Origin of the sequence: Nocardioides sp. Root140, from assembly GCF_001426745.1 — a bacterium.
In the GTDB taxonomy this organism is placed as follows: Bacteria; Actinomycetota; Actinomycetes; order Propionibacteriales; family Nocardioidaceae; genus Nocardioides.
On record NZ_LMFI01000003.1, the window covers coordinates 1 to 95,810 of the forward strand.

Here is a 95,810-nt window from a genome sequence, read left to right on the forward strand (position 1 = left end):
TGACTTCGCCGTCCACACCGAAGATCCCGCCGATGGCCGTCTACGTCTTCACGCCTCGCCGCTGGCCCTCAAACCCCACCACTCCCAGGGACTCTGACGATCAGGCAGGTGACCGACCTCGTTCTGGAAGCAGTGGACCTTCTCCGGCGTGCCGGCGTGAAGTTGGAGCGCGGGCTGAGTGAGCTCGAGTTGACGCACATCGAGGATTCACTGGGGTTCACTTTCTGTCCCGAGCATCGACGATTTCTGGCGACCGCGCTTCCGTCGGGGCATGGGTGGCCGGACTGGCGGCTCGGTTCGACCGAAATGCTTCGAGCAGATTTGGATCGGGTGACCGAGGGTGTCGTCTGCCACGTCGAGGGCGGCTTCTGGCACCCATTGTGGGGGAAACGCCCGTGCAGGCTCGACGTCGCCGAAAGTCGTGCCTGGCAACAGCTCGTCAAGCTCCCCACTCTCGTCCGCCTTTATGGGAACCGGTACATGTCCTCGGGGTCGACCGCCGAGCCAAGCCCAGTCTTCTCCGCTCATGAGACGGATGTCATCTATTACGGAGACAACCTTCTCGACTATGTCGCAATCGAGTTCGACGGTCGACCGTGGCACGTGTCGATGCCCCCGAACCGAGTGCCATTCTGGTCCGACATCGCCGAAGGGATGTTCGATCCGGATCGGCCGTTCCAAGACCCTCTGGGTTGAGCAGCTTTCTGGCTGGATTCGGGTGTCGGTGGGTGCATGTAGAAATCACATCTGCCTCCAACACTTTAGGCTGCTGCGGTCAGTGTCCGCCTGCGTCGACTCTGGCTCGGTGAGATCGCGAAGTCGGTCGAGTTGGCGGCCAACGGCCTGGCCGACGTACACCTGCGTCGGGTCGCCAACACTTTCGTCGTCGTGAGTCCCTACGATTTCGGTCTCGGGGATCCGTTCGCGGGCGACCTCGGCCGTACCATGCGGGCGCGTGTCGCCGAGGTGAGCAAGCAAGCCGTCACGTCGGTCCACTGGATGTTCGATCCCGACCTCAAGCCCATGCGACGTCCGCAGTCCAGCGACCTCGGCATCCTCGTGCCGGGCGATCCGTCGCTTGAGGAGTTGCCTGAACTCTGGCCAGGCCGCGTCAACGGCTACCGGGGACCACAGTGGCAGCGGCTCGCGACGCGATCGGTCTACTGCGCCTGGTGGGGGAGTCGAGGCACAGAGTGTGGTTCGCTGTCCCAACGGTAGAGGCACGGGATGCAGTCGGACGTGGCGAGGTCCGCGACCACTAGTTATTCACAGCGAGGAGTGCCTGTCGGCAACGCTCCAATATGAGGCCGATCCGTCGCTATGGCCACGTTTTCAAGCGTCGTCGACAAAGCCTCGCTCATTTGACCTCGCATCCGTGGTGTGGCCGTGGCGGCGGCCTCGACCAGCCACAACCTCGCGCCCTCTCCCACCTCGAGGAGCTCCGATTCCGCCGGGTTCTTCGCTCGTGGTTGGCGATTCAGCGTTCCCTCGGGATGGGGTGGGAAGTGCTCATCATCGATCTTCGGCTTGCCCGGCGTCGCACGCCCGTGGCGGGCGACCTCGACGGGACCTTGCTGGCCGACGTAACGCTCAACCGGCTGCTGTGATGATCATGCGAAGTCCGTTGGTGGTGAGGAACTCCGGATGCACGAATGTGACGGAGTCAATCTTGTCGACTCGCTTCTGATTCGCCGCAGTCAAGGGCAGTGAACTGACCAGCAGTCCGCGCGCCGCGATGCCTCCATAGGTCCTGAGGATGTTCTCCAACTTCTGAATCGCTTCTTGACGCACAGGGCCGGCTTTGCACTCGACGATCCAGAGGCGCTTGCCGTCCGTGAAGGTGCAGTCAAACTCCTGCGCACCCCACTTGCTAGTAGCGCCATCAGGGTAGTCAGGCTCGTATCCGACGCGAACGTCGCTGACCAAGCCCTCGTGCTGAAGAGGGGCAAGGAGAGAATAGACGTACTCTTCGAGCCATCCACCCTGGATGAACGGGAAGAACCCATTCCTCGGGACCTCGATGGTCGTCTCATTTAAGACGAGCTTTGGTGGGGCACCCTTCGCGAGTGACGCCTCTCCGAACTTCCACTTGAAGTCGAACGGCAAGTCGTCCTTCTCATGCGCAGGCTGGTACTTGCCGTATTTGCTGCCGAACTCGAGGAACTCCTTCTTTGGGTACAGCCCCCTGAGTGCGTCCCGCTCCTGCCAGACCGTCGGCGTCACGGCTTGGCGGCGGTTTCGGATGGCGCCTGGCTCGGTTGGCCATCGTCCGTGTTTCAGGGTCACGAAGTCAGAGGCTGCGATGAAGTCTTCGATGTTGGATATTCCAACAAACGGAACAGATGAACCATCGCGAAGGAAGATGACGTTGTGGTGCCTGATCTCAAAGTAGAAGGGGTCGAGCCCGAGCTCCCAGCAAGCCGACAGCGCACCGGCGAACATGAGCTTCGTACCGCCGGTCATGTTGACCGCGACCCTGGCACCAGGAGCAAGGTTCTCAATCTGCTCGGAGATCGCTTTGCGCGTCGCTGCGGGCTTGAAGGGGTCGGAAATGATCACCGGTCCCGGCTCGATCCCCGCGACCGTGGCGAGTCTCAGCGCTACCGGCTCGTATTCCTTGGTGGTGAGGATGATGTTCCTCTCCGCTTGGAACTGGCGCATCCCGAAGAAGACTGGGATGGTTTGTTCGCCGAGCAAGTGAAGCACGACGTCGTAGTCGCGTGACGCGCGCTCAGGTGCGCTTCGTGCGCCAATGGACGAGTTGAGAAGTGTCTTCGGCAGATCGATCCGCTCAGGGGGCTTGCTAGGGTCCGAACTTGAAATGACCTCGATGCTCAGCTGCGGGTTGGACCGTGCGATTAGCGCCCAGGTGTAGGCCATGACGGGGGTGCCGGGGCTGACGTACGTCGTCACTTGCTTGTCCGCCGGGTCGTTAAGCGCTACTCGCACGGCGGATGCCGCGGCGTCGTAGATGCCGGGAGCATCATTGAGTTGTTTGAGGGTGCGCGGGATGACTTGCATTGTCACCTTGACGCCGAGCGCGGACAGCCTGTCCTGGAGCCACGTCGCGAAGAGCTGATGACCTGCGTCGGTGTTACTGACAGCATCCACGAGATATTGAACCTCTTCCCGGGTGAGCGTCGGCCGGCCGGGTCTGGAGTTGCTCGCGCACGCCTCCCAGTGGTCGCGCAACTTCCCGGTGAACGCGCTCTGGTCCTTCGCTGGATTCGTGTAGGCGAGGATCACCGCGTCGGAGTGGTCGCCTGTCTTCAGCGCACTGAGGACCGGTCCATCGGTCTCTTCGAGCCCAAGAGCCGCGCGTAGGTCAGTCATGCCGTACCAGGTCAAGAGATAGTGCTTCATGGTTCAGTCGTCCTCGCCGTCGTTGACACCGGTGACTCGAATCGCGTAGGCCCCCACGTCACCGGTGAGGAAGAGCCTGAGGGCGTACAGCAGGTCTGGTGTCGAATCGCCTTCGGCCTTCTTGGGCAAGTCTGCGATCTCGACACGCGAACGAATTTCATGTCCCGACCTCTCGATGAGTGCCGTCGAGAGTTCCACCTGCTCGGCGAAGTTCTTTGTTAGTTCCTGATGCGGCTGAAAGATCAGTCGCACGACCGGAAGATCCGAATCACGGCTGCGCAATAGGCCGAGGAGGAGTTCGCAGTACTGGGTGAGTCGCGAGATGTCGCCCTTGCCCGGACGCTTGGCGGAGTTGGCTTGGCGCATCGCGGCGAGCAGGTTCTCTCCGAGCCACTCGAGCGCTTCCTGGTCGAAAACCCGAACGAAGCTCTCCGTCCGCCAGATGGCCTGAGCCAGGATGGACAACATCTGCGCGTCCGCGCGATTCCAGATCTCCAAAAAGACGTTGTATTGCCAGTCGTCTGACAGATCGCCAAGGGCGAACGCATAAGCCCGTTCGTCGAGGAGGCTCGCGGTGGTTCCGGCTGCTAGGTCGCGGCTGACTGATTCGGGCATGTCGCGGTGCATGCAGCAGAGCAAGAACCTGATCTCGCGCTGGACTTCGATGGGCGTGGACCCTGCGCGCATCGCCCGGTCCAGCCGAGGTACAAGAGTGGTGATCAGGGTTCTGAAACTAGAGGGGCAATCCGGGTCCGAGAGGGATCGCGAATCACCCCAGGCCTTGATGTACGGAACGTAGAGCCCGACGCGGATTCTCCCCGCGTCGACGGGTTTGCGCTGCCTTGTGGTGGTGGGGTGAATTGATACGTTGCGCGCAGCTGGGCGACCGTCCGCGGACTCGGTGAGGTCGTAGTAGAGCAAATCCCCTTTGCTTAGGTCGGAACTACGCAAGCCGTCACGGAGAGCGGTCTCGTGCAGGAACACCCCACCAGCGAAGGTGAAGTGTTTGCCGTTTCGATCCTCCATCCAGTCTCGCTCCATTCTTCCTGACAGTCGCCGCGACTCGGTGACTGTAGGGTTTTCGATGTCATCCAGCAGGCGGGTCGTCGCAGACGTCACCCAGTCGAGGTAGTCGTTCCACCGGTCCTTCTGGGCGTAGTAGTGGTGCTGAAGTTCTGCCCACGTCAGTGGGCACGGATAGCCCGGAGCGGGCGCGTCCGTGATGATCTCTTCGGTCTTGGGACGCCACTTCACTTGCACTGGCTTGAAGGAGCCGTCAATTGGTTCGAAGACCACGCGATACGGATCGTCTGCGCCGTACGTGTACGTCACGGTCAGTCGGCAGGTGACGTCGGCGGCCAGCGGGAAGACGGGCGATTCGAGCCGCGCAACGTAGCCCAGGTCGTCTGGCTCCTGTCCTTGGAAGAGCGGGAACTGGTAGTACGCCTTGCCTGCGGGGAGCGTGAACCGCTCTGGGACAGGTATCGGAACGGCGACCCCTCTGACGGGTCGGATTGTGGTGTCGCGGTCGACCAGGAAGAACGGTTCGTATCGCCGGTCCTTGAAGACCTTGATGGAGAGTTCGGGGATGTGATCACGCCAGAGGGGGATGTCGCCAGTTCGCAGCTGAAGCTCGTGGAGGCGAACGCCGCCACGGACTGGGCTCTCTGGGATCGTGATGCAGACGTCGAACTTGCCGACTTGTGGATGCCGACGGAGGGCTTCCTCAGAGACACGTTGGAGCCCGATCATCGAAGTCTGGTCGTTCCAGTTACCGTCCCTGTCGACGCGGGGGATTTCCGCTAGCGCGTCGTAGCCGGTGCTGTCGTGCTGAAGGGTGACGTGAGGTGAGCGTTCCCAGTAGAACCCACGTGTCTGGGGAACGCGTTCTAGGAGGTCCGCGTCGTAACGCGCGATTAGTTTGGTCGCGTATGTCGTTCCCCCAGTCTGGTCTACGACAACGACTTGGAATCCAGCACTCTTGATCTTCGCGTGGTCGATCTGGTCGAACACCGCCGCCACCGAGCGTGGCAGGGGTTCGGCCTTCGCGAATCTCGCGTTGATGTTGCGTCGCGCGACTTGGAGTTGGAAGTCGTTGAGGAAGTCGGGAACCAGCCAGAGCAGGGCGGGAGCGGTGAACGTCTTGCTGAGCTTGCGAGCGAATGCGTGTGCTGCCGAGTCCAGCTGTGACGGGTCTGCATCCTGGGAGAAGAACAGGTCCGCGACGGAAAGCGATGTCGCATCTGGATCTAGCAATGCGATGTCAGCTCTGAAGAGTTCGAGGTCCACGGAATCGTTGCCGCTCCGCCAGCGCTGCCACAGGTACGTCTCGGGCGATGTTGACGGTGCCTGCGAACCGATGGTCGCGAAGCGCGGGCGCAGGTAGGTCAGGTCGACGCAGACTGGACTGTTGACGGCAGCCCTGCTGCGGTCCGGTCGGCTGGTCGATTCGGCTACGCGGAGGACGGGCTCACGCCAAGGCTCGATCGCGAAGGAGTCATAGTCGAACAGGACCGGCATGTCTCCGAACAAGGTCTTGGCTTCGGAGTAGGCCTTCCCGAAAGTGTCCCAAGTGGTAACCGTGACGGCTCGGGCGTCGAGCTGGCTGAAGTCGCGCTCGATCGTGTCGTCCAGCACTTGGAGCCACCGCCACGCGTGCCAAACACGGCGGTAGTCACGGTGGGACAGCAAGGTGTTGTTCGGCGGGAGGTTGTCCCAGCGGCCGATTGCCTGAGCCTCGTCGGTGCGGAGCCAGCGGTGGATGTCGCCGAGGAGGTCATCCTCGTGATCCAGATACCGCATGCGCAACTCAAGGAGGTCTGCAAGTCGAGTCACGAACTCCTTGACCAGTCGGTTCTGGGGCAGGTCAACGGACTGGTACCGGCGTACTGCCTGCATGTAGGGCTTGCCGGCCAGCTTCTCGCGGATGTTGCGACCGGGACGGCGACTCAGCGCGATGAAGCTGGTGGCGTTGAGCTCCTTCACGTCGCGGATCGGGAGGTACGCCTGTTCACGCCGAGGGTTCTCGCTCAGGGCCGCGAAGATGTGTTCAATCGACAAGCGGCAGTGGTCAATGATTCGCCACAACCGGTCACGGATCTCTGTCGATTCAGGTCGGTTGGCTATCCGGTGGACGACGTCATCGAATCCGAGTGGAAGTGCGTCGCCGGTTCTCGGATCGAACTCGGCGATGGAGGCGAACCAGTGCTGCTGGTCGAGTAGGAGCCGGGCTTGCGCTCCGGCTTCGCTGTCCTCACCCCTGGCGCGGTAGACCTCACTCAGGTTCATCAGATACGTCGGCCTTGATGTAGTTCGCGGACTGCCAGATGAACTGGCCGTATCCGAGTTCCAACGCGAGATCGAAGTCCTCACCGAGGTTGAAGCCACTGCCTCCAATTCCAGCGATCAGTTGGCCCCGGATCGGGTCGAGGCACTCGTTCTTGGCCTTGCCGCGGGTGTCGATTCCACGGAGTTTCGGCATCACCTTCTGGACGAGCTGGTCCTCGAAGGCGACGTGCATTGCTCGGGCCTTCTTGACGTTGTCCTCGCCGGCCTCTCTCACGTCGGGGTAGTTGGACATATAGAACTCGACAGACTGAAGAACTCGGTGGCCGATTGCGCGGCCCGCAACGGCCAGCGAAGTGTTCATCTCCTCCAAGAAAGACTTGAAGGGCTGGAACTCTTCGGTCGTGAACGAGGTTCCCTGCGACAACCAGCTTTGCCAGGTCTTGATCGGAAGGTTGTCGCCACGATTCCTAGCGTCGAGTGGCGTGAGTTTCTGGCGGCGCTTCAGGTCGGTTGGTCTCGGGAAGAGAATCACGTTGGCTCGGTCCAGAACCTTGTCTGACAGTGACTTTGTGGTCTCGTCCTGGTTCATCGTTCCCGCCCACAGGACATTGCGACCGAGCTGGAGCTCATAGGGCTCCATGCCAGCACCGATCTTGACCGGCAGGGTGGGGACGTCGGCCTTCTTCTTGCCGCGTCGTTGCTCCAACTTGCTCAGGAACTCCGCGAAGTAGAGCTCGGGGTGCGCAAGGTTCATTTCGTCGAGGAGCACCAAACACACTGCGCCGGCTAGACCGGGGTACCCGTCGTGCTCATCCGTAGCCGCAGCCCAACGCTTTTGGCTCTGGGCAAGGAAGCGAAGGACTGGTTGGGCATCGAACCGGTTGTCTATCGAGTTGAAGAAGCCGAGCATCGACTCCTGGCTATCCCAGTTCGGCTGGACCGAAAGGGGCTCGAAGTACAGGCCACCGAAGTGCGAGTACAGGCGAGGCAACTCGGACTTGCCGGTGCCAGATACACCGGCGAGCACGGTCAACGGGGACATTTCAGCAGTCTTGAGAGCGGTGTGGAATGCCTTGAGAATGCGCGAGTTGAAGTGGAGGCCGTAGTTGTCGCACTCCTGCGCAACACCTCGGAGCCACTCAGACTCGCTGATGTCACCCTGGGTATCCAGGTTGATGTCTTCGACCTTGATCCGCGGGAGCTCGATCTCCCCGTACCGTGCCTCAACGTCGGCGGGTCGCTCGTAGGCCGCGCGTAGGCGGTTGAGTTCCGTCTCGGCCTCGTTCGCTGCCGCTTCAAAGATCTTGGCCTTCTGCTCAAGGGACTTGTTTGCCGCATCGAGGTTGCTGTTCTTGAGTTTGAGATCATTGGCCTGGGCAGCGAGGGCCTGATGCTGTGCGACTTCGGATGCGAGTTGGTCGATTCGATTCTGGAGGGTGCGATTTTCTGACTCCATCGCGCCCAATCGAGCGCGGGCTTCCTCAGTGGGACGGGTCGCCAACTCTTCGGTCAGACGCTTGATCTCGTCCGATTTTTCGTTGAGCTCCAGGATGACTTTGCCTGGTTCACGTCCACCGAGTTGCTGCTGGAGGTGCTCAAACGCTCCGAGTAAAGACGTCTGGGACTGGATGGTGGAACGCAGCCTGGCAGCCTCCTCGGCGGCAGTCTGTTGCGAGGTCTCAAACGACCTTCGCTCCTCGGTCACGAATGCCGCAACGTCCTCGTCGAGGTTGTCGCGACGCTTTTGGATCTGTCGCATGAGGCGCTGTGTTCGGCTCTCGAGGTCGAGCTCTTCGCCGCCGAGCGCAACTCGCCGCCCCTCCAACACGCTTTGGAGGGCGGAGATAGCACCCTTCTGCTTCTCCAACTCGTCCCGCTGCTGCTTGAGGTCCTCCTGCTGCGGAGTCCGGACTTCGTCCCAGTCGGTGCGCTCCTTGGCGATCTCGGCCTTGATGCGTTCACGCTCAGCGGACTCGGAAGCGGTGACCTCGGCCAGCCGCGTTGACCTCGCCTCGGCCAGCTCCTTTTCCACAGCGGCAAGGGCGGATGCCCTACGCTCCGCAAGTTCGCGCTCAACGATCGCGCGCTGCTCTGCGAAGCCTTCGTCGCGTTGATGCTCGGCCTGGGACACGGCAAGTGCTCGCGTCACCAAGGCTGCCTTCTCGCGCTCTAACCGCTGGCGATCCGCCGTAACTGCGTCTGCTGTCCGCGTGAGCTCAGCAAGGAGATCGCCTGTGATTCCGGTGATGCCGTCGGCGTCTTGAAGGAGAGCCCTGACCTGCTCCAGCCCCTCGCGGTGTCCGTTTTGGACGAGACGGAGATGCTCGCTTGCCTGTCGGGCTTCTTCGACGATGGTATCGACGTCAGAGTCCAAAGGAGCGTCACCTGCCGTCTCGTCGACAGGCTCAGTGGTCGCCTCTTCTTGGGGTTCGTCTGTCATTTTCGTCAGTCCTCGTTCGTCAGATCGAGCAGCGTTACGAGCGTAGTGATGGCGGTCCTGCGGAGGTTCGTCGCAGCAGCCTTTGACATGGGTACGGGCTCGTTGCCGTGGCCCCGTCGCTCTTGGACCGCGGCGATATCGGCTAGGAAGGTTCGTTGATAGCGGGCCAGATCCGCCAGACGCCTCTCGCTGCTCGTCAGCAGCAGTGCGATAACTGAAGCGCCCACGGAGACATCCGTGCCCTGCAAGGCATCACGAATCCGTCGTGGGTTCACTGACGCGATCCCTTGAGGAAGGTCGCCGAGTCCGGCCTGCCGGGCGCGGTCGCGCGCGGCATTCTTGTAGTCACCCTCCGTGAATCCGAGCGGTGCGGCTCCACCAAGGAAACCACGCAGGACACCCTGCAGCGCCGCGTAGAAGCTTCCGACAAACTCGCGGGCGTCGTCGCCGTCCGTTGCATTCAGCCAGGACTTCTCGGCATTGAGCAGCGCGTTCTGGGTGTCCGGGCCGAGCTTGGCGAACGACTGATACCCGAAGGCGTCCAGCAAGCTTGTGCGAGCATCCAAGAGGAGGTCGGCCAGGGAGCCAATCGGCGGCAACGGGGCTCCTTCATCGAACCTGACTGCTGGCAGGATGGTGCTGATTGCACCCCGAATGAATGCATCCGAGCCGAGCTCCACGTCAGTCGTGAGTGTGACGCGGGCGCCATGCGCTCGAACTCCCCGGTCACTCGCCAAGGACCGGATACGAACGATGAAGTCAGGGTGTTTTGCGGCGAGCGCGTGCATCGGATGCTCTTCGTCAAATTCTGTTTGGAGTAGTGCGATGGCGAGGACGGTTTCCATCTCCGACTTCCGGTTCTCGTAGTCATCGAACTTGCCCTTGGGGATGGGACGGAATCCGTGCGGAGGTACCGCAAAGCCGATTGAGGCCGTTACCTGCGACAGTCGCTCCGAGTACTCGGGCCCTGTCTCGGCGCTGAGTTGGCGAATGGCAATGGCGGGGTTGTTGGCTTCGCAGATGTAGAAGAGAGCCCATTCGAGTGCGGCGTAGATGTCCGTCACTGACCGGTGACTCGCACCCGGTGCGGGAGTGAGCGCTTGGACCAGATTCGGGTAACGGCGACGGTTCTCCGGAGTGTCGTACGGACCGCTGGCCCTCGACCGCTCACTGTCGTCCGGCCTGGGGTTGACCAAACTTTGGAGCCAGTTGGTCATCCATGACTGGAGGCTCTCGTCGTCGGTCAAGCTGCCGGCGAACACGCCTTCTAGGGCTCGAGAGAAACCTACTCCGAACGGGTCTGCAATCCGGAAGTCTGCATCGCGCGTCTGGACGGCGATCCGGCAATCGAGCAGGTAGTCCTCGGGTTCACGTTCCACTCGAACTTGGTCGATCGTCGGGATCCGCGCATCGTGGCCGTGTTCTTGGACCCGCTTCATCATCTGGGTGACCGCGTCAATGACCTCGCGAGTGGACGGAGCGCCCAGACTGCGTGCGCTGTACTTTGCTTGAAGGGTCCTAGCCTTCTGGTGAGTGTCCTTGGTCTTGATCGGGTTACTGGCATCCAAGACGTGCACGAAGGGGAGCACCTCGCCACCCACAAGCTCGCGGAACGCCAGCGCCGAGGTGTAGACGTCCTCGCGTTGGTCGCTTTCCCACCTGCGACGCTGCCGGTCGATGATCCGGTTGTCGCTGTCGATGAGTCCTCTATCACGCAATCTGAGAACGACGCTTCGGACCAGATCGACCGGGATGCGGGTCTCGTCGGCGAGCGCCAACTCATCGCGGCCGCCGACGGCGTCGATCATGCTGAGGATGACTCGTTCGAAAGGGTTGAGCTGTCCTTGTCCACTCTTGACCGTCGCAGGGATGGTGATGCGGTAGGCGTGGACCGGCCAGGCCAAGTTGCGGGGACGTCCAAACACGCCAGAGAAGGGGGTGTTTGTGCCGTAGTCGAGAGTTCGTGTCGCCACGATGAATCACCCATCTCCTCGGCCGAAGAGTCGCCCGAGGGCACCCTTGGCAGGCCTTATGGGCGCTTCCAGGTTGACCGCCGGTGCCAACTGCTCGGCCTCACCTGCGGACTGGCGGGTCGCAGCCTTGAGTGCTTTCGTGCTGCCAGCGAGGCGATAGAAATCGACCAGACCGGGGATGAAGTCAGCGGCAAGTTCGTGGGTAACGAGGGAGGGGTCGCCGACCACGACTAGCAGCTTCTGCTGCCTGCTCATGGATACGTTCAAGCGGTTGTAGAGGCACAGGTGACCGAAGAGGCTGAGGGCCTGTCGCGCGGGTTCCTGGGCGCGGGGATTCCAGTTCGGCGGCACCGTTCTGACGACAGACAGGAAGACGACGTCGAACTCCATACCCTGGAATGAGTCGACGGTTCCAACGCGGATCTTCCTATCGTCGTCGGCGACCTCACCGAGTTGACGCTTGAGTTCACTTCGGATTCGGTCGGCCTGAGCCTTGTAGAAAGAGATGACTCCGTAACTGAGACCGGCCCCTTCCTCAGACTCGATCCACCCACTGAGCTGTCGGCAGATTTCGTCGATCTCCGGCTGGCGAATCCAGCTTGTCCCGAGTCTCTTAGCCGGTCCTCGGTCGGCAGGCACAGGGAGCCACATCGCAGGCTTGTTGTCCGTGCCGGGGAGGTTGTGCGCGAACGCAGATGCTGGCAAGCCGGATTCGAACCTTTCGGTTCGGTCGAACGCCTCGTAGAAGTTGCGGCTGACGAAACTACCCAACTCGGGGTGCATGCGGAACTGCTTGTCGAGGTTCACCCGGCGCGGGATGCCGTCGGCATCTTCGAGGGCCTTCAGTCGTTCCGAGAAGAGGTACTGGAACATCGACCGCTTCAGCCACTCGTTCTCGTCGGTGTCGTTCTCACCTTCCTCCATGCGCTTGGCGACTTCCTCGTCAATGATGTGAGGGAGTTGGCGGTGGTCGCCCACGAGGATGATCCTCTTGCCCTGCGACATCGGGATCATCAGATCGCGCGGTGATACGCGCGCGGCCTCGTCGACGATGACGTACTCGTACTCCAGGCTGTCGTCACTCATCGGGCCGGCGATGCCCTTGCGGTTCTGCATCTCCTTGTTCACGCTCTGCTGCACCGTCGCGGAGAACGCGAAACTGAACTCGGAGACCGCATCGACCATGCCGAAGGGGTTGTTCTCCAACTCGGCGAGGAACCCGGCCAAGGCAGCAGATTTCTTGTCCTTGGCGGTGAAGCCGTTGCTCTTCACGCGCGAGATCGCTCTGTCGGCGAGGTCGAGAACCTCATCGTTCCACTTCTCGACCTTGAATACCGGTGGCGCAGTGAGTTGAACCAGAAGGGCACGCTTCAGTTGTGCGAGGTCGCCGAGGAACGGAGGGATTCCGCGGTCGGTGTTCCAGCTACCGGCCCTTTCAAGCAGCGACCATTGTTGCTGCTCAAGTACGTCTTCGAGGTCGACCAAGGCGTCCTCCGCGCGTTCCGGACCGTCGTCGGCGAAACTCTCGGGGCGAGTTCTGATGCGTTGTGCTGCCGAGAGGTGGCGGCCCGGGTCCTCCCCAGTTGCTGCTTGCGCAGCGAGACGCTTCTTGAGATTGACTGCCTGGCGTGACAACTTCTCGCCGAGGATGGCGAAATCGATGTCCGCGATGCGGGTGACGAGGGTCGTCGCCAGTTTGTGCGTGGGGGTCTTGAGGTACTGCTTGTAGAGGTCGTTGACTGCGGCCTCTTCCTCCAGTTCAGCGATTTGAGGGTTCATCGCCCTGAGCTCCTGGGCGATCTGGCCGCACCACTCTTCAAGGTTCTTCTCGAAGGCATTCAAGTCATCCACCACAGAGCCAGAGCGCTTGCCGAACTTCGGAACGGGGATGCCGTTGAGGGAGATGCGGTCGATCATGTTCTCGACAGCGTCGTGCTGGAATCCGCTGAGTAGGACTTGGCCTTGGCCCCGGACTCCTGCCCTCGCGGAGATCTCGTTGAGCCGCTCCAAGATGGCCGCGATCACTGTTGTCTTGCCTGTGCCGGGTGGCCCCTGAATCACGGCAATGTCTGGAGTATTGAGCGCGACGCGGATCGCTTGCTCCTGCCGCGATGTCGGCGGGTTGTTGAAGACCTTCTCGCGCACGAACGCTGTCAGGGGCTTGATCTTCTGTGGCGGGCGCAGAGATGTGATCTCGCCCTTTTCCTCGACGAGCAAGCCGAGCTGCGGATTCGCCGAGCGGCCCTGAAGGATCGCCTTCCTGGCTTGGAGGCGCCGCTTGATCTGAGCCACGTCCCCAGCCATCGACATGACAAGAGTGCCCGCCGGCGGTAGGGCCTCCGCCTTGAGTGTGAGCTTCTTCGTCTGGCGGTCGTAGCGACCGACTTCGAGGTGCGTAGCTCGGTCCTGCTTCGTTTGCAGACTCGCTTCGAGTCCGGCTGAGAAGTCCGAGAAGGTGAAGTCGGGGTTGGTGATGTACTCCGGCAGCGACGCTACGACCTCAAGATCCTTCAGCTGTCCATTCGCCAATGCCTCAAAGCCGGCGTCCGTTGCTTCGATGACACGCACGTCGGTGGTGCCGTCGCGGTTTTGCTCAGCATCCGAGAACTCGATCGCGCCGAACTCGCGCGCAGTATCGAGGAGGATCTCTCCTTCCAGATCGCCGAACTCGTCCCACTTCTTAAGGTAGCTCGACTCATCGGCCGTGAGTACGGCGAGTTGGGCCTTTGCCTGCAACTGGATTTGTCCGGTCCTGGTCCAGTCCAGGAAGGTTAGTCTTCCCTTCGCGAGGAGGATCGTCTTGTCAGATGCCTGCTGGTGTGCGGTGAGCTTCTTGGCAACGTAGATGGACGTCCCACCGGGTAGCGACGTCGTGGTGGCCACGAACCGCATGTCGCTGCCAGTGACGCAGAACGAGTTCTTGAGACTCGGTTCGCCGTGTCGTCCAATTCCGACTTCCACGACAGGTGCTTCTTCCGAGTCGACATCGACAGCAGTCTCGTGGGCATCATCGGTGCTGGGCTGGGGGGCCGCGGCATCATCGGGTACCGACAGGGCCTCCTCGATGGCCGCGCCAGCGGTGATGAAGAAGTACGACTCACCAAGGTGCGCGAACGAGCATCGCTCCTCGAGCCAGGAGTGGACGTCGCGGACGTTTCGCTTCGCGATGCGGTTGACGCCCGTTTCGACGTACTCGTCGACGCCGATCTCCAGATTGCCCATGTAGACCACGGAGCCCGTGAAGAAGACGATCTGCAACTCGACGCTGCCGTCGGGGGCCGCCCCCGAGAGTTGGGCGAGCATGGCTCTGCCGAGGCTCAACTCTCGGATGAGGCGAACGGCGTCGGCCTCTGTGGTGGGGGTGACCGACACCCATGAGTCAGCGAGCGCGAGGTCGAAGGAGTTCTCTGCCTCGCTGGCCGCGACGTTGGCTACGGGGACTGGGCGCGTGTGCCGGGCGAATAGGCCATCAAGAGAACTGTCGGTGCTCTTGACGCGCAGCGACAACTGCTCGACGGGTATCTCGTGAAACTTCACTTGACCTCCTCCAAAAACTCGAAGTTGAGGCCAGCAGGCAGTTGCTCAGTTCCGCGCACATGGATTGCCGAACGGCGACTCAAGTCGATTCGTGCTTCGTACTCCGTCTTCCCGTTTAGTTCGAGGGAGAAGGGATGGAACAGGCGGTGGGGCAGTTTGACTTCGTCACCCTTTGACGGCACGACCATCTGCCAGCGGGCCGTCTTGGCAATGGTGAGGGCTGGCCTGTGCGAGCCGCAGTAGGGACAGGCTTCGTGGGACTCGGCGAGATAGCTCATCGAGCAGGCTGGGCAGGAGATCGACTGGTCGTGTGCCCGGGTCAACTCCAGTGCCCAGTAGGCCATCGCAGGGCGCCGCCAAGGCTTAGTCCGGCCGGCGCCGAACGTCTCCTGAAACAGTTTGGCGAGTTGAGCCGTGAGAACGAGACCGCGAGGGAGTCCACTGACGGCGCGGTTCAAGTCGTCGTTCTCGTCGTCGACGAACGGCAGGTATCCGGCGTACGCCTGCTCGTCCAAGTCGACCGGAGCTCCCTCGGCAACTGGCTCCGCATCCCAGCCACCTTCCTCATCGTCAGGATCGAGAACCTTCTGACCGATGAATGGGTGGACAAGTGCCAGAGTCTCGAACGCCATCACCGAGAACGCCCATGCGTCGGTGCGTGGCCGTGCGCGGTCAGTGCCCTGGACGATCTCGGGTGCGCCATAGCGCGGGGTGAAGACCGAGCTACCGCCACGGACCAACTCGAAGCGCAAGTTGTCGGCGTCGATCAGCCATACGTCCGGTGCGTCGCCCCAGCCCATGAAGCAGTTATTGGGAGAGACGTCGCCGTACGTAAGTCCCGCTGCGTGCAGGCGTGCGAGAATCGCCGCCACCCTCGAGAGCGCAAGCAGCCGTCGCTTCGTTGAGCCAGATTTGGCGTAGTGAACCAGCGGCAGCGCGGTGTTCTTGTCCTTGATGCCGGCCAGCCAGCCAGGGAGTTGTTCGGCTGCCAGCTTCTCTCGCATGTCGCCGCTCAGCTCAAAGGCTCCGAAGGGCGTCATCCCGCGGAGGAGCTTCATCACGTACCCGGGCTCATCCCGGAGCACGGCAAGCGGAAGTGAAACGAGGATGCGTGGCGGAAGCGGCAAACAGCGGACGTTCTGGAAATGTTGCTGAAGGTCTGAAGATCGGTCGGGCTCTCCGTCCGGACCGAGGGGCTGCTTGATCGCGAGGTCCGCGTCGCTGGTTCGGTAGACGACACCTTGGCCACCGCGCGCCAACTCATCCTTGAGGTCGTAGCGGTTGCCGTATTGGTCCAGGAGCTTGCCCCTCCGAGCGAAGGTGCTCTCACTCATCGGAGACCACCTCGCGGAGAAGCACAGCGATGGTCTTGTCATCGCTGTGCTTGGGCACCGGCCAGTCTTCGAGCATCGTCAGCGCCTCACGTGCCGCCGTTGCCCGGGCAAGACCGCGATGGGCAGCTACAAATCCCGTCATGAATCCATCGACGTCGTGAAGGTCGTCGGACACCCCATCGGTGCAAAGCACAACGGCCTCGCACTCCGACTCTGGGACCTCAAGTAGCGACCACTGAGCTTCACTCGTGGCAGGCGTTAGCGCGTTGGTCAGGTTTGAGAAGCCGACTGTCTTGTCGTCTGAGAGCGACTTCACAGTCCCGTCCTCCGTGACGACGGCGGCACACCCGTCACCAAGCAGCCCCAGCCGCACGATGCCGTCCCCGACGTGGAAGGCGAATATGCAGGTGGCGTAAGCGTCTTTGGGGTCGAGTGGAGCGATCGACTCAAGCCAACCGTTACGAATGTCCTCCAGCAGATTCGGACGAGTCCCAGCGGCCGTAGCGCTTGCGAACAGACGCGCGGCCGTTTCGACTGCTCTGCAAGCTGCCTTGCTTCCGAAGTCGGACAGCGCCTTCGAGCCCAAGCCATCCGACACGACGATCCCGTCGCCCCAGATGTGGTGGAAGGACGCCCAAGAGTCCTGATTGGGCTTCCCGGTGACGATGTGGCCTGGGCCAATGACGCTGGCTCCGAAACTCTTCCACATTGTTGAGGTAGTCACGTGTCCAACCACCCGTCCATCACGCTGAAGAAGTCTTCAGAATCGAAGACGTCATCGCCCTTGAGTTTCGGGTTCGCGTCAGCGCCGACTTTGATGATCCTGAGGGCGTCGGGTCGGATCGAGTCCTTCCACCGCTTGATCGCGGACCTGGACTCATGCGGCCAGAAGCCGTCGGTAAGGAGCAGGAAGACGTCGTCCGCCCGCGAACCGAGGAGCCCGATCAGCGCTTCGCCATCCGCCGATCCTTTGCACTCAAAGAGTTCGACGGGGACATCGTCGCCCGGGTACCAGGAATGGCTGGTCGCCTCATCGCCCCAGAGGACGAGCTTCAGGGCCTTCTTTGGTCCGTAGCCGAGCCGAAGGAACTGCTCGACTTGGCGCACAAGACCGCGCATGATCAGGCGCTTTCCGCCTTCGGTCATGCTCCCTGAGGTGTCACAGACCAGCCACACGCTACTCATTACCAGTAGCTGTCCTCGTCCTCAGTGGTGGCAGCTGGTGCGGGTGCGGCGTCGGGCTCCGCAGGGGCCGGCGCTTCTGCGGGCGTAGCGGCCGCAGGCGTCGGAGGCTTGAGTTCGGCATCCTTCGGGATGGCGTTGGGGTCCTGCGAGAGACCGCGGGTCACCACCGACATCGTGACGAACTTGAAGAAGTTATGGATCTCGCCAGCGTCCTTGGCCTCGAAGACCTGGTGTTCGGTCCCGGCGATGAATCGCTCCAACGTAGCGCGTCCCTGACCCTCATAGGCCTCGCGGCCGATTCCCAGGGCCATGCGATCGCACTTGGCGGAGCGCCCGTCCTGGATGAACTGGTCCAGCTTGCTCTCCCACGAGTCGGTAGGTACGCCGTCGGAGACGAGGACGACCAGAGGCCGGTAGGCGCGCCCGGGCGTCTGCTCCCGATCCTCGATCAGCGACTTGGCCACGTCGATCGCTGCGCCCAGTGGGGTGCCACCGTCGGCGCCCAAGTTGCCGTACGCGAGTTCGGACGCAGGGGTCGGGCGGTGGGCAAGGGATGCGGTGCCGCCGAAGGTGATGACGGAGACGAGGAACTCGTTGGCCTGCGACTCCTCCTTTGTGAAGGTCCCGAGCATCTTTCGGACAGCGTCGTTCAGCGAGCTGATCTTGGCGCCGTGCATGCTGCCGCTGGTGTCGAGCAGAAGGATGACAGGGAGTGGTTTGGCCTTTGAGGCGGTGAAATCGGACGCGTTGAACTGAGTGGTCATGACTGGTCTCCTCTTGGGAATCGGCCTATTTGGAGCGACGTTCGACTACGTGCCTTGCGGCGCGGATGGGACGAAGTGACCGGGTTCGACCGACTGCTCGAAGCCTAGTGGTGGTCTCCGACAGAAATCTGGAGAACGACCAGGCTGTCCGGCGCAGTCGGCCCCGGCGCTACGCGCTGATCGCTCGGATCGTGCGTGCGACTAGGGCGAGGTCCACGCCGGCGCGCTGCCAGAGGGTGACGCCAGCCGCCAGGCAACCGAGACCGACTCCCGTGAGGGTCGCCGCGCCAGCGATGTTGATGTACTGCATCTCTTTCTCCTTGGAGTTGTTCAGCCCGGGACGGAGTGCTCCGGTGCTTGTGGCACGACCTCGTGTCGAGCCACCATTTGTGTTTGCGATTGCTTGGCGCGGCAACTGCAAAGTTAGTTAGAATGACACACAGAAAAGGGGTTCGTCAACCCGGCGTCCAGAACTTCTTTAATCCGCCCGACGCACGGGGAACGCTGCCGCACGGAGCACATGGGCAGCTAGTCCCGAGAGTCTCCTCGTCTCGCGGCAGGCTTGATGGCTGGTCTGCTCGATGCCGGCGACAGCCAGCATCGTGCCGGGCCGCTTGTTCGACGATCCCTTGGCACTCGATCTCCGCTGACTTTCACAGCCCTCCATCCTGAATAAGCGATGTCGGTGGGTCCCTGTAGGAATCGTGACATGCCCAAGACCCTTGAAGCTGCCGCGGTCAGTGTCCGCCTGCGGCGACTCTGGCTCGGCGAGATCGCGAAGTCAGAAGAGTTGGCCGCCAGCGTCCTGGTCGACGCCGTGCACGACGTGCACCTGAGTCGGGTCGCCGCCTCCAGACACCGGCTCCGGCTCGCCGCCCCGACGGATGCGGCCCGGGACGCACTCGGCCGAGTGCCAGGTGCCCCCGGTGCGCTGGTCACCGCGGTGCAGGCGTTCAAGAAACAAGAGGTGCCGCTCCACCGTGTGGTGGTCGACAGCAGCTACCGCGGCAAGGGGTTGCTGCTGTGAACGCCTCGACGGACGGAACGCAGTTCGAGCTGAACATGGGGCTGGTCGTCTCGGCGCCGCGGCAGGCGCCTCTGACCGACCGGCCACGGTGGTTCCTGGACGCCGCACGCCAGACTCCTGTTGTCCACACCAAGTGGGAGCAGAAGTGGCGCTGCACCATCCAAGAGGGGGAGCACCCCATCGTCCTGCTCCACCGCGGCGGTCCGCTTCGGTTAGCCTTCGACGTGTCGCAGACCGAGGGCGCGCCGACAACTCGCGGCCGTTGCCGACCGAGCTGGCCAACCCCTTCGCGATGGAGCACGTGTCGACGCCGAGGCAGCGCGAGAACTCCTGGTCGGGCAGCCACTGCCCCACCTCGTCGCGTGCGTGCGGGCCACGGCCGCCCCCTGGCCCGCCGCCCGGTACCGGGCGCTGAGTTGCTCGGGAAGTGCTCCCCACGGAGCAAGCAACTCGCCCTCTCGCGGTACCGATCCGGGGCATGATGAGGCCACCGACCAACCTAGGGAGGAACCCATGAACAAGACCGTTCTGCCGCTCGTCGTGCTGGCACTGCTCGGGCTCGGGGCCTGCGGCGACGACAGCCGCGGCGGCGGCGACGACGAGTCGTCGGGCACCCCGGCGTGCTCTGACGTCTGGGAGGTCGGCGAGACGCTGGACTTGAACACCTACGAGGGCTGCGAGGACGGGGACTCCATCGTCGCCGTTGTCACGATGGGCTGCTACGACGCCGACTCCAAGTACGTCGGCCAGTTCACCGCCTACGAAGACCGGCTCTGGGTGGTGCAGTCCGGCACCGACCAGAAGACCGGCGACGGCGGCACGCCCGGCAAGATCACGGACGTCGACCCGGAGTGCTGATGACCGAGCCCGAAGTCAGCCCGCGCGTGGCGGCCGAGATCGTCGAGGATTTGTCGCGGCCGGGCGTCCCGCAACCGCTCCGGCTCACGGAGGGGGAGACCAAGGCGCTCCGCCTGATTGCTGACGGCCTCACCTACAGCGACGTCGCCCGCAGGCTGTACGTCTCCGAGACCACGATCGACAACCACGCCCGCAACACCCAGCAGAAGGCGCAGATGTTCCGCGACTGGCCAGCCTGACCCGCACGTCCTGTCCCCAACGCGTTCTAGCCATCAGGGCCAAGCGGAGTCCTGACGGTCGGTCTTCGAGGAAGAGTTGCGCGTCAGGCGTCCCAGCGCGTACATGCTGAAGTTTGAGTTCATCCCCTTCTCGCCCTGCCACACCACCTGCACTGCGAGCGGGCCAAGGCGTACGGCGTCCGCGTGAGCCCGATGCGTGCCGGCTACTCGAGGGCCGGGTGCATCGAGCGGGTGCCCACGAGGGTCGCTCAACTGGTGGCCGAATCCGAATCGCCCGAATCCGAATCACTCAGGGTTCCGGTGCGGTTCGAGCTGCTGCTCAACGATGCCCACTCGCCAACCGAGCAGCTGGCGACGCTGGCCCACGAGCTGGGCCATCTCTTCTGCAGCCATGTCGGCGCGGACCCGAGCGACCCCTGGTCCGCACGTCGCCCTGCGCGTTCGGTGGGTGAGTTCGAGGCCGAGTCGGTGGCGCTGGTGGTCTACAAACGGGTGGCACCCAGGCCGTGCTACCGCCGTACCTCAACCAGTGGTTCGACCCGACACAGAAGATAGTGCCCGGCGCGGACTGGCCCCGGGTGTGCCGGGCGGCGAATGAGATCGTCGAGATGCGCCAGCGCCCGGTCCTCGGCGTCTGATGACACAGTCGCTGCGAAGCGCACGTGCTGCTTCGACCAATCCACGTCGCGGTGTCAGACCTTTCCGTTACGGCCCGGTCATGCTCAAGATGCTCCCGGTCTCGACTGCTCTCGTGCTCACGTTGACCGCGTGCGGCGACGACTCCTCCGACGACGCTGTCCCCACCGCACAGAGTGCGGCACTGGTCCTGCAGTCGGAGATCCCGGAGATCACCCGGCTCCTGGAGATTGACGAGGACAATGACCCCAACGAGCTGATCGGCAGGCCGAACGGGTACGTCGGAGCAACGGTGGTCTTCGACTCCCGCGTCGAGTGTCCGGACGACGACCCGGGTGTCGACTGTGGTGCCACGATCGAGGAGTGGCCCTCTCGCAAGGAGGCACAGGAGCGCTCCGACTACATCCAGTCGCTGCAGTCGGGCAGCAGCATGCTGGGCAGCGAGTGGAACACGGTTCGCGGCAAGCTGCTCCTGAGGGTGACCGGCAACATGAAGCCGTCTGAAGCAGAGGGCTACGCCGAGATCTTCGAATCCGAGGATCTGGCGGCCGAGGTCGACTCCGCGGAGGCCGATGACTCCACGCCCGCCGCGACCGAGAGTGATGAGCAGCCGAGTGAGCCCGAGGACTTCGTGATCGAGAGTGGCTTCACCACGGGCACCGACTCGATCGGGACCCGCTACACCTCAGCCGGTGCGCGATTGACCAACGCCAACACCGACCTTGCGGCCTACGACGTGCAGGTGCTGTTCAACCTGATCGGCGGCAACGGTGAGGTCATCGACACGACGACGGAGACAGTGCCCTACGTCGGTCCCGGTGAGGCCGTCCCTGTGGCGCCACTTCAGATCGGGTTCGACCTCAAGGCCAAGCCGATCGATCTGCAGGTCCAGGTCGTCGGAGAGTTCAGCGACGATGTCGGCCCGAAGGGTCCGCTCTCCGACAAGGGCGTGATCCTGCAGATGGAAGGTGTCGACGTCATCAAGGGCGACTACGGCAACGAGATCAGCGGACGGGTCACCAACACGACTGACGAGGTCGTCGAATGGCCGTCCTGGTCGTGCATCTTTCTCAATGGCAAGAAGATCGTTGGCGGCTCGTCCTCGACGATCACGGACCCGATTCCTCCCGGCAGCACGGTGCAGTTCGACGACATGCTGAGCATCGACGGCTTGCTGCCCAAGAAGGTCGAGTGTCGAGTTCTGGCAGACCTGCCCTGACGCCGAGACGGAGGCGCCATGTTGGCCACGTGACTCCTCCGGAGATTCGCTCTCATTGCCCCCACCCGTGGTGGCCCGATCCTGCGTTCTTAAGGATGAAGGGGTTCCGAGCGAGGAGAGTGGTCCCATGGACCGGGAGGTCGAGCTCAGACAGTTCGTCTCGACACGGGGTGCCGCGCTCTCCAGAGCGGCATACCTGCTCACGGGCGACCACCAGGCAGCGGAGGACCTGGTGCAGGACACCTACGTGGTCCTGGTCCGGCGCTGGCAGAAGTCGGGCAAGGTCGATCCGGATGCCTACGTCCGTCGGATCCTCTACACGAGGTTCGTCGACGGCTGGCGCCGGCGCCGCCTGATCGAGTTCCCGAGCGCCTCACCACCCGACGACGCCGGCGGCAACGAGGCGGACGCGGTCGACACCCGGCTGACGCTGCGCGATGCGCTCGCCCGGCTCACCCCGCGACAGCGCGCCGTACTGATGCTGCGCTTCTACGAGGACCTCACCGAGGTCCAGGCCGCTTCTGCCCTCGGCATCAGCGCGAACACGGTGAAGTCGCAGACCCGGCTGGCGCTCCAACGGCTCCGGGAGCTCGCCCCCAAAGCAGTCGCCTCGCTCGAAGGAGTGGAATCATGAACGGCCTGCACGCCGCCCTCGACGAGCTCGCCACGGACGTGCCCGTGTACGGCGACCTGGACCGCGCGATCGCCCGGGCCAATCATGACCGTCGCCGTCGGTACGGCGTCCTGGCCGGCATAGCCGCAGCTGCCGCCGTGCTGATCGTGATCGCCGGGATCCTGGTCACGACGCGCGGCAACGACTCGGCGCCATCTCCGGTCGCGCCCACTCCGACGCCGACGCCGTCAGCGCAGTTCCAGTCTCCCGGCCGGGGCGACCATCCCGCAGCCATGTACGACGCGGGTGGAGCGCTGGTGATGGCCACCATGGACCAGGAGGTTCGCGCAGGTAGCGCGACGTTGTGGCGGCGCGAGTCGGGTAGGTGGCAGAAGCTCGGGACGCTGCAGCACGCCGTTCCGATGCACTGGAAGGCCGACTCCGAAATCACTCGGCTGTCGCCGGGCCCCGGTCAACAGGACATCATCGCGGTCATCACCGCCGATACTGCAAACCCGCGGGTCGCGTTCTCGAGTGATGGCGGACTCACTTGGAGCTACCTCTCGACGTGCGGCGAGTGCTGGATCCACGCGCAGGGCGACTACGTCTACATGGTCGGGTTCGAATCGAGCACCCTACGGAGGGCCGCGTTCGGTGCCCGTGACTGGGAGGAGCTGCCGCTTCCCACGGCACCGGACCCGGACTCCGGCTATCGTGGCCCGCTCGTGCTCGACGACGGCACCCTTGTCATCGTGGAGGCGACCAACCCGGACGACTGTGGGTCCTCCGGCCACTATCGGTTCTCGCGCGACCACGGCGACACGTGGAGCAAGCGCCGGGTGACCCCCGGCCAAGCCACCTGCATCGACGGTCCTACCGGCAACACGCTGTACGCCTCCGGCGACCTCGGGCAGTTCCGCAGCACGGACCTTGTCCACTGGGAGCCCGTTGTGGTCGATGGCCGGTTCCCGCCGAGTCCGCGCCGGGACCTGCCGGCGTCCTGCTGGAAGCGCGACCCCGGCTACCGGTGGGTGTCGGAGCCACCACTCCTGGTCGGCGACGAGGTCTACCGGCTCTTCCACGTGCCTGACCGCGACCGCTGGACCGGGGTCACCCACGCGTTGATGGTGTCCCGCGACGACTGCCGGACTTGGCAGAAGGCGACGCACTGATGCGTGCCTAGTGTGTTCGGGCGTTGCGAGAACCTGCAGGCCCCACGCAGCTTTGACGCCAGGCACCAGGGTTCCTCGGCGGCGCCAGTCGCGCAGTGGGAAAGTGCTCATGACCAGAATGCTCGTGGTCGAGGGCGCGGAGGAGCGGGTGATCGCGGCTGCCGAGCTGGCGGTGTACGTGCGGGAGCGTGAGGTCGACCGACCCCGCTGGGCGTGGGACGACACTGCCCGGTGGTACCCACTAAATCGCCCCGGGTTTCGTGGAGGCTCTGGTCTACCCCGATCGGGACGGATGTTTCACGGTAGTGCTCGGGCGTGATCCTGCCAGCGGTTGGTCTCGAACTCGGCGGGCGAGAAAGTCATCGTGCCTGGGACAACACGGAGCAGCTATTTCTGGTGGAATGCCGTGTCTATGACGAGGGCGGTCGCGATGGTCAGAGAACGCAGCGGCTCTGACAAAGGGACCGGGAAGTCCACAACGTAGTTGTCGCCTTTAGTGAACAGTTCCTTGGCCAACCCTGCCCGGGTCTTACTGATGTTGGCGACGACCTTGCTGTTCGCGTCCTGGACGTTGAACTCCCGGTGACGCTGACGGTCCTCTGAGTAGACAGCACCGATCAGTGTGCTGTCGGCTCGCTCAAGTTTGAAGGCACGGTCGGCATGCTTCCAACTCTGTGACGTCACGATTCGCCCGACGCTGGCGCCGTTTGCGCCACTGATGCTGATCTTGGAGCTTAGGACGGAGGCCTCACGTCTCAGATCGAGCAACAACCGTCCGCTCATGTCGACCACCTGTATGCGGCTCGACATCCGCTTCCCTCGTACGGCGGCGACCTGGATGCCCTCCTGATTGTAGATGGCGTACTCGGCGCGTAGTTCGACGAGTTTGCCCTTCTGGTTGATGACGAGGACGGGCTCCTCAAAGACCGCCGCGTCTGGATTCCCGGACGCATCGACAAAAGCAGCCTTCTGGACCTGGTTCCGGATCTTGTCGGTCAGCCGGTTAGTCGCAGCCAGTGGCCCACTTGTTGCTGGTAAGCGCTGACCCGCGACTGAATACGTCGGCGCTGCGACTGGATAGGCAGGGGCCGGGGATGGATACGCCGGGGGCGGCCCCTGGGTGGGATTCATAGCGGCCGGCGGCGCAATTGCGACCGGCGGATCAGTAGATTGGCGACCGCCTGATACGACGTGTTCGGTCCACAGAGCTCCGTCCCAGTAGCGGAGCTCGAACCGCCGGAACGGGTCTGGGTGCCATGCACTCGCTGTCGACGAGTTGGCGGGAGTTGACACTGACGCCCTGACGCCAGGCTGATCTATCGATGGGGTGCCCTGCGTCGCGACCTGCTCGCTCCACTTGGTCCCATCCCAATATCGACGTTCGTGGCGGCCGAATGGATCGGGGTACCAACCGGCAGGCGACGGGGTGGACACTGGATGACCTAGGAGCCCAGCACGCTGTGCGCGATGAGCATGTCTAGTTTCCGGATGTCGATGCCCTTTTGCAGGTTCACCTTGATGTGGCCCGCGCGAGTCCACAATTCGATTTCGGCGTTGTGGTCCAAGAACCCGCCGGCGTTCTCCGAGGACCACATGTTCACCATGGCCCATGGCAGGGAATAGATCTCGACCTTCTTGCCACGCAGCCCCTGGGCGTCGCGAACGATGAGGCGCTTGGTCGTGAAGATCGCGCTGTCGCGAAAGGTCTTGTAGGCAGCAACTGGCTGCTCGCCCATGACAAGCAGGTCTGACACGTCCGAAGGGATCGGGCATTCGGAGACGAGGGTCCAAGCGAGGATTCCGGCGGTTTCCGCCACGTCAGAGTTCCTTTCGGGTGGTCGGACCAGATGGGCATCTCTTGCGTTTCGATCCAAAGGTGACCATAGGTTCGTCCGCCCCGTGACGTCTCAGAAATGCGGAAAACTCCCTCGAACTCGTCGGCGAACCTTCACTCCGGGTCGACGCTCGCGATCGGGTCGCCCGACGGGCTCACCGCGGTGCCCGGCCCAGCTGGTGCCGTGCGCCGGAACGACCGAAGGAGAACGACCAGCATGCCGGCTCCTGCCACGACCGCGACGAGGTGCAGCGTCGCCGCGACCGCGAAAATCTCGGGCGGGGTGACGTCGGCGGGTTGGGCCAGCTCCACTACCAGCGTCAGCGGCAGCTTCCAGGCGCTCCACGCGAAGAGAGACCCCGAGCCGAGCCACGCGATCCCGAGAAGCAACTGGTGGGGCACCCGGGTCGGCCGCCCACGCACGAGCATCCACAAGGCAGCGGCGCCGGCGACTGCCCACAACCCGCTCAGGCCGTTGAGGAGAGCGCCGTTGAGCTCGCGCTCGTCCGGGTGCTCGATGCCCACGGTGCCGCCGAACGCCCAATACAGCCAGGCGACACCGACGCCGAACGCTGCGCCGATCGGCCACCACGCACCGGGAACGACCTGCGCAGGGCCGACGAATGGCTCGGGCCACCTGCGTCGCAGATAGGCCGGCAGGGCGATGGCCAGGCCGAGCCCCATGCCGAGGAAGCTGAACTGCAGCAGAGCGTCGATCCATCCAGGTGAGGCCGCGCCCTCGTCGTCGGAGCCCGACGAGGATCCATCGGCGGCTCCGATCACGGTGCTGAGCACGGCGTACGGAAGGATCGAGACCAGGAAGCCGGCCCCGGTCCAGGCGCAGAAGATCACCGCCCGCCCGGGCACGCGGTTGCCCCAGGGGCGCACCAGGGCCAGCGCCAGAGCGATGCCGACGGCCGCCATGCCGATCGTCACCGTGTTGAGCAGAGCCCAACCGGCCGTGCTGTATCCGTCGCCGCCCGGCGCCAACCCGATCATCGAACCGACGACCCAACAGACCTTGATCACGAGGTACGGCGTCATCGCTGCCGCAGCGCCGTACGCCGCAATCCGTCCGACCTTGTCCCAACGTTCCATGTGACTGCGCCCGCCCTCGAGAACCGGATCTGCACAGCTCCCGACATCGTGCGTGCACTTCCCGCTGTTCGCGCCGAGATCTGTCCCGCGCCCGACCGGTCGAGTGCGGCACTGACAGCATGCCGACAACGCTGTCGCCTCAAACGCGAACCGGCAGGGGCGCTGTCAGTGGGGTCTGATCCCGGCGAATCGACAACGTCTCGAGTCGAGCCGGGTGAGGAAAGTGGAGCGGACGCGAGGATTTGAACCTCGACTCCTTCCCTGGAAGGGAAGCGTGCTGCAACTACACCACGTCCGCGAGGACAGCCTCTGACGAGGCTGACACGGTTCGTAGTATGAACCACCTTCGAGAGTGCGGCCGCCAGGGTGCGGCCGCCAGGGTGCGGCCGCCAGGGTGCGGCCGCCAGGGTGCGGCCGCCAGGGTGCGGCCGCCAGGCTAGCGCCAGCCGGTCAGCTTGGCGGGGTTGACCACCATCCACACGTCGGTGACCAGCCCGCCAGCGACTCGCAGGTTGACCACAGCGTGCACCTCGCCGCCGTCGGTCATGGTGAACCCGAGTCCGTCGGCGGTGACCCGCTCCGAGAGCGCCCAGGTCGACCTCTTCGTCAGCACGCCGAGCAGGAACCGCGCGACTCGTGTGGGTCCGACGATGGGGTTGCGGGCCGCGCGCACCACGCCGCCACCGTCGGAGCGGAGGGTGACCGAGGGGTCCAGCAGACTGGTGAGCGCGCCGAGGTTGCCGCCGCCGGCGGCCGCGAGGAACGCCCGGACCACCGCATCGTGCTCAGCGGGCGGGTCAACGATGCCGCGGTGGTCGGCGATCCGGCGCCGGGCGGCGGTCGCGAGCTGTCGTACGGCGGCAGGGGAGCGGCCGACGATCTCGGCGACCTCGGGGAAGGGCAGTGCGAAGACGTCGTGCAGCACGAAGGCCACCCGCTCTGCGGGCGTCATCGTCTCGAGTAGCACGAGCAGCGCGGTGCTCACGGTGTCGTCGAGGGTCACCCGATCGGCCGGGTCGGCGGGCGCGCCGTCGCCGAGGAGACCCGCCGGCACCGGCTCGGGCAGCCAGTCGCCGACGTACTGCTCCCGCCGGACGCGGGCCGACTTCAGCACGTCGAGGCAGATCCTGCTCGCGACCCGGGTCAGCCAGCCCTGAGGGTTGCCGATCGCCTCGCGCTCCTCCCCGGTGAGGCGGTACCAGCGCAGGTAGGTCTCCTGCACCGCGTCCTCGGCCTCCTCGAGGGTGCCGAGCAGGCGGTAGGCGAGGGCGATCAGTCGGCGACGCTCCGCCATCACCGCGTCAAGCTCGTCCATCGGGGCTCCTTCGCTGCTCACACCATGGTGACGAGACGCACGCCTCGGGTGTGAGGTCACGACCTCACACCCGCGTGCGCTGTGTCGTCATCACAAGGAACGCCCGCGAACCGCAGGCCCGTCACTACAGGAAGTCATCATGCTGCCGAACATCAACCTCACCAAGCTCTTCCCGGCTGCCTACGAGGCCCAACGGGCCGCGGACCAGGCCGCCGAGGAGGCCGCCGTGACCGCAGGACTCCACCCGCTGCTCGTCGAGCTGGTCAAGGTGCGCGCCTCGCAGATCAACGGCTGCGCCTTCTGCCTGCGGATGCACACCCGCGACGCGCTCGAGAAGGGCGAGACCACCGACCGCCTCGCCCTTGTCGCCGCCTGGTGGGAGTCGCAGTACTTCACCCCGCAGGAGCAGGCCGCCCTCGTGCTCGCCGAACGCATCACCCGGATCGGCGACGAGCACACTGCCCCGGCCCCGCAGGTCGACATCGAGGGTGTCCTGGACGAGAAGCAGGGCGCAGCGGTCACCCTGCTCACCATCGTCATCAACACCTGGAACCGGATCACCATCGCGAGCCACTACCCGGTGGCCCCCTGACGCAGGGCCTAGCGAATCAGCCGGATGCTGTTGATCTCGAGGTCTCCCTGCCCACTCAGCGGATCAAGCCGGAGCATGGTCAGCGGGCTGTCCAGTGCGGGGATCGGCACCAGGTACACGTGCTCGCCGCCTGCCTGGACGCCGAACCTGGCGCTGTTGCCCTCGCTCGGACCCGGTGAGGCCTGTGTCCCCCAGAAGAGCTGCCCGTCTCCGTTTATCGACGAGGTCATCGTGATCTCCAGATAGGCACCCTGCGTGACGTCGAAGGAACCAGCGCCGGGACCGAAGGCCAGGTTCGGGTCTCCGCCCGTCGAGGTGGCACGGAGGGCGCCATCCGCCACGGCGAAGCCGGTGAGCTGGCTCGTCGGGGTCCAGCCCTCGGTGTCGCCTGCCGTGTTGAACTCCCACAGCTTCAGCGCGGACGAGATCCGCACCTCGGCACTGTCGCCGGCGGCCGGGCCAGCCTCGTAGAAGGCATCGACAGCGATGACTGCGGCGAGGTTGGTCGCGTCGGCCGGCGAGGTGACGGTCACCTGGACGGACGCATCCGCGCCCGCGGCCAGCTCATACGTCTCGGTCTGCGGCGTCACCGTCCAGCCCAGTGGGGCACTGAACCTCAGTTCGCCGTTCAACGGAGCATCCGGGCGCTGGTTCTCCAGGGTGACCGTCACCGTGGCGGAGTCTCCCGGCTCTTCGAGGAGTGAGGGCTCGGCGCTCGTCGAGACGATGCGCACGGGCGAGACCACGTCCACGAGCACGCGCACGGGCACCGTCGTCGTGGCGGGGCCGCGGCGATAGCTGATGGAACCCTCGACCTCCAGGCCTTGTACGAGTGGCTGGTCCTCGGCCACGTGTACGTCGAGTGGCACGTCGATCGACTCCCCGGGGCCGACCTGTTCGGACACAGTGGCCGGGTCTGCCGACCACCCAGCGGGCAGGTCGAGGGAGAGCTTCACGTCACGGACTGGTTCCGAGCCGTTGTTCGTCAGTCGTCCCACGACACGCAGGCTCGACCCGGGGATGGCAGGACCTTCCCCCTGCACCAGCGACGCCGAGACGTCATGGAGTCGCCGGGCGGCCTGGGACATTGCCGAGTCGACCCGCGCCAACGACGTGGTCAGCGCTTCCGCGTCGCCGGTGCTGAAGCTTCCCTCGGTGGCCCATTCGTCGATGAGCCTGCGAAGCCGGTCTGCCCGGGCTTGCGCGCTGGCCAACGACTCGGTGGCCAGCTCGGTGTCGCCGTCCAGGTACGCCTGGAAGGCGTCGTCCAGGCTCGTCACGAGCTGCCTGGCCTCGACCGGAAGCCGTTTCTGGACCACCTTGGGCACCTCCGGAGAGCCGGCGACCTCATCGGCCAGGTCCTGGAGGTCGAGAGCCCTGGCGGCAGCCAGCCCGATGTAGCCACGCACGTCGTCCGACTCGAAGGCATAGTCCCCGGAGCCCACCTCGAAGACCGCCGCTCCGTCCTGCATGCGCACGAAATGGACGCCGGGTGCTTCGCTGGCGAGACCGCCGCCTTCGAAGACGGCCTGCTCGCTGACCGCCGGGACGTGAACCCGCGCCACGGTGTTGGCGGGGACGGTCACGTCGAGGGTGAGCTGATCGTCAGAGACGGTCCGCCAGGCCGACCGGATCTCGCCGTACGGCGAGTCGTGGCTGACGTCGGCGTGGGTCAGTTCGCCGCCCGGCCTCGGTGCGACCCGGAAGGTCGAGTAGCCGGGCCCGGTCGACCGGATGCCCCCGATCGAGGAGTACATCCACTCGCCGACCGCGCCGTACGCGTAGTGGTTGAAGGAGTTCATCCCCGGGTCCTGGAAGGAGTCGTCGGGGCGGATCGAGTCCCACCGCTCCCAGGTCGTCGTCGCGCCCTGGGTCACCTCGTACAGCCAGGAGGGGTACTGCTTCTCGAGCAACAGCCGGTAGGCCACGTCGTCGCGGCCGACGGCGCTCAGCGCGGGGAGCAGGTGCGGTGTGCCGAGGAAACCCGTGCTCAGGTGCCAGCCCTTGGCCTTGATCGCGGCGACGAACTTGCGGCCGACGGCGTCCAGCTGTTCCTCCGGCACCAGGCCCATGTCGATCGCCATGGCGTAGGCGGACTGGGACCCGGTGCCCACCTGACCGTCCGGTGCGATGAACCGGGCGGCGAACGCGGCCCGGACGTCGTCGTACAGCGCCCGGTAGTCGGCAGCGGCTGCGTCGCGCCCGGTCGCTGCGGCCATCTCGCTCAGCAGCCGGGCGTCGAGCGCGTAGAAGGCGGTTGCCAGCAACGTGTCCGGAGTCGGGTCGTTGAGGTTCAGCCAGTCGCCGATGCCGTGGCCGTTCGGCACGATGCCGTCCTGCGCCACTGAGGTCCAGTGGTCGACCAGGCGGACCATGGCCGACCAGTTCTCGTCGATCACGCTCTTGTCGCCGTGGTTGCGCCACAGTGCGTCCGTGACCGTGATGAACCCGTCGCCCCAGCCCGCGGTGGCGGTGCTCTCGCCCACACCCGGCTCGGTGCCCGGCGCGATCATCGGCATGACGCCGTTCGGGTTCTGGTGCAGCCGCATGTCCCGCAGCCACTTGGTCAGGAAGGCGTAGGTGTCCTGGTTGAACACGGCGGTGTCCGCGATGGCGTTGAGGTCACCGGAGTAGCCGAGCCGCTCGTCGCGGGCCGGGGTGTCGGTGGGTACGGACAGGAAGTTGCCGCGGATGCCCCACGAGATGTTGGACTGCAGCTGGTCGAGCATCGGGTCGGACGTCGAGAAGTGCGCGGCAGCAGGGTTGTCGGTGCCGACGACGATGCCGGTGACCTCCTCTGCGGCCGGCGGTACGTCGAGACCGGTGATCTCGACGTAGCGGAAGCCGTGGGAGGTGAAGTGCGGGCTGAACTCGACGGTGCCGTCCTTGCCCAGGGTCACCGTCTCGGTGGCCTTCGCCGTCCGCAGGTTCGCGGTGTAGAGCGTGCCGTCCGGGTTCAGCACCTCGCCGTGCCGGATCCTGACGACGTCGCCGGCCTCGCCGGTCAGCCGGACCTTGGCCCAGCCCACCATGTTCTGTCCCAGGTCGTAGATGGAGACGTCGGGCTGCGGGTGGGTCAGCTCGACGACGTCCAGCTCCTCAGTGACGCGTGCCGGGGGATCGGTCTGCGCGTGCAGCTCTCCGGGTGTCGGCGTGAGCACGCGCGCCGGCGACCAGTCACCGGTCGTGTCGGGTTCGCTCCACCCCGGCACCTGCCGGCGGTAGTCATAGGTCTCACCCATCAGAAGGTCTGCCTCGAGCACCGGCCCCGGCGTCGTCGTCCAGCTCTGGTCGGTCGTGACGACCTCGGTCGTGCCGTCCTGGTAGGTCACCTCGAGGCGAGCCAGGAAGGCCGGGTCCGATCCATAGCGCTTGTCGCCGATCCAGGCCAGGTGGCCGGCGTACCACCCGTTGCTGAGCTCGGCGCCGATGGTGTTCTCGCCCTGCTGGAGGTGGTCGGTCACGTCGTAGACCTGGTACTGGACCAGCTTGCTGTAGTCGGTCCAGCCCGGGGCGAGCTCGTGGTCGCCCACCCGCTGGCCGTTGATCTCCGCGCGATAGATACCGAGGGCCGTCGAATAGAGCCGGGCGGAGGCGACCTGCTTGTCGAGCGCGAAGTCGCGACGCAACAGGGGGAGCGCCTGCTGCTCAGTGGACATCACGCCGTTCTCCACCACACCGGAAACCTTGAGCACCCCGTCGCGCACCTCTCCGATGGCGAACGGGTTGACGCCGTCGGAGAAGTCGGTGTGGAACAGGACCTCCTCGCCCTTCGAGACGGTCACCTCGCGGACGTCACCGGACTCGCCGGCGGCGGTCCGGAAGCCGATGGTCCCTGACGAGCGCAGCGGAATCGGCCGTGAGTCGATCTGGTGACCGTCGATGCTCGTCGCGGCGACACCGTCGGACAGGTCGATGGTGATCTCGTGCTCGGCGCCGAGACCACCGGGCAGGACGTCGTCCGCGATGGGCACGTCGGCGAGCGCGGACCATGTGCCGTTGACCCTGCTGTGTGGCCGGAGGCTCGGTGTGCCGCGGTTGGACAGCTGCCACATGTAGTTGTTCTGCGAGGCGGCCGAGTCGGAGTAGAAGACGATGCCGAGGGCCTCCTGCACGTTGCTGGTGCGCACCGTGAGGGTGTAGTCGCTCCAGTCGACCCCGCGCGGCGCATCAGACGGTCCGCCGATCCATTGCGCCCCCCAGCCCGAGGCCGATGTCGCGTCGTTCGCGAGTGCCGTCTCGAACCAGTCGGGCTCGCTCCACGCGCTCATGGCGCCGGTGCCGTCCCACACCCGGACCCGCCAGTGGTAGCGGGTCTTCTCCTTCAGGGCAGGTCCGGCGTACCGAACGTTCACCGACTTCGAGTCGGACACCCGACCGCTGTCCCACACGACCGCGTCGTCGAAGCCGTCGGCCGTCGTCGCGACCTGGATCTGACGCGCCGTCTGCACGAGTCCCCGGTCCGGGCCGTGAAGGTGCCACGAGAGGACCGGAGGCTCGACGGGCACACCCAGGGCGTGTTCCAGGTGATTCGTCGAGAGCTGCCCCACGGAGAGCGCCTCGTTCTCGGCGGCCACCGGTGCTGACCTCACGCTGAGGACCGCGGCCAGCATCGCCACGAGCACGAGTGGCAGCACCAGGACTCGCGGGAGATTCCAGCGGGATGAGCCGGGCATGTGGCCTCCAGGGCAACTGAAGCGTTTCAGAGATTCCTGACGCTAACAGCCGAAGCCTTGGACAAACAGGCCTACGGCTGACCGAACCCGGTCATGTTTGCGTGGCCGGCGAGATGCTCCTCGCCCGCCCGCCACGCTTCTCCCGAGCCGCGGATGGCCGATACCGGACACGTCGTTGACGTGACGCCAGTCACGCACCTAGCGTGCGATCTGGAATTGAAACGATCCAGCGCACCCGCTTGTCATGCCTGACATCCCAACCCTGGAGATACCTCTCATGTCTCGGATCATCGCCATCATCGCCACCGCGTTCGCCCTGGCCCTGGGCAACTCGGCGTTGGTCGTCGCACCGGCGACCAGCGCCTCTGCGACCGCGCCCAGCAGCGACCTGCGGGTCGGGCAGCTGACCGTCAACGGCACCCACAACCCGCTCGGCTTCGACGACGCGACGCCACGGTTCGGCTGGGTGATGCAGGCCAAGGAGAACGGCCAGGCACAGACCGCCTACCGGCTGCTGGTCGCGACCAGTCCGTCGTTGCTCAAGGCCGGTCGGGCAGACGTCTGGGACAGCGGCAAGGTCAAGTCCGCTGACTCCCGGCAGGTGGCGTACGACGGCCCGGCCGTCACCTCGCGCACCCGCTACTTCTGGAGCGTCCAGGTGTGGGACGCCGCCGGTCAGCCGGCGCCGCCCAGCAACGTGGCGTGGTTCGAGACCGGGCTGCTGCAGAAGTCCGACTGGACGGCCGAGTGGATCGCCCACGACGCGAAGTTCTGGCTGCCCACCACCAACACCGAGCAGAGCTATCCGGCGGAGCTGCTTGCCGGCAAGACGCTCGGCCAGACGTTCACCGCCGACCGCACCTTCGACGCGGCGGCCGGCCGGATGCCCACCTGGAACACGGCCGACTCCGACGTCACCGTGACGCTGCGCGCCGACGGCCCCGCTGGCGAGGTGCTCGCGACGCAGCGTCTCGTCGACCACCCCGACAACGGGTGGGGCGAGGTGAAGCTCGACGAGCCGGCCGAGCCGGGCACCTACTACCTGGAGATCTCGGACGTCGAGGGCAAGGTCGGCTGGTGGAGTCACAGCGACGACAAGTACGCCCACGGCACGGCGTACGCCGACGGCCAGCCGGTCGCCGGTGACCGCACCATCCGGTGGACCCCGACGACCGAGGCCGACGACGAGCGCACCTCCCAGCTGCGCAAGGAGTTCGAGCTCGGCGACGACATCACATCCGCACGCCTCTATGTCACGGCGCTCGGCGTGCACGACGTACACCTCAACGGTCAGCTGGTCAGCAAGGACCGCTTCGCCCCGGGGTGGACCGACTACAACAAGCGCGTGCAGTACCAGACCTACGACGTCACCGACCTGGTCCGCGGCGGCGACAACGCCATGGGTGCGCGGCTCTCGACCGGTTGGTACTCGGGCAAGATCGCGATCTATGGCCAGAACCTCTATGGCCAGCTCCCGGGTCTGCTCGCCCAGCTCGAGGTCACCCACTCAGACGGCACCACCGAGACCGTGACGACCGACGACTCATGGCGCAGCACCCGCGGTGAGATCCGCGAGTCGGACATGCAGGACGGCGAGGCGATCGACGCCCGCGAGGCCACGCCCGGCTGGACGACGTCTGGCTATGACGACTCCACGTGGAAGCCGGTGATCCCGAAGACCGGCGTGACCGCGGAGCTCGTCGCCCAGGCCGACCCGCCGGCGCGGGTGACGCAGGAGCTGCCGACGCAGGAGATGACCGAGCCCGAGCCCGACACCTACGTCTTCGACCTCGGACAGAACATGGTCGGCACCGCACGGATCCAGGTGCGCAACCCGGAGCCGGGCCAGGAGCTGACCATCCGCTACGGGGAGGAGATCAACCCCGACGGCACGCTCTACACCGCGAACCTGCGCTCGGCCAAGGCGACCGACACCTACATCGCCAAGGGGGACGACGTCGAGACGATCGACCCGGTGTTCACCTTCCACGGCTTCCGCTACGTCGAGATCACCGGCTACCCGGGCCGCCCGGAGGCCTCCGACGTCGTGGGTCAGGTGATCAACACCGACGCCGCCGAGACCGGCTCGCTCGAGACCTCGAGCCCGATGCTCAACCAGCTGCAGAGCAACATCACCTGGTCGCAGCGCGGCAACTTCCTCAGTGTCCCGACCGACTGCCCCCAGCGCGACGAGCGGATGGGCTGGACCGGCGACATCAACGTCTTCGCACCCACCGCCGCCTTCAACATGGACGTGTCGACCTTCCTCGGCGACAAGTGGCTGCGCGACCTGCGCGACGCCCAACGCAGCGACGGAGCGTTCACCGACGTGGCGCCCTTCGTGCCCGTCGTCGGGGCCGGCAACACCGGCTGGGGAGACGCCGGCATCACCGTGCCCTACACGGTCTGGCAGACCTACGGCGACACAGAGGTCATCGACGAGAACTACGACGCGATGGCCGCGTGGATCACCTACCTCACGAACAACAGCACCGGCTACATCCGACCCGACTCCGGCTACGGCGACTGGCTCAACCTCGACGACAACGCCCCACGCGACCTCATCGGCACGGCGTACTTCGCCCACGTGAGCGGCCTGATGTCGCAGATGGCGCAGGCGGTCGGGAAGACCGCGGACGCCCAGAAGTACGCCGACCTCGCCGACGCGGTGAAGCAGGCGTTCGTGAAGAAGTACGTCGCCGCCGACGGAAGCCTGCCCGGCGACGCGCAGGCCGGCTACGTGATCGCGCTGTCCTTCGGGCTGATCCCCGACGACCTCGTCGACGAGACGGCCGACCACCTGGTGGCCAACCTCGAGCGGCACGACTGGCACCTGGCCACCGGGTTCCTTGGCACCCCCGACCTGTTGCCCGTGCTCACCGAGACCGGCCACACCGACGTCGCCTACCGGCTGCTCAACCAGCGCAGCTATCCGTCGTGGGGATACGAGGTCGAGAAGGGTGCGACCACGATCTGGGAGCGGTGGAACTCCATCGAGCCCGACGGCAGCTTCGGCGACGTCAACATGAACTCGTTCAACCACTACTCCTACGGCGCGGTCGGCAACTGGATGTACCGCAACGTCGCCGGCATCCAGCCGGACCCCGAGCACCCCGGCTACAAGCACTTCACCGTGGCGCCGATTCCCGGCGGCGGACTCACCCACGCGGAGGGGTCCTTCGACAGCGGCTACGGCACCATCACCTCGGCCTGGCGCCTGGACGACGGCGACCTGTCGCTCGACGTCACGGTTCCGGTCAACACGACGGCCACCATCGAGATCCCGGCCGACGACCCGGTCCTGGTGGGGGACACCCCGGCGGCCAAGGCCCCGGGCGTCACGTCGGTCGAGCGCGACGGCGACGTCGTGCGGATCGAGGTCGGTTCCGGCACCTACCAGTTCAGCGAGGGGGACGCCCGATGATGCGGAAGAACCTGGTGGGACTGGCCACGGCGGCGTTGCTCGTCGGTCTGTTCGGAGCGGCGCAGGCCGAGGACTCCGGCAGTGAGGGTCCCGACTGGGACGACACCACCGGACGCCTCGATCCTGCGGCGTTCGCCGAGCCGCCGTCCACCAGCCGGCCGCACGCCTTCTGGTTCTGGAACGGCGAGCTCACCGAGGCCGAGCTCGACCGGCAGCTCGACGAGATGCAGGCCAACGGCGTCGAGGAGTTCTTCATCCACCCGCGGCAGGGCCTGGGTGGCGAGTTCGGTGTGACGGAGAACGACTACTACCTGTCCACCGACTACTTCGACAAGGTCGAGCACGTCGTGGAGCAGGCCGCCGACCGTGGCATGAAGGCCTGGCTGTACGACGACCTCAACTGGCCGAGCGGCTTCGCCGGCGGGCGCACCGTCCGCGGCGGTGAGGTCGACGGCCGCACGATCGAGGCGAATCCGACCTACGTGCCGTGGTACCTGACCCCGATCGCTGCCGACGTGCCCGGCGGCACGACGTACGACCAGCCGGTGGCGGCGAAGGACCGCGAGGGCCCGGTCGACGACGAGCTGGTCGCCGCAGTGGCCTACCGCAAGGCCGCCAGTGGAACCTGTGTCACCAACGGGGAAGCCCGAGGGGTCGAGCTCGACGGCTCCTCGGCGCGCGAGCTCGAGCCGCAGGACGGCCGCCTCTCGTGGACCGCCCCCGCCGGCGACGGCTGGTGCGTGGTGCAGCTCGTGCAGCGCCCGTTGCTGAACTATCACCCCGACCTCGAGCCCGACGAGCCGTACGTCGACATGCTCAACCCGAAGGTGACCGAGAAGTTCATCGACATCACCCACGAGTCGTACGCCGCCCGCGTCGGTGACCAGTTCGGCGACACGATCCCGGGCATCTTCAACGACGAGCCCGGCTTCTACAACAACTTCCCCGACGGCCGTGGCGGCGCGGACTCGCGCGGCTCGGTCGCCTGGACCCCAGGCTTCCGTGACTACCTGACGCACAACGCCGGCCATGACCTCACCCGCGACCTGGCCGCGCTCTGGTACGACACCGGATCCGACACCACGAAGGTGCGAGTCGCCTATCAGGACGCCCTGTCCGACAGGTACAACGAGGCGCACACCGTCCCGCTCGCCCGCTGGGCCGACGACCACGGCATCGCGTTGATCTCCAACCCGCTCGTCGAGGAGGACCTCGGCAGCCACCGGCTGATCCAGGGCGGCAGCTGGTTCGAGATGCAGCGTGAGTACCAGCTTCCCGGCATGGACCTGATCGGTGGTCTCAACCCGTCGGCGATCACGCCCAAGCTCAACTCGTCGGTGGCGCACCTGTTCGGTCGCGAACGCAACCTCGCTGAGACGTTCGGTGCGTTCGGATGGGACCTGACGATGGAGGAGATGCGGCGCACCGTTGCCTGGGAGGCGTCCGGCGGCGTGGACCTGATCGACAACCACGCGTTCTACTACTCGACCGACGGCAAGCGGGCCTTCGAGTCGCAGCCGAGCGAGTTCTTCCAGAACACCTTCTGGCCGCGGTTCCACCAGTACGCCGACTATGTCGGTCGGCTGACCGAGCCGGCGCGCGGCGCGACACCGGTGAACCCGGTCGGCGTGCTCTACCCGAGCTCGTCGGTGATGGCGACCGGAACGCCGTGGGACGTGCGTGGCTTCGCCGGCAACGGCTCCGCGCTCGGACCGGTCGACGCGTCCTGGACGGGGACCTCCAACGCGCTGCTGCAGGGACAGCTCGACTTCGACTATCTCGACGAGCTCGCCCTGGCCGGCGACGAGGACCTCGGGGTCGACCTCGAGGTGAGCAAGGGTGATTTGGTGCTCCGCGACCAGCGTTGGCAGACCCTGGTGATGCCGCGGGCCGACGTACTCTCCCTGGAAGCGCTGGACACCATCGAGCAGATGGTGCACAGCGGCGGCACTGTGGTCGCGGTCGACGGGCTGCCGAGCAAGGAGGCCGACGGTCGTGACGCCCAGCTCCGCACCCGGCTGGAGGCGTTGTTCGGCACCGATCCGCTGCACGCCCAGAGGTCGCAGAAGGACCACGGGAGTGGCGGCCGCGCCGTGTTCCTGCCCGATCGCAGCGAGCTCGCCGACGTGGTGAGGGAGCGGGTCACGCCGGGCGTCACCCTGGCCCCGGAGACGTCGGCGGTGCGGGTGCGGCACGTACGCCGCGGGGGAGACGACGCGTTCCTGGTCGTCAACCTGAGCGACAAGTCGGTGCGCACCACGGCCGACTTCGACGTGGCAGGCGTGCCGGAGCTGTGGAACCTCGACACCGGCGACCGCCGGGTCGCACCGGTCTACAGCAAGAGCGACGACTCGACGGCGGTCGACCTGGACCTGGACCCCTACGAGGCGGTCTGGGTGACGTTCCGCCCCGGTGCCCACGCACCGGGAAGGACACCGCATCTCACCGCCACCAACGCGGCCGAGGTGACGGAGGTGACCGATGACCTCCGGACCACACTGGTCGTCGAGGAGCCGGGCACCGTCTACGCCGTGGGCAGTCTCGGAGACCGGCAGTACGCCGCGCAGACAGAGGTGACCGACCCGATGGAGCCGATCGCCCTCGGCGGCGACTGGGACTTCCGGTTCGACGCCGACGGCGCGAGCACGGTGACCCGACCGCTGCGCAGCTGGACCGACCTCGACCCAGACTTCTCCGGCTCGGGCGTCCACACCCGCGAGGTCGAGGTGCCGGCGGACTTCCTCGCCGACGGGCGCCGGATCCGGCTGGACCTCGGCGACGTCCGTGAGCTGGCGGCGGTCTCGGTCAACGGGGACGCCCCCACACCGCTGGACGCGCGGCCCTACGTGGTCGATGTCACCGACCGGTTGCACCCGGGCAGCAACACCATCGAGGTCACGGTCACCAACACCAGGACGAACCAGCTAGAGCACAGTCCTCGTGCCTCCGGGCTGCTCGGGCCGGTGAAGCTGCAGCCGGTGCGGGTCGTCTCCCTCGATCTGCAGGAGGGCGCTGAGGTCACGTCGTACGAGCTCTCCGTCGACCCGGCCCGGACCACCGTGCTGCCCGGAGGGACCGCCACCGTGCAGGCCCGGATCGACGGGGTCGCGCCCGACACGCTGGCCGGAACGCTGACCACGCAGGCACCGGACGGCTGGACGGTCGAGCCGGCCAGCGCGCCGGTCTCCCTGGACTCCGACGGGCGGCGGGTGTCGCACGAGGTGCCGCTCGACGTGTCGGTGCCGGCGGGCACCGCAGAGGGCTCCTACGAGGTCACGGTCAGCTTCTCCACGGACGGCGGAGAGCCGGTCAGCCGCACCGTCACCGTGCGGGTGTCGAACGCCTTCGCGTCATGGGAGTTCGACACTCCCGGTGACACGGAAGGGTGGTCGGCAGGCAACCAGGTGAGCGAGCTGACGGTCTCCGACGGGGTGCTGGGCTTCTCGGCCACCGGCGGCGATCCGTACGTCGTCGGGCCGAACGTCGATGTCGACCTCGCCGGCGGCGCCGTCGTCGAGATCACCATGGACTCGTCGGTCTCCGGTCAGGGCCAGTTGTTCTGGGCGACGACCGACGGCGGCTTCGCCGAGTCCCGGAGCGGGCGGTTCGACACGGTGGCCGGGACGGGCACCTACCGCGTGCCGATCCCGGCACAGGCGGCCGGACTGCGGCAGCTTCGGCTCGACCCACTCTCCGGCACCGGAGACCTCGCGGTGCAGGCGATCCGGGTGCTGCCGGCCGGGTGAGCTGACTCGATGTGTCCATGCCGAATCGCTTCATCACTGGGAGTCCGACGATGCCCTTGTCCTTGACGCAGCGCGCCTCACGTGTGCCGCTGGCCCTGCTCACCGCCCTTGCGCTGGCCATGGTCAGCCTGCCGCCCGCATTCGCGAACGGGACCACTCCGGTCGTCGAGCGTGCACGAGCGACGGCGCCGGGCAACGGTCTGCGGGTGGGCACTCTCGAGGTGGAGCACCAGGCCACCCCGCTCGGGATCGACGCGGCACACCCTCGGTTCGGGTGGGAGTTGAGCGCCTCGGGCAACGGAGCCGAGCAGTCGGCGTACGAGATCGTGGTCTCCACGAGGAGCGGTCGGCCGGAGCAGATCTGGGACAGCGGCAAGGTGACGTCGTCGCGCTCCGTCGACGTCGTGTACGACGGCCCCGCCCTCGAGTCGCGCACCCGCTACTCCTGGCAGGTGCGGGTCTGGGACGCCGGGGGCAAGGCATCGCCGTGGAGCGCGCCGGCCCGGTTCGAGACCGCCTTCCTCGACCCGGAGGAGTTCGAGGGCGACTGGATCGGTGCCCAGGACGAACTGCCCAAGCCCTCGTTCGAGGGTGCCAGCTGGATCTGGTTCCCCGCGGGCAACCCGGCCGACTCTGCGCCCGTCGGCAACCGCTTCTTCCGCACCTCGTTCGAAGTTCCTGCCGGCCAGGCGATCGACACGGCGGAGATGCAGCTGACTGCTGATGACTCCTTCACGCTCTACGTCAACGGCGCAGAGATCGTCAGGTCGCCGCGGGTGCAGGACGCGTGGCGCACGGCCACGATCGTCGACATCGCGGCCCACCTGCAGCCCGGCCGCAACGTGATCGCGATCGAGGCGGTCAACGCCCAGCCGGGGCCTGCCGGCCTGCTCGCTTCGCTCAAGGTGACGGTCGGGGGCGCCGGCGACCCGTTGCGGATCGTCACCGACGACACCTGGGTCAGCAGCGAGACCGCGGTGGACGGCTGGCAGCAGCCCGACTTCGACGACTCCGCCTGGCCCCACGCACTGGTCGGGGCGGCCTACGGGTCCGGTCCCTGGGGCAGCTCCGTCACCGTGGCGACTCCGCCGGAACCCTTGCTGCGGCGCGAGTTCGCGACGGACAAGCCCATCGCGTCTGCACGGGCCTACGTCTCCGGTCTCGGCTACTACAAGCTCTTCGTCAACGGGCAGCGGATCGGCGACCACGAGCTGGACCCGGGCTTCACCGTCTACGACAAGACCGTCCTCTACGCGACGTACGACGTCACCGATGCGCTGCGGTCGGGTGACAACGCCGTCGGCGTGAGCCTGGGCCGCGGGTACTACGCGATGACCCGACCCGACGAGTGGATGACCTCGCCCTGGCACGGCGAGCCCAAGCTGAAGCTCCAGCTCGACATCACCTACGAGGACGGCACCTCGACCCGGGTGGTGAGCGACGACAGCTGGAAGCTGGCCGACGGCCCCACGCGCACGGAGTCGCTGTGGTTCGGCGAGACGTACGACGCGAGGCTGGAGCTGCCGGGCTGGACCGGGCCCGGGTACGACGACGCGAGCTGGCGGGCCGCACGCTCGGTCTCGGCTCCCGAAGGCACCTTGACGGCCCAGATGTTCCCGCCGATCAAGGTCACCGAGCCACTGCAGGTCGGCACGGTCACCAACCCGGGGAGTGGCATCCACGTCTACGACTTCACGAGCCCGACCGCGGGCTGGGCGAAGGTCGCGGTGAGCGGGCCGGCCGGAGCGGAGGTCAAGATCACCTACGGCGAGAAGCTCCGCGCCGACGGCACGGTCGACAACTCCGGGGCCTTCGGCATGGCGATGCAGGCCTACACCTACATCCTCAACGGGGAGGGCGTCGAGACCTATCGTCCGAGCTACAGCTATGCCGGGTTCCGCTACCTGCAGGTCGAGGTGCCTGCCGGCGTCGAGGTGGAGTCGATTGCGGGGGAGCGGGTTCACTCCGCGGTGCCCACCACCGGGGACTTCCACAGCTCCAGCGGGCTGCTCAACCGCTACCACGCGGCACAGGCGAACACGATCCTCAACAACCTGCACTCGGTGCCGACCGACACCCCGATGTATGAGAAGCGCCCCTACACCGCGGACGGACAGCTGATCTCGGACTCGGCGATCGCGAACTTCGACGTCCAGGAGTTCTACGCGAACTGGATGCGGGCCCACCGCGACGACCTGACCCCCGAGGGGACGCTCGGCCACACCGTCCCGGGCACCGTTGGCGGCAAGCAGGTCGTGGACCCGGTCTGGTCGGCCAGCTACGTCCTCGTCAACTGGGACCTCTACTGGTACTACGGCGACACCCGCGCGATCGCAGACAACTACGACAGCATGAAGGCGTGGCTCGACCACTTCGAACGTGACGTGGCGAAGACGAACGGGATCTACACCGGGTTCAGCTACGGCGACTGGCTGGCGCCTGGCGCTGCCAACCCGCCCGAGGGGACCCGACTCACCGGCACCGCCTACCTCCACATGACCGCGACAGCGATGGCCAAGATGGCCACGGCACTCGGGCACGACGCGGATGCCGAGCACTTCACCGACTTCGCGTCCTCACTGGCCGACGCGATGAACGCGACGTTCTACGACGAGTCCGAGGGGGCGTACTACGACGACCCGGCCGCCGGCTACCGGCAGACGTCGAACCTGTTCCCGTTGAGTCTCGGGATCGTCCCGCAGGAGCACCGCAAGACCGTGATCGCCAACCTGGTCAAGGACATCAAGGACCGCGGCGTCCACCTCAACACCGGCGCGCTCGGCACGAAGATCATCCTTCCGGTGTTGACCGATCTCGGGTACGGCGAGTTGGCGTACGACGTCGCCACCAACCCGACGTACCCGGGCTGGGGCTACTGGTTCGAGGAGCTCGGGGCCACCACGATGTGGGAGGAGTGGCAGGAGTCGTCGCGCTCGCACCAGCATGCGTTCCTGGGCACCGTGGACGACTGGCTCTACCAGCGGGTGGCCGGGATCGAGCCGGCCGCTCCGGGCTATTCCGCAGTGCGGATCAAGCCCTACCCGGTGGGAGACCTCAAGAACGCGTCTGCCCATGTGTCGTCCCCGCTCGGCCGGGTGGGCTCGTCCTGGCGACGGAACCGTGACGACTTCACTCTCCGCGCCGAGGTGCCGGTCGGTGCGTCGGCCGACATCTACGTGCCGTCGCCCGACCGTCGTTCGGTCAAGGCCCCCAAGGGCGCGACGTTCGTGGGAATGGAGGATGGCTACGCCCGGTTCGAGGTCGGCTCCGGCAGGTACGTCTTCCGCGTTCTCCACGACTAGCCGCGTGCTCACCCCTCCGATTTCGGCAGCGGAGACGGAAGCAGGGGCCCCGAAGAGTCGTAGAATGTTGGTGGTCGAATGGGAGCCAGCATCATGGGCGAACGTCAGCTCACCGTGAGGCGCAAGGTGGCCGCGTCCAGCGACACGGTCTGGGACGTGTGCGCGGATTTCCCGAACCTGGCGGAGCACTGGGACGGCATCAGGGCCTCCCGAGCAATCGGCGAGCAGACCCGCGGAGTGGGTGCCCGTCGCCAGGTGGACCTGAAGCCAGTCGGTTCGATGGTCGAGACCGTCACCGTCTGGGAAGAGGGCCAGACCATGGCCACCGCGAACCAGCCCTCGGTCCTCGTGCCGTTCAAGCAGGCGGAGTCGCGGCTCACCCTCGAACCTCAGGGAGGCGGGACGGCGACCACGTTCGACTACCGGTACGTGCCCCGGGGCGGTCCGCTCGGACGAGTGACCGGCCCGGTCATCGACAGGATGCTGAACACGACCTTCGAGAGTCTGCTGGACGCCATCGAGGAGTCCGCCGCGCGCTGACAGAGCGGGTGCCGGCGCCGCGAGTGACGGGTCTGCGCCTGACAGTTGAGGCAGATGCCTCACGCGGTGCGAGGGCGTGCCGGCCCACAGTGAATGCATGACAACCACGACACCACGGCAGGCCGTTGAGGCGCTGCAGGCCGACCCCTCACTTCCCGAGGGTGACGACGAGAGATTCACCGGGTACGGCGTCATGGGGATGCCGTTCGCCAGCGGGCACTACCTCGCCTTGCGCGACATGGTGGCCAGCTCGGTCGGTCCGGCGTACAGGGCCATCTGGTTCCGCGATCCGGGGGGACGCTGGACCATCCACACGACCGGCCCGACCGAGCTGACCTGTCCGCGCTACTTCGGGTCGGTCGCGGCCGGGACCCGCGTGCCGGGCATCGACGTGTCCTGGTCCGACGACCACACGCTCGAGGTGACGCTCGGTGACGACCTGACCTGGCGGATCGAGCTGGGCCCGACCTCGGCGACCCGGATGATGACGGGGATGGGTGGGGTGCTTCCCGAGGCGGGCTGGAACAGCAACACCGTGCTCGGTGCGATGGGACCGATGGCGCGCACGATGCTGCACACCGGCCGGATCCGACTCCGCGGAGCGACGCCCAACGGGCCCCACTTCAAGGCCGCGCCGTTGAAGATCTGGCGTGTGGTCGACAGTGCTGCGTCGTACCGCGGCGAGGACCTCGGCGCACCGGCGCCGCTCGACGAGCAGACCCGTCTGGGTGACTTCTGGCTGCCGCAGCGCGGCGTCTTCTTCGTCGGGCGGGCACGGTTCACACCACCGATCGAGCAGATCGACAGCGGGGCAAGCGCTGCGGGCGCCAGAATGGGTCAATGACCGCATCGGCGCCGTTGCCCCGCCGGGTCGAGGTGCTCGCCGGCCTGTCGGTGGCGATCGACCTCGGCCTGGGGCAGCCGGCCGAGCACATGCTGCGCTCGTCGATCATCGCGTGCGGGCTGGCGGATCGCCTCGGCCTCAGCCGCGAGCAGAAGGCAGGCGTCTACTACACGACGCTGCTGATGTGGATCGGCTGTCACGCGGACTCGCAGGAGTACGCGCGCTGGTTCGGTGACGACATCTCGGTCCGCCGCGACGCCTACCTCGTCGACTGGTCCGGCCTGCCCTACCTGCGGTTCCTGGTGGGCAACATCGCGCGCGGTGAGCCGCTGAGCCAGCGGGTGCGCGTGATGGCCACGCTGATGCGCGACGCCCGCGGCCAGCTGGCCACCATGATCCACTCGCACTGCGCCTCCGCGGCAGTCCTGGCCCGACACCTCGGGCTCGGCCCGGACGTCGAGGCGACACTCGCCCACACCTTCGAGCGGTACGACGGCGGCGGGCTTCCGGCCGGTGTGTCCGGCGATGCCATCCCGATCGAGATGCGGGTTGCCCAGCTGGCCGACGTGGCCGAGGTGCACCAACGCATGTACGGCGTCCAGGGTGCGGTCGCGATGGCCAGGAGCCGCCGAGGAGGTCACCTCGACCCGACCGTCGTCGACGCGTTCACCGCGGATCCCGAGGCGCTCTTCCCGGCGTCCGGCGACGACCCCTGGAACCGGGCGCTCTCGATCGCACCCGACTCCGAGACGCCGCTGGACGCGGCCCGCCTCGACGACCTGCTGACCGCCATCGGAGACTTCGTCGACCTCAAGTGCCCGTTCACGCTCGGCCACTCCCGCAACGTCGCCGCGCTCGCCGAGGCGGCCGCCGTACAGCTCGGACTCTCCGTCGACGACACCAACGCCGTACGCCGGGCCGGGCACCTCCACGACGTCGGCCGGATCGGCGTCTCGAACCAGGTCTGGTCGAAGGCGGGGGATCTGACCGGTGCCGAGTGGGAGCGGGTGCGCATGCATCCCTACCTCACCGACCGGGTGCTGACCCGCATCCCCGGCCTCGGGCAGGTGGCCGCGATCGCTCGCGCGCACCACGAGCACCTCGACGGGTCCGGCTACCCGCTCGGTCTGACCGGTGCGGCCCTCGGCCGGCCGGAACGGCTGTTGGCCGCCGCGGTCGCCTACCAGTCAGCGCTGGAGCCCCGGCCCTACCGCGAGACCCTCGGCCCTGAGGCGGCGGCGACGCGGCTGAAGGAACGGGCGACGCGCGGCGTTCTCGAGGCCGAGAGCGTCGAGGCGGTCCTGGCCGTGGCCGGGCACGCGTCGAGGAAGGTACGCCGCGACGACGCCCTCACTCCGCGCGAGACCGAGATTCTCGGACTGGTCGCCCGTGGCCTTGCCAACCGCGACATCGCGAGTCGCCTGGTGCTCAGTGAGAAGACGGTCCGCAACCACGTCGAGCGCACCTACGCCAAGATCGGCGCCACGAACCGGGTGGGTGCGAGCCTCTACGCGCTCCAGCACGGGCTGGTCGCAGCCGTCGACTGACGGCTGTGCCAAGGAGCCGCGAGTCGTGGCAGCAGCGGCTAGCCGGACGAGGGGCCGAGAACTCCGGGGTCGACGGGCGTGGCTTGCTCCTTCAGTTCCACGAAGATGACATGCGTCGGTGTGTCGCCGGTGTTCTCGCCGTGGTGCTCCTGGGCCGGGAGCCAGCCAACGCTGCCAGCCTGCATTTCCACGTCGCGGTGAGAATCACCTGAGGAGAGGCGCCGCCTGAACGAGGACAGCGTGTACATGACGCTGTCGGGATGTTGGTGCGGAGTCGTGCGGTGTCCTGGTGCGTCGGTGTAGTCCAGGACACGAACCCGGTCGTTCTCGAAGACGACCTTGTAGCTCTCGGGATTGCTGACCACAGGATCCAGGCTCATGGTCAGAGCGTGGCAGGCACTCGTCGCGTGGAGCCGTCGCTTCACCGAAGATCATCGGAATTGGGCTCGTCCACCACGGCGTCATGGGCCATCTGGTTCCGCGGCCCGGTGAGTGGCTCCGCCGGTGCGTCGGTCAGCCAAGCCCTGTGGCTGTCGGTGGTGACGGCAATGATGCGGTCACGCCGGAGTCGAGGCCCGACGAGCTGGCGGACGGGTGGAGATCAGCGGCAGGCATTGGGGCCGCCCGAGTCGATGGTTGCTCAACATAGCCTTGCATCTATATCGATTGGAAACTATCATGACCATGTTCTGGGAGGTTCGTCTCCGGAATGAGGTCGAGTCGTGGCTTCTCGGACTGGACGATGAGAGCTATGTCCTGGTCGCTGCGGCGATCACCCGACTGGAGGCGGCAGGTCCGACGCTCGGCAGGCCGACGGCCGACCGGGTCAAGGGCTCCAGACACCACAACATGAAAGAGCTGAGGCCAGGATCTGCTGGGCGCAGCGCGATTCGGATCTTGTTCGCCTTCGACCCGAACCGTCGGGCGATCCTGCTGGTTGCGGGAGACAAGGCTGGCCAGTGGGGGCAGTGGTACGACACCAACATCCCGATTGCGGACGACAGATTCGACGAATGGCTCGACAGTGAGGAGGAGTGACGTGAGCAAGCCGAAGACGACCAGCTGGCGCGAGGCGCGCGCCAAGCGACCGGTCCACGACGATGCTGTGGCAAACCATGTCGCTCGCATGGCAGCGGAAGAGCGCGCCTACCGGCTCCGAGAGATTCGTGAGGAACAGGGCGTCACACAGAAGGAACTGGCTGAGCGCATGGCGATCACCCAGCCGACGATCTCCGCGCTCGAGTCTGGTGCCCTGGACCGCTCGGGAATCGCGACGATCAAGGCCTACGTGGAGGCTCTCGGCGGAGACATCGAGGTCACCGCAACCTTTGGCGATCGACGTTTCGTCGTCTCTTCCGGCAAGTAGCGGCGTGCCGGTTTGACCACATGACGGACCCGAGCCTCAGGCGTTGCGCTCCAGGACTTGCTCCAGCAGGGCACGCGTGGCGGCGTACGACCCCGGCTGTTCGCTCTCGCGTGGACCGGCGACGTTGAGGGTCAGCCCGAGGGCGAGACCCTCGAGCCAGGCGGTGACGGCGTCGGTGTCTCCGGCCGTGACCAGGCAGGGCCGGCCGAGCTCTTCAGCGAGGGCGAGCGTCAGGTCGGTGCCGGGGGAGCGCACGGCTTCGCGCACGACCAGGGTGGCGTCGCTGCCGCGGACGTTCAGCCGCGTCCGGACCGCGGGGTCGCCGCTCGGGGCTTCGCGCAGGGCGGGATAGTCGGCCAGCAGGCCCGGTGGCGCCGGGTGGTCCTCGGCCAGGCCACCGGCCGGGCACCACCCGCCGTACGGGATGCCGGCGTGGAGTGCGGCGTCGAGCGCAGCCCGGTCGGCACCGGTTTGTCCGCCCGACACGATCCGCGCGATGTGCATGACTACTTCCACACCTGGCGGCGCCTCACCACGTCCGGGTGACCGTGAGCAACTCGTACTGCGGGATCGGGTTGTCCCGGGCGGCACGGCAGGTCAGTTGGAGGGGGTCGTCGCCGGGCGACGTACGGACCTGGACCGTCCACTGGCCGCCGCCGACGGTGAACACGGCGTCGGTGACGTCGTCGTCCACCCGGCGTGACACCAGCCGTACGGCATCGTCACGGGTCTCGCCGAGCTGTCGACGCAGGGCGATCTCTGCGAACTGCACGGGCATCGCGTACGACGAGCGCCCGCGCAGGTGGTCGAGATCGAGCTGCCCGGCGGCGTGACCGTCGGCGATCGCCAACGCCGAGACGGGTTCCACGCGGCCGTAGTACAGGCCGTCGGGGAGCACGAGCAGGTTGCCGGCGAACCGGTCGCCACCGATGTGGGAGACCTCCCACGTGGCCTCAGGGTGAGCGGCGGCCAGTGCCCTGACCACCGGGCGACCGCGTTCGGCGCAGCAGGCGTCGTGGCGGCCATGCGTGCACACGCACAGCAACGTTCCGTCGTACGCCGTGAGGCCGGGGGAGCGTCCGGCTCCCAGCGCCGCCAGGTCGAGCTCGAGCAGGTCGTGGGGATCGGACAGCACCGTGGTCTCCACCCAGGGTCGCGACGGGTGCGCGAAGGTGGCGAACACCCGCTTCCCCTCCGCGTGCGTGCCGCGGTCGGGTCGCCGTACCAGGAGCGGCCTGACGCGGGCGGTCCTGGCCGACCGCAGCACGGCATCGCCCAGTCCGTCGGGCAGCCGGGCGTCGCGCAGGGCGTCGACCCCCCACGGCCCGGCGTGCTCGATCAAGAGGAACGATCGCACCGTCGACGCGGTGCCCGCGGCCGACTCGTTGCGGAGACCACTGGCGACCGAGCAGCGGAACGCGGGGTCGCGTGCGGTCACGGGGCGACCTCGAGCAGACCTTCCCGCACGAGGCGACGGCAGAGCACGAGCCGGCTCTGCGGATCGAGCTGCTCGGCCAGGTCGCCGGGGCTCAACTCGGGGTGGGCGCGCACCTCCTCCAGCGCCGGGCGCAGCCATCCGGGCACGTCCAACGATCGGTCTCCGAGCAGTACGTCGATCCGGTCGCCGCGCGCAAGCAGGACGCAGGGGTGTCCGGGACGACGCCGCAGACGGGTGTGGTCGTCGATCGTGTCGGCGGCGAGCACGTCGTGCAGGCCACCCGCGAGCCGAGGGCTGCGATCGGTCAGGAAGCGACGGACCTCGGCCTCGACTGCCGCCGCGGCGTCGAGGTCACGGATCTGCGCGGCCACCGCCTCCAGTCGATCCGCGAGACCCCCGGCCAGCTTGCCGGGGTCGTTGAGGTAGCCGGCCGGCAGGTGCGCGTCGGGTACGCCGTCCGCCAGGTCGGCCAGGCTGCGCTGCACGAGGCCGCGCCAGGTGAGTTGATTGATGCCCACGGTGACGTGCAGTGAGACGACCTCCTGCGCCCGAGCGGCATGCGGGGTGCCCGTCGGTAGGTACATCGACGCCCCGGGCTCGAGCTTCACGTCCTGGATGCCGTCGGAGTCGTGGACCTCCCACTGCTTGGAGCCCGCGGTCTGGAACACGAACACGTCGTGGGAGTCGGAGTGCACCGCGAAGCCCTGGGCCCCGGGCGGGGTCAGGTAGGCGTTGGCCTGGCACGGGTGACCCAGCTCGAGCTCGAGCTCGGCGACGAGCCGGGTGATCGGCGGCCAGTAGCGGTGCAGCCCCTGGAAGACGATCGTCGCGCCGCCGGCGAACAGGGCGAGCGCCTTGCGCGAGTCCACGAGTCCGGTCAGTGGCTTGCCGGCGAGCGTGGCACCGCGCGTGTAGGAGGACTCGGGCAGTACGGTGCCGTCCTTGGCGAGCCGGATGGACGGGGTGCGGATCGCCGACGACGTCAGCAGGGTGTCCGCGTCGTCGAGGGAGAGCAGATCGACCAGCTCGTCGGGGTCGGCGTGGTGCAGGTGCACGCGTGACGCCCAGACCTTCTCGACGAAGGTCTGGGCGTCACCGCTGAGCAGGTCGAGCGCGGAACCGGGCACGGTCAGGACGCGTCACCATCGGTGGTGTCCGTGGCATCGCCATCGGTGCCGTCGCTGTCGGTGCCGTCGGAGTCGGTGGTGTCACCGTCGGTGGTGTCCGTGGCGTCGCCATCGGTGCCGTCGGCGTCTCCGCCGGGCACGGGACCGTCACCTGCCGGGGCGGTGGTCATGTCGTCGTCGGTCAGCGGCTCTTCGGGGGTGTTGGTCATGCTTCCTCCAGTGTGTGCGGTGGCCGGCCGCCCGCGACGGACGGCGCTCTCACTGATGGCAGTACCCGTTGTGGTCGTGCGCATTCCGATCGGTCACCGTTCGGGCTTCTCGGCGGGCGCGGGTCGCGGAGTGCGAAAGTGTGCCCATGACCCGGATCTCGCTCTCGCGGCAGCCCGACGAGCGGGTGCTCGTGGTCGAGGGTGCGGAGGAGCGGGTGATCTCGGCGGCCGATGTGGCGGTGTACGTGCGTGAGCGTGAGGTCGACCGGCCCCGTTGGGTGTGGGACGACACGGCCCGGTGGTACCCGCCGCTGCTGGCCGCTGGCGTGCGGGTCGAGCGCTGCCACGACCTGAGGCTCGGCCACAACCTGCTCCGACGGGCGCCCGCGATCGACGCGGCCCTGCTGGTGGGGCCGCAGTCAAAGCACTGGGACCGGCTCGGGCCCAGCGTGGCATCCGATCCGGGGCTGTTCTCGATCGACGACGACGCCGAGCACCTGCGCGCCGACCTGGAGGACGCACGTCAGCTGGCAGCCGTCACGTCGTCGACCGATCCCGCCCGGCTGGGCCTGCTGCTGGCGGCGGAGTCGGCCGGGGCCCTCGTCGCCGCGGAGATGACGTACGCCGGGGTGCCGTGGCGTACCGACGTCCACCATCGTCTGCTCAGCGACCTGCTCGGTGCGCGGCCGCCGTTGGGCTCCCGGCCGCAGGGACTCGAGGCGTTGGCAGACCAGATCCGAGGTGCACTGAACGCACCGGGGCTCAACCCGGACTCACATCCCGAACTTCTCGCCGCACTGCGGCGGGCCGAGCTGGAGGTCCCCGACACCCGGGCCTCGACGCTGCGCCAGCTCGATCACCCGGCCGTCGAACCGCTGCTGCGCTACAAGCAGCTGGCGCACCTGTTCCAGACCAACGGCTGGGCCTGGAGCGACGAGTGGGTACGTGGCGGGAGGTTCAGGCCGTCGTACCAACCGGCGGGCTCCGCCACCGGCCGGTGGTCCTCCAACGGGGGAGGAGCACTGTCGTTCCCGGCGCAGGTCCGGCACGCCGTGGTGGCCGACGAGGGCTGGACCCTCGTGGTCGCCGACGTGGCGCAGCTCGAGCCCCGGGTGCTGGCCGGGATGAGTGGCGACCGCGCCCTGGCCAGGTCGGCGAGGGGCGCCGACCTCTACCAGGGGATGGTCGACGACGGTGCTGTCGCCACCCGCAACGACGCCAAGCTGGGCCTGCTCGGCGCGATGTACGGCGCCACGAGCGGCGAGAGCGGACGCATGGTCGCGGGCCTCACCCGGCGCTACCCGGCTGCGTTCGGTCTGGTCGAGGAGGCTGCGCGTGCGGGTGAGCGAGGTGAGGCGGTGCGCACCCTGCTGGGACGCGGGTCCCCGACGCTGGGGGAGTCGTGGGCGCGCGACCCGGAGGGCCCGCCGGTCGACCCCGAGGTGCAGTCGCGTCATCGCCGTACCTTCGGGCGCTTCACGCGCAACTTCGTGGTGCAGGGCACCGGTGCGGAGTGGGCGGCTTGCTGGATCGCGGACCTGCGCAACCGGCTCTGGCACATGGGTGGCGACGGGCCCTTCATGGCGCGCCCGCACCTGGTCTTCTTCCTCCACGACGAGGTCGTCGTGCACACCCCGCTCGCCCTGGCCGACGACGTCGCAGCGCAGGCCACCGAGGCGGCCGCGACTGCCTCCGGCCTGCTGTTCCGCACCCTGGGCATCGACTTCCCGCTCACCATCTCGACCGTGCGGTCGTACGCCGACGCAGGCAAGCCCGGGGCCGTGGTTGCCCCTGACGGGTGATGTCCCACGTCGAAAGGTCAGGCAGTGGCCGGAATGGAGAAGAGCTGTGTGGGTACCGAGGGATCGCGGCCGCCGGCCCGCCGGGGACTCGGCCCCGGACCTCGTGAACGGAGTCTCATCGTGTTGTGGACCATCCTTGTCGTGTTGGTAGTTGTCGCACTAGTGCTCTTCATCCTTGGGCGCGTACGTGGAGGCCGCGGGCTCTGACCCCACGCCCGACCACGCTCCGGCAGTGATCGGAGCCCGAGTTCCCCTGCCGTAGCCCTACGGCAGGGGAACTCTGCTGCCATGGCCCACCGACCTCGTCAACGACCGAGGCTCGCCAGCTCCTCGGGTGTGACCGAGGCCAGCACCCGCCGGATGGCGGTGACCAGGCCTCCGGCGGCGAAGGTCTCTCCGCTCTGGTCGTCCTGCTGCCGGCGGATGGCGAGGGCCAGCTCGTCCGCGGCCCGGAGTGCCTCGTCGAGTGCTTTCTCATCGGCGACCGAGGCCTCCACGGAGCGCAGGGCCGCTGCTGACTTGCGGAATGCCCGGGCGGCCGAGGGCCGCAACTCGGGACCGAGGGCGACCAGCGAACGATCAGCGTGCTCGGCGTGGGAGAGAAGCGTCATCATCTCCTGCACGAGGAAGGTCAGATGGGTGAGCGCCTCGCCCTGCCTGCGCTGCCGCTCGGTGGCCTCCCTTCGTCGCCGGACGCGCCAGTTCATCCGCGGAGTGTCGAGCGTCTGCCCCATCAACTCCTGGGCCCGCTGGTTTCGCTGCTGAAGCCTGGTGACCCCCGTCTGCCACTCGTCAGTGGTCGGCAGGGGATCGCGCTCGAGGCCGTCCGCGAGGCCGTCCAGCTGGTCGGCGAGAACCTCGCGGAGCGCGTCCTGCACGTGCTCGGTCGCGACCAGCGGCAGCGGGGGAGCGACCACGTTGACCACGACTCCCACGGCGGCGCCCAGGGCGGTGAGACCGAGATAGGACAACACGTACGGCGCTGGGTCGGACCCGCCGACGATCAGGATGAACAACGCCGGGATCGGCACCCAGCTGGCCATCGACCCCACGCGCTTCCAGGCCCCGACCAGCGTGCCGACGCCGACCACCAACCCGATGGAGAGCACCTCGGGCACCGGGGCGGCGCGGGCACCGAGGGCGAGGCAGGCGCCCAGGCCGATGGCCAGGATTGTCTCCACCGACGCGCGCATCGACTGGGCCAGACGCGACGAGACCGCCACCACGGCACCCAGCGGGGCGTAGTAGGAGTAGTCGTCGGCGGCGCCGTGCAACGGCTGCACCACGATCCAGGCCAAGGCTGCTGCCACGGCGGCCTTGAGCGCCACCGGCAACAGCGGAAAGCGTCCCAACGCGTTCGTGGCCAGTCGGTACGCCGATTTCGTGCTCGCCAAGGTCCCTCCCTCCACTCCCGGCCGCTAGGTACCCAACTTCGATCAGCCGACCGTCCTGGACGCTTTGGCGCGGGGCGAGCGGTTGGTGCGCGGTGGAATGACGCGGCCCGCTCAACCTGTCCTGAGTTCGGGAACCTGATGTCTGTACGCCGCAGCGTGCACGGAGGACAATGAGTCTTCAGAAGAAGAGGTGACCGAGATGATTCTCGTAGTCGGTGCGACAGGTGACCTCGGCGGCCGCGTCGCTCGCACCCTGAGCGAACAGGGCCATGCAGTCCGCTGCTTGGTGCGCCCCACCAGTGACGACTCCGTCGTGCGGGGCCTTGGAGTCGAAGTGACGCCGGGTGACCTCACTGACCCTGAGTCGCTTGCCGCCGCGTGCCAAGGTGTCACGGCGGTCGTGGCCACCGCGACGATGATCGCGCGCAGGTTGGCCGGTGCGACCCGGCCCACGATTCATGAAGCCGACGAGCAGGGGATGGCATCCCTGATCGCGGCCGCCGAGTCCGCAGGGGTGCGGCGCTTCGTGTACCTGTCCTTTCCGGGGGTCGAGAAGGCCATCGGTACGCCGCTGGAACGGGCCAAGCTGGCCACGGAGGAGCGATTGCGTGGCTCGGCGATGCAGCGCGTCATCATTCGTTCTGATGCATTCCAGGAGATTCACTTCGGAGCGGCGGCGCGGTTCGACGTGGCGGCTGGAAAGATCACAATCATCGGTCGAGGGGACAGTAAGCGACGCTGGGTCAGCACCGGGGACATCGCCGCGCTCGTGGCGTCGGTGGCCGTCGAGCCCGACCCGCCGAGCCTGATCACCGTCGGTGGTCCGGAGGCGATGACCAAGAACGAAGCCGTGGCGTTCGTGGAGGAGGTGGCTGGGCGTCGGATGAAGGTCCAGCACATGCCCAGGCCCATCGCCCGGATGGCAATCCGTCTGTTGAACAAGCGGAATGATGCCCTCGCGTCGGCCTTCGGCGCCGGCCTTCTCCAGGACATCCGCCCCGCAGACTGGGACGACGCGGCGCTGCGAGAGCGCGGAATCACACCGAGGACGGCAAGCGACTTTCTCCGCCAGCAGGCCGAGTCCACCGCGTCACGCGGGTGACGCTCCGCGGTGCATGCACCCTGCGCCCCCTCGTCGCACCGCCCCGCTCACATCAGATGGAGCAGGGCGGTGCGACCGACTGCTACATCGGGGGCGGCGGCACCAGGCAGCTCACCGGAGCTGAGGTGTTGCCGAATGAATCCACCGCGTAGACCTCGGCGTCACCGGTGCCGAAGAGATGGACGATGTCGCCGGGCATCGACTTCGAACGCGGCTGCCCGCCCGGCGTCTCGGTGTACTTGATCTGTTGCCCATCGGCGTACGGCCCGAACAGCGTGCCGCTGCCGGAGTCGCGCACGTAGATCTGCGGGTCCGGATCGACGAGGTCGGTGGCGCCCAGGAGGAAGAACCCGTCCTGGTTGTGCGAGCGCGGCACCGTGCCGCCGGGGTTGGCGCCTTCACTGCAGGCAACGTCAGGCGGCGTGGTGTCGACCACCGTCATCGTGCCGGTGCCCGAACCCGTGTTGCCGGCCGCGTCGGTCGCCGTACACGTGACCACCGTGGCCCCGATCGGGAAGAGCGATCCCGACGGGGGAGCGCACGTCGGCACGAGCGATCCGTCGACATTGTCCGTCGCGCTCGCGTCGTAGTCGACCTCGGCACCGTCGGGCCCGGTCGCCTCGACGGTCTCGTCACTGACCGTCACCACGGGGGGCTCGACGTCCAGCACGTCGACGTCGACCTGCTGGACGAACTCCGGACCGGGCAGCTGGCCGTTGACGAGGAAGCTGACCTGGCAGGAGACCGTCGTACCCTGCGGAGCGTCCGTAGCCAGCGTGATCGTCTCGTCGAATGAGACGGTCCCGCCACTGGTCACGTTCTGCGACGGCGGGGTGAGGCTGACCGAGACACCGGGGTCACACACCGCCTGATGGGTGACCTGGGCGGGCAGGTTCTGGAGTGCGGACAGGATGGCGGCGGAGACCTCGGACGGGTTGGCCGACGCGAGGGTGCCACCGGTGGAGCTGGTGACCGCGGTGGCCTGGCCGGCTGTGTCCAGCCCGTTCCACAGGAAGCCGTCGGCGCCGGGGACCGCGATCGCGATCACGCGGACACCGGCAGCCTGCAGCGCAGAGGTCGCCGTGGCCAGCGAGAAACCGGCCGACGGGTCGTGACTGGTGGAGTCGCCGAACATGACCACCACGGGGGTGCCGTCGCTGCGGAAGTCGATGGCTGAGGGGACCTCGCCGAGTGCGCCGATCCAGTCCTCGGCGGCATCGCTGCCACCACCCGAGAGGGGAGTCCAGGCGTTGATGCCGGCGGCAACAGCAGCGGGGTCGGCGGTGAGCTGCTGGCGCAGGTTGAAGTGGGCACCGGAGTAGTCGGCGACGTCCTTGTAGTCCGCGACCGCGAACTGCGCGGTCGGCTGGTCGGCCAGCACCTGGTCGACGATGGAGTCGGCGTTGGCCTGCACGTTGGAGATGCTGGCGCCCATGCTGGTCGTGGTGTCGGCCAGGAAGACGATGTCCGGGTTGGGCGGGATGACCGGGGTCTCCACGGTCTTGGTGATCGTCACGGACTGTCCGGGCTCCAGCGCTGTCGCATACGGCGACGGTGTGACCCCGGGTACGGCGAATGCCGTGGTCGCTGTCCCGGCCAGCAGTACGGCGAAGATCGCCGTCAATGCTCTCCGAGACTGCCCACGACGGGATGTGTGCTCCATGGCACAGCCTCCTCATGAGGTGAACTGACACTCCACTCTGGTCCCGCGTGATGCAGCACCACCATGACGTCATGTGCCCATTGCCGGGCCCCGCACGTGCGGTGCCGTGTGATCCGCCATGACCTCATGAGGCCATTTCCGACCCCGGTGGGCACCAGCTGTCCGGGCGGACGACTACTTGGCCTGCACCGTGTAGTGGATCGTCTGACCCACGATCTTTCCGTCCTCGATGAGGTAGGAGTCGACGCCGTCCGCGACGCGGACCTCGTCGTCCTCATAGGTCCACTCGAGCAGGGCAACCCGGCCCTCCGCAGCGACGTGGGTGTAGCGGAAGGCGCGGTGCCCGGGGAGCTCCTCGGCCAGCATCTCGGCAAGCTGCCTGACGCCCTGGTGGCCGCGAAAGACGCCTCGGTTGATCAGGACAACGATGTCCGGCGAGACGTTGCGCCGCAGGTCCGCGTCGAGGACGTCGTCGAAGGATGCGTGTTCGTCGGCCCAGGTGTTCGCGATGTCGAGGTGGTCGTCGAGCACCTCTCGAGCCGTTCGACCGTTCAAGTCATCCACGTCAGGGCTCCCCTCGAGCGTTCTCCCCATGGTCGACCCACGGCACGTGTGCGAACAAGGGTGAACCGTCCACATACCCCATGTGGACCATGACAACCCGGAGAGAAGTGGATGACGATGGACGAAGTCGATTCACGCCGCCACTGGACGCGGTTGATCCGCTCGGGTCGGACGTCGGGCCGCGCCTGTCACTGGCGCACGTCCCGTCCGACCTCACCTGGAGAACTCGATGCACGCTCATTCGATCACGCCCGACGTGACGCTGCTCAGCGACTGCGCGGAAGTGCCGGGGCTCGGCTTCCTGCCCGTGAACTCCTTCGTCCTGCACGCAGAGCAGCCCGTGGTCGTCGACACCGGCCTCAGCAACCCGGACAAGGACTTCGTCCGTGACCTGTCGGCGGTCATCGATCCCGCCGACGTACGTTGGATCTGGCTGACCCACCCGGACCGGGACCACACTGGAGGTCTCTTCCAGCTCCTCGAAGCAGCTCCCCAAGCGCGTCTGATCACGACGTTCGCCGGCGCTGGCATCATGTCCACGCAGTGGGAGGTGCCCCTGTCCCGGGTGTACTTCCTCAACCCGGGACAGTCCCTCGACATCGGCGATCGAACACTGACCGGCTACCGGCCCCCGCTCTTCGACAACCCCGCCACCGTTGGTTTCCAGGAGAGCCGTGGCGGAGTGTTCTTCTCCTCCGACTGCTTCGGCGGCCCCATGCCCACCGCGGACCTGGCAACCGGACCTGACGTGCGGGAGGCGCCGGACCTGGAGTCGGCGATGATGCTCTGGGCGGCCATCGACAGTCCGTGGGCACGCCTGGTCGACCCGGTGAAATACGGCGCCACGATCGACCCGATTCGTGCACTGGATCCCTCGGCGATCCTCAGCTCCCACCTGCCACCCGCCCTGGGCCTCAACCACCTGCTCTTCGCCCACATCGCAGCCGCCCCGGACGGGCCCGAGTTCGTCGGCCCCGACCAGCAGGCCCTGGAGGCGCTCCTGGCCAGCTTTGAACCAGCCTGATTCGAGTCAGTCGCGAAGCCGCACCGACACGCAGGGTGACACGGCCCTCGAGCTTCTCAACTCGGTCAACTCCACGGCGGCGAGCTGGTCGATCTCGGCCTGGTCGGTGCGACCGCCCACGCTGACCCACACCGTGCGGTCGTACTTGAGCACACCGCCGCCGTCGCTGTCGTCGCCGCAGGCCCCGAGCCCGAGCAGTGCCAGCACGACGAGCGGCAGAACGGTCCAATTCATGGTGTCACCCGTTGGGTGGTCGGTGGCCTCATCTTGCACCGGATCGGTACCGGGAGAGGGCGAGTTGCTTCCCGCTGTGGAGAGCAGTACGCAGCTTGCATCTCGGGCAGCGCGCCGTTGGCCTCCTCGCGCAGCTCCGCGGGAGAGGCGGACTGCGCGCTCATCCGCCCGGTCGCTCTCAGGAACGACCGGAGCAGCCGCTGGCGCGCAACGTCCGGCAGTCGTCACCGGGGGTTGGGCGCGATGTCGCCGTTCATTGGCATGAGCCCGACAGGGTCCGAGACGGCGGTGCCGATCGGCCTCGCCCATCCAACCTCGGGAGCTCACATGCCTCGCACGTCGCGCCTTGCCGGCGCACTCATCGCGACCCTTGTCGGACTTCTGTCCGTCCTCGGCCTGGCCGCACCCAGCTCCGCGGCAGGCGGCCCGGACGTCGACATCATCGCCCACCGCGGCTCCTCCGGCGCGGCACCGGAGAACACCCTCGCCGCCATCCGACTGGCCATCGCGCAGAAGGCCGAGGTCATGGAGAACGACATCCAGCGCACCAGTGACGGGGAGCTGGTGATCGTGCACGACACGACCCTGGCCCGCACCACCGACGTCGAGCAGGTCTTCCCGGACCGTGCCCCGTGGAACGTCGGCGACTTCACCCTCGCCGAGATCAAGCAGCTCGACGCCGGGTCGTGGTTCGCGCCCGAGTTCGCCGGCGAGCGGGTGCCGACCCTGGCCGAGTGGGTCAATGCGGTCGGCCAGCAGGCCGGCATGCTCCTCGAGCCCAAGGCGCCCGAGCTCTACCCGGGCATCGAGGTCGACATCGACAAGGAGCTGCGTGCCCTGCCGGCCTTCCAGAGGGCACTCAAGGCAGACCGGGTCGTCGTCCAGTCCTTCAACCACGCCTGGCTGCGCGTCTACAAGGACCTCGCCCCCGACGTACCGGTCGGGCTCCTCTACGGCACCAAGCCGAGCGGGGCCGACATCGCCGCCGCGGCCACCTGGGCGCAGCAGGTGAACCCTGCCCTCGGCGCGATCGACGAGGCAGGCGTCGACCAGGTCCACGCCCATGGCATGGAGATCCACGTCTGGACCGTCAACGCCGGAACCGACATGCGTCGGGCGATCAACTGGGACGTCGACGGCATCATCACCAACTACCCGCAGGTGCTGCGCGACATCGTCCGTCGCAGTTGACCTGACCGCCGGTGAAGGGGCCCGTTCGGTCTATTGCCGCAGCATGAGGGCCGGGCTTAGCGTGAATTGAGAGTCGCAATCACCGTGCCCCGGTCGTCTTGCAGGCCGCGTCGTCGGGCACCGGAGGCGAGGCGGTGCCAGCATGGCCAACTTGAATCTCGACGCCGGAGTCCCGGGTCAGGTCGCGTCGGCCTCCTCCCTCCGTGCGGATCTCGGGGAGGGCAGGTCCCTGCTCGTGGTGTCGGGGGTGGCGCGGCCTGAGTTCGGGATCGATGACGACCAGGTCCACCGTGAGGTGTGCCGGGTCCGGCTACGGGTGCCGGCCACGAGGATCGAGCAGCTGACCGTCCACGTGAGCCCGGCCGCGTTCAGCAACGACGAGTCCGCCTATGTGTTCGCCACCGACGAAGCCTCGCTGGAGATCGACGAGTCCGGGGAGCTGGTGCTGGTCGCGCACCTGGCGCTGATGGGTGAGTCCTCGACCCTGAACCGATTCTCGTACCAGGTCGTCTGCATCGACCACGCCCTGGCCACCGAGGTCACCGGAACCCTGTCCTGGCCGACAGCGTGGTTCCGGCCGGCTTCGACGGACCCGGCTTCGCTGGCGGGGGCCTTCGACATCGAGGCCAAGGCGGTGCGGGTCACCGGCGGCACGATGGACGAGCTCACCTTTCTCGCCTTCGGCACGATCACGGGAGTCACGGTCGGGGACACCACGACCACCGCGACCTACCGGGTCGCCGGTGTCCCGGTCGACACGCTGATAGAGATCGTCGTCGTGGCGCGCGCGCTCGAGCCGCCGGGCGGTGCGGGGGCGAGGATGCTGCCCGATCCCTTCAACGTCGCCAGGTTCACCCTCAGCGCGGCCCAGCCGACTCGTGGCAACGTCAACTTCAAGGGAGTCAAGGTAGGCGGCCCGGCATGAGCGATCCCTTTGTCCCGCCGGTCGTCCCCGCGCGCCTACCGACGTGGCAGGAGCTCTACCCGTTGCTTCCGTACCGATTTCCGCTCTCCGAACCGACACCCGTGGTCCGGATCCCGATCAAGGGGCCGCCGCCGTTCAACATGGTGGCCGTCGTACACACCCGCCTGCCGGGACTGGTCACTCCGGCGGACGGAAACATCCGCAGGCTGCAGATTCGCGGGATCCCCACCGCGTTGCGGGTCAGGGGATTCGACCCGGGCGCCGACCCGGCGCTGCACGAAGCCCGGTCCTCGAGTGCCCCGTCGGTCCGGATGCTGCAGGCCAGTGACGACGGCGACTTCCTGGTCGCCTGCGATGCCACGGGCCAACACCAGCCGATGCCCGGATCGGGACTCACCACCTGCTTCGACGACGACGGTCGATGGCTGCTGGACGCCGACACCGCCAACATGGCTGATGGAGTCATCTGGGCGTGCGCCGTCGAGGTGACCAGCTGGGTCATGTTCCACGAACCTGCAGCGGTCGCCGGCGCACCACAGCCTGCTCCATCAGCCGCCGAAGAGGGCAGCAGCCTGGCGACGCAGGCTCGCCTGCTGGTGAACCACTACCGCGACTACCTCACCCGACCCGGAGCCGACTTCGTGCAAGCCGGGCGTGAGCTGAGCCAGCTGTCCGGTCAGCTGGCGGCCGCGCACCTGCCGCGCGATGCCGTGGCTCCGCAACAGATGGCGACCGACGCGCTCGCCGCCTTCCAGCCCCCTGAAGGCGGCGCGACGGAGCACGTGATCGCGCTGGCGGAGGCGCGGCACAACCTGCTCGTCCGACTGTTCGAGAGCGGGATGGACGCACAGGCGGCGCCGCTGGCCGAGCCTGCCCTGTCGGGCTACCGGACGTACGCCGAGCGGGAGGGTGCTGACCTGTTCCGCGTCCAACGAGACTTCGCCGAGTTCGTGAAACCGCTCCTCGCGATCGGACTGGCGGACGCCGCGCTGGTGGCTCAGCGGGGTGCCCTCTCGGTGTTGCAGCGCATGGTGCCATCGGCCGGTGGCGAGCTCGAGCACGAGATCAGCCTCGCGGAGGCCCGACACAACTTGGTGGCCCGGCTTCTCGACGTACAACTCGTGGCGGAGGCGAGGCCGACCGCTGCGGCGACGATTCGGGCCTACCAGGACTACGCCGCCCGACCGGGCGCCGACGTCGAGCGGGCGGTCAGGAACCTCCGTGAGCTGGCCAGTGTCGTGCTCACGCCTGCCCAACTGACCGACCTCGCCGCGCAGGCCGACGATGCAGCCGACAGCCTCCAGTTGCGAGGCTGACACGACGGGCGCGACGTCTTCGTTCAGAGGTTGATCTTGATCTCCGCACCCTTGCGGAGCCCGTCGACCAGGGTCTGGGCCGTCTTGGTCTGCTCGTCCGACTTCGCCTGCTGCGCGATCTGGGGCCTGACCTTCGCGAAGGGCGGAATCGGCTGCTGGCCACTCTGCTTGCCGGCCTTCTTCTGCTGCTGCACGGCGGCGTCGTAGATCTTGCGGAGCTCCGCCTCGGTGGGCTTGACCGGGCCGGCCTCGTCCTCGACCAGCTGCTCGATCACGACCTGGATCTCGATCTGGCTGCGGACCACGTCTTCCGAGGTGCCCTGCTTCTCAAGAGCCGCGAGGAACTCGTCGACCGAAGCCATCTGGTTCTGCTTGGCCAGCTTGGTGAGGGCGGCGTCGACATCCTGGTCGGTCGCCGAGATGCCGCGCTTGGCGGCCTCCTGCACGAGGAGCTCGGTGTCCACGAGGGTCTCAGCGGTCTGCTTCTTGAGCGCGTCCTCGTCAGGCTGCTGGCCGGTCTGCTGTGCCTGCATGGCGGCCTGTTGGAACTGCGCCTCGTAGATCGGGACGAACTCGTCCTTGGTCACCTCCTCGCCGTTGACGTCGGCCACGACGTCCGGGATGCCTTCGAGGTCGGGACCCGCTGCCTGCTGGCTGTCCTGAGCGGTCGTCTCCTCGGAGGATCCCTTGCTACCGGAATCCTTGTCGTCGCCACCGCACGCGGAGGTGGCAAGGAGGGCGGCTGCGAGTGCGATGCCGAGGACGGTCTTGGTGCGCTTGGAGTGATTCATCCATGTCGACCATACGGATCGCACCTGAGATGACCCCAATTCCGAGTTCGAGTGACAGGCCCTCCCGGGAGGGCCACCATGGGCTGCAGGAGACGAATCGGGGCACCAGAGGAGGATCAATGCTGTTCCACATCACGCAGGTTCACAGTCCGGAGCTCTGCCCTCGAGACGAGGGCGGCTCCAACTCGCTGTTCGACGCGAGCGTCGAGGGCGTCCGCGTGGTCGGCCGGTACGGCGCCAACGCCCAACACACGCTGTTTCTCGTGGTCGAGGCGGACGACGTCAACGCGGTCCACAAGTTCCTCTGGCCTGGGTTCAGGCGCTGCACGAGCACCGTCACGCCGGTGAGCGAAGTCCCGGTTCCCAAGGACTGACGCCGCAGTCCGGAGCCGAGTCCTTGACCTCCGTGTCCGCAGGCCCAAGTCTGAGGACATGGACACTCACGCGGTCGATCCCTCGCGCACGATGCTCACCTTCGGCCGGGTGGACCTGGTCCGGGTCCAGGTCGGCTATCGCGCGAGCCCCGAGACGCCGGCGTACCAGCAGTTCCTGCTCGACCTCCCGGTGCTGGAGACGGTCGACGGGCGCGACGGAGAGGCCTTCGACGAGCGCCTGGCGCTCAGTGCCCTGGAGCCCGTCGTGTTCGCGGGCGGCGATGCGCCGCGGCACTACTCCCTGCACCAGCACCGGTCGCACACCAGCTGGGGTCCGAGCTCGGGTGCCGTGGAGATCGGGCTCCTCGTGACGACCGGCTCCGGGACGCGGGCCTCCGGTCCCGATGCACCTCTCGACGGCGTGACCCGCGCCTTCCGCGACCTGATGGAGGTGGTCGGCCGACCGGAGTCGGCGCAGACCTCTCGGGATGCAGCGATCCTGCGGGCACGAGCCGCGGCGGCGACGGCGTACGCCGTGGACGCGGACACGCTCTCGCTCAGCGCGGAGGAGCACCACCAGACCGAGAACTCCTGGACCTTCAAGCTCCGCTCGCGCGCGGGGGACACCTACGCGGTGGTCGTCGGCTTCGTCGACGGGTACGCCGGGTCGGTGCGGGTGCGGCACGAGAAGCGGTTCGAGGTTTCCGACTCCATCGGCTCCGAGTGACCTGGACTTCGCCGGGTGAACGACGAATGAACGTGGGGCAGACGGTAGTTGGCGTACCCTTTTGCGGATGTCCGACACGACTCCGCCCCTCAGGCTCTGGCACCTGCTGATCGCCGCCTCCGCATTCCTGGGCGTCACCCTGGCCGCTCGGCAGTACGACGTCTGGTGGACGGCGCTGAGCCAGCTCGCCAGCCTCGCAGTCGGGTTCTGCTATCTCACCCTGGGCGCGTCGGCCCCTGCGGAGGGTCGGCGGGTGCGGAACTGGACCTGGGTGCGGGGAGCCCTGGCCACCCTGATGGTGCTCGTGTCGCTGGCCTTCATTGCCATGCAGCACGGCAACCTCCTCGACACCTACTCCGTGTTCGAGCACATGGTCACGCCCACCCTGGTGGTGATCGACTTCCTCGTCGTCGGCGACAAGCTGTCGCACCTGCGTTGGTGGCACCCGCTGACCTGGTTGGTTCCGCCGTTGGCCTACCTGGCGTACTACCTCGTCGGCGACCTGCTGGTCTATCAGGCCCTCGATCCCGCGCACCCCGCGTCGTTCGTCAGGCACGTGTCCCTGTTGCTGGTCCTCGTGCTTGCAGCGGGCTTCGGCCTGTACGCCGCAGCAGGGCAGGTCGACCGGCTGCGGGCCAGGCGTTCGCTGACGGAGTCCGCTCGCGTCCGCACGGCCGAGTCGTCGCGATTCGTCGAGGTCGGCTGATCCTCGTTCGGCCCTAGGATCGACTCATGCCGAGCGAAGAGATCCAGGAGATCGTCGATCGGATCGCCAGCAAGCTGCAGCGCTCCGTGATCATCGACGATCCGAACGTGAAGCTGCTCTACAGCAGCGCCCACTTCGGCGACGAGGACCCGGTCCGCGTCGACGCGATCCTCAAGCGTCGAGCCAACAGCAAGGCCATCGGCCACGTGCTCGCCCAAGGTGTCGCGTCGTGGCCCCGGGCCGGGGTGATCCCGTCCAACGCCGAGCTCGGCATGCAGGCCCGGATCTGCGTCCCGGTGCGCTGGCGGGGAGAGCTGCTCGCCCTGATCATGGTGATGGACCCCGACGGCTCGTTCACGATGGCCGAGATGGCGGAGATCTCCGGGATCGCGGACCGGGTCGCACCCCTCCTGGCCGACGAGCTCTCGGTCGCCGACGAGACGAGTGAGCAGGCCGTGCTCGACCTGGTCAGCCAGGAGCCGACCGTACGACGACGCGCACTGACCGAAGTCGCCTCCACCAGGACCGCGGAGGACTTCGCACTGGTCACCGCCATCTGGCTGGCCATCCCGGAGACGTCTTCGGATGCCTCGCAGGCGCACGTCAACGTGGCGATGCGCAGCGCGTTCACCCTGCCCACGCCGGTCGGCGTACGCGGTCAGCTGGCAGCGGTCGACAAGCGCACCGCCGTGCTCCTGCTGGGCAGTGCCAAGCCGGTCAAGGTGCGCGCCCACGCCGAGCGCATGTTGACCCGGGTTCACGATCTCTCCTCGGGCCGCTTCCGGGCGGTGGCCGGGATCGGGCCGGCCGTGACCGGCCTGGACCGGGCCTTCGAGACCGCCGAGCTTGCCGCGCTCGCGAGTCGGGCCACGGACGCCGGCCTCAAGGGCAGTACGACGACCTGGGAGGAGCTGGGCCCCTATGGCCCCCTGATGCGGATCCCGCACGACCAGCTCGGACCCCGGGCGCTCCCCGCCGAGGTCCAACGACTGCTCGAGGTCGACGGGGACCGCCAGCTCGCCGTCACCCTGCGCGCCTTCCTCGATGCCGGGGGATCGGCACCGACTGCCTCCGCGGCGCTCAACATCCACCGCACGACGCTCTACTACCGGCTGAGCCGGATCGAGGAGCTGACCGGCTACGACCTGTCCGACGGTCGGGTCAGGTTGACCATGCACCTCGGGCTCACCCTGATGGACCTCCTGCCTGACGTTCGACATATGTAGCAAGTGGAGCCGGGCGCTTTCGTCTGCTCCACATGGTTGCCGCGGGGGTGGGTGGCCGATCGTCGGTGTTACCACCGTCACAGACCAAGGAGGTTCCGCGATGACCACGGAACTCGCACCGACTTCATCACTTCCCGAGGAGCACGCATTGCAGCAGCGGGTGATGAAGAAGGTTGCCCGGCGGCTCATCCCGTTCCTGGGAATCGCCTACCTGCTCAACTACCTCGACCGCAGCAACATCGCCTTCGCCAAGCTCACGATGAGCGCCGACCTCGGTCTCACCGAGACCATGTACGGCCTGGCCAGCGGTCTCTTCTTCATCGGCTACATCTTCTTCGAGGTGCCCAGCAACCTGGCCCTCCAGCGCTTCGGCGCCCGACGGTGGATCGCCCGGATCATGGTCAGCTGGGGGCTGGTCGCCACGCTGATGGCCTTCGTGCCGACCGCCGGCTGGCTCTACACCGCGCGCATCGTGCTCGGCATCGCCGAGGCCGGCTTCTTCCCCGGCATCATCCTCTACCTGACCTGGTGGTTCCCGCGCGCGGACCGCGCTCGGCTCGTCGGCCTCTTCATGGTCTTCCTGCCGCTGTCCTCGGCCCTGGGATCGCCCATCTCGGGCCTGATCCTGCAGTACACCCACGGCTGGATGGGCCTGGCCGGCTGGCAGGCCATGTTCCTCCTGCAGGGCCTGCCGACCCTGGTGCTCGGCGTCGCAGCCTGGTTCTACCTGACAGACCGCCCCAACCAGGCCGCCTGGCTGGAGCCCGAGGAGCGGGAGTGGCTGCACGACACGATGGAGGCCGAGCAGCAGGAGGCGGCCGCCACTGGTCACCACTCGGTGCGCGCCAGCCTGCGTGACGGTCGGGTCTGGGCCCTCGGAGGCGTCTACTTCGGCCTCGGCTACAGCCTCTTCGCGCTGAGCTTCTTCCTCCCCTCGATCGTGGCCGGCTTCTCCGAGACGTTCGACACCTCGTTCTCGATCCTCCAGACCGGTCTGATCGTGGCCGTGCCGTTCGCGGCCGGGGCGATCGCGATGGTCTTGTGGTCGAAGCACTCCGACCGCTCCGACGAGCGGATCTGGCACGTCGTGCTGCCGATGCTGCTGGCCGGCGTGACGATCCCGGTCGCGCTCTACATGAACTCGCCGTTCACCACGATGGTCGTCATCACCCTGACCTCGATCGGCATCTTCTCGGCCTTCCCGGTCTTCTGGTACCTCCCGCCGACCTTCCTCTCGGGACCGGGCGCCGCCACTGGCATCGCCCTGGTCAACACCATCGGTGCGGCCTCCGGATTCCTGGCGCCCTACGCCACCGGGTGGCTCGTCGACCTCACAGGCAACGCACGAGCCGGCCTGTGGGTCGTCGGCGTACTCGCCGTCGCAGCCGCCCTCGGACTGCTGGCGATGAGCAAGGTCATCCCCGTCACCCGCACCGCCGTCGCCGAACGATGAGCGCCGGCGACCTGCAGGACCGGGTCGTCGTCGTGATGGGTGCCGGCTCCAGTGGAGCCGGCACCAGCAACGGCGAGGCTGCTGCCCTGGCGTACGCCGAGTCCGGCGCGACCGTCGTGGCCGTCGACCGCAACGGCGACGAGGCCCACCGGGTCGCCGATCGCATTGCCGCGGCCGGCGGTCGGTCCCTGGCTCTCGAGGCCGACGTCACCGTGGACGCCGATGTCGAGGCGGTCGTGAAGGAGACGATCGCCCGGTTCGGCGTACCCCACGTGGTCCACGGCAACGTGGGGGTCGCCCGCACCGGCTCCGTCATGGAGCTGGCGCCGGCCGAGTGGCAGGCGGCAGTCGACGTGAACCTGAACGGTGCCTACCTGGCCTTCAGGCATGCGCTTCCGCCGATGCTCGAGGAGGGCCGTGGCGTCTTCGTCCAGGTCTCCTCGCTCGCCAGCGTGCGACACACCGGCTACCCGTACCCGGCGTACAGCGCCGCCAAGGCCGCGCTCAACCAGCTCACCGTCTCGATCGCCCTGACGTACGCCGACCGCGGCATCCGCGCCAACGCGATCCTCCCCGGCCTGATCGACACGCCCCTGGTGGGTCAGCAGCTGGCCGGCTCGCAGGCCGAGGTCGAGGCACGCCACGCGCTCAGCCCGACCGGGCGCATGGGCTCGCCGTGGGACGTCGCGAATGCCGCGGTCTTCCTGGCCTCCGACAAGGCGGCCTACATCAACGGGGTCTGCCTCCCGGTCGACGGGGGACTGGGCATGCGCAGCGTCTGACCCGGCCACCGTGGGCCTGCACGCCCCACCGTGCGATGGCTGGGACCGTCTCGCTGTACCGCTGAACGGGCACAACGCCCGCACACGGTCCGATTCCGGCACGGAACGGCCCGTTGTGCCCGTTCAGCGGCCCGACCGTCTTGCCGGCATTGCGCTGTGGACCTGCTGGCTCGGCGTACGACGAACAACGCGGCCCACCCCGTCGACGGGGTGGGCCGCGTTGCTCTGTCCTGAAGGTGTCAGCCGATGGGGTCGGCCTCGGCGAGTGCCAGCTCGTAGGTCATCGCGACCGGGTTCAGGCCACGGACGAGGCCACCGTGGTGGATGCCACCGAAGCGGTCGACGAGACCTGCGATCAGGTCGGCGGTCATCCGGCCGTCGACGCGGCGGACCTCGCCGTCGAGGTACATCACCTCCGTCGCTGGCCCCGCCACCTCGACGATCGAGCCGTCGGGCTGGCGCAGGCGTCCGCCGATGATCGAGCCGATCTGGCCGTGCACGCGCGCGCCCGTCCATCCCTGCTTCTCGGTGAGCCTCTCGATCGTGGTCGGCAGGTCGACGTTGGGCCGCACGCGGCACACGATCGCCCGCCGGCCGATCAGTTCGCCGCGGTCGGCCGGGCCGGGCACCACGCGTCGCGGCTCGAACAGGGACATCGTCGTCTCCGGGTCGTGCGCCACGTCGTACCGCACGTCGGCGCTCACGGCGACGTGGGCGGTGACTCCGCGGCCGAGGACCACGGAGTCAGGGATCAGGTGACCGGCCCGGCGCTCGCCGAGCGCGGTGTCGAAGAGCGCATGGCTGTGCGCGAAGACCTCCCCGTCGCGGTGGCCCAGGGTCACGCCGCCCAGTCGCAGGCGCCCGTTGCGGCCGCCCGGGATCGGCTCGCTGAACGTCGCGACCGAACCGCCCGGCGGCCCCAGGGCGGGGATGTAGTAGTCGAACTCCGCCAGGGTGCCGCCGACCAGACGACCGGCGGCCCCCGCCGCGTCACAGCGGTCGAGCACGTCGGCCAGGGCGTCAAGGAGCCGCGCACCCGCGGGCAGCTCGACCTCATGGGTGACGAGACGAGTCTCGAGGGAGACGACCCGGTCGGGGAGGACCGGGCCGGGGTGGCACAGCGGCTGCGGTGCGGCCGCGCGGGTCGCCGTACCGGCGGTGGAGGTCATCGGGTCGCCTCCGCGAGTCCGGCGCCGTCGACGAGCTCGCGCAGCAGGGGAGTGGTGACCTTGCCGTAGGCCGAGGTGGGCAGGCGGTCGACGAAGTGCGCGCGCTTGGGCACCTTGTATCGGGTCATGTGCTCGCGGCACCACGCCAGCAGCGACTCGGGCTCGAGGCCCGGCTCGACGACGCACACGGCCACGCCGACCTCGCCCCAGTCGGCATCGGGTACGCCGACCACACCGACCTGTCGTACGCCGGGGTGCTGGAGCACCTTCTCCTCGACCTCGCGCGGGTCGATGTTGGAGCCGCCGGAGATGTACATGTCCGACGCGCGTCCCGTGATGTAGAGGAAGCCCGCCTCGTCGCAGTGTCCGAGGTCGCCGGTGCGGAACCAGCCGTCGCGGAACGCCTTCGCGTTGCCCTCGGGGTGGTCGAGGTAGCCGGCGAAGACCGCCGGGCCGGCCACGCAGATCTCCCCGCGCTTCCCGGGCGGCAGCGGGTTCCCCTCGGCGTCCTGGATCGAGATCGTCATGCCGGTTCGTGGGTAGCCGGCGGTGCCGATCCCGTCCACGGTCGGCACGTCGGCGTGCCGGTCGTGTGGGAGCACGGTGATCGCGCCGGTCACCTCGGCCAGCCCGTAGTACTGCACCAGCACTGGCCCGAGGACGTCGTACGCCCGGCGCTGGTCGGGTGCGGTGATCGGTGCCCCGGCGTAGACGACGTGACGCAGGCTCGAGTGGTCGACGCCGTCCGCGGCCGCGACCAGACGGTTCAGGATCGTCGGCACGGTGAACAGCGTGGTGACCCGATGGCGGGCGACGAGTTCCCAGGCCGCCGTCGGGTCGAGGCTGTCGCCGGGCAGCAGCACGACGGCCGCGCCGCGGGTCACGTGGGTGAGCACGTGGACGCCGGCGCCGTGCGACAACGGCGCGAGCACGAGGGTGGCGTCGGTGTGGTCGAGGCCCGGCATCAGGTCGGCGATGTGGTTGTTGACCACGAAGCCCATCTGGTCGTGGGTGAGCACCGCGGCCTTGGGCCGGCCGGAGCTCCCCGAGGTGAAGAAGAACCAGCAGGGGTCGCCGGCGTCGACCGGGACGTCGTCGATGCGGCGGCCGTGGTGGTCGCTGATCAGTCCGGCCACGGTGACGTGCCCGTCGCTCGGCACGTCGCCCGGCTCGTCGTTCGAGAGTCTCCAGACCGGGGCGACCGAAGCGCTGGCGAGCGCCGCTGCGTGCCCGGTCAGCGAGCTCTCGAGCACCACCAGGTCGGGGCGTACGACGTCCGCGAGCGGCAGCAGCTCCGTCGGCGTGAGCTTGGCGTTGGTCGGGGTGATGACGGCACCGACCCTCCACGCCGCGAACATCACCGTGAGGTAGTCGCGGGTGTTGGCGCTGTGCAGCAGCACCACGGAGCCGCGGGTGATGCCCGTGTCGGCCATCGCGGCGGCGAGGGCGTCGACCCGCTGGTCGATCTCGCGCCAGGTCCATGCCAGGTCGCCACGCACGATCGCCGTGTGGGCGGGGAGTCGAGCCGCGGTCTGGCGCAGGAGCGAGGAGAGGTTGGTGGTCTTCATCGTGAGGGCCTTCGTCGGCGTCGGTTGGGTCTCGGTCCGTGTGGTGCTCACCAGCGCTCCAGGATGCTCGCGTAGTTGGTGACGGCGGCGCCGCCCATGTTGAAGACCCCGGCGACGTCGGCACGGGGGAGCTGCAGGTCGCCGGCGGTGCCGGTCAGCTGCATGGCGGCCATCGCGTGCATGGAGACGCCGGTGGCGCCGATCGGGTGGCCCTTGGCCTTCAGGCCGCCGGACCGGTTCACCGGCAGCTTCCCGTCGGCGTGCGTGAGCCCCTCCTCGAGCACGCGGTGGCCCTGGCCGGGTTCGGCCAGGCCGAACGCTTCGTACTGGATGAGCTCGGCGATCGTGAAGCAGTCGTGGGTCTCGATCAGGTCCAGGTCGAGGGTCTGCAGTCCGGCGTCGGCGGTGGCTGCGGCCCAGGCCTGACGGGCGCCGGCGAACTCGGTGGGATCCCTGCGGGAGAGCGGGAAGGCGTCGTTGGCCTGTGCACGGGACCTGAACCGGACCCGGCGGTCGCTGGTCGCGGCCACGTCCGGCGCGGCGAGCACCAGGGCCGCGGCTCCGTCGGAGATCAACGAGCAGTCGGTGCGACGCAGCGGTGGGGCCACGAACGGGTTCTTCTCCGAGACGGTCGAGCAGAAGTCGAGGCCGAGGTCCTTGCGGATCTGCGCGAGGGGGTTGGTCACGCCGTTCGCATGGTTCTTGGCCGCGATCATCGCCATGGCACGCGACGGGTCGCCGTACTTCTCGGCGTAGGCGCGGGCGATGCCGGCGAAGACGCCCGCGAAACCGGCCTCCACAGCGGCCTCTTCGGGTTGGTAGCAGCCGCTGAGCAGGATCTCGCCGGCTCGCGGGGTGCTGACGCCGGTCATCTTCTCGGCGCCCACGACGAGCGCGACGCGACCGCGTCCGGACTCGATGAAGTCGCAGGCGGCGTTGATCGCGGCCGAGCCGGTGGCGCAGGCGTTCTCCAGTCGCGTCGCGGGTGTCGCGGCGAGGCGGCTGTCGGCGACCGAGACCAGTGCTGCCTGGAAGTCCTGGGCGCTGAACCCGTTGTTGTAGACGCCGACGAAGATGCCGTCGACGTCGGCGGCGTCCATCTGCGCGTCGGCGAGGGCCTGCGGGATGACCGAGGCCATCAGAGCGGTCGTGTCCGGGGCTTCGAGCCGGCCGAACGGCGTGTGGGCCCAGCCGATGATCGACGTACTGGAATTCATTGCGTGTCCTCTTCCACGTGGCGGTGCGCTGTGTCTCCACGATGGCCGCGCGCCCCGGTCAGCGACTACGTGCGGGCGTCGAGCACGTCCCCTTCGGTGTTTCGACATCTGTCGAAGGTGTCGATCTGCGGTCTCGTCTCTCAGCGGTGCCGTCGCCCCGTCGTTCGCGCCGAACATGGGAGCAACGCGAAGGAGGCGCTCATGCGAGCGACAGTCAAGGCAGACCGCGGACCCGGCTGCCGGTTCGTCACCGATCGACCGGAGCCGGTGCTGCTCCCCGGCCAGGTGCGCATCGAGGTGGCCGCGGCGTCCGTGTGCGGCACGGATGCCGCGATCCACGATTCCGGACCGGTGCTGGACGACTTCGGCATGAGGTTCCCCGTCACGATGGGACACGAGGTTGCCGGGATCGTCGTGGAGGCCGACCCCATGACGCGGGTCGCCGTCGGCACCCGGGTGGCGGTCGAGACCCACCTCCACTGCGGCGAGTGCTTCTTCTGTCGAAACGGCGACGGCCACAACTGCGCGCGGGTGCAGCTGCTCGGCGTCCACCTCGACGGCGCGTTCGCGGAGCGCGTCGTCGTCCCGGCAGCGAGCTGCTTCGCCCTGCCCGACGCAATCGGGCTCGAGGAGGCCGCACTGCTCGAGCCCGGGGGCAGCGCCATGCACGCCGTGCTGCGCAGCGGAGTGTCCCTGGCCGGCAGCAGCGTCCTGGTCTCGGGTGCAGGCCCGGTCGGGCTGGTGCTCGTCCAGATCGCCGTGGCCATGGGCGCCCGCATTGTCACCGTGGTCGAGCCCAACCCCATGCGCCGCAAGATGGCCGAGCGGTCCGGCGCCGTCGTGCTCGACGTCGGTGTGGACCCGATGGAGGTCGCCGACCCGACGACGCGCCACCGCGGTGGCTACGACGTGGCCTTCGAGTGCTCGGGCGCGGGCGCGGCGCTGTCCGCCGTCCTCGACGCGACACGCAACGAGGGCACCGTCGTCGTCGTGGGCCTGGTCAGGGGCGAGGTCGCACTGCCGGTCACGCGCACCCTGATCACCCGGGGACTGACCCTGCGGGGCAGCTTCGGTCGGTCCCTGTGGGGCACCTGGGACCGGCTCTCGGAGCTGGTGATCTCCGGCCGGGTCGACCTGGCCGGGCTCCTGACGCACCGGCTGCCGCTCAGCGGGCTCCCGCTCGCCCTTGAGCTGATGCGGGAGGATGCAGGCAAGGTGTTGCTGCTGCCGTCGCTGCCCGACACGCAGCTGCACGTGACCTCGACCGAAGGAAAGACCCGATGACCGCGTCCACCGTCTCGGCCCCGATCGTGGAGGCCCTCGAGGCAATCGAGGGCCTCGACGTGCTGACCAACCCCGACTCCACGTCGGCCTACGCGCACGACCGCTCGGTGTGGGCGGCGTACGACGTCCCGGCGGCAGTGGTGCGTCCCCGCACGACGGAGGAGGTGCGTGCGGTCGTGGCGGCGTGCGTCGCGACCGGCACTCCGCTGGTGACCCGGGGCGCGGGCACGGGCCTGTCGGGCGGGGCCAATGCAACCGCCGACGCCGTGGTCGTGTCGATGGAGCGGATGGACCAGATCCTCGAGGTCGACGTCGAGCACCGGCTGGCGCGCGTGCAGCCCGGTGTGGTCAACGACGACTTCCGTGCCGCCCTCGTGGAGCACGGGCTCTGGTATCCGCCCGACCCGGCCAGCAGCCCCTGGTCGACGATCGGCGGCAACGTCGCGACCAACGCCGGCGGCATGTGCTGCGTGAAGTACGGCGTCACCGGCGACTACGTGCGCGAGCTCGAGGTGGTCACCGGAACCGCGGAGGTGGTGCGGCTCGGTCGGCGTACCGCCAAGGGCGTTGCCGGCTACGACCTGCGCGGCCTGGTTGTCGGGTCGGAGGGAACCCTGGGCGTCGTCACCGAGGTCGTGCTGGCCCTGCGGCCGTTGCCGCCGTCCGCGACCACCGTCATCGGCAACTTCGACTCGTTGGAGGACGCCGGGCGCGCGGTCGCGCTGATCGGCGCCTCCGGCATCTCACCGAGCGTCCTCGAGCTCGTCGACCGCGGCTGCCTGGAGGCCGTCGACGAGTGGAAGCACATGGGCCTCTCGAACGACGCCGACACCGTGCTGATCGGTCGCACCGACGCACCGGGGGAGCTGGCGGTCCATGAGACGAAGGAGCTGATCCGCTGCTTCGAGGAGGCCGGGGCGACCTTCACCGCAGCCTCCGAGGACGAGCAGGAGTCGGAGGCGTTGTACGCCGCCAGGCGTTTCGCCTTCCCCGCCATGGAGCGCAAGGGCGTGGTGCTGACCGAGGACATCTGCGTGCCGCTGGCGCGCGTGGCCGACGTGCTCGGACAGGTGCGCGACATCGGCCGCGCCCACGACGTCATGGTGGCCAACATCGCCCACGCCGGCGACGGCAACCTGCATCCCCTGCTGGTCACGCCGCCGGGCGACGAGGCTGCAGGGGTGCGGGCCCGGGCCGCGTTCGACGAGATCCTGCGGGTTGCGCTCGAGGCCGGCGGCACGGTGACGGGGGAGCACGGGATCGGCCTCCTCAAGCGCGCCGGACTGGGACAGGAGCTCTCGCCGGCCGTGGCGCAGATGCACCACGCGGTGAAGGCCGCGCTCGATCCGCACGGAATCCTCAACCCTGGCAAGGCTCTGCCGATCTGACCCGCGCGGCTGCCGACACCCTCAGCCCCAGTTGTCGCGGCCCCACCTGCAGAGTCGGCTCAGGCCGTTGCCGCCGGCGAAGAGGCTGTTCTTCTCCTCGGCGAAGTTGTCCTCACGGCCACTGAGGGTGCCGATGACCTGGCGACCACCATTGGTCCAGCGACCCCACAGCGGTCCGCCGGACTGACCGCTGGCGATGTCGGCCCTGGTCTCGAGCTCGAGCGTGTCATAGCTGTCACTGTCGTCGTCGTGCACCGAGATGCCGAGCTCGAAGCAGGGCCGCTGGCCGGTCGCGCTCAGGTCGTAGGGATAGCCCGCGTGGTTCCAGACGTGCAGGTCCTCCCAGTCGTCGTCGTACGTCCGGTAGCCGAAGTAGCCGAGCCACCGGCCGAAGGGCTGGTCGAGCTGGCAGATGGCCATGTCGTAGCCGTCCTGCCCGACGAACTGCTCCCAGGCGGCGATGCCGATGACGTTGGCCGTCCAGCTCCCGCCGAGCACCGACGTGCCGTCGAACATGCCGGGTGTGAAGGTGACGTTCCCGATCACCGGACCACCCGGGGACCATGAGTTCGCCACGACGTGGGAGGCCGTCAGGATCGTGGACTCCCCGATCAACGTGGCGCTGCCCTTGCCACGACCGGTGTCGAGCTGACCGATGCGGACCCACGGGGCCGCGGTCGTCGAGTAGACCTGCCGGCTCTCACCGTCGTAGATCTGGGTGAAGTTCGCGGGCTCGACGGGTGACCCGTTGAACCGGCGCAGCATCCGCGGACGGTGGACGCCCAGCGAGCGCGGTCCGCCGATGATCGTCCGGGAGTTCTCCGGGGTCCATTCGTCGACGCTGTGCACCATCTCGTCGCGGAGCAGCTCCTCGCCGAGGCCGACGCTCCCCGACGGCTCCGCCTCGCGTTCGGCGGGGGAGCGCAGGCGGTTGAGGTCGAACCAGTCGGGCTCACCCTGTCGGTCGCCGAGCTCCAGCTCCTGGTCGACGGTGAGCGGCTCCTCCGCTCGCTCCCGCGTCGTCCTGTCGTGGTCGTGGTCGCTGCGTCCGGTTGCCATGGTGTCCTCCGATGAGTACGACTTCGATGAGTACGACGCGTGGTGCGTCGAACGGAAGGAGCACGCATGGCGACGCGCGATACCCGAGCCGGTCGACTTCCCCGTTGTCGGGGATCGGCAGGACACTCCTTGACTCGGACAAGGAGTGTCGTAGTAAACTACTACAAAACTTGTCTCAGTAAGGAGTGGGATCATGAAGGTTGTCATCTTCGGAGCAGGCCTGATCGGCAGCCAGCTGGCTGCCCGACTGGGGGAGCAGGGCCATCAGGTCGACGCGCTGGGACGCGAGGACGGCATCGACACCACGACCGGCAAGGGCGTGGCCGATGCGGTCAAGGGGGCGGACGTGGTCGTGGACCTGACCAACTCGCCGTCCTGGGCAGGCGACGACGTCCTCGCCTTCTTCCGCGACTCCACGGCACACCTGGTCGCGGCCGAGGAGCGCGCCGGTGTGGGCCACCACGTGATCCTCTCGATCGTCGGCGCGGACCGGCTCACCGAGTCGGGCTACATGCGGGCAAAGCTGGCGCAGGAGGCCGGGGTCGCCGCTGGTGGCGTCCCCTTCACGATCGTCCGCTCGACGCAATTCTTCGAGTTCATCGCGGGCATCGCCGACGCGGGGACCGAGGACGGCACTGTCCGGGCCACGCCGGCAACCCTGCAGCCGATCGCCTCTCGTGACGTGGTCACCCACCTGGCCGAGGTGGTCACGGGAGCCCCGGTCAACGGAACCCTCGAGATCGCCGGCCCCGAGGCACTGGGGATCGATGAGCTGATCCGTCGCGAGTTCAGGGCGACGGGGGACGCCCGGACCGTGGTCCCGGATCCTCAGGCCGGCTACTTCGGCGCGGTGCTCGATGACGCGGCGCTGGTCGCGACGCCCGGCGCGGGCGCCTGGATCGCGCCGACCACGCTCGACGAATGGCTACGTGATCGCGACTGAGCAGGTCCGGCCTGCAAGGATGGCCGGGTGAAGCTTTCGGCCGGGGTGGAGTGGTCCATCCACTGTTGCGTCGTACTCAGCCAGGCGGAGCAACCGGTGCCCAGCGCTCGGCTGGCCGAGCTGCACGGGGTCTCGAAGGCCTACCTCGCCAAGCACCTGCACCAGCTCGCCCGGGCCGGCCTGATCCTGCCGAGTGAGGGCCGCGACGGGGGCTACGCCCTCGCCCGGGTCGCCGGCGAGATCACGGTCCTGCAGGTCGTCCAGGCGATCGACGGAGAGCGGCCGGCCTTCCGCTGCACGGAGATCCGACAGCAGGGCGTGCTGGCCCAGCCTCCCGAGAAGTGCCTCGAGGCCTGCGGCATCGCCAAGGTGATGGCCGATGCCGAACGTGCCTGGCGGGACTCGCTCGCTGGTACGACGATCGCCGACCTGGCCGCCAGCCTCGACACCTCACGACTCGACGAGGTCCTCTGACCCGACGCGTACGGCGTCCGGCAAACTACTCGGAGCCCTCCGAGGGCTGGTCCAGGGCGGTCTCGGCGTTCTCGCGCTGGCTGCCCTCGGGCGGCGGGTCCTGAGACGTGACCAAGCCGGTGTCACCGTCCTGCCCATCGCCGTCATGGTGCTCGGCGTGGTCGCCTGCGCCTGTGTCGCCGGCGGGATCGGTGGGAGGCGTCTCCGGCTCGGGCTCCGAGGAGCCGGGGCCGATGTTGGGGCGGGTCTGGGGGTCGTAGTTCGGGTTCTCGGTCATGCTTCTCCGTACCCGACGGCCCGTGCCGCATGCGGCCGATGCCGGGAGTGTGGCGGGTTCGATCTCTCCGCGTGGGTACTGCATGACGTCCCGACCGGGGTGACCCCCGTGCCTCCCGGTCTCTCCGACAGTGTGGAGCCGAACAGATGAGACCTTCGATCACCCGCACGTTCACCACGACCGCCGCGCCGGAGCGGGTCCACGACTACCTTGCCGACTTCCGCAACGCCGAGGAGTGGGACCCGGGCACGAAGACCTGCGAACTCGTGCAGGGCGGCGGCGAGGTGGGCAGCGTCTACCGCAATGTCTCCTCGTTCATGGGGCGCGAGTCCGAGATCCGCTACACCGTCGCAGAGCTGGAGCGGCCCACCCGCATCCACCTGGTCGGACGCAACGAGCAGTTCGAGGGTCACGACGTGCTGGGTGTGAGGGCCGGCGTCGATGGTGGTTCCGAGGTGACCTACCACGCCGAGTTCTCCTTCACCGGCGCCGCGAAGTACGCCGCTCCACTGGTGGCGGCCTACCTCCCGGCCCTGGCTCGCAAGACCATCCGGCAGATGCAAGCGTGCCTCGATGCGCTGGGAGACGGCCGGTGAGCGCGGCGGAGGCAGCCACTCTCCCGGTGAGGGCGCTGGACACGTTGATGGACCGGACGCTGGCACCGGGCTACAGCCGCATCGGCTTCGAGGTCCGGCGCCGGTTGCCGGGTTGGCCCGCGGACCCTCAGCCCGGAGCACTCGCCGGGCGACACGTTCTCGTGACCGGGGCAAGCTCCGGCCTCGGGATCGGTTGTGTGGAGGGCCTGGCGCGCCTGGGTGCCGCGGTGCACATGGTGGTGCGCGACGAGGTGAAGGGCGAACGGGTCCGTGGGCAGATCATCTCCCGAGTCGGCGATGCCGACCTGCGCGTCACGCGGTGCGACCTGGCCGACCTCGACGACGTACGCCGTTTCGCGGACGAACTTGACCTCACCTCGGTCCACGCCCTCATCCACAACGCGGGGGTCATGCCGCCCGAACGCACGGAGTCACCTCAGGGCCACGAGCTGAGCATGGCGGTGCACGTGCTCGGGCCGGTGCTGATGACCGAGCTGCTGCGCGACCGCCTCCACAGCGGCCGGACGGTCCTGGTCAGCAGCGGCGGGATGTATGCCCAGCGGCTTCCGGCCGGCGACCCCGAATTCCGCTTGGGCGAGTACTCGCCGTCGGTTGCCTACGCCCGGTCCAAGCGCATGCAGGTGGAGATGCTCCCGCTGCTGGCCGACCGCTGGTCCTTCGACGGCATGGTGCTGGCCGGGATGCACCCGGGCTGGGCGGACACTCCTGGGGTGAGGGAGTCGTTGCCGACGTTCCGACGGCTGACCCGGCCGATCCTGCGTGACGATCGGCAGGGAGCCGACACCAGCGTCTGGCTGGCGGCGACCCGACCTGCGCCGCCGACCGGCCGATTCTGGCACGACCGGGTGCCTCGCCCCACGCACCTGGTGCCTGCCACCCGGCCTCGCGCCGACGAGGTGGCGCGAGCATGGGCGTGGCTCCGCTCAGCGACGGGACTCGACTGAGCGGACCGCGCACCCGAGGGCTCGCCCTCAGGACTCGTCGAGGCCCTCCTCGACACTCTCTCCGGTCACGTCGTGCGCCCGCTGGTCCTCGAGCTGATGGCCGCCGAGCGGGTCGCCGTGCCAGTGCGCCAGTTGCCAACCGGTGCCGGGGTGCCCCTCGAGGACGCCCATGGCGGTGTTCATCATCCGTAGGTCGTCCGAGGCGTCCGGGTCGAGCCTGGCCGCCAACGCGGTGAAGACGCGGATCGATCCGCCGTGGCTGAACACCGCGACGGTGTCATCGGGAGCGTGCGCCTCGGCGATGGAGCACAGTGCCGCATCGAAGCCTTCGTAGAACTCGTGGCCGTCGGTGCCACCGGGAATGGCACGCGCGAGATCGCCGTGCATCCAGTGCATCAGGCAGTCGAGATAGGCGTGAACGGAGTCGCGCTCGGTGTGCATCTCCAGGTCGCCGGCCGCGACCTCCTCCAACCCGGGGCGTACGCCGACCTCGAGCCCGAGCGCTTCGGCGAGTGGGGCGGCGGTCAGCTGGGTGCGGACCAGGCGGGAGGCATAGACGCCGGCGATGTCCTCGTCGGCGAGCGCACCCGGGACGGCGCGTGCCTGGGCCTCGCCGAGCGAGGTCAGACCGGCTCCGGGGAAGGCGGTGTCCAGCGCTCCCGTCACGTTGTTCGGAGTCTGACCATGACGGATGAGTAGCAGGCGCACCGCCCGATCCTACGTGGGCAGTCCGCGACCCTCCGCACCGCCGTGAACGCCCGGGCAGGCAAGGCCAATAGTGCGAAAACCGGTATGGCCCGGTGCGGATTCTGGGAGCCTTTGGCATACCCAAATTTGGGGATCTCGGGACTACTCAGGAGGTCCGCGTGTCCTTGTTCCGCAAGCCGAAGCCGAAGTCGGCGCTCATCGCTCTCGCCACGATCGGCGCACTTGTCGTCGTCACCCCGACGACGGCGGTCGCCGCGCGTCTCATCGGCAGTGGCGACATCGCGAACCAGTCCATCCAGTCGTGGGACATCGCTGCCGACGGCATCGGGAGGTCTGAGCTGCGCACCGGCTCGGTCGGCTGGGACCAGATGGACTCGCGCACCCGCGCCAGGATCATCGCGCTGGCAGGCAAGGACGGCACGAACGGCAAGAACGGGACCAACGGCGAGGACGGCGCGACGGGCGCGAACGGCGCTGACGGCCTGGACGGTGCCGACGGCGCCGACGGAGCGACCGGCCCCGCAGGTCCGGCCGGTGAGGACGGTGCCAGCGGAACCGACGGAGCCACCGGCCCGCAGGGGCCCGCTGGCCCGGCCGGCCCCGTGGGTCCGGCAGGCCCCGCAGGTGAGGACGGTGCCGACGGAGCGACCGGTCCGGCCGGTCCCGCAGGACCCGCCGGTGGAGGGACCGTGCTGAAGGACGGCAACGGCGTCACCGTCGGCAAGGTGCAGTCGATAGCCCGCAACAGCGTGACCGTCCTGACCAGCAGTGGCTACATGCTCACGGTCGGCTGGGACGGCAGCATCGCGCCGGCACAGGCCTACTACACGGGTGCGGGCTGCACCGGAACCGCCTACCTCAACTCCGGCAGCTCGACCCCGTCGTGGCTCTACGCGAAGACGCTGGTCTACCTGGGCAGCGCGAACACGCTGGCCGTGCCCGCTGTCCTGGACGGCAGCGGTGCCGCCGCGAACACCGGCTTCACTGCGGCCACCATCGACAACCCCGCGTGCGGCGCCAGCGCCGGTGCCAGGAACGGATGGGAGCTGAAGGCGACGACCGCCGCCAACACCGGGCTCCCGGCAGGCGTGGTCAACCAGATCGCGACTCCGCTGTCGGTGAACTGAGCGAGCGCAGTCACCGCAGGGTCCACGTCGACTTCCAGACGCGGGTCACATCTCTTCGTGGGTCTCCGGGTCGCCGCCGAAGAGCCGGCCGTCGGGGCGGCCGAGTGCGGTGATGGCCGCGACCTCGTCGTCAGTGAGGACGAAGTCGAAGACGGCCAGATTCTCCTGCTGTCGTTGGGGTGTGGCCGACTTCGGAATCGGAAGGGCACCGATCTGCACCTGCCAGCGCAGCACCACCTGGGCCGGCGTGACGTTGTGGGACTCGGCAGCGTCACGCACCGGTGCCTCGTCGAACGGGGCGTTGCGCTTGCCCAGTGGGCTCCAGGACGACGTCACGATGCCGCGGGCCTCGTTGGCGACCCGCATCTCGACCTGGGGGAACCACGGGTGCAGCTCGACCTGGTTCACCGCCGGCGTCACGCCGGTCTCGGCGATGATCCGGTTCAGGTTGTCGGCGGTGAAGTTCGAGACCCCGATGGAGCGGACCAGACCCTGCTGCTGCAGGTCGACGAGGGCGCGCCAGGCGTCGGCGTACTTGTCGACGGTCGGGTTCGGCCAGTGGATCAGGTGCAGGTCGAGGTGGTCGACGCCGAGGCGCCCCAATGACTCCTTGGTGGACGCGACCGCGTCGTCGTACGCGTGATGCCGACCGGGGAGCTTGCTGGTGATCAGCACCTCGTCACGGGGAAGGCCCGACTCGCGCACCGCCCGGCCGACCTCCTCCTCGTTGCCGTAGTTGACCGCCGTGTCGAGCAGTCGGTAGCCGGTGTCGAGGGCGCTGCGGATCGCGTCGACGCCGTCGGATCCGGTGAGCGTGTAGGTGCCGAATCCGATCGCCGGAAGCGTCGTACCGTCATTGAGGGTGAGGGAGGGAATGTCACTCATGGTTTCAGGCTAGGTCAGACGCGGTTGGGCGCGCCCGAGCCTTCCCCGCCACTCTTGACCGGGCGGTCAAACAAGGAGCATTCTGGTGGTGAATGATCCGCCTGAGGACGACGGATTCGGGTAGGAAATGAGGATCAGTCATGCCGAAGTTGACTCGATGGCAGGCCCTGGTGGCGCTGCTGGCTGGTGCGTACGCCGCGCTGTCGCCGCTCTGGACCGACACGGACGACATGGCGACCTGGACGATGGTGGTCCTGGGCGTCGCGACGATGGCCGTCTCCCTCTGGTCGGTGGCCATGCCGGACGACAAGATCTCGGAGTACGCGCTCGTGCTCATGGGTGTTCTCTTCATCGTCGCACCGTGGGTGATGGGGTTCGCCAACATCGACGACATGGCCCTGACGGCCTGGATCGTCGGAGCCATCACGCTTGTCGCCGGCGTGCTCGAGGTGCCGCAGATCGAACACCGGCTGCACCTGCACCACGGGCCGATCGCGCACTAGTCGAGTGAAGGCTGCCACCGACCGCCGCACCCGGATTCTGGACGCGGCGGAGGAACTCTTCGCCGTTGACGGCTTCGACGCCACGCCGACTGCGCGTGTCGCCGAGGCCGCCAGCGTGCCGAAGGGGCTGGTCTTCTACTACTTCCCACGCAAGATCGACCTGCTGCTGACGCTGTTGCAGGAGCGGCTCCCGACGCCGACGACGGACACCGTCGCCGACGTCGTACGCCGTGGCGACCCGGCCGCCTCGCTGCTCGCCATGCACCGTCGACTCGGACTGGAGGACCACGACTCGCTGGTCCTGCGGACGATCATCTTCCGTGAGAGCGGCACGCACCCGGAGGTGCGCGACCACCTGCGGAAGCTGCGCCGTTCGCTCGTCGAGCTCACCGAGTCTGCACTGGAGCAGGCCGCCGAGTGGAGCGTCGCGGCGAAACTGCGTCGTCAGGCGGCCGAGACGTTCGTGTCGGTCATGCTCGACCACGCCAATGCGCGCAGGGCCGGGGGAGCGCTGCCCGACGTACAAGGTGCAGCCGCGGTGGTGGCGTTGGCGATCGGCGCGCCGGGTCTGGCCTGACCCGCAGCGTCAGCTCGTGGCCCCGAGCACCCTGGCCAGCTCGTCGGCCGATGACCGCAGGATCAGCCCGAATGTGAACTCGAGGCCGTCGCCCTCCTGCGGCCACAGGGTCAACGTCGAGGTCACCCCACGCTTGTAGTCGGCGTGGTCGATGTCGCTGCGACCGAGCTGCGCCACGACCTCTCCGGTGGGGCGCATGGCGGCACTCTTGCCCAGGCAGATGATCCGCCGGTCGGTGACGACGACGAACCCCTCGGCCCGGGCGGCGCTGCGGGCGTTGACCGCCTTGTTGAGCCTGCGTGCGGCGCCCCCGACCCTGCCCTGCTCGGCCGGCGCCGACTTGACGATCGCCTGGGCCATCGCCTCGACGGTCTCGCCGGCGTCGAGCATCGGTCCGACGATCTCGCTGACGCGCTCGCGCTGCTTGTCCTTCATGAGTGCCCCGTTCACAGGACCGTCCGGGCTGGACGGTTGCCGGTCAAGTATCCACCGGCTCATGTGGTCACCGGTGTGACACCGTGCGCCCGACTACCCTGACGCCCATGAGCCGCATCTTCACCGTCAGCTTCGCGTCGGTCTACCCCCACTACGTCACGAAGGTGGAGAAGAAGGGCCGCACGAAGGCCGAGCTCGACCAGGTCATCGAGTGGCTGACCGGGTACGACGAGCAGGCGCTCGCGCACCACCTCGAGGAGGAGACCACGTTCGAGGAGTTCTTCGCGCAGGCTCGACTGAACCCGAACGCGGAGCTGATCACCGGCGTGGTGTGCGGCATCCGCGTGGAGCAGATCGAGGATCCCCTGATGCAGAAGATCCGCTACCTCGACAAGCTGGTCGACGAGCTGGCCAAGGGCAAGGCGATGGAGAAGGTCCTGCGCGCCTGACCGTCCGTTGCGCCATCATGGCGACATGAGCGAGGTGATGGAGTCAGTGCCGACCGAGAACGGCCCTTTCTTCCACGGGACGAAGGCCGATGCGCCCGAGCGGATCTACCAGGTCGAGCCCACCGGCTTCTTCGAGGACGACCCGAACCTGACGAACACGAGGTTCAAGGGCAACCCGACCCGTTCGTACCGCACCAGCGAGCCGATCCGCGTCGTCAGTGAGGTCACCGACTGGGAACCGCACGCACCCGAGGTGCTGCAGCACATGCGCGGCCACCTGGCCGAGCTCGAGCGGCAGGGCATCGAGGCCATCAACGAGTGATCGCTCCCGCGCTCGGGGCTACTCGCGTTCGACCCGCTGGAGTCCGTCGGTGGGCGTCCACCACTCGACGACCAGCCTGGTCCCTTCGGCGTTGAGGTGCGTGTGCACGACCTCGGCGATGTCGGCGTGAAAGGCGTCGCCGTCGGGTGACGGGTCAGTCACGAGTGCCCGGCCGGCGATCTTCGCCTCGCCCGGCCAGGACGCCTCGGAGCCGTCCACCGGGTCCACCGTCGCACTGTGCAGAGCGAACCGCGGGTCACGGCGCAGGTCGGATCCCTTGCGGGAGTTCGGCATCGATCCGAAGGTCAGCCGGCCCTCCTTGAAGGCGGCCTCGATCCCCGAGATGCGCGGTGCGCCATCGGCCCGCAGCGTCGCGATCGTCTTGTGCCGGTGCGCGTCGAACAGGGCCTGCACGCGCCGGGCGAACTCCGGCTCGGCGGCTTCGAGGTCGTGCCATGCCGTCATGCTCCCGATTCTCGCACCAGCTGCGGACGGCGTCACTCGACTCCTGGCCTGCGTGGAATCTGCCCGGCACAGGCAAGAATGAACGGATGGACGGTGCCCGCGGACGACTCGAGGATGAACGGAAGCAGACCCTTCAGCGCCTCGCCGGTCTGATGGAGGACTTCGACGAGGTGGTAGCCGCCTCGCGGGACACCAATGCTGACGAGGAGCACGATCCCGAGGGGGCCACGATCGCCTTCGAGCGGTCACAGGTCGGAGCCCTCGTGAGGCAGGCCAGGCGCCACCTCGACGAGATCGACTCCGCCCTCGAGCGCCTGGTGGCCGGCACCTACGGGACGTGTGAGACGTGCGGACTGCCGATCGGCGAAGGGCGTCTCGAGGCCAGGCCTGTTGCCCGCACGTGCATCCGCTGCGCGAACTGAGGTGTTCGTCAGGCCCCCAGCCAGGCCATGCCGGCGACGACGAGTGCGGTGACGCCGGTGTCGAGGGTGGGCTGGATGACGGGCGCGAACGTGGGGGAGTGGTTGGCAGGAATGTCCTGGTCGACCCGGTCGGCCTCCTCGGCCGCACGGTACGCCTCGCCGTCGATCCCACCCAGACCCCAGTAGGAGTAGGGGATTCCCCATGCATCGGGCAGTCGCGAGAAGTCCTCGCTGGCGGACTGCAGGGGCAGCTCGCCGGCCGCCGCGCCGAAGTGGTCGGCGAAGGCGGCGGCCAGTCGCTCGGTCACCTCGGCGCCGTTGTCAGTCAGTGGGTAGCGGTCGTAGAGCTCGAACTCAGGCTGCTTCGGGCTGCCCGAGGCCTCGCACTCCGCGATCACGATCCGCCTGATCGCGTCGAGGATGCGCGTGCGGGTGCTGTCGTCGTACGACCGCACGTTGAGCTCGATCACCGCCCTGTCCGCGATGATGTTGCTCTTGGTGCCGGCGTGCAGGCTGCCGACCGTGAGCACGGCTGGCGCGGTCGGCGCGACCTCGCGCGACACCACAGTCTGGAGGCGTACGACGACCATCGCCGCAAGCACCACGGGGTCGACCGTGGCGTGCGGCATCGAGCTGTGGCCACCGCGCCCGAACAGCGTGATGCGCATGCTGTCCGCGGCCGAGAGCACAGGTCCCACGCGGGTTCCGACGGTTCCGGTGGGCATCGCGAGCACGTGCTGCGCGAAGGCCACGTCGGGTCTCTCGACCAGGTCGACGATGCCGCCCTGGACCATCGCGTCGGCGCCGTCGGCCCGCTCCTCGGCCGGCTGGAACACTGCCACGAGGGTGCCGTTCCAGTCGTCCAGCGCGGCGGCGTACAACGCGACGGCGCCCAGCAGGCTGGTCACGTGCACGTCGTGGCCGCAGGCGTGCATGACCGGCACCTCCGCGCCGGTCTCGTCGGTGGCGGTGGCCGTGCTCGCATAGGGCAGCCCGGTCTCCTCCTTCACCGGCAGCGCGTCCATGTCGGCACGCATCAGCACCGTCGGGCCGTCGCCGTTGCGCAGCACGCCGACCACGCCGGTGCCCCCCACGCCTTCGTGCACCTCGCAGCCAGACTCGCGCAAACGCTCCGCCACGAGGCCCGCGGTGCGCGTCTCCTGATGGGGCAGCTCCGGGTGGGTGTGCAGGTCTCGGTAGAGCTCCTCGAGTCCTTGTCGCTGAGCCTCGAGCCCCGTGAGGACGTTGGTGACGTGTGCAGAGACCATGAACGCATCCTTGCCGATCAGTCGAATGGTCTCCACCCGGTGGACGTGGTCCCGACCGCCCCCGGGGCGCAGCCATGGCCAGGGTGTCGTGGGCGTTGCTAGGTTCGGGTCATGACTGAGTCTCCCGACGACGCCCGGATCGACTCCCGCGCCGAGCAGCTGCCCGAGGAAGAGCATGCGGGTGGCGCTGATGACCCGCACGCCCAGGCCGAGGCGATCCTCGAGGAGTCCGACGAGCGCACCGACGACCCGGAGGGCACGCGCCGCGAATCGACCCAGACCCCGGACGACCCGCCCTCGCAGGCCGAGCTGGTCGGCGACGTCGACTGACCATCAGGCGTCAGGTCCGCGCGGCACACTGGAGGGGTGCGACGCAGACAAGCACCGACCCGGGTGACCGACGTGAAGGAGTCGCGCTCCCGCCGACAGAAGCGGCGACAGCGCATCTACTTCACGCTGATGGGCACCTGCCTCCTGCTGATCCTGCTGGCATGGAACGTCGTGCGCCTGTGGTCGACGACCGCCGCCGTGGTGATGTCCGCGATCGCCGCGGTGATCCCACCGACGGCCGCCATCCTGGCCAACTGGGGCGAGGACGGTTGAGGACCAGCCGCCCCGTCAGCGGCGAGCCGGGGAGTGGTTCAGCGTGCCGAGGGCGAAGTCGACCAGGTAGTCGTTGAGCTCGGCGGAGGCCGCGGTCGCCGCGTCGACGTCACTGGCGAGAATCGCCTCGAGCATGGCGATGTGCAGGGCGGCGCCGGCCTTGATCTCGGCCACCTCGTCGACGACGTGGGTGAACCAGAAGCGTCGTGAGAGCCCTTGGAGGGGCGCCATCGCATCCGCGAGGTAGTCGTTGTGGGCGCTGGACGCGATGAGCTGGTGCGTGGCCTTCACCGTCTCGGCGTACTCCTTGAGTGTGAAGTCGTCCTCACGGATCCGGGTCGCCATCGCCTCGATGTCTCGGCGCTCGGAGGCCGTGGCACGCTCGCATGCGAGCTCCACGGCCAGCGACTCCAGGCTGCGGCGCAGCTCGAGCATCCGCAGCTGCGCCTCGACGGAGGTGGCCGGGATCAGCACGCCCTTGTTCGGATGGATCTCGACCATGTGGTTGCGCGAGAGTCGCTGCAGGGCTTCTCGCACCGGCGTACGCCCGAGCCCGGTCTTCTCCATGAGGAATGCCTCGGAGACCAGTGATCCCGGGTCGAGATCCTGGAAGACGATCATCTGCTCGATGACCTGGTAGGCCTGTGCGGCCTTGCCCGGAGTCGTCATCACGTTCCCCTTTCGTCTTGATCCTAGGGGCGCTGGCGCCCGTGGCCGGTGTCGGCTCGTCGGAGGTGGGACGAAGATTTCTTCGCCCGAACCCTTGATATATGACCAATATATTGGTTGCATGCTCGTTGTCCACCTTGAGACCCGGGTCACAGATCGCTGCGTAGTCTGGCGATGACCTCCGAACGGAAGGGATGTCATGAGCAAGACATCCACCATTGAGCAACGTTCGATCGACTTCGTCCCCGCCGACGAACGGCACGGCAACGCCCGCAGCCTTCTCTTCGTCTGGTTCGCCGCCAACACCTCGATCACCGCCGTCGTGACCGGAGCCCTGTTCGTCATCCTCGGCAACAGTGCGCTCTGGTCGATCCCCGCGATCGTGATCGGCAACGTCGCCGGCGGATTCTTCACCTCACTCCACTCGGCGCAGGGGCCGCGGCTCGGCGTGCCCCAGATGATCCAGAGCCGGGCCCAGTTCGGCTACTACGGCGCGATCCTGCCGCTGGTGCTGGCCCTGATGATCTACCTCGGCTTCTACGCCACCGGCCTGGTCCTCGGCGGGCAGGCCATTGCCGACCTGCTCCACGTGTCGCAACAGATGGGCGCGGTGGTGTTCGCGCTGATGTCGACGACCCTGGCGATCTTCGGCTACCGCCACATCCACCGCTTCGCGCACGTGGCTGCGGTCCTCAGCGGTGTCGTGTTCCTCGGCCTGTTCGTCAAGATCCTCGGCGATCCGGGCTTCGACGACATGCTCGGGAGCGGCGCCTTCGCCGCGGCCCCGTTCGTCCTGGGGATCTCTCTCGCCGCCTCCTGGCAACTGACCTTCGGCCCCTACATCGCCGACTACTCGCGCTACCTCCCGACCGAGACCCCGAAGTCGACCACGATCGGCTGGACCTTCGCCGGCAGCGTGATCGGTGCCTCGCTGGCAATGATCCTGGGCGCGTTCGCCGCCTCGCTCGGCGGCGAGAAGTTCGGCGCCAACCAGGTGGGCTACCTCGCCGACCTCGGTGGCTTCTTCGGACCGCTCGTGCTGGTCGCGGTGATCCTCGGGAAGCTGACCGGCAACACGCTGAGCTCGTACGGCGGATACATGTCGGTCGCCACGATCGTCACCAGCCTCACCCATCAGTCCGCGATCGCGCTGCGCCACCGCGTGGTCTACATCGGGCTCATCTCGGCTGTCGCCCTGGCCATCGCGTTGGCGGCGACCGACAACTTCCTCTCCACCTTCACCGACTTCCTCCTGTTCCTGCTCTACTTCATGACGCCGTGGTCGGCGGTCAACCTCGTCGACTACTACTGGGTGCGCAAGGAGAAGTACGACGTGGGCGCACTGTTCGACGCGAACGGCATCTACGGCAAGTTCAACGTGGGGGCGTTCGTCGCCTACGGGATCGGCGTGCTGATCCAGATCCCGTTCATGCACAGCACTCTCTACACCGGCCCGATCGCCAGCTGGATGGGTGGAGCCGAGTTCGCCTGGGTCCTCGGACTCGTGGTCTCCGGCGGCCTCTACTACGCCTTCTCCGCACGGATCCGCAACGAGGTCCCGCCCACCCACCGCGTGCCCGTCGGCCGCTGACCCCCAAGGACTCGCCATGAAGTACGACCCCGCGAGCGAGAAGAGCCCGCTGCCCTTCTCGCCGTTCAAGAGCTGCACCGTTCCGCGCCCGATCGGCTGGCTGTCGAGCGTCAGTCCCGACGGCGTCGAGAACCTCGCGCCGTACAGCCAGTGGCAGAACCTGACCTTCGACCCGCCGATGGTGATGTTCTCCGCCAACCAGTACCCCGACGGTCGCCGCAAGGACACCGTGCTCAACGCCGAGCAGACCGGTTGGTTCGTCTGGAACATGGCCACCTGGGACCTGCGCGAGGCGGTCAACACAAGTGCCATGGCCCTGCCCGCCCACGAGAGCGAGTTCGACCGCGTCGGGGTGACAAAGCGGTACGCCGACCTGGCGCCGGTGCCGATGGTCGGCGAGAGCCCCGTGCACTTCGAGTGCCGCTACCTCTCCACGCACCGCATGGTGGGGGACTCCAACGTCGGCACGATCGACATCGTGTTCGCCAAGGTCGAGCGGATCCACATCGACGAGTCGGTGCTCACGCCCGAAGGCAGGCTCGACATCCCGAAGATCAAGCCGATCGCGCGAATGGGCTACTACGACTACACGGTCGTCACCGACACCTTCGAGATGCGCATCCCCCAGGCCTCACCCGACGAGGCGCTCGGACTGGCCGGCCAGGCCTCCTGATCCGCCGGCTGCACGCGCCACCCACCCCCACGGATGCGTGCAGCCGGCACTCCACCGCGACGGTCGGAAGCGGGGCTCGACAGGGAGTCGCAAGGTCGTCGCGCCGGACGCGTCGTACGCCGTCAGTCGGCGAACTCCATCACCCCGTCGTCGACCGAGCTGCCGCGCAGGAACTTCCTGTCGAAGTACCAGTTGTGCTTCAGGCGCCACGGGTCCCGGTCGCCGGCGAGGGGCAGCCGGCCGGCCGCGCGTTGGAGATAGCCCGACTCGAGGTCGAGCAGCGGGGCGGGCTCGAGGCCCTCCTCCTGCCGTGGGGCGGCCACCTTCAGGTTGTGCTGGTCCATGTGCTCGAGGAGGCGTACGACGTACTCGCACACGAGGTCGGCCTTCAGCGTCCAGGAGGCGTTGGTGTAGCCCACGATGAAGGCGAAGTTGGGGATGCCGCTGAGCATCATCGCCTTGTAGGTGAAGGTCTTGCCGAGGTCGACCTTCTCCCCGTCGACCTCGATCGAAGCGCCGCCCATCGGGATCACGTCGAGGCCCGTGGCAGTGACGACGATGTCGGCCTCCAGCTCCTGGCCGGACTTGAGCCTGATGCCCGTCTCGGTGAACTTCTCGATGTGGTCGGTCACGACGTCGACCTTGTGGCTGTGGATTGCCTTGAACAGGTCGGCCCCCGGGATCACACACAGGCGCTGGTCCCACGGGTCGTACGGCGGCGTGAGGTGCGTGTCGTAGTCGAAGTCGTCGGGCAGGTGCAGCTTGGCCCAGCGCTTGAGCAGCACCTTCGCGACCTTCGGGCTGCGCCGGCAGAACTCGTAGAAGCCGATCGTGACTGCGGCGTACCGGGCGTGGATCGCCCGCGCGGCCAGTGAACGGGGGAGCGTCTTCTTGAGCGTCTGGGCGATCGGGTCGACCCTGGGCTGGCTGACGATGTAGGTCGGCGTGCGTTGCAGCATCGTGATGTGTCCGGCGTCGCGGGCCATCGACGGGATCAGCGTCACGGCCGTGGCGCCGCTGCCGACCACGACCACGCGCTTGCCGGTGTAGTCGAGGTCCTCGGGCCAGTGCTGGGGGTGCACGAGACGACCACGGTAGTCGTCGAGGCCGTCCCACTGGGGTGTGTAGCCGGCCTCGTAGTTGTAGTAGCCGCTGGTCGAGACCAGGAAGTCGGCGGTGAGCGTCTCGGTCTCTCCGGTCGCGGTGTTCTCGACGGTGACGGTCCAGAACCTGTCCTCGCTGGACCACGCGAAGTCCGTTGCCTTGCGGTTGTAGCGAATCTGCTTGTCGACGCCGTACTCGGTCGCGGTCTCGCGCAGGTAGCGCAGGATGTCGGGGCCGTCGGCGATCGCGTTCCTGCCGTCCCAGGGGCGGAAGCCGAAGCCGAGGGTGTACATGTCGGAGTCGGAGCGGATGCCGGGGTACTTGAACAGGCTCCAGGTGCCGCCGAGCTCGTCGCGCTGCTCGAGGAGGGCGTAGTTCTTCGCCGGGAAGGCCCGGCTGATGTGCACGGCGGCATCGATGCCGGAGAGCCCTGCGCCGACGATGAGGACTTCGAGGTGGGTAGCTTCGGACACGGTCAGTCCTTCGGGTCGGTGACGGCCGCGGGGTTCTCCGCGTTGGCGAGGTTGCGTGCACTGGTGGAGCGCCCGAGAGCGGCCACCTCGGCGTCCATGCGGGGGAGCAGGTCGGGGACGAACTTGAGGACCGGCTTGCTGCCGGCGGCCGAGTTGACCACGTTGCGGTTCAGGCCGACGCCGCGCACCCAGCCGGGGCAGTAGACGTGGCGCCGGCGCTTCTCGATGCCCTTGACGAACGCCTTCACGCAGGCGTCGACCGACGTGGTCCGGCTCAGCGGGTAGGGCATCTTCTTGATCATGTCCTCGAAGGAGGAGAGGTCCTTCTTGGCGTCCCGCACCAGGGGCGTGTCGATCCACGACATGTGGGCGCACCCGACGTCGACGCCCTGGTGGGCCAGCTCGAGCCGCAGGGCGTTGGCGAAGTGCTCGGCGCCGGCCTTGCTGGCGTTGTAGGCGGCGAGCCCGGGCGCTGCGGCGAACGCGGCGAGTGAGGACACCACGAGGAGGTAGCCCTGGGAGTCCACGAGCGCCGGCACGGTGGCCCGTGCGGTGTGGAAGACGCCGAGGACGTTGATGTCGAGCACCCGCTTGAAGGCGGCGGGGTCGACCGCCATCACCGAGCCGTAGCTGGCGATGCCGGCGTTGGCCACGACGACGTCGATCCGGCCGAAGCGCTCCAGGGTGGCGTCGGCTGCGGCCTGCATGGCCGCCAGGTCACAGACGTCGGCCACCACGGCGAGGGCGTTGTCGCCGATCGCGGCGGCCGTCTCTGCCAGGGCCGTCTCATCGAGGTCGGTGATGACGACCTTCGCGCCCCGGGCGGCGAGCGACTTCGCGACCTCGGCCCCGATGCCGCGGGCGCCTCCGGTGATGAGTACGACTTGGTCTTCTGAACGACTCACGATGATCTCCATTGTCTGTGACACTGCGTAACAGGTAAATCTAGGTGGCAGTGGCGGAGTGGTCAATGCCGTGAGACGCATGCCTCCTGCTGCCCCGGGGGTCCGGAGCACGAGATAGCCCGTCTGGGGGATTCAGTGGGCGGTTCGCAGGCCCCACGATGGAGGGGAGGGGCGACGGGAGCGGGAAGGTGGTCGACGAACGTACGGCGGCGGAGCGGGCGGGCAACTACCCACCGCGGAAGTCGACGATGGTGCGCCGCTGCACGGCGGCGATCATCGGCGAGCCCGACGAGTGGCTCTTCGACCAGGTGGTCGCCGACCTCGTCGCCCTGCTCAACGAGCCCGGACTGACCCGCGAGGACCTGTTCGCCACCTTCCGCGACACGGCGGGCGCGTTCGTCGTACCGTCGCTGTCGAACGCGGGCCGCGGCCGGTTCTTCCGCGGCCCGGGAGCGAGGGCACCCAAGCGGCTGCTCGACGCCAACCCCCAGACCTGGTTGGAGATCCTGCGGGTCCGCGACATCGGACCGGACAGCTTCTACGACATGTTCAACCTGCTGGCCGTGCGGTGGGTGCACCGCTTCGGCGCGAGCGTGCCGGTCTTCATTGCCGCCGACGGGTCACCGCTCGACGGCGTCACCTGGACCATCCAGTCCGGCCCTGGGATCGGCAGCCCGGTCACCGTCGTCGTGCGCCACGGCCTCGGCCTCGACCCGGCGGGCAACCCGGTCGCGTTCCCGGAGGTGGGGGAGTATGTCGTCTCCGACGGGTCCGCGCAGACGAGGGTCGACGTACCGGTCGCCACTGCCTTCGTCAGGGTCGGCCTGGCGGCGAGCAACCAGCTGCGCATCTTCCACGACCCCGAGATCGTCGCGCTGTCAGTGCATCCGGCGAAGGCGACGTACCCGGCCAAGCATGCGCAGTGGCAGTCGACGTTCGACAAGTCCGGCACGCCCTGCGGCACCTGCGAGAAGTTCGCGTTCGTCAAGCAGGAAGACCTCGAGTCGCCCCAGATCCTCATGGTGGCGACGGACCCGGAGGAGTCGAGCACGCTCATCTCCAACCTGCCCGCCGGTCGTTACGTGATCGCCGGCCACGCCGACGGGGGACTCATCGTGACCACGGTGCGTGATGTCGTGATGGACGTCGGGTCGGTGCGCGAGGTCGGACTCGACCACGGGTTCGACCTGACCCGGTTGGACGTCGACCCGCCGCCGAAGGTGTTCCTGCAGGGCAACGTCCCCCAACAACACCAGCAGCAGACCCGATGGTGCGGCCTGTTCTCGCTGGCGCACGCGTTCAGCTACTGGGCGCCGCAGCGCTACAACCCGATGGGCGACAACGGGCAGTGGGCCGGTGAGCACATCAAGGACGGATGGGACTCGACCTGGCTGCACTCGTTCCTGCTCTACGTCAGCGGCGGGTTGATCCCGGCGGTGGTCTCGATCTTCACCGACGACCCGTCGCCGGGCACCCTCCAGGAGACGATGACCGTCGGTGCCTGGAGGTGCGGCTTCTCCGGCCAGGGCTACACCTACGAGTCGCTCGGCAAGACCGAGGCTCTCACCCAGCTCAAGCGCTGGATCCACTGCGGCGTACCGGTGATCGTCACCATCGACGAGCTGATGGACCAGGGCGAGGGCCACTGGAGCTCGGAGCACTACAAGGTGCTGATCGGGTACGACGACGATGCGCAGCTGCGCTACACAGACGATGACGGCAACGAGCACACCAGCACGGGCGCGTTCTACTTCCAGAACTCAGGTGGACAGGGGGAGACTCGCGGCGATCCGGACGTGCTCGAGGCACAGCTCCGGGAGAACCACCCCGACTACGAGAGCGTGCCGATGGGCAACGAGGCCGACTCCTACACGGTCTTCTGGGAGAAGTGGAAGACCGGCGGCATCCCGACCTTCAGTGACTCGCACTGGTGCCTGCCGATCTATCCGACCGACTTCGTCAAGGCGTACGCCGCGAACCCCGACGCGTGACTGGCTTCCTGGGATCAGTCGAGGACCAGTCGGGTCAGCCGACGACCGTGCCACCGCGGTGTAGGTCGCGGTGGTGCTCGTAGATGGCGGCGTTCGTGTGCAACCGCTCGACCTCTTCCGCGGTGAGCTCGCGACGCACCTTCGCGGGCACGCCGGCGACCAGCGTGCGTGGCGGGATCTCCATGCCCTCGGTGACCAGGGCTCCGGCGGCGATGAGCACCTCGTCGCCGATCACGGAGCCGTTCATCACGGTGGCGTTCATCCCGACGAGCACGTGGTTGCCGATGGTGGCCCCGTGGATGACCGCGCCGTGGCCCACGGAGACGCCCTCACCGAGCGTCACGGGCTTGCCCTTGTCGACGTGGAAGACGCAGTTGTCCTGCACGTTGGAGCGTGGACCGATGGTGATCGGCTCGTTGTCGGCGCGCAGCACGGCGCCGTAGAAGACGGACGACCCTTCGGACAGTTCCACGGATCCGACCAACGTCGCGTCGGGAGCGACCCAGGCGGAATCAGGTACGACGGGGGCGCGGTCTCCAAGTGCGATCAACATGCGGGCCAGCCTAGCGACGACGATCGGCGCCCGTTCGAGGGTGCTGATCCTCAAACATCTGGGTTGGCGTCTGGGGATAACTCGGCTCATTCGTCACACGTGTTCACAATGGTCACCACCTTCGTGCATTTGTTCAAAAACAGGCATATCGGGGGTAAAATCGTGCCCATGAGCAACCCCGACCACACCGGCCCCGGCACCCACCCGGTGCTCGAGTGCGCAGCGGTGATCGAGACCTCGTTGAAGTCGGTCGCCGACGTCAACCCCGCCTTCATGACCACCGCCGNCGGCCCCGGCACCCACCCGGTGCTCGAGTGCGCAGCGGTGATCGAGACCTCGTTGAAGTCGGTCGCCGACGTCAACCCCGCCTTCATGACCACCGCCGAGAAACGCGCCGCCTTGGTCGAGCTGACCGACCTCGGCTCCCAACTGGAGTCCCTGCGGCTGCGGGTGATCGCGGCCGCAGGCGACGTGGCCGACGCAGACGGCGACCCCAACGTCGCCTCCTGGTTGACCCCGCGCACCCGCACCGGGGCGGGCGCGAACCACCAGGCCGAGAAGCTGGCCACCTCCCTGGACACCCGCTGGAGCGTCGTCGCTGCCGCCCTCGCTTCGGGGGCGGTGCACCTGGAGCAGGCCAAGGTGATCGTGGCCGCCCTGGACCGACTGCTGGCCAGTGCCGAAGTCCCTGAGGACGTGATGGCCGCCGCGGAGGCGCACCTGGTCGAGCTCGCCGCGCAGCACTCCCCGCACGACCTGCGGATCCTGGGCCGCAAGATCCTCTCCATCGTCGCTCCACAGTTGTGTGAGGACGANGCACCTGGTCGAGCTCGCCGCGCAGCACTCCCCGCACGACCTGCGGATCCTGGGCCGCAAGATCCTCTCCATCGTCGCTCCACAGTTGTGTGAGGACGAAGAACGCAAGAGGGTCGAGGAGGAGGAACGCCGCGCGCACGCGAAGTCCCGGTTGTGGTTCAAGAACAACGGTGACGGCACCGTCGAGCTGCGTGCCACCCTCTCCGAGGCCGCCGCGGCCCGCCTCAAGGGCATCCTGAACGCGCTGACCTCACCCCGGCACCAGTCCACCCCGGGTGGGGGTGCGGCCCCGTTGACCGATCCCGCGACCGGTCAGAAGGTTCCCTTCGACCAACGCCGTGGGCTGGCCTT

The 95,810-nt window shown here is 67.7% G+C and carries 86 protein-coding genes, 1 tRNA gene and 2 pseudogenes; 48 read left to right on the top strand and 41 right to left on the bottom strand.

Features of this window, described 5'->3' with window-relative positions; translation table 11 throughout:
• Window positions 1-108: 108 nt before the first annotated feature.
• Together ASD30_RS08355 and ASD30_RS08360 are read left to right on the top strand one after the other, a co-directional pair.
• Window positions 109-696, top strand: a complete 588-nt coding sequence (locus tag ASD30_RS08355; RefSeq protein ID WP_056679962.1) for a hypothetical protein — start codon at window positions 109-111, stop codon at window positions 694-696.
• Between the two features lie 132 nt (window positions 697-828).
• Window positions 829-1,218: a hypothetical protein gene (locus ASD30_RS08360; protein WP_056679965.1), complete on the top strand. Its 390-nt coding sequence runs from the start codon at window positions 829-831 to the stop codon at window positions 1,216-1,218.
• Window positions 1,219-1,590: 372 nt separating this feature from the next.
• Here the strand turns inward: ASD30_RS08360 and ASD30_RS08365 are convergent, their stop codons facing one another.
• The 10 genes from ASD30_RS08365 to ASD30_RS26450 form a co-directional block, all read right to left on the bottom strand.
• Window positions 1,591-3,363: a Card1-like endonuclease domain-containing protein gene (locus ASD30_RS08365; protein ID WP_056679968.1), complete on the bottom strand. Its 1,773-nt coding sequence runs from the start codon at window positions 3,361-3,363 to the stop codon at window positions 1,591-1,593.
• Window positions 3,364-3,366: 3 nt separating this feature from the next.
• Entirely contained in the window at window positions 3,367-6,651 is a 3,285-nt protein-coding gene (locus ASD30_RS08370; RefSeq protein WP_056679971.1) for a hypothetical protein, read from the bottom strand.
• Window positions 6,638-9,091 carry an McrB family protein gene (locus ASD30_RS08375; protein ID WP_056679974.1) on the bottom strand — a complete coding sequence of 818 codons (2,454 nt, stop codon included), beginning with the start codon at window positions 9,089-9,091 and terminating at the stop codon, window positions 6,638-6,640. Before ASD30_RS08375 ends, ASD30_RS08370 begins: the two co-directional genes overlap by 14 nt.
• A gap of 5 nt (window positions 9,092-9,096) precedes the next feature.
• On the bottom strand, window positions 9,097-11,064 hold the full coding sequence (locus ASD30_RS08380; RefSeq protein WP_162250927.1) for a hypothetical protein: 1,968 nt from the start codon (window positions 11,062-11,064) through the stop codon (window positions 9,097-9,099).
• 6 nt (window positions 11,065-11,070) lie between these two features.
• The gene (locus ASD30_RS08385) at window positions 11,071-14,601 is read right to left on the bottom strand and encodes a DEAD/DEAH box helicase (RefSeq protein WP_082563692.1); all 3,531 of its coding nucleotides are present in this window, start codon (window positions 14,599-14,601) and stop codon (window positions 11,071-11,073) included.
• Window positions 14,598-15,935, bottom strand: a complete 1,338-nt coding sequence (locus ASD30_RS08390) for a serine/threonine protein kinase (RefSeq protein ID WP_056679980.1) — start codon at window positions 15,933-15,935, stop codon at window positions 14,598-14,600. The genes ASD30_RS08385 and ASD30_RS08390 overlap by 4 nt, the downstream gene beginning before the upstream one ends.
• Entirely contained in the window at window positions 15,928-16,659 is a 732-nt protein-coding gene (locus ASD30_RS08395) for a PP2C family serine/threonine-protein phosphatase (RefSeq protein WP_200951114.1), read from the bottom strand. Before ASD30_RS08395 ends, ASD30_RS08390 begins: the two co-directional genes overlap by 8 nt.
• On the bottom strand, window positions 16,656-17,081 hold the full coding sequence (locus ASD30_RS08400) for a VWA domain-containing protein (RefSeq protein WP_156393554.1): 426 nt from the start codon (window positions 17,079-17,081) through the stop codon (window positions 16,656-16,658). Before ASD30_RS08400 ends, ASD30_RS08395 begins: the two co-directional genes overlap by 4 nt.
• Window positions 17,082-17,119: 38 nt before the next feature.
• On the bottom strand, window positions 17,120-17,884 hold the full coding sequence (locus ASD30_RS08405) for a vWA domain-containing protein (protein WP_082563693.1): 765 nt from the start codon (window positions 17,882-17,884) through the stop codon (window positions 17,120-17,122).
• Window positions 17,885-18,053: 169 nt separating this feature from the next.
• Window positions 18,054-18,194: a hypothetical protein gene (locus ASD30_RS26450; protein ID WP_156393555.1), complete on the bottom strand. Its 141-nt coding sequence runs from the start codon at window positions 18,192-18,194 to the stop codon at window positions 18,054-18,056.
• A gap of 399 nt (window positions 18,195-18,593) precedes the next feature.
• Here ASD30_RS26450 and ASD30_RS08410 point away from each other — a divergent pair, with 399 nt between their 5' ends.
• The 7 genes from ASD30_RS08410 to ASD30_RS08440 all read left to right on the top strand — a co-directional run bounded on the left by ASD30_RS08410 (window position 18,594) and on the right by ASD30_RS08440 (window position 23,648).
• Entirely contained in the window at window positions 18,594-18,911 is a 318-nt protein-coding gene (locus tag ASD30_RS08410) for a hypothetical protein (RefSeq protein ID WP_056679988.1), read from the top strand.
• A 513-nt stretch (window positions 18,912-19,424) separates the two neighbouring features.
• Complete coding sequence (locus ASD30_RS08415) at window positions 19,425-19,769, top strand: hypothetical protein (protein WP_056679991.1); 345 nt, start codon at window positions 19,425-19,427, stop codon at window positions 19,767-19,769.
• A complete protein-coding gene (locus ASD30_RS08420; RefSeq protein WP_156393556.1) occupies window positions 19,769-20,008 on the top strand; it encodes a helix-turn-helix domain-containing protein in 240 nt (79 codons plus the stop codon). The genes ASD30_RS08415 and ASD30_RS08420 overlap by 1 nt, the downstream gene beginning before the upstream one ends.
• Window positions 20,009-20,356: 348 nt before the next feature.
• Window positions 20,357-20,563 carry a hypothetical protein gene (locus tag ASD30_RS27900; protein WP_442938229.1) on the top strand — a complete coding sequence of 69 codons (207 nt, stop codon included), beginning with the start codon at window positions 20,357-20,359 and terminating at the stop codon, window positions 20,561-20,563.
• A gap of 163 nt (window positions 20,564-20,726) precedes the next feature.
• Window positions 20,727-21,863, top strand: coding sequence for a hypothetical protein (locus ASD30_RS08430; protein ID WP_056680002.1), 1,137 nt, complete (start codon window positions 20,727-20,729; stop codon window positions 21,861-21,863).
• A gap of 127 nt (window positions 21,864-21,990) precedes the next feature.
• The gene (locus tag ASD30_RS08435; RefSeq protein WP_056680005.1) at window positions 21,991-22,497 is read left to right on the top strand and encodes a SigE family RNA polymerase sigma factor; all 507 of its coding nucleotides are present in this window, start codon (window positions 21,991-21,993) and stop codon (window positions 22,495-22,497) included.
• Window positions 22,494-23,648, top strand: coding sequence for a sialidase family protein (locus ASD30_RS08440; protein ID WP_056680008.1), 1,155 nt, complete (start codon window positions 22,494-22,496; stop codon window positions 23,646-23,648). Before ASD30_RS08435 ends, ASD30_RS08440 begins: the two co-directional genes overlap by 4 nt.
• Before the next feature lie 387 nt (window positions 23,649-24,035).
• Here the strand turns inward: ASD30_RS08440 and ASD30_RS25990 are convergent, their stop codons facing one another.
• The 6 genes and pseudogenes from ASD30_RS25990 to sigJ form a co-directional block, all read right to left on the bottom strand.
• A complete protein-coding gene (locus ASD30_RS25990) occupies window positions 24,036-24,779 on the bottom strand; it encodes a phospholipid scramblase-related protein (protein ID WP_235532549.1) in 744 nt (247 codons plus the stop codon).
• Between the two features lie 60 nt (window positions 24,780-24,839).
• Window positions 24,840-25,187, bottom strand: a pseudogene (locus ASD30_RS27460) (DUF2510 domain-containing protein); the annotation flags it as partial.
• On the bottom strand, window positions 25,091-25,465 hold the full coding sequence (locus ASD30_RS08450; protein WP_056680014.1) for a PH domain-containing protein: 375 nt from the start codon (window positions 25,463-25,465) through the stop codon (window positions 25,091-25,093). The pseudogene ASD30_RS27460 and the gene ASD30_RS08450, both read right to left, overlap by 97 nt.
• Before the next feature lie 131 nt (window positions 25,466-25,596).
• Window positions 25,597-26,580, bottom strand: a complete 984-nt coding sequence (locus tag ASD30_RS08455; protein WP_056680017.1) for a hypothetical protein — start codon at window positions 26,578-26,580, stop codon at window positions 25,597-25,599.
• A gap of 224 nt (window positions 26,581-26,804) precedes the next feature.
• Window positions 26,805-26,878 (bottom strand) — tRNA-Gly (locus ASD30_RS08460).
• A 138-nt stretch (window positions 26,879-27,016) separates the two neighbouring features.
• Window positions 27,017-27,895: an RNA polymerase sigma factor SigJ gene (gene sigJ, locus ASD30_RS08465; protein ID WP_056680020.1), complete on the bottom strand. Its 879-nt coding sequence runs from the start codon at window positions 27,893-27,895 to the stop codon at window positions 27,017-27,019.
• Between the two features lie 139 nt (window positions 27,896-28,034).
• Between sigJ and ASD30_RS08470 the strand changes: the two genes are divergently transcribed.
• Window positions 28,035-28,487, top strand: a complete 453-nt coding sequence (locus ASD30_RS08470) for a carboxymuconolactone decarboxylase family protein (protein WP_200951115.1) — start codon at window positions 28,035-28,037, stop codon at window positions 28,485-28,487.
• An 8-nt stretch (window positions 28,488-28,495) separates the two neighbouring features.
• Here ASD30_RS08470 and ASD30_RS08475 read toward each other — a convergent pair whose 3' ends face one another.
• On the bottom strand, window positions 28,496-33,163 hold the full coding sequence (locus tag ASD30_RS08475; protein ID WP_156393559.1) for a family 78 glycoside hydrolase catalytic domain: 4,668 nt from the start codon (window positions 33,161-33,163) through the stop codon (window positions 28,496-28,498).
• Between the two features lie 277 nt (window positions 33,164-33,440).
• Between ASD30_RS08475 and ASD30_RS08480 the strand changes: the two genes are divergently transcribed.
• The 6 genes from ASD30_RS08480 to ASD30_RS08505 all read left to right on the top strand — a co-directional run bounded on the left by ASD30_RS08480 (window position 33,441) and on the right by ASD30_RS08505 (window position 46,566).
• A complete protein-coding gene (locus tag ASD30_RS08480) occupies window positions 33,441-36,587 on the top strand; it encodes a glycoside hydrolase family 78 protein (RefSeq protein ID WP_056680027.1) in 3,147 nt (1,048 codons plus the stop codon).
• The gene (locus ASD30_RS08485; protein ID WP_056680030.1) at window positions 36,584-40,333 is read left to right on the top strand and encodes a glycosyl hydrolase; all 3,750 of its coding nucleotides are present in this window, start codon (window positions 36,584-36,586) and stop codon (window positions 40,331-40,333) included. The genes ASD30_RS08480 and ASD30_RS08485 overlap by 4 nt, the downstream gene beginning before the upstream one ends.
• Before the next feature lie 50 nt (window positions 40,334-40,383).
• Window positions 40,384-43,635, top strand: a complete 3,252-nt coding sequence (locus ASD30_RS08490) for a family 78 glycoside hydrolase catalytic domain (RefSeq protein WP_056680033.1) — start codon at window positions 40,384-40,386, stop codon at window positions 43,633-43,635.
• 78 nt (window positions 43,636-43,713) lie between these two features.
• Window positions 43,714-44,175, top strand: coding sequence for a type II toxin-antitoxin system RatA family toxin (locus ASD30_RS08495; protein ID WP_200951116.1), 462 nt, complete (start codon window positions 43,714-43,716; stop codon window positions 44,173-44,175).
• Between the two features lie 97 nt (window positions 44,176-44,272).
• Window positions 44,273-45,019, top strand: coding sequence for a hypothetical protein (locus ASD30_RS08500; protein WP_056680037.1), 747 nt, complete (start codon window positions 44,273-44,275; stop codon window positions 45,017-45,019).
• Window positions 45,016-46,566, top strand: a complete 1,551-nt coding sequence (locus ASD30_RS08505; RefSeq protein ID WP_056680040.1) for an HD domain-containing phosphohydrolase — start codon at window positions 45,016-45,018, stop codon at window positions 46,564-46,566. The genes ASD30_RS08500 and ASD30_RS08505 overlap by 4 nt, the downstream gene beginning before the upstream one ends.
• 38 nt (window positions 46,567-46,604) lie before the next feature.
• On the opposite strand, the gene ASD30_RS08510 is transcribed toward ASD30_RS08505, so the two are convergent.
• Complete coding sequence (locus ASD30_RS08510; RefSeq protein WP_056680043.1) at window positions 46,605-46,946, bottom strand: cupin domain-containing protein; 342 nt, start codon at window positions 46,944-46,946, stop codon at window positions 46,605-46,607.
• Between the two features lie 298 nt (window positions 46,947-47,244).
• Between ASD30_RS08510 and ASD30_RS08515 the strand changes: the two genes are divergently transcribed.
• Window positions 47,245-47,604 (top strand): type II toxin-antitoxin system RelE/ParE family toxin, encoded by a 360-nt coding sequence (locus tag ASD30_RS08515; RefSeq protein WP_235532541.1) that lies wholly within the window; start codon window positions 47,245-47,247, stop codon window positions 47,602-47,604.
• 1 nt (window position 47,605) lies between these two features.
• The gene (locus tag ASD30_RS08520) at window positions 47,606-47,932 is read left to right on the top strand and encodes a helix-turn-helix domain-containing protein (RefSeq protein ID WP_235530094.1); all 327 of its coding nucleotides are present in this window, start codon (window positions 47,606-47,608) and stop codon (window positions 47,930-47,932) included.
• A gap of 36 nt (window positions 47,933-47,968) precedes the next feature.
• On the opposite strand, the gene ASD30_RS08525 is transcribed toward ASD30_RS08520, so the two are convergent.
• Genes ASD30_RS08525 through ASD30_RS08540 form a run of 4 tightly spaced genes read right to left on the bottom strand, consistent with a single transcriptional unit; the run spans window position 47,969 to window position 50,706 of the window.
• The gene (locus ASD30_RS08525) at window positions 47,969-48,436 is read right to left on the bottom strand and encodes a YpsA SLOG family protein (RefSeq protein WP_056680046.1); all 468 of its coding nucleotides are present in this window, start codon (window positions 48,434-48,436) and stop codon (window positions 47,969-47,971) included.
• A 25-nt stretch (window positions 48,437-48,461) separates the two neighbouring features.
• Window positions 48,462-49,370 (bottom strand): sucrase ferredoxin, encoded by a 909-nt coding sequence (locus ASD30_RS08530; RefSeq protein ID WP_056680049.1) that lies wholly within the window; start codon window positions 49,368-49,370, stop codon window positions 48,462-48,464.
• Window positions 49,367-50,497 (bottom strand): cupin domain-containing protein, encoded by a 1,131-nt coding sequence (locus ASD30_RS08535; protein ID WP_056680052.1) that lies wholly within the window; start codon window positions 50,495-50,497, stop codon window positions 49,367-49,369. Before ASD30_RS08535 ends, ASD30_RS08530 begins: the two co-directional genes overlap by 4 nt.
• A gap of 2 nt (window positions 50,498-50,499) precedes the next feature.
• A complete protein-coding gene (locus ASD30_RS08540) occupies window positions 50,500-50,706 on the bottom strand; it encodes a hypothetical protein (protein WP_056680055.1) in 207 nt (68 codons plus the stop codon).
• 146 nt (window positions 50,707-50,852) lie between these two features.
• On the opposite strand from ASD30_RS08540, the gene ASD30_RS08545 reads away from it, so the two are divergent.
• The gene (locus ASD30_RS08545) at window positions 50,853-52,508 is read left to right on the top strand and encodes a bifunctional 3'-5' exonuclease/DNA polymerase (RefSeq protein WP_056680057.1); all 1,656 of its coding nucleotides are present in this window, start codon (window positions 50,853-50,855) and stop codon (window positions 52,506-52,508) included.
• Window positions 52,509-52,813: 305 nt separating this feature from the next.
• Here ASD30_RS08545 and ASD30_RS08550 read toward each other — a convergent pair whose 3' ends face one another.
• The gene (locus ASD30_RS08550) at window positions 52,814-53,902 is read right to left on the bottom strand and encodes a hypothetical protein (protein ID WP_156393561.1); all 1,089 of its coding nucleotides are present in this window, start codon (window positions 53,900-53,902) and stop codon (window positions 52,814-52,816) included.
• A 253-nt stretch (window positions 53,903-54,155) separates the two neighbouring features.
• Here ASD30_RS08550 and ASD30_RS08555 point away from each other — a divergent pair, with 253 nt between their 5' ends.
• The gene (locus ASD30_RS08555) at window positions 54,156-55,004 is read left to right on the top strand and encodes an SDR family oxidoreductase (protein WP_235532550.1); all 849 of its coding nucleotides are present in this window, start codon (window positions 54,156-54,158) and stop codon (window positions 55,002-55,004) included.
• A gap of 82 nt (window positions 55,005-55,086) precedes the next feature.
• Here the strand turns inward: ASD30_RS08555 and ASD30_RS08560 are convergent, their stop codons facing one another.
• Both ASD30_RS08560 and ASD30_RS08565 read right to left on the bottom strand, forming a co-directional pair.
• A complete protein-coding gene (locus tag ASD30_RS08560) occupies window positions 55,087-56,667 on the bottom strand; it encodes an HYR domain-containing protein (protein ID WP_082563699.1) in 1,581 nt (526 codons plus the stop codon).
• Between the two features lie 174 nt (window positions 56,668-56,841).
• Window positions 56,842-57,231, bottom strand: coding sequence for a nuclear transport factor 2 family protein (locus ASD30_RS08565; RefSeq protein WP_200951117.1), 390 nt, complete (start codon window positions 57,229-57,231; stop codon window positions 56,842-56,844).
• Window positions 57,232-57,460: 229 nt separating this feature from the next.
• Here ASD30_RS08565 and ASD30_RS08570 point away from each other — a divergent pair, with 229 nt between their 5' ends.
• Window positions 57,461-58,255, top strand: coding sequence for an MBL fold metallo-hydrolase (locus tag ASD30_RS08570; protein ID WP_056680071.1), 795 nt, complete (start codon window positions 57,461-57,463; stop codon window positions 58,253-58,255).
• A gap of 6 nt (window positions 58,256-58,261) precedes the next feature.
• Here the strand turns inward: ASD30_RS08570 and ASD30_RS08575 are convergent, their stop codons facing one another.
• Window positions 58,262-58,489, bottom strand: a complete 228-nt coding sequence (locus tag ASD30_RS08575) for a hypothetical protein (RefSeq protein ID WP_056680072.1) — start codon at window positions 58,487-58,489, stop codon at window positions 58,262-58,264.
• Between the two features lie 327 nt (window positions 58,490-58,816).
• Here ASD30_RS08575 and ASD30_RS08580 point away from each other — a divergent pair, with 327 nt between their 5' ends.
• The 3 genes from ASD30_RS08580 (at window position 58,817) to ASD30_RS08590 (ending at window position 61,921) form a co-directional block, all read left to right on the top strand.
• Window positions 58,817-59,680 carry a glycerophosphodiester phosphodiesterase gene (locus tag ASD30_RS08580; protein ID WP_056680074.1) on the top strand — a complete coding sequence of 288 codons (864 nt, stop codon included), beginning with the start codon at window positions 58,817-58,819 and terminating at the stop codon, window positions 59,678-59,680.
• Between the two features lie 142 nt (window positions 59,681-59,822).
• Entirely contained in the window at window positions 59,823-60,605 is a 783-nt protein-coding gene (locus tag ASD30_RS08585) for a hypothetical protein (protein ID WP_056680076.1), read from the top strand.
• Window positions 60,602-61,921: a hypothetical protein gene (locus tag ASD30_RS08590; RefSeq protein ID WP_156393562.1), complete on the top strand. Its 1,320-nt coding sequence runs from the start codon at window positions 60,602-60,604 to the stop codon at window positions 61,919-61,921. The genes ASD30_RS08585 and ASD30_RS08590 overlap by 4 nt, the downstream gene beginning before the upstream one ends.
• Window positions 61,922-61,944: 23 nt before the next feature.
• On the opposite strand, the gene ASD30_RS08595 is transcribed toward ASD30_RS08590, so the two are convergent.
• Window positions 61,945-62,712 carry a SurA N-terminal domain-containing protein gene (locus ASD30_RS08595; protein ID WP_056680080.1) on the bottom strand — a complete coding sequence of 256 codons (768 nt, stop codon included), beginning with the start codon at window positions 62,710-62,712 and terminating at the stop codon, window positions 61,945-61,947.
• 119 nt (window positions 62,713-62,831) lie between these two features.
• On the opposite strand from ASD30_RS08595, the gene ASD30_RS08600 reads away from it, so the two are divergent.
• From ASD30_RS08600 to ASD30_RS08625, 6 genes are all read left to right on the top strand, one after another.
• Window positions 62,832-63,086, top strand: coding sequence for a DUF3303 domain-containing protein (locus tag ASD30_RS08600; RefSeq protein WP_056680082.1), 255 nt, complete (start codon window positions 62,832-62,834; stop codon window positions 63,084-63,086).
• A gap of 58 nt (window positions 63,087-63,144) precedes the next feature.
• The gene (locus ASD30_RS08605; RefSeq protein ID WP_056680084.1) at window positions 63,145-63,813 is read left to right on the top strand and encodes a hypothetical protein; all 669 of its coding nucleotides are present in this window, start codon (window positions 63,145-63,147) and stop codon (window positions 63,811-63,813) included.
• Between the two features lie 67 nt (window positions 63,814-63,880).
• Entirely contained in the window at window positions 63,881-64,519 is a 639-nt protein-coding gene (locus tag ASD30_RS08610; RefSeq protein WP_056680086.1) for a hypothetical protein, read from the top strand.
• Window positions 64,520-64,545: 26 nt separating this feature from the next.
• On the top strand, window positions 64,546-65,745 hold the full coding sequence (locus ASD30_RS08615; protein WP_056680088.1) for a PucR family transcriptional regulator: 1,200 nt from the start codon (window positions 64,546-64,548) through the stop codon (window positions 65,743-65,745).
• 100 nt (window positions 65,746-65,845) lie between these two features.
• Complete coding sequence (locus ASD30_RS08620; protein ID WP_056680091.1) at window positions 65,846-67,198, top strand: MFS transporter; 1,353 nt, start codon at window positions 65,846-65,848, stop codon at window positions 67,196-67,198.
• Complete coding sequence (locus ASD30_RS08625; RefSeq protein ID WP_056680094.1) at window positions 67,195-67,980, top strand: SDR family NAD(P)-dependent oxidoreductase; 786 nt, start codon at window positions 67,195-67,197, stop codon at window positions 67,978-67,980. The genes ASD30_RS08620 and ASD30_RS08625 overlap by 4 nt, the downstream gene beginning before the upstream one ends.
• Window positions 67,981-68,219: 239 nt before the next feature.
• On the opposite strand, the gene ASD30_RS08630 is transcribed toward ASD30_RS08625, so the two are convergent.
• Genes ASD30_RS08630 through ASD30_RS08640 form a run of 3 tightly spaced genes read right to left on the bottom strand, consistent with a single transcriptional unit; the run spans window position 68,220 to window position 71,934 of the window.
• Window positions 68,220-69,149 (bottom strand): hypothetical protein, encoded by a 930-nt coding sequence (locus ASD30_RS08630; RefSeq protein WP_056680097.1) that lies wholly within the window; start codon window positions 69,147-69,149, stop codon window positions 68,220-68,222.
• Window positions 69,146-70,768 (bottom strand): AMP-binding protein, encoded by a 1,623-nt coding sequence (locus tag ASD30_RS08635; protein WP_200951118.1) that lies wholly within the window; start codon window positions 70,766-70,768, stop codon window positions 69,146-69,148. The genes ASD30_RS08630 and ASD30_RS08635 overlap by 4 nt, the downstream gene beginning before the upstream one ends.
• Window positions 70,765-71,934 (bottom strand): acetyl-CoA acetyltransferase, encoded by a 1,170-nt coding sequence (locus ASD30_RS08640; RefSeq protein WP_056680100.1) that lies wholly within the window; start codon window positions 71,932-71,934, stop codon window positions 70,765-70,767. Before ASD30_RS08640 ends, ASD30_RS08635 begins: the two co-directional genes overlap by 4 nt.
• Before the next feature lie 201 nt (window positions 71,935-72,135).
• On the opposite strand from ASD30_RS08640, the gene ASD30_RS08645 reads away from it, so the two are divergent.
• Complete coding sequence (locus ASD30_RS08645; protein ID WP_056680103.1) at window positions 72,136-73,218, top strand: zinc-dependent alcohol dehydrogenase; 1,083 nt, start codon at window positions 72,136-72,138, stop codon at window positions 73,216-73,218.
• A complete protein-coding gene (locus ASD30_RS08650) occupies window positions 73,215-74,606 on the top strand; it encodes an FAD-binding oxidoreductase (protein WP_056680106.1) in 1,392 nt (463 codons plus the stop codon). Before ASD30_RS08645 ends, ASD30_RS08650 begins: the two co-directional genes overlap by 4 nt.
• Window positions 74,607-74,627: 21 nt before the next feature.
• On the opposite strand, the gene ASD30_RS27465 is transcribed toward ASD30_RS08650, so the two are convergent.
• Entirely contained in the window at window positions 74,628-75,665 is a 1,038-nt protein-coding gene (locus tag ASD30_RS27465; protein WP_056680108.1) for a trypsin-like serine peptidase, read from the bottom strand.
• Between the two features lie 193 nt (window positions 75,666-75,858).
• Here ASD30_RS27465 and ASD30_RS08660 point away from each other — a divergent pair, with 193 nt between their 5' ends.
• Complete coding sequence (locus ASD30_RS08660; RefSeq protein ID WP_056680111.1) at window positions 75,859-76,608, top strand: SDR family oxidoreductase; 750 nt, start codon at window positions 75,859-75,861, stop codon at window positions 76,606-76,608.
• A gap of 27 nt (window positions 76,609-76,635) precedes the next feature.
• Window positions 76,636-77,082: an RrF2 family transcriptional regulator gene (locus tag ASD30_RS08665; protein WP_056680114.1), complete on the top strand. Its 447-nt coding sequence runs from the start codon at window positions 76,636-76,638 to the stop codon at window positions 77,080-77,082.
• A gap of 25 nt (window positions 77,083-77,107) precedes the next feature.
• Here ASD30_RS08665 and ASD30_RS08670 read toward each other — a convergent pair whose 3' ends face one another.
• A complete protein-coding gene (locus ASD30_RS08670) occupies window positions 77,108-77,359 on the bottom strand; it encodes a hypothetical protein (protein ID WP_056680117.1) in 252 nt (83 codons plus the stop codon).
• 146 nt (window positions 77,360-77,505) lie between these two features.
• Between ASD30_RS08670 and ASD30_RS08675 the strand changes: the two genes are divergently transcribed.
• Together ASD30_RS08675 and ASD30_RS08680 are read left to right on the top strand one after the other, a co-directional pair.
• Window positions 77,506-77,955, top strand: coding sequence for an SRPBCC family protein (locus ASD30_RS08675; RefSeq protein ID WP_056680121.1), 450 nt, complete (start codon window positions 77,506-77,508; stop codon window positions 77,953-77,955).
• A complete protein-coding gene (locus tag ASD30_RS08680; protein WP_200950040.1) occupies window positions 77,952-78,920 on the top strand; it encodes an SDR family NAD(P)-dependent oxidoreductase in 969 nt (322 codons plus the stop codon). Before ASD30_RS08675 ends, ASD30_RS08680 begins: the two co-directional genes overlap by 4 nt.
• A 27-nt stretch (window positions 78,921-78,947) precedes the next feature.
• Here ASD30_RS08680 and ASD30_RS08685 read toward each other — a convergent pair whose 3' ends face one another.
• On the bottom strand, window positions 78,948-79,628 hold the full coding sequence (locus ASD30_RS08685) for a histidine phosphatase family protein (RefSeq protein ID WP_056680128.1): 681 nt from the start codon (window positions 79,626-79,628) through the stop codon (window positions 78,948-78,950).
• A gap of 158 nt (window positions 79,629-79,786) precedes the next feature.
• Between ASD30_RS08685 and ASD30_RS27765 the strand changes: the two genes are divergently transcribed.
• A complete protein-coding gene (locus tag ASD30_RS27765) occupies window positions 79,787-80,755 on the top strand; it encodes a collagen-like protein (protein ID WP_056680131.1) in 969 nt (322 codons plus the stop codon).
• 45 nt (window positions 80,756-80,800) lie between these two features.
• Here the strand turns inward: ASD30_RS27765 and ASD30_RS08695 are convergent, their stop codons facing one another.
• Window positions 80,801-81,640 (bottom strand): aldo/keto reductase, encoded by an 840-nt coding sequence (locus ASD30_RS08695; protein WP_056680134.1) that lies wholly within the window; start codon window positions 81,638-81,640, stop codon window positions 80,801-80,803.
• A 140-nt stretch (window positions 81,641-81,780) separates the two neighbouring features.
• Here ASD30_RS08695 and ASD30_RS08700 point away from each other — a divergent pair, with 140 nt between their 5' ends.
• Together ASD30_RS08700 and ASD30_RS08705 are read left to right on the top strand one after the other, a co-directional pair.
• Window positions 81,781-82,143, top strand: a complete 363-nt coding sequence (locus ASD30_RS08700; protein WP_056680137.1) for an SPW repeat protein — start codon at window positions 81,781-81,783, stop codon at window positions 82,141-82,143.
• 4 nt (window positions 82,144-82,147) lie between these two features.
• Window positions 82,148-82,720, top strand: coding sequence for a TetR/AcrR family transcriptional regulator (locus ASD30_RS08705; protein WP_056680140.1), 573 nt, complete (start codon window positions 82,148-82,150; stop codon window positions 82,718-82,720).
• A 9-nt stretch (window positions 82,721-82,729) separates the two neighbouring features.
• On the opposite strand, the gene ASD30_RS08710 is transcribed toward ASD30_RS08705, so the two are convergent.
• Window positions 82,730-83,155, bottom strand: coding sequence for a hypothetical protein (locus ASD30_RS08710; protein ID WP_156388674.1), 426 nt, complete (start codon window positions 83,153-83,155; stop codon window positions 82,730-82,732).
• Between the two features lie 107 nt (window positions 83,156-83,262).
• Here ASD30_RS08710 and ASD30_RS08715 point away from each other — a divergent pair, with 107 nt between their 5' ends.
• Complete coding sequence (locus tag ASD30_RS08715) at window positions 83,263-83,604, top strand: DUF2200 domain-containing protein (protein ID WP_056680147.1); 342 nt, start codon at window positions 83,263-83,265, stop codon at window positions 83,602-83,604.
• 103 nt (window positions 83,605-83,707) lie between these two features.
• Window positions 83,708-83,852, top strand: a pseudogene (locus tag ASD30_RS27905) (NAD(+)--rifampin ADP-ribosyltransferase); the annotation flags it as partial.
• A gap of 92 nt (window positions 83,853-83,944) precedes the next feature.
• Here ASD30_RS27905 and ASD30_RS08725 read toward each other — a convergent pair.
• Window positions 83,945-84,391, bottom strand: a complete 447-nt coding sequence (locus ASD30_RS08725; protein ID WP_056680153.1) for a pyridoxamine 5'-phosphate oxidase family protein — start codon at window positions 84,389-84,391, stop codon at window positions 83,945-83,947.
• 86 nt (window positions 84,392-84,477) lie between these two features.
• Here ASD30_RS08725 and ASD30_RS08730 point away from each other — a divergent pair, with 86 nt between their 5' ends.
• Window positions 84,478-84,813 (top strand): TraR/DksA family transcriptional regulator, encoded by a 336-nt coding sequence (locus ASD30_RS08730; protein WP_056680155.1) that lies wholly within the window; start codon window positions 84,478-84,480, stop codon window positions 84,811-84,813.
• Between the two features lie 8 nt (window positions 84,814-84,821).
• On the opposite strand, the gene ASD30_RS08735 is transcribed toward ASD30_RS08730, so the two are convergent.
• Window positions 84,822-86,081: an amidohydrolase gene (locus ASD30_RS08735; RefSeq protein WP_056680480.1), complete on the bottom strand. Its 1,260-nt coding sequence runs from the start codon at window positions 86,079-86,081 to the stop codon at window positions 84,822-84,824.
• A 111-nt stretch (window positions 86,082-86,192) separates the two neighbouring features.
• Here ASD30_RS08735 and ASD30_RS08740 point away from each other — a divergent pair, with 111 nt between their 5' ends.
• Together ASD30_RS08740 and ASD30_RS08745 are read left to right on the top strand one after the other, a co-directional pair.
• Window positions 86,193-86,411, top strand: a complete 219-nt coding sequence (locus ASD30_RS08740; RefSeq protein WP_056680158.1) for a hypothetical protein — start codon at window positions 86,193-86,195, stop codon at window positions 86,409-86,411.
• A gap of 36 nt (window positions 86,412-86,447) precedes the next feature.
• Window positions 86,448-86,684 (top strand): DUF3099 domain-containing protein, encoded by a 237-nt coding sequence (locus ASD30_RS08745; RefSeq protein WP_235532543.1) that lies wholly within the window; start codon window positions 86,448-86,450, stop codon window positions 86,682-86,684.
• A 15-nt stretch (window positions 86,685-86,699) separates the two neighbouring features.
• Here ASD30_RS08745 and ASD30_RS08750 read toward each other — a convergent pair whose 3' ends face one another.
• Window positions 86,700-87,353: a GntR family transcriptional regulator gene (locus ASD30_RS08750; protein ID WP_056680164.1), complete on the bottom strand. Its 654-nt coding sequence runs from the start codon at window positions 87,351-87,353 to the stop codon at window positions 86,700-86,702.
• 199 nt (window positions 87,354-87,552) lie between these two features.
• Here ASD30_RS08750 and ASD30_RS08755 point away from each other — a divergent pair, with 199 nt between their 5' ends.
• Window positions 87,553-88,944: a purine-cytosine permease family protein gene (locus tag ASD30_RS08755; protein ID WP_056680167.1), complete on the top strand. Its 1,392-nt coding sequence runs from the start codon at window positions 87,553-87,555 to the stop codon at window positions 88,942-88,944.
• A 16-nt stretch (window positions 88,945-88,960) separates the two neighbouring features.
• Entirely contained in the window at window positions 88,961-89,617 is a 657-nt protein-coding gene (locus tag ASD30_RS08760; RefSeq protein WP_056680170.1) for a flavin reductase family protein, read from the top strand.
• A gap of 122 nt (window positions 89,618-89,739) precedes the next feature.
• Here ASD30_RS08760 and ASD30_RS08765 read toward each other — a convergent pair whose 3' ends face one another.
• Together ASD30_RS08765 and ASD30_RS08770 are read right to left on the bottom strand one after the other, a co-directional pair.
• Window positions 89,740-91,194, bottom strand: a complete 1,455-nt coding sequence (locus ASD30_RS08765; RefSeq protein ID WP_162250929.1) for a flavin-containing monooxygenase — start codon at window positions 91,192-91,194, stop codon at window positions 89,740-89,742.
• Window positions 91,195-91,196: 2 nt separating this feature from the next.
• On the bottom strand, window positions 91,197-92,099 hold the full coding sequence (locus tag ASD30_RS08770; RefSeq protein ID WP_235530090.1) for an SDR family oxidoreductase: 903 nt from the start codon (window positions 92,097-92,099) through the stop codon (window positions 91,197-91,199).
• A gap of 188 nt (window positions 92,100-92,287) precedes the next feature.
• On the opposite strand from ASD30_RS08770, the gene ASD30_RS08775 reads away from it, so the two are divergent.
• Complete coding sequence (locus tag ASD30_RS08775) at window positions 92,288-94,090, top strand: C39 family peptidase (RefSeq protein WP_056680176.1); 1,803 nt, start codon at window positions 92,288-92,290, stop codon at window positions 94,088-94,090.
• Window positions 94,091-94,124: 34 nt separating this feature from the next.
• Here the strand turns inward: ASD30_RS08775 and ASD30_RS08780 are convergent, their stop codons facing one another.
• Window positions 94,125-94,643 carry a gamma carbonic anhydrase family protein gene (locus ASD30_RS08780; protein WP_056680487.1) on the bottom strand — a complete coding sequence of 173 codons (519 nt, stop codon included), beginning with the start codon at window positions 94,641-94,643 and terminating at the stop codon, window positions 94,125-94,127.
• 372 nt (window positions 94,644-95,015) lie between these two features.
• Between ASD30_RS08780 and ASD30_RS27910 the strand changes: the two genes are divergently transcribed.
• A partial coding sequence (locus tag ASD30_RS27910) for a DUF222 domain-containing protein (RefSeq protein WP_442938230.1) occupies window positions 95,016-95,458 on the top strand: 443 nt, incomplete at its 3' end.
• Window positions 95,459-95,810 lie beyond the last annotated feature (352 nt).

Bases quoted from the DNA above. Each gene is read 5' to 3' on its own strand.
- ASD30_RS08365 (WP_056679968.1), bottom strand. From the start codon at position 3,363: ATGAAGCACTATCTCTTGACCTGGTACGGCATGACTGACCTACGCGCG.
- ASD30_RS08370 (WP_056679971.1), bottom strand. From the start codon at position 6,651: ATGAACCTGAGTGAGGTCTACCGCGCCAGGGGTGAGGACAGCGAAGCC.
- ASD30_RS08375 (WP_056679974.1), bottom strand. From the start codon at position 9,091: ATGACAGACGAACCCCAAGAAGAGGCGACCACTGAGCCTGTCGACGAG.
- ASD30_RS08390 (WP_056679980.1), bottom strand. From the start codon at position 15,935: ATGAGTGAGAGCACCTTCGCTCGGAGGGGCAAGCTCCTGGACCAATAC.
- ASD30_RS08400 (WP_156393554.1), bottom strand. From the start codon at position 17,081: ATGACCGAAGGCGGAAAGCGCCTGATCATGCGCGGTCTTGTGCGCCAA.
- ASD30_RS08405 (WP_082563693.1), bottom strand. From the start codon at position 17,884: ATGACCACTCAGTTCAACGCGTCCGATTTCACCGCCTCAAAGGCCAAA.
- ASD30_RS26450 (WP_156393555.1), bottom strand. From the start codon at position 18,194: ATGCAGTACATCAACATCGCTGGCGCGGCGACCCTCACGGGAGTCGGT.
- ASD30_RS08410 (WP_056679988.1), top strand. From the start codon at position 18,594: ATGCCCAAGACCCTTGAAGCTGCCGCGGTCAGTGTCCGCCTGCGGCGA.
- ASD30_RS08415 (WP_056679991.1), top strand. From the start codon at position 19,425: ATGAACAAGACCGTTCTGCCGCTCGTCGTGCTGGCACTGCTCGGGCTC.
- ASD30_RS08420 (WP_156393556.1), top strand. From the start codon at position 19,769: ATGACCGAGCCCGAAGTCAGCCCGCGCGTGGCGGCCGAGATCGTCGAG.
- ASD30_RS08430 (WP_056680002.1), top strand. From the start codon at position 20,727: ATGCTCAAGATGCTCCCGGTCTCGACTGCTCTCGTGCTCACGTTGACC.
- ASD30_RS08435 (WP_056680005.1), top strand. From the start codon at position 21,991: ATGGACCGGGAGGTCGAGCTCAGACAGTTCGTCTCGACACGGGGTGCC.
- ASD30_RS08440 (WP_056680008.1), top strand. From the start codon at position 22,494: ATGAACGGCCTGCACGCCGCCCTCGACGAGCTCGCCACGGACGTGCCC.
- ASD30_RS25990 (WP_235532549.1), bottom strand. From the start codon at position 24,779: ATGAATCCCACCCAGGGGCCGCCCCCGGCGTATCCATCCCCGGCCCCT.
- ASD30_RS08455 (WP_056680017.1), bottom strand. From the start codon at position 26,580: ATGGAACGTTGGGACAAGGTCGGACGGATTGCGGCGTACGGCGCTGCG.
- sigJ (WP_056680020.1), bottom strand. From the start codon at position 27,895: ATGGACGAGCTTGACGCGGTGATGGCGGAGCGTCGCCGACTGATCGCC.
- ASD30_RS08470 (WP_200951115.1), top strand. From the start codon at position 28,035: ATGCTGCCGAACATCAACCTCACCAAGCTCTTCCCGGCTGCCTACGAG.
- ASD30_RS08475 (WP_156393559.1), bottom strand. From the start codon at position 33,163: ATGCCCGGCTCATCCCGCTGGAATCTCCCGCGAGTCCTGGTGCTGCCA.
- ASD30_RS08480 (WP_056680027.1), top strand. From the start codon at position 33,441: ATGTCTCGGATCATCGCCATCATCGCCACCGCGTTCGCCCTGGCCCTG.
- ASD30_RS08485 (WP_056680030.1), top strand. From the start codon at position 36,584: ATGATGCGGAAGAACCTGGTGGGACTGGCCACGGCGGCGTTGCTCGTC.
- ASD30_RS08490 (WP_056680033.1), top strand. From the start codon at position 40,384: ATGCCCTTGTCCTTGACGCAGCGCGCCTCACGTGTGCCGCTGGCCCTG.
- ASD30_RS08495 (WP_200951116.1), top strand. From the start codon at position 43,714: ATGGGAGCCAGCATCATGGGCGAACGTCAGCTCACCGTGAGGCGCAAG.
- ASD30_RS08500 (WP_056680037.1), top strand. From the start codon at position 44,273: ATGACAACCACGACACCACGGCAGGCCGTTGAGGCGCTGCAGGCCGAC.
- ASD30_RS08505 (WP_056680040.1), top strand. From the start codon at position 45,016: ATGACCGCATCGGCGCCGTTGCCCCGCCGGGTCGAGGTGCTCGCCGGC.
- ASD30_RS08510 (WP_056680043.1), bottom strand. From the start codon at position 46,946: ATGAGCCTGGATCCTGTGGTCAGCAATCCCGAGAGCTACAAGGTCGTC.
- ASD30_RS08515 (WP_235532541.1), top strand. From the start codon at position 47,245: ATGACCATGTTCTGGGAGGTTCGTCTCCGGAATGAGGTCGAGTCGTGG.
- ASD30_RS08525 (WP_056680046.1), bottom strand. From the start codon at position 48,436: ATGCACATCGCGCGGATCGTGTCGGGCGGACAAACCGGTGCCGACCGG.
- ASD30_RS08540 (WP_056680055.1), bottom strand. From the start codon at position 50,706: ATGACCAACACCCCCGAAGAGCCGCTGACCGACGACGACATGACCACC.
- ASD30_RS08545 (WP_056680057.1), top strand. From the start codon at position 50,853: ATGACCCGGATCTCGCTCTCGCGGCAGCCCGACGAGCGGGTGCTCGTG.
- ASD30_RS08560 (WP_082563699.1), bottom strand. From the start codon at position 56,667: ATGGAGCACACATCCCGTCGTGGGCAGTCTCGGAGAGCATTGACGGCG.
- ASD30_RS08570 (WP_056680071.1), top strand. From the start codon at position 57,461: ATGCACGCTCATTCGATCACGCCCGACGTGACGCTGCTCAGCGACTGC.
- ASD30_RS08575 (WP_056680072.1), bottom strand. From the start codon at position 58,489: ATGAATTGGACCGTTCTGCCGCTCGTCGTGCTGGCACTGCTCGGGCTC.
- ASD30_RS08580 (WP_056680074.1), top strand. From the start codon at position 58,817: ATGCCTCGCACGTCGCGCCTTGCCGGCGCACTCATCGCGACCCTTGTC.
- ASD30_RS08585 (WP_056680076.1), top strand. From the start codon at position 59,823: ATGGCCAACTTGAATCTCGACGCCGGAGTCCCGGGTCAGGTCGCGTCG.
- ASD30_RS08590 (WP_156393562.1), top strand. From the start codon at position 60,602: ATGAGCGATCCCTTTGTCCCGCCGGTCGTCCCCGCGCGCCTACCGACG.
- ASD30_RS08595 (WP_056680080.1), bottom strand. From the start codon at position 62,712: ATGAATCACTCCAAGCGCACCAAGACCGTCCTCGGCATCGCACTCGCA.
- ASD30_RS08600 (WP_056680082.1), top strand. From the start codon at position 62,832: ATGCTGTTCCACATCACGCAGGTTCACAGTCCGGAGCTCTGCCCTCGA.
- ASD30_RS08605 (WP_056680084.1), top strand. From the start codon at position 63,145: ATGGACACTCACGCGGTCGATCCCTCGCGCACGATGCTCACCTTCGGC.
- ASD30_RS08610 (WP_056680086.1), top strand. From the start codon at position 63,881: ATGTCCGACACGACTCCGCCCCTCAGGCTCTGGCACCTGCTGATCGCC.
- ASD30_RS08615 (WP_056680088.1), top strand. From the start codon at position 64,546: ATGCCGAGCGAAGAGATCCAGGAGATCGTCGATCGGATCGCCAGCAAG.
- ASD30_RS08620 (WP_056680091.1), top strand. From the start codon at position 65,846: ATGACCACGGAACTCGCACCGACTTCATCACTTCCCGAGGAGCACGCA.
- ASD30_RS08625 (WP_056680094.1), top strand. From the start codon at position 67,195: ATGAGCGCCGGCGACCTGCAGGACCGGGTCGTCGTCGTGATGGGTGCC.
- ASD30_RS08630 (WP_056680097.1), bottom strand. From the start codon at position 69,149: ATGACCTCCACCGCCGGTACGGCGACCCGCGCGGCCGCACCGCAGCCG.
- ASD30_RS08640 (WP_056680100.1), bottom strand. From the start codon at position 71,934: ATGAATTCCAGTACGTCGATCATCGGCTGGGCCCACACGCCGTTCGGC.
- ASD30_RS08645 (WP_056680103.1), top strand. From the start codon at position 72,136: ATGCGAGCGACAGTCAAGGCAGACCGCGGACCCGGCTGCCGGTTCGTC.
- ASD30_RS08650 (WP_056680106.1), top strand. From the start codon at position 73,215: ATGACCGCGTCCACCGTCTCGGCCCCGATCGTGGAGGCCCTCGAGGCA.
- ASD30_RS27465 (WP_056680108.1), bottom strand. From the start codon at position 75,665: ATGGCAACCGGACGCAGCGACCACGACCACGACAGGACGACGCGGGAG.
- ASD30_RS08660 (WP_056680111.1), top strand. From the start codon at position 75,859: ATGAAGGTTGTCATCTTCGGAGCAGGCCTGATCGGCAGCCAGCTGGCT.
- ASD30_RS08670 (WP_056680117.1), bottom strand. From the start codon at position 77,359: ATGACCGAGAACCCGAACTACGACCCCCAGACCCGCCCCAACATCGGC.
- ASD30_RS08675 (WP_056680121.1), top strand. From the start codon at position 77,506: ATGAGACCTTCGATCACCCGCACGTTCACCACGACCGCCGCGCCGGAG.
- ASD30_RS08695 (WP_056680134.1), bottom strand. From the start codon at position 81,640: ATGAGTGACATTCCCTCCCTCACCCTCAATGACGGTACGACGCTTCCG.
- ASD30_RS08700 (WP_056680137.1), top strand. From the start codon at position 81,781: ATGCCGAAGTTGACTCGATGGCAGGCCCTGGTGGCGCTGCTGGCTGGT.
- ASD30_RS08710 (WP_156388674.1), bottom strand. From the start codon at position 83,155: ATGAAGGACAAGCAGCGCGAGCGCGTCAGCGAGATCGTCGGACCGATG.
- ASD30_RS08715 (WP_056680147.1), top strand. From the start codon at position 83,263: ATGAGCCGCATCTTCACCGTCAGCTTCGCGTCGGTCTACCCCCACTAC.
- ASD30_RS08725 (WP_056680153.1), bottom strand. From the start codon at position 84,391: ATGACGGCATGGCACGACCTCGAAGCCGCCGAGCCGGAGTTCGCCCGG.
- ASD30_RS08730 (WP_056680155.1), top strand. From the start codon at position 84,478: ATGGACGGTGCCCGCGGACGACTCGAGGATGAACGGAAGCAGACCCTT.
- ASD30_RS08735 (WP_056680480.1), bottom strand. From the start codon at position 86,081: ATGGTCTCTGCACACGTCACCAACGTCCTCACGGGGCTCGAGGCTCAG.
- ASD30_RS08740 (WP_056680158.1), top strand. From the start codon at position 86,193: ATGACTGAGTCTCCCGACGACGCCCGGATCGACTCCCGCGCCGAGCAG.
- ASD30_RS08750 (WP_056680164.1), bottom strand. From the start codon at position 87,353: ATGACGACTCCGGGCAAGGCCGCACAGGCCTACCAGGTCATCGAGCAG.
- ASD30_RS08755 (WP_056680167.1), top strand. From the start codon at position 87,553: ATGAGCAAGACATCCACCATTGAGCAACGTTCGATCGACTTCGTCCCC.
- ASD30_RS08760 (WP_056680170.1), top strand. From the start codon at position 88,961: ATGAAGTACGACCCCGCGAGCGAGAAGAGCCCGCTGCCCTTCTCGCCG.
- ASD30_RS08780 (WP_056680487.1), bottom strand. From the start codon at position 94,643: ATGTTGATCGCACTTGGAGACCGCGCCCCCGTCGTACCTGATTCCGCC.